Source organism: Sphingobacterium sp. InxBP1, from assembly GCF_026191775.1.
In the GTDB taxonomy this organism is placed as follows: domain Bacteria; phylum Bacteroidota; class Bacteroidia; order Sphingobacteriales; family Sphingobacteriaceae; genus Sphingobacterium; species Sphingobacterium thalpophilum.
Map to the genome: position 1 here is coordinate 230,687 of NZ_JAINDX010000044.1, position 115,343 is coordinate 346,029.

The window sequence follows — 115,343 nt, forward strand, 5'->3', positions numbered from 1 at the left end:
CCGAAAGTACATTTGACTTTCGAGTAGTAGCAGCTGTGAAAGTCCTCGGCACAAATAGTTTACAGAGACGTAGAGCAGGCTTAGAAAATCTAACCAATCGAATTGGCCTGTTTAAAGTAGATAAAAGGAAATTGCGAAAATCAAAAATAGGGCTGCCCATTAGTTGGACAGCCCTTTTCTACAATAAATCTAATCTCTGCCATCTCACGACGCGAGAGAATCATAATTATGCTATTATCAAGTGGTGAACATTGGTCGAAGGCTATTCGTTTGATTTATTTGACGATGTATCGGGCTGTGGAGTCGGAGGGATTTCTCCCCGGGATTCACTGGATGTAGTATCCCGATATTGTATGGTAGTAGTATCATTTTCAACAGAATCGCGCATTAACTCCCTTGATTTCTCGTCCTCGGACTGTGTTCCGTTGCATGCCGACGCCATCAGGGCGGCACACGTCAAAATTGTCATTAGTTTCCTGTTCATAGTTTCGTTATTTTATTATTAAGTGTGCTTAATTGCAGCTATATCTTGGGTAGAACGCCGCATAAGGCAAAACTGTTGTTATTTTTTGACTTTTTCGCTGCCGCTTAATGTTCTTGAATAAGCATAATACTTGTACTTTATTGACAGTTACCTTTTTGTAAAAAACTTTTTACCTGTGGGGGCTGTTCCTAGAGGGATAGACGATTAAGTACATAAAAACGAAGAAGATATGATTCAGTTAATGCTCGTAGACGATCATCATTTGGTCCGGAATGGTTTCCGCCTGATTTTGGAGTCGCAGCCTGATATGGCAGTACTGGCTGATGTGGAAAGTGGTGACGCAGCGCTGCATTTATTGGCACAGCATCAGCAGCCGGATGTACTACTGACAGATATTCATATGGATGAGATGAACGGAATTAAGCTTATCGAACTTGTAAGAGAAAAGTATCCGGGCATCAAAGTTATGGCTCTGTCAATGGTAGATGATATTCATACTGTATTCGAAGTGCTTCATGTCGGCGGAAGCGGTTATCTCGTGAAGGACAGTTCCTGCGACGAGGTGCTCTTCGGAATCCGGCAGGTCGCCAATGGAGAGAAGTACATCAGTGTGTCTTTGGGGATTTCTTGTATCAACAGTTATAAGCAGTATACCGACAGTATACCCGACCGAAATTATATCCTCTCAAAATATGATATTTCTGAGCGTGAACTGTCCGTACTTGAACTCATTGCCGAAGGTTATACTAACGCGGAAATTGCGGACAGGATATTTCTGAGCAAACGCACTGTTGAGGGACATAGACAGCGTTTAATAGAGAAAACTCGTACCAAAAATACCGCAGGTCTTGTCCGCTTTGGTTTTCATAACATGCTTTTACACTAATAAATAATAAGATATGGCAACAAAGAACGAAAATAGACTGGTCGGACGAGAGATGGAAAAAAAGAAGAAGACCAAATTAGGTGTCGACGGCGAAAGCCTCCGGGATGTCGACCAAAAAGACAAGGGAGATGCCGAGGCTGGGGTAGATCCTCAAGCAGAGCAATTGAATGATATGCCAAATGATCCCACTGATCGTCCAAAAGAAAAAAGAGAATAAACAAAAATGACCCGCATTTTGCGGGCCATTCTCTTCAGCCTATTTTAGATTACTGTAGCACATAACTTATTTTTTTTCCTGTTTTCCGATCGCTTTGATCAATTCATCTTTCGTCATGTCATGCCGCCCAGTAATCTGTAGTTTTTTTGCCACCTCCAGGAGCTCAGTTTTTGTCTTATCGGCATGTGCTTCCTGCATGCCCTTACGGGACGAGGTATTGTTTCCATTTCCTTTTTCTTTGTTCATGCTACCTCCGCCTGACTGGCTTTTGTTGGCGGTGCTGGATTTACTTTTTGTTGTGTTCATAGTATGTTGATTTATCATGTTATTAATTAGTGAACCTTATATATCTCTCAAAAGTTGACCGTCTAAATACGGGAATCAACTGTAGTATTACGTGCGATAACAACTTAGAGTTTCGAGAATACTTTAATAATTGCCTTGTTAAAGGCCGGCAGGTCCTCCGGTGTACGGCTGGTGATCAGCCCATCGTCCACGACGACCTCGCTATCTTCCCAATTTGCTCCCGCGTTTATTAGATCCACTTTAATGGCTTCCACGGATGTCATCTTCTTGTCGCGCACTAGATCGGCATTGATCAGTAACTGCGGCCCATGGCATATTGCAGCAATAGGTTTGTCGCGTTCCCAGAACGCATTGACCAACGCAATGGCTGTCTTGTTGGTCCGAAGTTTATCAGGATTAATAACACCGCCAGGCAGCAACAGCGCATCATATTTATCTTCCTCTGCTTCTTGCAGGTCCACATCTACTGAATAGTTTTTGGACCATTCGTCACCGTTTTTGGACCGTACCTGTCCTTTTGAGGGTGAAATAATTGCTGTTTTGGCGCCGGCGTGTTCAAGCGCTTCTTTAGGACTGCTGAGCTCTATTTCTTCAAATCCGTCTGCCACTAATATGGCGATCCGTTTGTTTTTCAATTTTTCCATATTACGATTATGTTTGTGTCGGCTATGAGTTGAACTGTTCTGTGGATATTATCGTTTGAAGGAATATGAAATTTAGGTCAAAGCGCGCAAACTCTTTGGGATTGAGCGCTGTCCCCTTCATAAAACGAATATATGTTTAAAATCGCTGTTTTCAGGGCGCTACAACTAGGGGATATACTTTGCTCGATGCCCGCAGTTGCCGCATTAAAATATAATTATCCACAGGCGCAGCTTTACTTTATCGGGCTTCCTCATATGCGCCCGTTGATCGAACGTTTTGGTTTTATCGACTTCTTTGTTGATTTTCCAGGGCATCCCGCGCTTCCCGAAATTGCCTGTGACGAGCAGGAGCTTGAAAAATTTGTTTGCCAGATGCAAATTGAGCAATTTGATCTATTGCTGCAAATGCACGGCAATGGTACAGTCGTTAATGATTTTCTGACAGGTTTGCGTGCAAAGCGTCTGGTCGGCTTTCAGCCCTCTGACCATAGCAGTCAGGACTGGTTAGCCTATCCAACGCATCTTCATGAAGTGGACCGGCATCTGGAGCTGATACGTTTTTTGGGTTTGGAGATCCAAAATTGTTCCCTATTCTATCCGCTTTTTGAAAGCGACTGGAATGCGTATCACAGCATAAGGTCACGAATATCGCCTCCATTTGTTATTGTACATGTAGGCAGCCGCGATGCCCGGCGGCGCTGGCCTATAGCCAATTTTGCTTATTTGGCGAAATTGTTACTGGAAAAGAAATATCAGGTGGTTCTCACAGGAGTCGCTATTGAGCAGCCGCTTGTGGACGAATTGCTTGATCATTTAGATGGAAGGGCCGTTTCGCTATGTGGTCAACTTGGACTTGGAACTCTTGGCTGTCTAGTGAAGGAGGCGAGGCTGTTATTATGCAATTGCACGGGCATTTCCCATATTGCTGCAGGCTTAGCCACGAAAAGCATTGTGCTGAGCATGGACGGTGAGCCCCAGCGTTGGGGCCCTAAGAATAAAGCTCTTCACAAAACCTATGATGCCCGTGGGGCTATTAATCTTGAAATGCTTTCAAGGGAAATCAATTTACTGCTAGAGCACCGTCCGCCCGCCGATTCTGCTGTTCAAGCAGGAAGCCAAGCTTCTTCATAATCACGGAGACACGCAGTGCGGCCGTCTTGGCCGGACTATGCTTTTTATCGACAAAGATGTTAATTGTGTTTTTCGATTGCATCGTCGCTGGTATCGGATATAATATAAAGTCCGAATTTTGAGACCAGGGGATATGCTGAGGATTGGTCTGCGCATACAATACCAGAATTGTTTTTTTCAGCGCACAAGCGATATGTGCCACGCCAGTATTCACACTGACCACGGCATCGCTGTCTGAGATCAGAAGCAGCAACTGTTTTATATCCGTAACGCCAATGAGATTAATAAGCTGTTCTGAGCGGATGTCGCTACGGCAGGACCGTAAGTAATCATTATCTTCTTTTCCGGCCATGACGACCTGATGCCCTTGGTTTAGTAGTTCTTGAATCAGCTCTTTTCCGACGTTAGCAGGAATGCGTCGCTTTTCTTCGGAGACATCAAGATTCAGCAAGATACGTTGGTTGAACGCAGCTGGAAGTGTCAATGTTTCGCTTTTAGAAGGCAGTATCAGTTCAGGAAGCCGGTTCAGATTATGTGATATGCCGACATGTCCCAAAAGGGCGAGGTCGCGACTGATTTGGTGCTGTACATAAAATAGCGGCTCTTTGTCCGGTATCCAATCCGTTAAGAGCGTGTAGGGGTTTTCCCTTAAGTATGCCGCGCGTTTTGGTATTCCCGCCAGGTATGCCAGCATAATAGCTGGCATGGGGTTTTGTGAGTAGACATTAAAGATTAAGCAACCATCGAATTTGCGTCTTCTGAGCTCGGCAACCAGCGATTCGGTATGGGAAACGTCAGCACGGTCAAGCAACTTCATCCATGGAGCATCGTATTGAATAGATTCGTCCACAGTACCAAGATACGGGACTATGGGTAGCGCCATGGCTGAAGTTAGCAGTGTGATTTTGCATTGAGGCATCTGTAGCTTGATTTCCTGAAGTGCAGCGTTGGTCATGATGAGGTCGCCCATATTATCAAGCCGTATGACCAATAAATTTTTACAGTCCTTCCATTTGCTCATATCAGCCAATCTTTTTTAGCACCTGATCACTATTTTGCTGTACTCTCTGTATAATTTTTGTCGTGGACTGTTGGTGAACATGGGGTACAAAGACCATTTGGGTACCTAGGATGTGGAGCAAGCCCTCTTCTGGGAGCGGTTCATGCTGATAAGCCTCACCTTTAACAAAAACGTGGGGTTTTACAATTTCCAGAATCGGGATGGGGTTATCGGAAAGATTATCCCCGAATGGTACGATATAATCTACTGCTTCCAGTGCCCTGAGTACCTCGATGCGGTCGGTGAGTTTGTTTACGGGGCGTGAAGACCCTTTGAGGCGCCTGATACTTTCGTCTGTATTGATACCGACAATAAGGATGTCGCCCTTCGATTTTGCCTCACCGAGATAGTGTGCATGGCCAGCATGGAAGATATCAAAACAGCCATTTGTGAATACAATTTTATGATCTTTCCGTAACCTATTGCATAGCATTTCCAGTGCACCCAGATCAGTCAGGATTTTGCCTTCCTGCTGGCCCAGATGTTCTGCCAGCTCCTGATTGCTGCAACATGCTGTACCGCTTTTCTGGATACCAATCTGTGCTGCTTTTATACTTAAGTCAATAGCACTATCCTCATCCACGCGATTAAAGTAAGCGAGGGTAAGTGCAGTGAGGAAGGTATCGCCGGCGCCGGAGAAGTTTCCTTCTTTTAATGCGGTTACGGGAAAGTGTTTGGACGGCTGTTCTCTTTTATGTAGAACAACACCGTCTTTATCGAGCGTAAGAGCAACCCAGCGCGCACTTGATATTACGCAGAGACTCTCGGACCACTGCATGGCCTGTGCTACACGGTCTTCTTCTTCTTCTTGCCCCAGTATTTTGCGGGCTTCTTCGTAGTTTGGTTTGATCAGATCGGGTCTTAGCTCACGGTACCGGTAGTAATCTTTACTGTCCACGACGATTACTTTGCGATCCCGCAGCTGCTCTTCCACGAGCAGCTGGATTAGCTCGCTGGGTATATTACCTTTGTCATAGTCTGAGATAAAAACGATGTCAACTGTTTCCAGGGCCGCCTTCACATCATTCAGATAACGTTTAAGCAAGGTGTCGCTCAAAGTATATTTTTTGCCGATGTCGTACCGCAACAGACATTGCTGATCTCTGCGCAATCGGGTTTTTGTCAGTGTTTGACAGTCACTGTTATAGATGACTCTACTGGTATCCACATGCTGTCTTCGCAACTCGCGTGCAATGACCTGAGCACTGGGGTCGTCACCAAGTACAGTCACCACCTTCACATCTGCTCCCATATGGACTAGATTTGTGATCACGTTGCCGGCGCCACCGAGACAATGCTTTACACTTTGAACATCCAGCACCGGTACGGCGACATCAGGCGCGAGACGCTTGCATTCGCCGTCAAGGTAGATATCCAACATGCAGTCGCCGATCACAAGCACCCTGGGCCTGTTAAATCCATTCTTGACTAATTCATTTAATGCTAAATCCTTCATAATGTCTTTTCTTTAACGCAATGATTTGGTTTATTTCATGAAAATCGTCCACAATAAAATCCGGGGTAAATTTGGGATCGGCGATCCTGTGCAGGATTCGTTCTTCTCCCGTACGGTCGACAAGAATAGTTTTACATCCCGCAGCTCTACCTGCAGCAACATCATTGAGAATGTCACCTATCATCCACGATTGAGACAGGTCGATGTGATGTTCTTCTGCTGCCCGTAAAAGCATGCCGGGTAGTGGCTTACGACAGTTACATAAGGGTTCATCGGTGATATCGCCATGGGGACAATAATATATTTCATCGATAAAAATATGTTCGGACTTGAGTTGGTCGCGAAGTTCCGACAATGCAATTTCAAGATCGTCCACTGTGAAATAACGCTTAGCAATGCCCGATTGGTTGCTGACGATAATTAGTTTATATCCTCTTTTTTGCAACAGCCGTAATGCAGCAAACACATCTGGATAAAATTTGACGCGGGCTGGGTCTACATTATAAGGGACATCCTTGATGAGCGTGCCATCTTTGTCCAAAAAAACAGCTTTTTCCATGAATTATGCAATTAATTTTTTGTGTACCAACACATGTTCCCGTGTTACCGACGACAGCGTTATCTGTTGTTCGACTAAGGCACACAACTGATGAATGATATGTAGCTGTACTTCCTGAATGCGTGCGGTATCATCGGAAGGCACGATCAGGTTATGATCTCCATATTGCGAAGCCTCCCCGCCGTCCTTTCCCAGAAGGTTTACGCATGTGATTCCCATTTTACCAGCTTGTTGTAATGCAGAAACGATGTTGGCTGAATTGCCGCTGGTACTTAGGCAGATCAACATATCACCTTTTTGACCAAGCGCCTGTACCTGCCGGGAAAATATACTATCATAACCAAAATCGTTTGCCCAGGCTGTCAACACAGACGAATCTGTATTGAGTGACAATACAGGGTAACCGGGTCGCTCGGGTATTTCAAACCGGCCGACCAGTTCCGCGGCAAAATGCTGGCTTTCGGCAGCGCTGCCGCCGTTACCGCAGATCATAATTTTCTTGCCGCTGCGCAGCGTCTCGACCATTTTACGGGACAACCTGGCAATATCTATTGCCAGGACTTCCGACGCCCGCGCAAAAGTGTCTGAAGAACTTAAAAATCGCTGTTTGATCTGCATGACGATATCCTTTTCCCTTCCTTGAGGCATGCAATGCTCATAAAGCTGCGCAATGCTTTCACTGATTGCTTTCCAAGTGAAAGATCGCACATGTCTTAGTGCGTTCACGGAAAACTTCGTCCGTTTTTTCTCATTTTTTATCAGATCAATAATAACGGACGACAGCTGTTGGGGTTTTTGGGGTGGCACTAAGGCTCCTGTCTCTCCGTTACGTACAGTAAACGAAATTCCGCCTACATCAGCGCCGATTACAGGAGTGCCACATGCCATGGATTCCAATGGAGTGATACCAAAAGGCTCGTACCAAGGGGTGGTAATAAATAGCTCACTGGCAGCGTAATAATATTTGAGCAGATCACGCTCTTTCTGCCCGGTAAAGATAACCTTATCTTGTATATGGAGCGCTTCACACAACTTCCCAAGACGTTGAAACTCACTTTTATCATCGCTGGAATCGAAGTTTCCACCCACGACGAGCAGTCGTAGCTCGGGAATGACGTGCTGTGCGTGAGAGAACGCTTCAATGACATTATCGATGCCTTTCCGCTTAACCATGCGGCCCAGCTGCAATATATAGGTATATGTAGGATCAAGATCCAGTCTTTCCTTCGCTTCCGTCCGATCTAAGGGATAGAAATCTGCCGGGTTATAGCCACATGGAATGATTTCGATTTTATCTTGCGGAGCCTGGTAATGCTGAATCAAATCTTTTAAGTCGTTTGGACATTCAGCAATCACACGCTCGGCCTGCCAAATAATTTCTTTTTCGATCTTTTCCCTAATCTTAGGAAATTTGTCGGAACAACCCTGATGCAATCTACGGACAGCGCCGAGTGCGTGAAAAGTGATTACGAATGGGATATGCAGCTGTCTTTTGATTTCCATGGCCACCATGCCTGACAGCCAGAAGTGCGCATGAACCAGCTGGTAACTAAGAGCATTTGACTGCATAAATGCAATCATATTTTTTGTGAATTCGTCCATGTAATCATAGAGTTCTTCCTTCGGAACGACAGTTTCGGGACCTGCTTTAATATGGATGACCCGGACATTGGGTTTCCAATGAACAAGCTGCTGTTGAGATGTGTTTTCTAAACGTGTATAAATATCGACCTGATAGCCCATCAGGGCAAGCTGTTGAGCTACTTCCGCTACATAGACATTCTGACCGCCGCTATCCTTGCCGCCCAAAGTCGCCAGCGGCGAGGCATGGTCACTGATAAAAGCTATTTTCTTTTGCATGATATAAGAGTGTTAGTTAATTTTTTCGTGTATTAAATATTCCCATTGTTTTACAAAGCGCCTGATATCGAACAACTCCTGTGCCTTTTGTTGGGCTTGAGCGCCGAGCTTTTGCGCGTGCATCGGACTGTCAATAAGCATTTTCATTTTCTCGACAAGCTCATCGATATCCAGTCCGAGATAACCTGTTTTCCCATTCTCGATTACTGTCGAAAGTTCGGTCGTCGCAAGCCCAACGATTGGTAAACCGACCATCATGGCCTCACAAATAGAAAGGCCAAGACTGGTATAACGGATTGGATTAAAAAAGAAACGATAGTCCTTGATAAAATCAGGCAGGCGAGGATGCAGCACTTCTTGGAGACCTATCGGCTCGTTGCCCATGCCTATCAGGTCTAGTGGAACTTGTTTGCTTACATGTTCAAAAATGTCACTTCCGAGCATGCGTCCCCGCGCTGGCAAGTTGTTAATAACAACGATCCCTTTCTCAAGCCGCCCATTGTACACTGCTCCATGGACATCTACGCCGTGGGAAATAATACGGACGTCAGGGACTAAAGACTTCCACATTAAATTATTGAAATGGGTTACATGTACCAATGTTACGGCCGGATTGGTTACCGGGTGAACCTCGTCGCACGGGTGTTTCCAAGGAGGGTCATGTTCAATATATATTCTCGGCAGTTGCTGCTGTGAAGCTGAAAGGATAGCATATTGATCTTCCAGATAGTTTTCGTCGCATTGAAAAAGAATGAGATCAAGCTCGAGGTTGCGCACCTCATTGGCTGGAACCTCGATAACGTTTTCGCCGAAAGGAAATGTATTGCCCCTGCCCACAAACCGGGGACCGCGTTCAGGCGTATAAGGAATGTAAATAACGTAATCTCCCTGAGATAAATAATACAAGTAAGAACCATGTATATGCCATGTTAATATGCGCGGTTTGTGTGTCATAGTTGTGCTTTTTTGTTCAACCTGTGGTGATACGGCTTTTGACGACCGTGTCAGACCTTTGCCTGATGAACGGTTAAAAATGTAACTTGGTTGAATGGACTAATACTCAATTGAAGGAAAGAAATACCCTTGAAGACGTATTAAAACCTATAATTGCGTCCAATAACAACCAAACCCAATTAATGGACGTTACATCAGAAAACGCTATGGATATCAGACCGAAGCATCATCTTGAGCCACAAGAAATAGAGAGAAGCCTCCGGATGGTTATCATTGATGGGCTATGTTCAGAGATCGTTGTCTGCCTGAGCAGCGGGGCAATCTTGATGGGAGCAGCCTTATTGCTCGGGGCGAGCAATTTTCAGATTGGATTGCTCGCTTCTTTTCCAACATTGTGCAATCTAGCACAGTTGCTGACCATCGTATTAATCCAACGTTATCCTAACCGTAAGGTGATTACGGTGCTTTCCGTATTTATTGCGAAGTTGCCACTTTTGTTGATCGGCTTTGTTATGTGGAGCAATGCCAATCTTTCTTTCAATATACTGCTCGGCTTTATGTTTATTCATTATTTTCTGAGTGCGGTCGGCGGTGCAGGCTGGAACTCGTGGATCAAGGATCTTGTACCCGAACAACGTCTGGGAAGCTACTTTTCAAAGCGAACTAGGGTGATGCAAGTGACGAATATCGCGGTCAGCCTGATTGTGGCAGCATTGGTCGATTATTATGGTAACCGGGCTCCGGAGACACTTTCGGATCTCTATGGTGTATATTTTTTTTCCGCAGGCTTGATAGGGGCGGCAGGTGCTTTTTTTCTCGTGCAGGCCTGTGAACCGAAACAGCACATGTCAGGCGGCAATCTTGGGCCATTACTGCTTGAACCGCTTAAAAATCCGAATTTTAAAAACCTGTTGCTGTTCAACGCCGCTTGGTTACTGGCGATCAATCTTGCGATTCCGTTTTTCACCGTGTTTATGCTGAAGACACTTGGGCTGTCCATGAAGGTGGTCATTTTGCTGACGGTGGTCAGTCAGATCGCTAGTGTGGCCGGACTGCGATTGTGGGGGAATTTGTCGGATAGATACAGTAATAAAAGTATTATTTACCTAACAGCTCCAATTTATATTAGCTGTATTTTACTCTGGATATTTGTCGGTATATATTCGCGTGCTCTGCCCAATCTGGTGCTGTTAGTGCTCCTTCACATCATGACGGGCGTATCTACCGGAGGGATTAATCTAGCACTCACCAATATCGGCCTTAAGCTTGCCCCGAAAACAGATGCGATTATTTATATCACTGTCAAAAATATGGTCGCTTCATTTTTTACAGCTCTTGGTCCGATCTTCGGCGGCTTACTAGTGGATTACTTCTCCACCCGCGAGCTCCAGATCAGTATCTCCTGGAAAAGCCCCGGTCTACAGTCGATGGCCAAACTGATTTACCTGCATGAGTGGAACTTTCTATTTCTGCTGGCTTCCGTATTAGCATTTATCTCGCTTCGACTGCTAGCTAAAGTGCAGGAAAATGGAGAGGTAAGCCACCAACTGGTGAAGAGAATTATGAAAAAGCGCTTCCGTGCAGGCCTCAAAGAAACCCTGCTTGTCGGCAATATTATCACCTTACATGCTCAGCTAAAACAGATATTAAAGCGAAAAACCACGTCGAGCGACTAGCGACGTCAGTCGCTCGACGTGGTTTTTGTGATTAAATATCAATCAACGCGTAGCAGGTATCGTTTTTATGATGGCTCTTAAGCACTGGAACCGCCACATTGTAAATAGGTATACCGGCAGGCGACAGCGCATTAAATTTCCCTGCGTGAGCATGGCCGTGGAATGCGGCCGTTACCTTGCGGCGTTGTAACGGTTCCACTAAGTGTGAAGAACCCAAAAACGGGTAGATTTCCTTAGGTTCGCCCTCGACGGTCTCAGAAATAGGGGCATAATGAAGCAGGGCGACCTTTTTGATTGACGCATGCTCCTGTTCGAGGCGTGCCAGTGCACGATCAAGCAGCAATGACTCATTGACGGCTTCCTGGACAAAGCTCTTCATGGCATCCTCTCCAAACATCGAAAGCATATAGCGTTCAAACCCTCCGCCAAAACCCTTGACCCCTGCGAAGCCTATGTCTTCGATGACAATGGCCTCGCCGTCCAAAACGGTGATCTTATGATCTACCAGAATCTGACGGATCTGCTTCTGTCGGCCCTTTTCATAGTCATGATTACCCAGTACCGCGACGATGGGTAGTTTGATCGCTTGCAGTTCACTTACCAGAAGCTGAGCCTCCTCCTCATCACCAGTATCAGTTAAATCTCCACAAAGTAGCAGTACTTTTGCTTTTTGCGAAATCTCCTCAAATATGGGTTTCCATTTCCCGGCCTGATTGACGTTGATATGAATATCGCCCATGGCGGCGATTGTTGTTTTTGTTGGCATAGTTAAACTGTTTTTATAGTGTATGATTTATAGTCCCATTCCTTGATGTCGATCTGATATTGGGTTTGATCAATCAATGGACCCATACAGACTTTCTCCAAGCAAGCTGGGAGGTCATATTGCTGTTGTGCTCTTTTGATAAGTTCGTCAAATAGCGCTCTTGGGATAATCTCTTTGTAGTCATGGGGATACGTAAACTGAAAAATGATCAGCTGAGCTAAGAGCAGATGCCAATGCTGGTCCATACGCATGAGCAGCTGATCCCAGTTAAATTTTCGTCCATACCGTAGCCAGATATGGTTGATGTCTGCACTGTCGTGGCGTTCTCTGTTTTGAACATAAAGCTTACACCAGACAAGTTCTTCAGCAGGAATATAGCGCACTTTGGTATCGAACAGCACTGCTTCAGGACCGCGGTCGTACCAATCCTGTTCGACCGTGCAGTTGTGATTAACGCTGTCAAAAATGATATCGATAAAGTAAGGCTCTTGATATATTTTCGCCAGCCACCTTACGTCGGTAAGCTCGGTTTCATAACCGTGGGCTGCAAAATGTTTTAAAATGTTGGGGTACTCGCTGCTTTTGCAGAAGATGTCCAGATCTTTGGTGGGCCTTGTGATTCCGGTGTAGTGAAACATAGCTAGAGCTCCGCCGACCATAAATTGGCTTCCGCTTGCATGAAGCAGTTGAAGAGTATCCCGAAAGAACGATAAACAATCTTCAGGTAGATTATCGAGGTGTATCATGTTTTCTTTTTCTGTAAAACAGCCTGCCGATACCTGTGGTTTGGCATACTGCCTGAAAGCGTATTTGAACGTGAGCATGCAGTATAATTACTTATTTTTTACATTTGAACAACCGCGGTGCATAGTTATTGTTCTTTTCCTGAACATGCCGCAGTATAGCCGTTTTGATTTCAGAAGCGATTAAGGTAACTCTGATGAACTTTAACGGTCTAATCATCTGACCGATAGCAGGTGGCATAGTATATTGTTTAATACGTGAATAAACGCAATAGTATCCATGGAAACATTGTTTGGCTCGGGTGAAGAACTGACAGTTGTTCAGATGGCATTGCGGGCGCTGATCATGTTTATTGTAGCCCTGTTTTTAGTACGCTTAGGAGGTATGAGAATACTGGGCCGAAAATCGGGTGTCGATTTTGTTATCATTATCATGCTGGGATCCGTATTGGCCAGGGGTATCGTAGGAGCCTCACCTTTCGTGCCGACAGTGGCAGCAGGTTTTGTGATGATTATTACGAATAAACTGCTGGCACAGCTGGCTACGCGTTTTCCCCTTTTAGGCGATTTAATCAAAGGGAAGCCTGCGGTATTATATAAAGAAGGCAGGATACAATGGGATCAGATGCAACGACTTGGCGTGAGTAGGACGGATCTGCTGACTAGTCTACGGCTGGAAACGCTTAGTACACAGCTAGATGAAGTTGAAGTAGCCCTTATGGAACCCAATGGCCGGATTAGTTTTACATTGAAAAAGAAGTGACCACACTGCAATCTTATCGTTAACACTATGAATATGAAAGAAAAAAAAGCATATTCTTACTTTTATCGCAATGGCTTGAGCCTTGTGTTTTTGGGTCTTTTTATATGTACTTTGTGCATGCAGCTACTCACTGGCTGGAAAGTGTATAATGAAGAGTTGCAGCAGGCTCATTACCCGGCTATGCCTTTATTTAGCTACCTGAAGACAGGACATTGTATATCGGCCACCTTTGAGAACTTTGAAAGTGAATTCTTGCAAATGGCCATGTACGTATTGCTGACAGTAGGTCTCCGCCAATGGGGGTCTGCTGAATCGAAAAAATTTGACGAACCCGAGGCGGTGGACCGGGACCCTCAGCCAAATGCAGATGCTCCATATCCTGTGCGCAGGGGTGGCTGGATGTTGCGTCTTTACAGTTCATCTCTATTTATCTGTTTTGCCGTACTTTTTCTTGTGAGCTGGGCGGTACATTTCTATGGCAGCTGGCGGCACCATAATGCAGAACAGCTCCTTGACGGATTACCGACGGACGGTGCTCTGGCTTACCTCATCATGCCGGAATTCTGGTTCGAAACTTTTCAGAACTGGCAAAGTGAGTTTCTATCTGTGCTAGCCATTGTCTTTTTCACCATATTCCTACGTCAAAAGGGATCACCGGAATCGAAACCGGTGGATGCTCCACATAGTCAGACCGGTAAGGATTAAAAATCAGCAAGTGATACCAATTAATATATGTATATGAAGACAGCAACAATACTTGTTACCCTGATATTAAGTTGCTCTACCTTGGTTGGTTGCGGCAGCGGGGAGCAGAAAATGGAAGCGAATTCGAACGGTCCGGCGGATACCGTTGGTAAAAAAAATGGCCTACCCCTAGACAATTTGCAGCGCAGCCGAGGTAAGGATACAACGACGGAACAGGAAAATGATCGTTCTGGCGTTCCTTTGGACAATCTAGACCGCGATAAAAAGAACGATTGATTACGAACCTTATAATTGCGCTTATGCAAGCCGCAGAAGTTTGAGTGCTTCGTCCAGTACTTCACTTACAGGGATATGATCAACAAACGAATTGAGGTGTTCGCACTGCGCTGTTTTGGGTTCAAAAGGATACGGATTATTCGGCATGATGCCACATTTTGGACAACGTAGCTCCCAATCTATCAATATACGATGCCGGTGGCCGCTGAGAGGCCCCCAGTTAATCACATTTGGCGCCCAGAGTAAACCTATCGTACTGGCGCCTACCGCTCGGGCTAGGTGCAAAGGGCCGGTGTCATTTGAAATGACTAATGAACTTTTAGACTGCAAAGCCGCCAGCACCCCTAAGGAGATTCCCCTATAGAGAGCCACTGCTGAACAGGACATCTGCTCCCGAATGTGGTCAATAATATGCTTTTCATACACGTCGCCGGCGAGCACAATTTTATAGTTGTGCTCGGAAAGCCGATCGCCTAATCGTATAAATTTTTCGGCCGGCCAGCGTCTGCGTGGATCAGTAGCGCCTGGATGAAACACGATGAATCGCCCTTTTATATCTGCCTCCTCCAGTAATATATTAGCTTGTACAGACTCTTGGTCTTTTAAACAGATCACAGGATCGAGTGGACATGGACGTTTGGTAACCAGACTCACTAGTTCACAATAGCGTAGTACCTCGTTCTGGTAATATGTATATGGAACCTGAAGGTCATATCGATAGGGCGTAGGAGGGGTATGGCCTACTGTAAGGCGAGCTCCTAAATGTTGGATAAATGCTGCTGAACGTGGGTGGCAACCCTGAAAATTGAAAACGATATCAAAGCTTTCGTTATCGAGCAACGACCAGAATTCCGTATTTGGCTCCTCAGGATCGGAGAGTGAAGATACACGGTAACATTGCGGTACCGGAATGACGCGGTCAAATGCACAGCGTCCCGGAGTAATGAACTGCTGATGCCAGGGTAGTCCGAACAGGATGATTTCTGCGGCCGGATAAATTTCTTTAAGAGCCTTAACTGCCGGAAGACAGACCAATAGGTCACCCAGTCCATTAGTGGCCCGCAGGACAGCGATCTTTTGAATACTATTTTGCATAAAGAGTTTCTGAAAAGAACTTTGTAAGTATGGATAGGGTTCTGCCAAAGGCTATAATCCAAGTTAATACGCATTATGTCGTAGTAGTACGTGTGGGCCAGTGTTTACATCATGATGCATTCGACGGCCTTATAAGGACCGATACTACTCCACGTAGTTGTACGACTTTGATCTGTTAACTACTTAAAATGCCTCTTGATACAACTTTTCGAGCTGTATTACTGTTCAACTTTCGAATAAATTTAAAAATGAACGATAGACTTATGAAAAAAGTTTTTTTCACTCTGTTAGCACTCCTCGGATTGTGGGGCTGCGGCAACAACAGCAATAAAGGAGCTGACTCCAATGCTACGTATGATTCATCCATGACACCTGACGTGGATACCACGGGTATGTCCACTAACGACTCATTAGGGAACGATAGGACTGACAGTTTGCAGCGGCAGCCATCGCCTGCACGACCTGAATAGATACGGAGAAAAGAAGTATGCGCAACATATGGATTTCAGTATTACTGTTTACGAGGCTAGGATGCATATTGTACCTTAGCCTCTTTTTTGCGTCAGTGCGTGCACAAGACAGCAGTCGGCTTTCGGCGGATACGACTACTCTCAAAGATTCGCTTCCCGAGAATCCGCTCGCCACGGCACGCGGATATCTACAGCAATGGCGACAGCAGCTAGATAAGTACTACGCGGGGCTAGATAGCGTCAAGCGCAATGTAGCGTGGCAAAGGCAGCAGCAGGATCAATCAACACCGAGGCAAGCGGGGGAGTACATCGACCGTATGCTGCCGAATCTTAATAGACTGCAACATAAGATCAAGTTATTTCGTAACCAGACCATACCCCAAGATTCGACAGCCACAGTGTGGCGGGCTGTCCAAGACAGCGCTACGGTATTGGATCAGGAAGCAGAAGCATTGCAGATGGATTTAGCTGAACTAGCTATGAGAGTGCGGCAGCAACAGCAGCTGCTTCAATCTGAGCGTAGTGATCCGTTCTGGGGGCGATGGCTCGCGCTTATGCATAAAAATCTTGAGCAGGATGGCCTCTCCATGCCTTATGTTGATCAAGCTTGGGACGGCCGCTTTTTACTACTTTTGGTTAGCTTGGCATACCTTTATTGGCTTTATCGGATGCGCCGGCAGGATGTTGGACGAAGCGAGCGGCTACCGCTTCATCGCAATCAGCCCTGGTGGATTCCGATCCTAAAATTGGGTGTCTTTTTCCTGATTGCACTGCCGTTGACCTCTTTCCGGATTCCAGTACTTGTACTGGAACTGAGCTACCTCTTGATCTTTAGTTTCTTGTATCTTTTGACGCGCTCCGAGCTGCCGACGTTTAAGATCAGGGTGATGCGCCTGGTCTTCTTGTATTATATCGCACTTCTGATAGTCAACTTGTTGCTTGGGACGGATCTGTTCACGAGAAGTTTATCCGTCATTGTTAATATTTTTGGGATCGGCCTGATATGGGCGCTGGGGCGGAAGACCGCAAATCAGAATCCGCTTGATCATCTGAATCGTTTATCCCGATGGGCATTATTGGTAATCATATCGCTATCTGTGATATTTCATATTGCGGGCTTTATGAATCTTGCACGGACATGTGCTATTGCTGGTGGAATCGGACTGCTGCAAGCGTTGTCTTTGCGTGGCTTCCGGGATATGCTGGCGCATGATGTGCTCAATTCTTACGAAAATGCCGAGGCAGACCGATTTGTACGCAGATTGGACAAATTTCGGCTTATTGCCACAGTTCGTCGGATAACGCACCTTTTTACCATTATCCTAGTCATTATTGTGTGGACAAATTCCCTGCATCTGACCAGCGAAGTACGTCGCGTAGTGGAGCATCTGCTAAACACCAGCCATCATATCGGGAGCATTACCTATACCTATGGCGATGTTTTGCTAGCCGTTGCTGTTGTGGCCATGGCAAACTGGATCCAAAAAAATCTTAAAGAGTTGCTGGATCAGCCTGGGGCGCAAAACAACCAACGTCGAATAGCTCTTTTGCCGTTGGTACGGGTACTTGTTTTTATCATAGGTTTTTTGATCGGAATCCGAATTTTGGGCCTTGGCATAGATAAGCTGACCGTCATTGTAGGGGCACTCAGTGTCGGAATCGGGCTGGGACTGCAGAATATCATTAATAATTTTGTTTCGGGCGTTATCCTGGTGTTTGAACGCCCGTTTAAAGTCGGGGACTATATCGAGTTGGCAGATAAAAAAGGACAAGTCAAACAAGTGGGCATCCGATCCAGTACCTTGCTTACTGATCAAGGCGCTCAGGTCATCATTCCAAATGGGGACCTGCTTTCAGGCAGGCTCGTGAACTGGACGTTTGAAGAGTCCGATATCCGTTTAAATTTGCAGCTAACATTCACGACCGCGCGGCACATTGAAAAATGGAAAAGTTGGCTCGAAAACTGTATTCATACATTTCAGGAAATAGATCGTACCGTACCGATTAAAATACTTACAAAAGATATCGCCGGCGATGCTTACGTACTGTTCGTGCAGGTCGGCATTCACAATGTACAGCAAATAGAAAATTTCAGGAGCAAGTTTTTGGAACAGATCAAAGCAGAAGCTGCGGTGGATGATTCCAAAGTAAGCTCTGCTTAAAGATCTTTACGGCATTGATCACTCTTCTGATCGGTAGTAAGCCCAGCCTTGTAGCTGTTCGACTTCATTTGCTTGCCTGAGGTCCACCACGGTATTGAGACCGAGCTCAAAAGACTGGAGGCTGGCAGCATTCAGTTCGTGAATTGGGTAGAAGATAGCATTTTCGTTAGGCATGTCTACATTTCCCTGTAACCATTTGTAACCTTCGGCGTGAAAGTTATCGATCAATGTATCCGTAATGGCATTCAGGTAACGCATCATCTTTTTAATCCAGATGCGCTCGTCCTCTACGCGGTCGGGATAGTGTTCGTTGGTGAAATCAAGTATTAACTGTTCGCCCTCATCGCCAAAACCATCGCGGATCATGGCGAGCCCCATACTTCTGGCTTCTTCCTGATAGTAATCGTTGTTATACGACAATTCTAGCTCACCAGCAATAGGGCTGGCTTCAATTTTTGCGCGGAGCGCCATTTGTCTGTTGAGGAGCTCATGAATATAGTCAAATGTCTGTTCCATACCAAATATATTTAATAAGTTGGAGGACAAAGCTATTGGCTTTGTCCCCGAATTGGAAAGGTGGAGTAATTATGATATTATTTCAATGTGGGCTTTGGAATCTTGGTTTTTCCTGGCGTCGGTATGCCTGGGATACTGCTGTTAGACGTACCCCCGTTGGGCATTGTGCTGGATGTCGGTTTTATAGTTTTTATCTGATCTAGATGTTTTTCGAACCTAGGCACCTTATCGCCGGCAAATTTTCGTAAGTCGGCATCGGTAGTAGCCGTGCCTGTGTTGGCATCTTTAAAAAGATTAATGGCATCCTGATGGCTTTTTACCATCATGTCAGTATATACACTGTCAAAAGTTGCGGCGTCAGCATTATTCAGCTTATCGATCATATCTTTATAATTCTGATCGTCAGCTGTATTCAACTGCCAGTTTTTGTTTTTTACCAACGTGGATAATTCATTGCCGGCGGCGGTATGATCATCAACGATCATCTGTGCATAATGCTTTATATTCTGATTCTGGGATTTGCTCAGTGCAATATTGGCTGCCTGTAATTCAAAATTGTTGCTGGCGGTAGCCTTGCTTGCAAAATCCAGATCACCTTGTTGTGCGCCGGTGGTCGCTGCAGTGTCCTGCGCCTTGGCAACCATGGCCCAGGCGAAAATGGCCATGCATAAGCCGAGAGTTTTTAAAATGGTTTTCATGATACTAATTATTAATTATTAACGATTTCTTTTAGTTCGCGTGTCATTCCCTTTGCGCCTATAATGGATTATGATATAGGTCGCCACCAGGATAAATACGATGCCAATTACAATGGATGTAAACATATGCTTCTGTTTTGTTTGTCTATTCGCAATAGGAACAAGCATCAAGAAAGTTGTGTTTGAGGAAGCGGAATTTTGCGTATTTCAAGCAGTATTCGCCATGGATACGTTTTCGATGCGTAGAAATTCTTAATCGGGCCGATGAATTGTCATTGAAACTCATGAATAACGAAGTTGCTTTTTCCAAAACTATTTTTAACCGAAGGCTGTTTTTGTTGAAAAATCCACTTATTATATAAAAGTATAGCAAACTATGACGCAATTAGTTTTGGTAGATGACCATAGGCTGGTACGGTCCGGTTTCCGATTGATTTTAGAAGCTCAAAAAGATATAACTGTGATTGCAGAAGCAGAAAATGGGCAAGCTGCTTTAGCCTATTTGGCTCAAGGTGTACATCCGGATGTGATCTTGACCGATATTCATATGGACGGTATGAGCAGCATCCAGTTTATTCAGCAAGTGAAGCAGCAATATGCTGAAGTAAAGTTAATTGTGTTGTCAATGGATGATAAGTTCTTTACCGTACAGGAAGCCCTAAGTAGCTGTGCTGACGGCTATTTGCTTAAAAGTTCGCATGCCGAAGAAATTTTATTTGGTATCCAGCAAGTACAACGCGGCATCCGTTACATCAGTTCGGCTTTAAGCATCAATCTGATCAGTAATTCCGTGCAGTTTACACCTACAGAAGCTGACAGAGCGCAAGTGATGGCCAGATACGACATTTCAGAACGCGACATGCTGGTTTTAGAGCTGATCGCCCAAGGATATACAAATGCAGAGATTGCAGATCAGATCTTTTTAAGCAAGCGCACGGTAGAAGGACACCGGCAGCAGCTCATTGAAAAAACCAAATCAAAGAACACAGCCGGTTTAGTTCGTTTTGGCTTCCAGAACAAGCTATTGGTTTAGAAAAATAACTGGACAATTGAATGCTGGCAAGCCGGAACGGGTTATGACGAGATCCGTCATAACCCATTACATGTCGTCAATCCCTTAAATAGTAGTTTCGTCTAAGTCTGACGGTGGGGACATCGGTTCAGAAGGTAGTCCCTCAGCATCATTAGCGCTCTGATCCCATTCTTCTTGGTCGATTTCAGGAAATGCATTCTCACCTTCAATTCCTACCTCCTCATCAAATCCCAAGTCATCCTCATCAGGTATTTCGGGCTGTTTGTTGGGGTCGTTTTCTGGCAGTTCCTCTTCCGGCTGGTTGGGTATTTCGCCGGGAAAGTCTTCCGGTCCAGGCTGAGATACAATAGCTGCTGCAATAACAGGCACTCCTTGGTGCTTTTGTTGTTCGATCTCTGTTTTATTCATGGTTCTTGACATTTGGTTCTACCTATTGAACGAAAGTAACCAACATATGGTTAAGCGAATAAGTACGCATTCCAATTTGATTTATACGAAAAAAAAGCTGCAGCGAAGAGGTATACTTGCCTTTAGAACGTGTTTTTACTTTGCGAAAGCGAAATATGCGTGATCTGAATCATTATAGTGAATTCAGTAAACCAAAACAGTAAACTTATTGTTCAACTCACAGAGCTTAACGCAAGAAGCGCAATGATCGGAGACCGCTGCGCTTCCAGAATTAAATAGATCATAGAATAAACAATATTTTTAAACTTTAAACATCGATATTATGGCATTAACTACAGGAAATGAAGGTGAAATTACCAAAAAAATAGAACAGCAGACTTCGAAGGTACCGTCCACGTTATTTTTGGGCGCAGCATTGGTTGCCATGGGCGTGTCAGCAGCGCTCAAATGCATGGCTAATGACAAGACTGCATTATTCGTCGGCCAATGGGCAGCGCCATTTTTATTGTTAGGAATTTACAATAAAATTGTGAAAACTGAAGGGCACGATTAAAATTTAAGTCACCACTTTGGTAAGTAAAATGGAAAATGAAGGGACCGTCCTACGTTACGGATGGTCCCTTTCTAAACTACTCATCTAATACAGGCACCTCAGCCATTTTTTCTGGTCGATGTACCGGACTTATCTGCTTTTGATACTACATCCATATCTTGACTAGCGCCTTGTCTTCTTTTCCTTTTGGAATCGTGATTTTCACGTGCTGCATCGATGGAGTGCGTGCAGGTTAGGTCGTTTTCCTTTAATGCTAATTCCGCGATATGCGAATAGAATTTTGCAAGTTGGTCCAGTTCGTTTTCGCTTAGATCTTCGAGGTTAACCATACGATTACTGGTCCCCTGGTGCGAAGCAATCAGCTCATTAAGTTTTAAATGGATTGCTTTGGAGTCCTTATTCTGCGATTTCTGTATTAGAAAAACCATTAAAAAGGTGACAATAGTTGTCCCTGTGTTGATGACGAGCTGCCAAGTTTCGGAATAATTGAATACGGGACCACTTATTGCCCAGATAATCACGGTAGAGGTCGCCAAAATAAAGGCGGCGGAACTACCAGTGGCATGGGTTGCCCAATTTGAAAATCGCTCGAACAAGTTTTTCTTATTTTTGTTCTTTTTCATTATTTACATTGTTTAGCCTGTAGACAGTGATGGGACGTCTATAACACAAGTTATAGGTTCAAAATTCCTATTAAATATCCAATAGTCTTTGACAACAGCGCGTTGATGTGCAGTAATTAAACTGGTTATATAATCTGCAACAGTGGTTTTACCTGCATGGCTACAACTCCTGTCCGTATAGGCTGCGACACGATAAAAGCTATTGCGCGCGCGATATCTTCGGCGTACAGCATTTCCATATCGTCAATCTTTTGTTGTTGCTCTTCCGGTGGATAAGGTTGCATATCAGTACCGACCGCGCCGGGTTCAATTAGCGACACCTGGATTCCCTTCGGATTGACTTCTTTACGAAGAGATTCGGTAAATGCCTGAATAGCACCTTTGGAGCAGACGTATACGGAACTTTGCGCCTCCCGAACGTCCGCACTCATCGAACCTACGTTTACGATATGCCCAGCACCGCGAGGTTCCATCCGAATTAATGCTGAACGGGCACAGGCGAGATACCCGAGAATATTTGTCCGAAGCAAATAATCCTGGTCCGTATAGCTACCGTCTTTGACAGACTGAAAAGCAATTGCCGCATTGTTAATCAATATATCCAGCTGGTCATATTGATCGTCAAATTCCTTGAAAAGCTTTTCAATCCCTTCTTGAGTGGCGAGATCTACCACAATCCCGCGCAGCGATCCCGCCATCTCAAACTTTTCATAGTCGCGCAATGTGTCTTCCAGCTGTTGCTCGTGATGTCCGCAGACGAATATATCATTGCCGAGCGCAGCGAGCAGAAGTGCTGTTGCTCGCCCAATTCCAGTTGTGCCACCTGTGACCAATATTTTTTTACCCTTCACCCACGTAGGAGTGATTGCATCGAGGTAGTCTTTCGCGTCGCTTTTCATGATTATCGTTCTAAGTCTATTCTTATTTTTTATAGGAACATGATTTGAAATAGGAAGGTTTTGACCGGCAAGCGAAGGCGTATTTCTTGTTTTTTTTACGTATTTATTCGGCAAACTATAGTATCGCAGTATGGGTTCAATTTCCGCAAACCATAATGAATTATACCACGAAAGGCTGGGGTTCCATTTTCCCGGCCTTTTAAAATTGATTAGTCTATGAAACGTGACGGCTTTAACAGTAGCTTCTGGCAGAAAGCTCCAGAATATGATTTTCGTTATCATGCAAAAGAATCGGCATACGATACTATTATCGTCGGCGCAGGCATTACAGGTGTGACGCTGGCGTTAGAACTGCAAAATAAAGGTATTCACTGTCTTCTGATCGAGAAAGAAACTCCGGGTTTTGGTACGACAGGAGGGACCACTGCCCACATTAATAACTTTTTCGATGCTTCCTATGACGAAATTATCAACAATTTTGGACAGCAGGGAGCGCAGTTACTTGCCGATAGCGCGCAGAATACGTTAACGTATATCCACGACAATGTCCGAACCTACGCTATAGACTGTGATTTTGCCGAATGCGATTTTTTTTTATTTAGTGCCGAGAAACAGCAAAACGAGCAATTGGACAAAATACTGAAAGCACATCGAAACTTGGGCGTAAAAACTGTTGAAACAAGTAATATTCCATTCAATCTACCGTTTGAAAAAGCAATTCGCATTGAGGGACAGGCACAGTTTCATCCATTAAAGTATCTTAATGGTATGTTGCATGCATATATCAAGGCTGGGGGAGCGCTGTTGGTTCAGCAGCGTGTCAAAGACTTTAAAAACAGCAACGGGCTGATCACATTAAAAGCGGAAGATGGACGTACATTTACTGCAAAAGATCTAATTTGGGCCACCCATATTCCTCCTGGGAAAAATCGCTTTAGTATTTTGCTGGCGCCCTACCGAAGCTACGCACTCGCGTTAAAACTCCGAAATCAGCCCCAGCAGCTTGGTCAGGCTGCTGACCTTTATGATCCATATCATTATTGTCGCTACCACCGATCAGGAAAGGATTACTACCTTATTGCCGGCGGATTCGACCACAAGACAGGTGATGACCAGGACACCGAAAAACACTTCGACGAACTGCAGCAATATGTGAGTACACATTTCCCCGATGGGGAATTCGTAGCAAAATGGTCGTCACAATATTACGTCTCTGCCGACGGACTGCCTTATATTGGACGGATGCCGCACGAGAGCAATATCTACATATCGACGGGCTACGGTGGCAATGGAATGACCTTTGGCTCCATGGCAGCACTGATCATTCCTGACCTTATCGCTGGCAAAGAAACCGCTTTGAGTAAAGTGCTATCGCCAGGACGGATCAAGCCCATAGCCAGTGCAAAAAGCGTAATTTCAGAAGGCATCAATGCTTCCGGCCACTTTATCAAAGATAAGCTGTCGGCAGAGGAATTAGACCATTTCAAAGATATACAGCTCAATGAAGGTAAAGTGGTGTCCTATCATAATGAGCAAATAGCCGTATACCGGGACCAAACGGGAATGTTACATCTATTGTCGCCCACTTGCCCCCATATGGGCTGTATGGTAAACTGGAACCCCGCAGAAAAATCATGGGATTGCCCTTGCCACGGTTCTCGCTTTGATATTGACGGTAAATTGCTGAATGGACCTGCCGTGAGTGATTTATCATCGGCAACGATTTATTCGCTTAAGTGAGTTCTATATTTGCTGGGCGTAATGCCTTTGATAGATTTGAAAATTTTGTTGAAGTTGGACAAACTGTTGAATCCACAGGTATATGCGATATTGGTGATCTGTAATCCGTCTTCAGCGATCAGACGACACGCTTCGCTTATACGGACTTCATTCACAAATTGCACGAAGGTCTTTTGTGTGCGTGTTCTGAAATACCGGCAAAACGAATGCTTTGACATACTGGACATCTTCGCAACTTGGTCCAAGGTGATTTCTCTGCTAAAGTTATTAAATACATATTTAAATATCCGGTCTATCTTTTCATTGTCCACAGGATTGTATCGGTGCGTATAACCGGGGCTGCAAATATATTCGAATTCCCCCGAATGGACCATTATTTCAATCATCTCTAAAAGTAAAATGGTTTTTTCGAACCCGTAATCCAACTTAGCAATCTGCTCGAGTTTTTCCTTCAGGAGTTCTTTGGTCTTGCCATGGAAGAGAATGCCTCTTTTTGATGAAGCCAAAAAGGATTCAATTTTGTGTGTCTTGAAAAACTTGCCGAAGGCTTCAATGATGGGAGCCGGTTCGATATAAAGGGTCAAGGAGTGCGAACCGGCAACAATCGCGTGCTGGTTTTGTCCGTTATGCCATACATGCGGCAGATCGGGACCTACAAAAGTCAGTTCACCGCTTGCAAAACGGTCTATACTGTCGCCAATAATTCGTGTCCCTTCACTTTGCACAATATACGTCATCTGACAGGCACTATGGAAATGGAATTCCGTGGAAAAGAAAGGCCTGCACACCTCTTTTGTAGCAAAGGTTGCTATTTCTCCGCCATCTAGTATCTTCGCGAAAATGGGTTTCATACAAGCAGTAATGTTACACTTAAGTCGTGTTTAAATATAGCTTATTTTGGCGCCAAAATAAAAGAAAGGATAAAAATCTGTTAATATAGTGTGTAAATTGAGCAATGTAGGCGTAGCAATCCAATGAACTGAACAGTAAATTAGCTGCCGTGGGAGATGGGTAACCGGTAGGTAGGTGAGTGCAGGATGCGGCCTTCCGCCGAAAAGGTTAAATTAGCCAGCTGAATAACAACATTTAAAGTTTAACTATATTAAGCGAGCAGAGAAACGACTGCCAAATTAAATAACACAATTATCATGAGCCAGAAGTTTACGTATGATACACGATTCCCTTCCGTAGAAGATTTAAGAAAACGGGCAAAGAAGAGGATTCCCAAGTTTGCATTTGACTATTTGATCGGAGGGGCCAATGAAGAACTTAACCTTGCACGCAATGAAAACGATTTTGACCAGATATTGCTAAAGCCTCAGTATTTGCGGGCTAGTGGTGATATTGATCTGTCTGTCGAGCTTTTCGGCCGTCGTTACAGTGCACCATTTGGCGTCTCGCCGATTGGACTGCAGGGACTGATGTGGCCTAATGCACCAGAGATTTTGGCGAAAGCAGCTGCCAGAAATGATATACCGTATATTTTGAGCACGGTATCGACAAGCAGTATCGAAAGGATTGCGGAGGTGTCAGAGGGAAAGGCCTGGTTTCAGCTGTACCATCCGACCGAGAACACGCTGCGCGACGATATTTTGCGTCGTTTGAAGGAGGTGGAATGTCCTGTGCTTGTGGTGCTGGTAGATGTCCCTGCTTTTGGGCTCCGTTATAAGGAAATCAAAAGCGGACTTTCGATGCCACCGAAGATGAATATTACGAATATTCTACAAGCTTTTGCGTGCCCCACCTGGGGCATCGAAACACTCCGCAATGGTATTCCTTCTTTTGCAACATTGAAGCCTTATATGGATAAAGGACTAGATCTTGCGCAATTGGGACAATTTATGAATCGGACTTTTACAGGTAAAGTGGATGTGGAAAAGATTCGAGCCATACGAGATCTTTGGAAAGGCCCCCTAGTATTGAAAGGTATCGCTACAGATGAAGATATGCAAGCTGCAATAGCCTTGGGAGTGGACGGAGTAATTGTATCCAATCACGGCGGCCGGCAGCTGGATGCCAGCGAGTCGTCCATCAACTCACTGATCCATTTAGCTGCTAATCCGGAGTACAGGAGCAAGTTAAAGATCATGCTGGATGGAGGGATCCGTTCGGGAGTGGATTTAGCCCGGGCGCATGCTGTGGGGTCTGAATTTAATTTTATGGGAAGGCCATTTATGTATGGCGTTGGTGCTTTGGGCAATGCAGGCGGAGATCATACGATCAATATGTTTAAGGCGCACCTGTTTCAGGTAATGAAGCAACTGAGCATTTCCAGAATAGATGAATTCCCGCAGCGTCTTCAGAAAGTGTTAGCGTAGATGTCTTTGGATATAAAGGCGTTTGTCTATTTCGACAAGCGCCTTTTTTGGGAGGGCCATAGTAATTATCTTGCAAACAAGCCTATAACTTAGTGACAGATTTCCGGCATGAATAAATGAAGAAAAGCGATCGAAGGACGAATTTTTAAAATATTTTTATACATTTGTCTTTACGATGAGGCTAATAGTTTTCATACTGATCACCTATATTCTGGGACTTTCTTTTGTTCCGTGTAGCGATACGAGCCCAGGTATCGAGGAGAGTCTGGAAATGCAGGTAAGCCATTCACATACCCATGAAGAGGATAATGACGCCTGTTCCATTTTTTGTTACTGCAATTGCTGTAGTGGAAATATAACGGTTTTCGAATATCAGCTTCCCCGAATTGACGGCATCCCGGTCACCATCTATTTTGACAACCGCATGCCTGTCTTCAATAGCACTGTTGTTTCCAACTACTTCGGAACGATTTGGCAGCCGCCTAAAATTAATACTTAATTTATTCTTGACTATTGCAAATGGCGAAGCCTGTCGGAAAGTTTTCTTCCGATTCGCTTTTTGTTTGTGCCGTTTCGCAGTCTACTTATTACAAGAAATGAGATTTTTACGGTCTCATAATTAAGCATTAATCAGATAAATCGTGTTAGATAGTATAATTAAATTTAGTATCCGCAATAAGATCGTCATTGGTATGATGACCTTATTACTTATTATATGGGGTGCATGGAGTGCCAGCAAATTACCTATAGATGCTGTGCCTGACATCACAAACAATCAAGTACAGATTTTTACTTCTTGCCCCACTCTTGCCGGTCAGGAAGTCGAACAGCTTGTTACGTTTCCTATTGAACAACGCATCGCCACCGTTCCGAAGATAGAAGAGATCAGGAGTATCTCCCGTTTTGGACTCTCGGTTATCACCGTGGTCTTCCAGGAAGAGGTGGATGTTTATTTTGCCAGGCAACTTATTGATGAGAGGTTAAAAGAAGCAGTGGATGAAATCCCGCCCGGAATCGGAAAGCCTGAACTAGCCCCGGTGAGCACGGGACTAGGTGAGGTCTATCAGTATATCATCCATCCCAAAAAAGGGAGCGAGCATAAGTACGATGCCAAAGATCTCCGGACGATGCAGGATTGGATCGTGGCTAGGCAGTTGTACGGCACGCCGGGTATAGCGGAGGTGAATAGTTTTGGAGGTGAACTGAAGCAATATGAAGTAGCCGTTGATCCTAACCGCCTTAAAGCTATGAATATCACAATCCCTGAGATCTTTACAGCATTAGAAAAGAACAATCAGAATACGGGCGGCGCATATATTGACAAGAAGCCAAATGCCTATTTTATCCGCGGTATCGGTCTAGCAACCTCATTGGAAGATGTTCGGAATATCGCGGTTAAAAAGTCGGGTGCAGTTCCCGTATATATTAAAGATGTCGCTGAAGTCCGATTCGGACATGCCGTACGTTATGGCGCATTGACCTATAATGGCGAGGTTGATGCGGTTGGTGGAGTCGTCATGATGCTGAAAGGTGAGAATAGCAATGAGGTGGTTAAACGAGTAAAAGAAAAATTGCCAACAATTCAAAAATCGCTGCCCGAGGATATCGTCATCGAACCATATCTCGACCGAACGGATCTCGTTAACCGTGCTATTGGTACAGTCGAGAAAAATCTAATCGAAGGTGCCTTGATTGTGATATTCGTTCTGGTGCTGTTTTTGGGAAATCTTCGCGCAGGCCTCATTGTAGCATCCGCGATTCCCCTGTCATTGCTGTTTGCACTAGGACTAATGAACGTTTTTGGTGTGAGCGCCAATTTAATGAGTTTGGGCGCCATTGATTTTGGGCTTATTGTAGACGGAGCAGTGATCGTCGTGGAGGCCACCCTTCATCACCTGGGGTTACGGAAGTCGACCGAAAAACTGACACAGGCCCAAATGGACCATGAGGTGCTTGAGTCGGCGTCCAAGATCCGTACCAGTGCCGCTTTCGGCGAGATAATTATTCTGATCGTTTATATACCCATACTGACGCTCGTGGGTGTAGAAGGAAAAATGTTCCGTCCGATGGCGCAGACGGTCAGCTTCGCGATTTTGGGGGCACTGATACTCTCGCTTACCTATATTCCAATGATGTGTGCATTATTTCTGCCGAAACGACACCATGATAAGAAAACGTTGAGCGACAAACTGGTCGGGAGCCTCCAGCGGGTCTACGAACCCTTGCTCCAGCAAGCTATTCGGTTCAAGTATATAATCGTTGGTCTGACGGTTGGTCTGTTTGCGATATGCCTATTTTTTTTCAAGAATATGGGGGGCGAATTTATCCCGCAGCTTCAGGAAGGAGATTACGCCTTCCACTGCATATTACCTCAGGGAAGTTCATTGTCGCAAAGTATCGAAACTTCCATGCAGGCTTCCCGAATTATTAAAAGCTTTGATGAAGTAAAAATGGTGGTGGGAAAAACAGGCGCAGCGGAGGTTCCCACAGACCCTATGCCACCGGAAGCAACTGATCTAATGGTAGTGCTCAAACCTCAGAAAGAATGGAAGTCAGGCCGTAGCTATGATGAGCTGGGGGGCGACATCCTTGAAAAGCTGGGAGTTATACCCGGTGTCTTTTTTGAAAAGAACCAGCCAATACAGATGCGTTTTAACGAGCTCATGACTGGAATCCGGCAGGATGTGGCGGTCAAAATTTTTGGAGAGAACATCGACTCGTTGGCTTCTTATGCTGATGAGGTCGCGGCACAGATCCAAGTCGTGCGCGGAGCAACATCGCCGCAGGTCGAGCGTGTATCTGGTCTGCCACAGATCAATATTGTCTATGACCGTACGCGTATCGCCAACTACGGTTTGACTATACAGGATGTCAACGACGTGGTCAGTACCGCGTTTGCGGGTAAAAGTGCGGGGCAGATCTATGAAAATGAACGTCGCTTTGATCTCGTGGTACGTCTTGATTCGACGCATAGGAGCAGTATCGACGATGTGCGTAGTCTGATGATTCCAACGGATACAGGTATCCAGATCCCGCTGTCACAGGTAGCGTTAATAGACTATAAGCTTGGGCCCGCACAGATCAGCAGAGAAGCAGGAAAAAGAAGGATCGTTATCGGGTTTAACGTAGCCGGGAGGGACGTGGAAAGTGTCGTCAAAGATATTCAGCAACGGCTGTCCACTCAAGTGAGGCTGCCGGCAGGATACTACATTACGTATGGCGGTCAGTTTGAGAACCTCCAGAAAGCCAGCGCCCGGTTGATGATTGCTGTCCCGGTGTCACTGTTGCTGATCTTTATGCTCTTATATTTCACTTTTCATTCTTTTAAGCAAGCGATGCTGATATTTACTGCAATTCCAATGAGTGCCATCGGAGGTGTTTTTGCACTGCTGCTTCGAGGGATGCCATTCAGTATCAGTGCCGGAATCGGTTTTATCGCCCTGTTCGGCGTAGCCGTTCTGAACGGTATTGTGTTGATCGGCACTTTCAACCAATTGAAGAAGGAGGGGATGGATGATATTCTTCAGCGGATCAAAGAAGGCACGCGGACGAGGCTGCGGCCGGTGCTGATGACAGCCACCGTGGCTTCACTGGGTTTTTTGCCCATGGCGGTGAGCACGGGAGCAGGTGCCGAAGTGCAGAAGCCATTAGCTACAGTAGTGATTGGAGGGCTTGTGTCAGCGACTTTTCTGACACTCTTTGTGCTGCCCTTGTTGTATCTAATTTTTAATTCCGCAAGACATATGAAAAAAAGAAATATAGGCAGCAGCATGGGAATCGTGTTGATTTTTATGTTGTGTGCTAACAGTTTTAATGCAATTTCCCAGGAACGGATCGACCTTCAAAACGCGATCGAGATCGCGCTCAAAAGTAACCGACAATATCAGGTCAACCAAGCAGAGATCGAAGGTGCAGGTTATACTGTCAAAACGGCAAACGAAATTCCAAAGACAGGCATTTTTGTAGAAAATGAGGATTATCGTCCCAGCGACAAAGCTGGAATTATGAAAATAGGGGTTACGCAGAGCATTGCCTGGCCCGGTCTGTATACGGCGCGGAAAGCCTATTTCAGGCAGCAGCTAGAATACGCGAAGCTCAATACTGCTGTGCTTGACGCCAATATCAAGAAAGAAGTACGTAATGCGTATTTCCAACTCTGGTATTTGCAGGACAGGCAAAAGCTGTATGTGGAACTGGATAGCATTTATTCCGCCATGTTCAAAGCGACGGAGCTCCGCTTCAGAACCGGCGATGTTGCAGCATTGGATAAAATGGCTGCCGAGGTGCGCTTGAGAGAATTGCAGGCACAAATTATTCAAAATAAGAAGGATATGGTCGTTCAGCAACAGCAATTGATGATGTTGCTCAACCGAAATGAATGGTTGCTTCCTGTAAATCGATCTCTGGAAAAAATCAACGTGGAAAAGGATGAACAGAATAGCCTAGAGGGTATGACACATCCCGTTGTAGCCCGGCAACAGCAAAATGTAGCTATCGCTTCGGCTAACATCGCGGTTCAAAAAAATACAAATAAACCCGAGTTTTCCGGACGTTTTTTTTCGCAGCGACTTTGGGGGGCAAAAGATCCATTTACGGGGTTCTCGGTTGCCGCATCCTTTCCGGTATTTGGTCAAGGAGCCAACCGCAACAAGATAAAGGCTGCCACGGCAGAAATGGAGGCGCAGCAAAGACAACTTGAATACGACAGGCAGCTGTTTGAGACAAATAAGATAAACGCTTGGGCAGAAATCGAGAAGAATGCTGCTGTGCTGAAATTTTATGAAACTTCGGGTCTCAAACAGGCCGATGCTATTATAAAGGCCGCGAGTCTAGGTTATAGAACTGGTGAAATAAGTTTTGGGGAGATGAGCCAGTTTCTGAGTCAGGCCATCGGGATTAGACAAAATTACTTAGACGTGCTCAATCAATATAATCAATCAGCAATTCAGTACAATTACATCAACAATAAATAAAAGGTACAATGAAAGGTATAATCAGTATATTTTTTGCAATTATGGTCAGCAGTCTTTTGTTTAGCTGCGGGCCATCGCGTCTGGGGGACGAGGGACATACACAGGACAACGCGACTGAAGCAGGTGGAGGTGAAGGCCATGAAGAAGGGACGGAGACGGTTACAGCTCTCAACGAACAGCAGATAGAATCTGTGGGCATCACCTTTGGAAATATTGAACAAAAACAACTTGAAACGACCATTAAAGCCAACGGCCTGTTGAGTGTGCCAAATAATAACAAGGCAAATGCGACTTCCTTATATGGCGGAGTGATAAAAACGTTAAACGTTCAACTGGGTGATATTGTTCGCAAAGGGCAGGTGGTCGCTACAATCATCAACCCACAATTTGTACAGCTTCAGGAAGAGTATGTTGCTTTAGAAAGTAAGATTACACTTGCGGCGCAGGAGATGGCCCGTCAAGAAGAATTAAACGCAGGGAATGCAGGCGCGAGAAAAAATTTACAGGCAGCGACAGCTGAATTCAATAGCCTGCGTGCGAGAAAGGCCTCGTTGCAGCAACAAATTCAGCTGATGGGTATTAACCCAAGCCATGTCAACTTGTCAAATCTGAAGACTTCTTTGGTGGTAACCAGTCCGATTAGTGGGACAGTAAGCAATGTGTTTGCTAAGATCGGTAGTTATGTTGATGTGTCGTCCCCTGTTATCGAGATTGTGGACAATAGTTTGTTGCATTTGGATCTTCAAGTCTTTGAAAAGGATCTCCCTTTAATCAAAGTCGGCCAGATCATCCACTTTCAGCTGACCAACAATCCGGACAAAACCTATTCAGCCAAGGTATTTACCATAGGTTCGTCGTTTGAGAACGAGAGTAAGACCATTGCTGTGCATAGCACGGTGATCGGCAGTAAAGTCGGTCTGATCGACGGGATGAACATCACGGGGATAATTGGTATTAACGAGGTGACAACACCGGCGGTACCCAATAGCGCTATCGTCGAGGCGGACGGCAAATATTATATTTTTATCGAAACCAGTAAGCCGGCCGGAGCCCATGAAGACCATGATGAACATGCCCATAGCCATGATGAAGGGGAATCAAAACATGCACATAAAAACGAAATGGAAGCAGCAAAGCATGCAGCTGCACAAGGAAAAAGTATAAACTTTGAAAAAATTGAAGTGCAGAAGGGTGTTTCTGCAATCGGATACACGGCGATTACTCCCATGCGGGAAATTCCGCAGCAAACAAGGATCGTAGTTAACGGGGGCTTTTTCATCAATGCCAAGATGAGCAATACCGGAGGGCATGAACATTAGCAGTCACAAAAGCTAAAAATGAATTTTCGTATATGCTGGACGCTATGATCCGCAGCGTCCAGCATATATGAAAACATAGTACGGTAATATCTGCGCTTCCAATGATTGCCAAAAGCAATACAACGCAGAGTACAGAGTGGTACTGACTATCTGACCAGTTTTTCATAGAGTGGCCATAGTGTGGCGAGGTCGTCGTCTGACTGCGCCTCAGGGTAGTGCTCATCATGCAAATTCCGGATTTCTACGCCTTGACCTTGTTCGTTTGCTACGACCGCTGCCCGAAGTTCGTCCGAACCATCATAATATATGCCGACGCCAACAAGCTGCCCATTAAGAGTAATTTCACTGACTACATATTGCCTGCTGTTTCTACCTTTAGGGTCGCTATGGCCGGTAGAAATCGTGTTTCCTTTCAAATAATGTCTTTCCATATCCTTAGAACATAGAAACGGCCAATTTGTTGTATTTATGTTTTGTTATTGCCTTGAATGAATAAAGACTTTCTTTTTTCGGGGAGATATCTCCAATAACGTTTAGGCACATGTTTTATATGTAAGCTGAGGTTTTTTCTGGCCTCGATATTAGTGCTTTCAAAATAGCTGCACCATAAATTTTCGTAATTTGCATCTTGCGGATCAACAAAAATACTTTCCGAAGATTTTTGCAGCGTTTTGGTCTCTTGCACATCCAGCGTGACTTCTGTGACGGTTTGCAGATTATAGTAGATGCCATAACGTCTTTTCTTGTCATAAATAAGCCATACCTGATCTGCATAACGCTGTCTAAAAAAATCTATGATTAGGGGAAGGACATTAAAGTCAGGTTCGATTACAGCTACGTAATGGCTGTTTGAGCTTTTCTGAAACCGAATGAATGCCTTCATCCGATGACGTTCGCGGTTTACCTTTTGTAGTGCCTGATTAAATTGGAGTACCTTCTCATCTCCAAAGTTATGAAGGATATCGCCGGCGCCCCGGAAAATAGAAATGATCAGGTCAAAGATAGTCTGGCTAACTTTCGGATTTTCGCATAGAAAGGCCCGCCAAAAATCTGCCGCTATTTTGGGAGTAAGCTGTTTAGTCAGGCCTCGATATACGCGTGCTGCTTTTTCGCTATCTGACTGTATCTCCCTTCGCGAACCAAACAATTGTTCCTGCTGGCCTCTATTGGTTATTAGTTTAACCATAAATTCTCTGTATTCGAAGGCGGTGAACGTAGCAGTAAGGAGCCCTTTGAAAGTAGCGTCGTAGATATATACCATTAGAAGAGTGTTAATTGTGAAGAAAACGTTGTTTTACCGCTGGGCCGGCCTACGATCTGTTGGCGGACCTTTTGCATGTCTGGATAGCCCAGACCGATGGCGGAGTCTGCACAGGTCATAAAGTGCCGGGCCCGATGAAAAGCAATCCCCATTTTTTTTACCTGATACTCATGTAGTCGGCCAAATTTGCGCGCCTGAATGATTTTCGATGCAGACTGCCGGCCTATTCCCGGAATACGGATAATCATTCGGTAGTCGGCAGTATTGATATCTACCGGAAATAGCTGCGGATTTCGCAGTGCCCAGCTTAGCTTAGGATCGATATCAAGTTCTAGGTCCGTATGTCCGGGATGCAAAATCTCCTGAATGTCAAAACCATAAAAACGCATCAGCCAATCCGTCTGATAAAGTCTATTTTCTCGCACTAAGGGAGGAGGTGTTCCGATTTGTGGCAGTATAGAGTGGTTGTTGGAAATCGGAACATAGCCCGAGTAGTAAACACGCTTTAGTTGGTAGTGTTTGTAAAAATTAGCAGCAACCTGCATAATTTCATAGTCGTTTTCAGGTGTAGCACCGATTACCATCTGTGTACTCTGTCCAGCGGGGACAAATGAAGGTACGCTCTTGATGAGTTTCTTTTCCTCGCGATACTGTATCAACTTGCTGTTGACAAATTCGAGCGGTTTCTTTACGGATTCATGGTCTTTTTCCGGAGCCATCAATTTCAATCCAGCCTCTGTGGGTAACTCGAGGTTGATGCTCATGCGGTCGACATATAATCCGGCCTCCTGGATAAGTTGCTCGTTGGCACCCGGAATGGTTTTGAGATGGATGTAGCCATTGTAACGTTGTTCATTACGGAGCTTTTTTACGATGCTCAGTAGCCTTTCCATTGTATAGTCGGCATTTTTGAAAATGCCTGAACTTAGAAAAAGACCTTCAATAAAGTTTCTGCGGTAAAAATTCATGGTCAACGAGACCACCTCATCCACTGTAAATGCAGCGCGCTGCACATCGTTGCTCCGCCGGCTGACACAGAAAGCGCAGTCATAGATACAATGGTTGGTCAATAGTATTTTGAGTAAGGATACACAACGTCCATCCTCTGTATAACTATGGCATATACCCGAATAAGATGCGTCACCGACACCGCCCTTGTTTTTTCGTGTCGATCCTGAAGAACTACAGCTCACATCATATTTTGCAGCATCGGCGAGGATACGCAATTTTTCTTCCAATCTATCCATACTAAATATTTTAGTTCAAATATACTAATATTATTAGTAGTATCAAGTGTTTGGCTTTAGTAATGACGATGTTCGGTACTGATTAAAAGCGAGCTTCAAAGTTTGTTTTCATAACTACTCCTTAAATTTTGTTACTTTAGGAGTATGAAATGGTTGGTAGGCAAACAGTTTAATGTCTTGTTTTTTTTAGTATGGTTCATTATTTGTGCTGTTATATGGGGCGTAAGCGATTATCATCCAAATGATTTATTTTCAAAAATTGTTTTTTTAGGCATGCCGCTGGGTGTGTTGATCGCTACTACTTTTGTACTATGTCATTACTTTCTGCCGAAGACAATTGTGCGTAATCGAGGCTATATTTTTGTCATCATTTTGGTGAGTCTATCCTTGCTGCAGGCGGTTCTGCTATATTGTTGCGATGAGCTGCTATTTCTTCTTGGAAATAGAGGAATCATCGCGCAGATTCCGGAAGGAACACCGGATAAATTTAGCATTTCGGTAGCTAGTTTTGTGCCCGTAGCCTTATTGTTGAATCTCGGATTTGGCGGATTGAGATTTTTGTATGCCCATTCGAAGTTATCGGAGCAGCATAGCCACTTACAGAGGGATCTGATTGAAAGTCAGCTGGTCGGGCTGCAGGCTCAGATCAACCCGCATTTTACCTTCAATATACTGAATCATATCCATATATTGATGCAGACGGATAAGGAAAGGGCGTCTATGTTATTGTTAAGATATGCTGATGTGTTGCGTTATCAACTTTACGAAGGCAATAAAGAGCGGATCGATCTCCATGTAGAAATCGCTTTTCTAAAAGACTATGTTGCTATAGAGTGCATTCGCTGGGATAATAGGCTTACGGTAGATTGTTTTTGGCAAATTGTGAACCCGCAGGGGGACATTGCGCCCCATCTCTTTTTTATTTTGTTGGAAAATAGCTTTAAACATGTTTTCAAGCCATCTACAGAGCTGGGAAAAGTAGAGGTAAGGTTGTGGCAGGAAGCCGAGGATATATATTTTTATACAAAAAATTCCCGATCCGAAAAAAATAGAGCCGACAGACATGAACTACAGTCCGGACTTGGCCTGATTAATCTTCGAAAACGACTGAATTTAATCTACCCAGATCGATTTTTGCTTGAAATAAAGGAGACAGAGACTGATTATAGCGCATTGCTCGTAATTTATAGATAACCAAAATACACAAATTGATGAATAAAAAACCACTATCTTGTCTGATTGTCGATGATGAGCCCCTGGCGGCTCAAGGAATGAAATATTATTTGGGCAAAATAGCTGATGTTAGCGTTGTGGATATGTGTTTTTCAGCGTTTGAAGCTAGTGAAAAATTGAAACAGCATCAGATTGATCTTGTTTTTCTGGATATCAACATGCCTGATATCAGCGGACTGGAATGGTTAGAAAGTATACTGTCGCCACCTTTGGTGATATTGACGACTGCGTATTCGGAATATGCCTTAGAAGGGTATCGTCTTAATGTGGTTGACTATCTATTGAAACCAATTGGTTTACCACGGCTCTTGGCGGCGATAGAAAAGGCGCATTCACGCAAAAAAACAAGCCCTGTTGAGAGGGAACGACGAGTAACTGACCTATACGTCCGGCATAATGATGCATTGGTGAAAGTTAATTTGGACGATATTTTGTTCATAGAAGCAATGCAGAACTACATCAAAATATATACAGATAGCACAATATATATCGCTCATCAGACCATGGTCTCGATGAGCGAAAAGCTAAATGGGCAACAATTCTATAGAATCCACAAGTCGTATTTAATCAATATTGCGTATATCAGTAGCATTAAAGGAAACAGAATTTTTATATCAGGACATGAACTGCCCCTATCCAAACATCGCCGGGAGGATTTCCTGAAGCGAATCGTATCACTCTAGTATTTCTACCACTTAAAAACTAAAAGTGGCTTTTAGCATAGGGTGATCGCCAGACAGATCCGGTTTTATTATTTTTTTTATTTTTGGTGTCATCAGATAAGCCAGTTCAGTTGAAAGGATTCCGATTCCGGCTCCGGCCAAAACATCGCTTAGCCAATGTTTGTTATTTAAGATGCGCAATAAACCTGTGGTTCCTGCTACGACATAACCCGACGAAGCGATCCAGATATTCTGATGCCTATATTCTTTGAAAAGAATATGTGCGCCCATAAAAGCCGTCGCTGTATGTCCCGACGGAAACGACTTCCGGTTGGAGCGATCAGGCCTCCATATCGCTGTACTATTTTTTAGGATGTGTGTGGTGGAAGCAGTTAGTGCAGCCGCAGTAAATAGAACTGTCAGACGATGACGTATCGTGTGCTTTGCTTTTAGGCCTGTGAGGTCAAGTGCAAACACAGCCAATGCTGGAGTATATTGGATCAAGTCATCCATATATGTCCGTCGCGGAGAGAATCTGTTTGCTATTTCTTTTGTTGTTATGTCGATCTGTCTTAGTGGATGGATAACTAGAGCGGAAAGTCCGTATCCAAGCATGCCTGTGGAGACAATGGCCGCGAGAGGTTTCTGCCTATTGTTACAGGTGCTGGTAGAGTCTTGAGGGTTAGCATGAAGTGGTATGCGGAACAGTAAGATAAGTATTGCCAGAATCAGATAGTTGTTTGTTTTTGCCATGATATTTTTTTGTGGCAAAGATGCCCCTAACGTCTATCAGTGCAAAAGTTGTTTGATCAAAGACCGGCTTTCGGTGATCAGTGGGAGTATCTGGTCCGTCAGCGGAATAATAAGATCGAAAACTGAAAACACAGACTCCATGTTATCATAAGGTAACATGGAGTCTGGATACGAATTTATTAACAACGGCTAAAGATTTCTTTTCTTGGCAGTGGGCAGGTAACGATTGTTGTTTTCGTCGGAGTCTTTGTAATATTTACGTGCTGCTTCAAGTTTTTGGTACATCTCTTTGCGTACCTTGCTATAGGCTGGATCGTTATAGACGTTTATCATCTCCTGTGGGTCGTTCTCAAGGTCATACAATTCCCATTCGTCCACATCGTAATAGAAGTGCATCAATTTATAGCGTTCTGTCCTGATTCCATAATGTCGCTTCACCATGTGGATGGAGGGATACTCATAATAAGTGTAATATACAGCATCTCGCCATTTGTGTTCTTTTCCATTTAATAAATTCCTGAATGACTTGCCTTGCATGTCCTTCGGAATTTCGACGCCTGCGTAGTCCAATAGCGTCGGAGCAAAGTCCAGATTCTGGACGAGGGCATTTGATGACTGTCCTGCTTTTATTTCTCCCGGATAGCGGATTAGGAGGGGAGTTCGCAAGGATTCTTCGTACATAAATCGCTTGTCAAACCAACCGTGTTCGCCAAGATAGAAGCCTTGGTCGGATGTATAAATCACTATGGTGTTATCGTCCAGGTTATTAGCTTTCAGGAAATCAAGTAATCGTCCTACACCTTCATCTACAGCAGCGACCGTTCCCAGATAATCTTGCATATATCGCTGATAACGCCAACGCATGAGATCTGTCGAGGACATGCCAGCGTATCGGCTTTTAAAATCTGCCATGATCGGATCATAGACCTTGTCCCAGGCGGCCCGCTCAGCACTTGTCATGCGACCTAGATTTCCATTGAAGGCAGCTTTATCCCAGCTGAGATATTCTTTAATGCCGAGCTCGTCCATCATTGCCGGTGGAACCTTGCTGTCTCCGGCCCAGTTCATGTGTTTTAGAATGTTCATTTCAGCGGTTTTTGCTGCTGTGCCTCTTCCTTCGTAATTGTCGAATAGATTTTGAGGCTCTTTATAGGTCCGGGATGTATATTCTTTTAAGTGCCGGAGTGCTGGAAGCCATTCTCGATGGGGTGCCTTTTGATGATATAGTACACAGAACGGTCTGCTCGTATCGCGTTTGGCTATCCAGTCCAATGTCATATCCGTGGTCAGGTCAGTCACATAGCCTTGGATCTGTTTTTTGACACCATTGACGATAAAATTCGGATTGTAGTATTCGCCCTGATCAATCAAAACTGCAGAATGATCGAAGCCCTGTGGCAGACCGTCCATATGGATTTTGCCAATTAATGCGGTTTGATAGCCGTTTTTTTGAAGGATTTTGGCAAAGTTATCTTGATTCCAGTCAAATTTTGCTTCATTGTCTATTTTGCCGTTGATGTAGCTATGCTTGCCTGTCAATAACACAGCACGACTAGGCGCACATAAAGAGTTGGTCACAGAGGCTCGTGTAAATATGACTCCTTCTTTGGCAAGACGATCAATATGCGGTGTATGGTTCAATCCAAATCCGTAAGCACTAACCGCTTGATACCCATGGTCGTCGCTCATAATATAGACAATATTGGGACGTTTAGTTTTGCCTGTTTTTTGGGCATTTGTAATCGCTGGCATCAATCCGACTAACGCCAGTGAGGTAATCTTCAATATTTTTATCATAACGTAGTTTCGTTCTGTTATGCGTCCTAATTGTTTGAGACCTATATAGCCGTTGTCGACTGTTAGGATATTCAATAGGACGTTTTAAATCATTTCTGCTTACCCCCCAATTTGCTGCTTCGCCTTCCGCTGAAACGCTGAATAGACGATGATTACGCTCAGTGTCATTAAGACAAAAGCAAGGAAGAACGGTGCTCCCGAAAATTTGAAAGGCGCCTTGTCATGGGTAAAATAATAAAAAAGATTCGTCATCATCGGCGGGCCGATGATGGATGTCGCGCTCATTAGACTGGTTAATGCCCCCTGAAGCTCACCCTGTTCGTTCGATGGTACATTTTTAGTGATGACAGATTGGAGCGCAGGACCACAGATGCCTCCAAGACAGTAAGGGATGAGAAATACAAACATCATCCAACCTTGGTTAGCAAAAGCAAATAAGAGGAGTCCGAGCGCATAGAAGGTCAAACCATAATAGATACTCTTCTGTTCCCCCAGCTTGGGTGTTGTCCATCGAATCAGCACCCCTTGAACCAATCCAATCAGAAGACCGATTACGCCCAAAGAGATTCCGACCATCCGCTCGCTCCAATTGAACTCATACATGGTAAAGAAGTTCCAATTACTCTGCACCGCATGACCAGCAATATAAATCAGAATCAACGCAATGATCAAACCCGATATTTCAGGATGCTTTCCGAGGAATTTGAATGATCCGACTGGGTTTGCTCGTCTCCAGTCGAATGTTCGTCTTTTGCTCTTATCCAAACTTTCGGGTAAGATGAAATAACCATAAAGAAAGTTCAGCAAACACAATCCCGCAGCGGCATAAAAAGGCACTCGTGCGCCGTAATGTCCCAATAGGCCGCCAATTACCGGTCCTATGATGAAGCCGAGTCCGAAAGCTGCTCCAATGAGCCCAAAGTTTTTGGCGCGGTCTTCGTCGGTTGAGATATCGGCTATGTAGGCACTTGCTGTAGTAAAACTCGCGCCTGTCAGTCCAGCGATAACGCGTCCCAAAAACAACCAGCCGATTGAAGGAGCCAATGCAAGAAAAATATAATCCACGGCAAAACCGAAGAGCGAAATTAGGATAATAGGCCGACGTCCATACTTATCACTCAAATTACCTACAACGGGTGAAAATATAAACTGGGTGAACGCATAAGCAAAACCGAGCCAGCCGCCATATTTAGCAGCTTCACTGACATCACTATGGATCAATTCCTCGATGAGTTTGGGGACCACGGGAATAATAATGCCCCATCCAGTAATATCAATGAGCAAGGTAATAAATATAAAGCCGATAGCCGCTTTCTTTTTTGAATTTTCCATCATGCCCTAAAAATAAGACAAATCCCGAAAAAATCCGCCGAAAATTTACAAGCTTAATTTTCGGTCGATACGCTCGTATGTCTGCACCTTCAGATGGATGTGCATGTAGGATTGTGTATAATAGGAAAATTGCAGGAGTTTGCAATAAAACAAAGTTTGCTGGCTTCGGCATGTAAAGCAAGTGCCAACTGAATTTTGTTGGGATCGGTTACACAAACATGAGGATTTAAGGTGACTTTTATAAAACGGCCACTCCCGTCCGTATGGGTTTCCAGGGTAGCTTCAGCCTCATCGGTATAGGATACCAGTTCAATATGGTGCTTCGAACAAACATAATGATACGACATCATATGGCAGGAAACGAGACTACTAAGCATAAGATCTTCCGGATTGTAAAGTGCAGGGTCACCTTTAAAGGCTTTGGCAGCAGAAACGTGTAAATCTACTTTGTCCTGAATCGATATTCTGTGGTTTTTGCTATAAATGCCTGAGGAGGAGGATAGTGGCGGGCTGTCCTTAGACCAGTCGAGACGGGCTCTGAAAACATGTTTAAATATCATTTGTTAATTAAAATCAATTGTGATGTTATTTATTGACTGTCCCATTAAGGTAGTATTGGACTTTCCCTGTTTCGTACAAAGCTGATATAATCCGTGTTGATCGGTTCTATTCCATTATTTCTCATTTCTGTTGCAATCTGCGCGCGGTGATACGTGCCGTGGTTTAAAACATGCAGCAACAGGTCTCCGTACAGATTCTGGAAATGCTCATGTTTGGTATTCTGATAGCTAACGACCTCTGAAGCACGAGTGTTATATTCTTTGATTTTAAGACCCAAACCCGTTGAAGCCAATTGATGATAATGCTCACATTCCACCAGGCTGTGTTCATCCCATACCCCCACAGGTGACAGCTCCTCATTGAGCCGGCTCAGCCAGATCAGTTGGGCGTTTACGATATGGCTCAAAAGACGTAAACAGCTAGTAGGAAGGCGTTCTGCCTCTCTCTTCATTTTTTCGATGAGCAAGCCGTTCGCCCAATCGTTATATAACCAGAGCTGCACAAGTGGATCTGACATGGATCTGACGGTTTAAGATGTTAAAAAGCATATACATGCAGTATCGATCTGCGTAGCTAAATTTAGCGAATACTTTGTTATACTGTATAAATAAATTCAATTAATTTTGTCCTTTAATACCAGTACCCAGATATCAACCGCTGAGTAACCTATAGTATTGCGTATAACTACACAGACACCTGTATTTTCTATTTGAGATAGGTAGTTTGGTGTCGTTACGTTAAGGAGCATGTATCCGAGTGTAACTATCATCCAGTGTTAGTCCGAAGTCTATCGGGTTTGCTAATAAAAATATGTCGCAAAAAATTGTGCCAATTGCTGTTGATTTTCTATCTTGCGCCCATTAATTTTTGAATCACTTTGGCTAAAAAAATCAGTTTACAATGTATTTTACGGATAACTCATTTCACTTGTTAAATGTATATGGACCGAAAAGAAGTAGTTAAGTATATATTTAACAGGAAGGGTTGTTTATTTTCTTTGATTTTATTTTCGATTTATTGAATGGATGTTTTTTTAGACTTTCTAAATAACCTCTCTAATCCGGACTGGATTGTTTCTCATGGGGGGCTTTATCTTTTATTATTTATCATTTTTGCTGAAACGGGAATATTAATAGGTTTTTTCCTTCCCGGAGATCCAATTCTCTTTATCGCTGGGATGATTGTTTCGAATATGACATTGGAGCCGGGCCAACAGCTGCCTACCTTGTTATACTGGATCTTGTTGGTTTCACTTGCCGCCATCCTAGGTAATTTTGTTGGTTATTGGTGCGGAAAGATTTTCGGAAGAAGGATTATGAGACTAGAAGATAGCTGGTTTTTTAAAAAAAGCTATATTCTGAAGGCACAGGAATTTTATGAAAAGAGAGGTGGCGGCGCTATTGTCCTTGCACGGTTTCTGCCGATTGTTCGTACTTTTGCGCCTATCGTTGCCGGTATAGTGGGTATGGAATTTAGGAAATTTATATTATATAATGTTCTTGGAGCCATTATTTGGGCAGGAAGCCTGGTCACTTTGGGTTATCTGTTAGGCGAAAATGCCTGGGTGCAGGAGAACTTAGAATTGGTCATTCTCGTCATTGTTCTAATTGCAACGGCTCCCGTCATTGTGAAAGCGCTTTCCGGAAAAAATCACACGAAAATTGCACACTAAATACCTGTAGTGGATGATTGTCTGGCCTTTATCGTATTTAAGAACCGGACTGACCTGCATAATGATCGTTAACAACTTACTTTCGGGATCGCATAGCTTTTACTTTCAGTGTATTACTGTCGTTTAAAAAGAAACGGTACTCCTCCGTTTCCACGCCGTAGAGTGCTATTTTTCCTTCATTGTTATGATGGATTCCGAAACCCCATTTTTTGCTTAGTGGAGAGGTACGTAGACAGGGCTGTCCTTTAGAAAAAAATAATGCCCGCGCTTCAGCGTAGGTTTCAGGCGGTAGCCCATTACGCTCCGCATAAAGCTGGAAAAGAACATCATCAGAACTCAGCGTGTAAGGAGATTCTGTGATGATTTCATATTGAAGCCTGGCGATTGTCTTCTTTTCCGTAATTGGTGGTATTGTTCCTTTGGACACTTTGCTGTCGCCAGCCACTTCTATAAAAGTGTTATAATAATTTGTTGAGTGTACTTTCATATTCTAGCTCCGGTTTATTTTGATTTAAAACTTGTCCACGTGCTTATATATCGATGAAGGTACTAAAATTCCATCAGAATTGATTTTGAGAGATTTGCGCCTGCCCACTTTCACGTAAGGGATTTTGTGTTTTAAATATTTTTTTTCAACGAAAACGAAAGCTTTTGCTTTATTTTTTTTAGATTTACAGCGCTATCGCAAAGCACCCTACAGTATACCTATCATAAATGGCTGCAAATCAATAGATAAGTGGCCATTTTGTTTTTTCTGCTCATCAATTCTTGTTTTTAAGCGAATAGTGTATTTTTAGTATATAGTAAAGGTCGTAACAAAAGGTTATTTTCACCTGATAGGAGAGTGTGTTTATAATAATAATCATAATATTCCTTTTGTTGAGAAAATTAATTTCTTTTTGGATTTGGTTGTATTTAGTAATTTTCTTGTTGTAAGGAAAAAAGTCTAAATTTTTGTAACGTTGCTACAATCCGCAATCCCTCCTCTATAAAAAAACATTCTTTTTTGTGATAGTGATGCAGGAAATGGGTTGAGACCTAATGTGTTAGAGAGTGCCTTTGATCAATAAGTACTTATTTTCTTCTTTTTTTTAATTTTGACCTGTGTAGGAAAATTTAATTATATATATTTGTACGTCATTAGACGTTTACCTGCCTAGGTTAGATGCGTAACCTGCACAGGTGTGGAGACTTGGCAGTGGCTCAGGTAACCAAGATGTTATTATGATAAGTATACTGGTAGATAGGTGTATAAATTCACAGGGGTGGCTGTAGGGGCCACCTACTGTTTTTTTAATGGACACCTAATCGATTGTTCAGTTTGATGCAGTTGACTTGTAAATAACGTGTCAAAAATTTTCTGTATAAGCACGATTATTCAGCTCATTTACGCGGTTTTGGCTTATATTTAGGAACAATTTCATCGCTACCAAAAAAACTGATCTATGAAAATGACATCGCATATTGATTTCGCGACAGCTAGTTTCAAAGAATTTGAAAACATTGCTGATCTTGATATGATGGATACTGCCAAATACTTTAATGAGTACATTGGGTATATGAAGGAGAACGAACATCTCAATTTCCGATTTATTACCCAAGGTTGTGGCCCGACAACTATTGTTAGTTCTCCATTCCTTTTTAAACCAACAGAATGTATAAGCATGGTTTCGAACGACTACCTCAATTTTTCACAGCATCCCAAAGTAAAGGCGGCCGCAATAGCGGGGATTGAGCAGTATGGTACTGGGGCAGGAGCATCTCCATTAATCGGAGGCCACCATGCATATCATGTAGCATTGGAACAAAAACTCTGTAAGTTTTTCAATCGTCCAGACGGTTCGAGCCTCATATTCACGACCGGCTATACCGCCAACAGTTCAAGTCTGTTGAGTTTATTAAAACAGGAAGACTGTGCGATAGTGGATATGGAGGTCCATGCCAGTGTCTATGAAGGTCTTTTGCATACGAATATCAAGCGTTTTCCGCATAATAGTACAGTTCATTTAGAGCGCGCGCTGGCGGAGACCCGCGATAAATTTAGAACACGGTTAGTGATTATTGATGGTGTATACTCTCAAAATGGCGATATTGCACGTATGGACGAAATATATGAGCTGACGCGGAAATATGGCGCTTACTTGATGGTTGATGATGCACATGGAATTGGCGTATTGGGCGAAAATGGGCGGGGAGCAATTGAGCTCTATAACTTGCTGGATAAGGTTGATATCATTGCGGGCACTTTAAGCAAAGCGTTTGGTCACATTGGCGGTTTTATCATTTCGACACCTGAGATCATAAATTATCTGCGGTATCAATCTCGGCAACAGGTATTCTCCTCTACCTCCACACCAGCTAGTTTCGGTCTCTTGAAGGCGATAGATCTAATTGACGAGGAACCTCATTGGCGGAAACAGCTCGCAGACAATGTGGCGTACTTTAAGTCTGGATTGTTGTCTCTGGGAGTAGATATCGGGACTTCAGATTCGCCGATAATCCCCATTAAAATAGGTGATCCGATCCGTACTGCACAAGTGTCGCGCATGCTTTTGCAAGGAGGTGTATACGCAAACTGTATAGTTTATCCCGGAGTAGCGAAAAAGGATGCCCGCATACGTACCAGCCTAATGGCGACACATACAAAAGAACATTTGGATAAGGCCTTGAATGTGCTTGAGGATATAGGTAAGAAGGTGAGCTTGAAGAAGTCTCGCTAAATTAATAGGATAATCTTTATTATTTATTATATTGGACTGATTTTTAATATCCAGGATCATGTCAATCTATAAGGAATAACATATGCGTAAAACTTATAAAGGAGAGAAGAACGATAAAGAACGCACCATGAACAAACTGATTTTGGCTGTGGGTGAGGTGTTGCGTGAAAAGGGATACGTGGGTCTAACCATAGCTAATATATCGAAGGCAGCTGGTGTTGACAGGAAACTCATCCCGCTTTATTTTGGTTCGGTTGACAATCTGGTCGAGACTTATATCAGAAGTAAAGATTATTGGGTGGCGGCTACTTTGGGGGCCGTGGAGTATTTTGGCACAGCACCTACAGAAGGGTCAAAAGGCTTTCTCGAATCATTGTTGTTAAACCAAATGGATAGCTTCTTAGAAAACACTGAAATGCAGAAAGCCGTGCTTTGGCAGATCAGCGAGAAGTCAGAGATTATGTCCCAGATCACGAGGGAACGCGAAAAGATGAGCGCGTTGTTTTTTGCTTTTGCCGACCGGGAGCTAGAAGGAAGAGATGTAGATCTTAGGGCTATTAGCAGTATTTTAACTGCCGGGATTTATTATCTCGTCCTGCACTCGATTAACACCGATAGTACCTTCTGCGAGATTGAACTGAACGCAGAGGGACTCGACAGGATACGTAAGGCGGTGAAAACCATCTTATCTTGGGCCTATGGCGAAAAAACAGAACCGGAATAAATCGTTGCAATAATGGCTGGAACTAAATTATCGAGAATGGACAATAGCGGTAGTGTTGTCGATCGGCAGGATGAAGCCATCGATTTTTTTCAAGAGCTCGGAATGAAACTTAAGGGACGCGGGTCTATAGATGGTGTTTGGTTATATTGTGTTAAATATATTGATCATCAACAAGATGGTATTGAGATGTCTATCTGCCGCAGACCCGCATAACCGGATCGAAGTTTCTAAATTCTTACCCCTTACGCTGGCTGCTATTCCTATTGCTGGATAGGATGACAAATTGTCAATACTCTTTGTTCGCGATCAGTCTTTAAGTGCACACTGTCATTTCAAAATCACTATATCCCGTAGGAAGCGTTCAATTAGCGGGGCTTTGTCATTTGGCATAGCATTAGCCTGTTATGAATAGAATCAGAGTAACATGGCAAAAAAAATAATTTTTATAATGTGCTTGTTCATCCTGGGAGATATTTATTTTTTTCAGGCTGTGAGTACGGTTTTTCGTTCCCCTGTAATACATTCATTTTATTGGTGGGTTGATTTATTATTGGTTGGAGGCGTTGTTATACTCATTTTTCTACGGCGTTCCGGCCATGATGTACAACATATGGCAGGTGTACTGATCAGTTCTTTTTTAGCAGTATTTATCCCCAAGTTACTAGCGCTGCCGGTCTTACTGGCAGAGGATGCCGTGCGGGTTCTAAGAGGCTTTCCAATGAGAAATACCTATATCAGCGAGATGGCATTATTGTGGGCCATGCTAATATTCATACTTATTGTATTTGGTCTAACTAAAGGACGTCATTTCTATCGGGTGCGACAGCAAATCTTACATTTTCCAGATCTGCCAGAGGCTTTTGATGGGTTTAAAATTACTCAGCTTTCCGATATCCATTCTGGCAGTTTATCCAATGTGAAGGCCGTAAAGCGAGGAATTGACCTAGTAAATGCACAGCGAAGTGATCTCGTTTTGTTTACTGGTGACCTGGTAAACAACAAAGCGTCAGAAATGGAACCTTGGATATCGGATTTTGGGGTATTGCAAGCGCCATTTGGCAAATTCTCTGTGCTGGGTAACCATGATTATGGAGATTACGTCAGATGGGAGAATGCCGATAGTAAGGCCTTGAATCTCCTTCGATTGAAAGATGTCCATCATGAGATGGGCTTTCGTTTGCTTCTGAATGAGTCCATTAACATCCAGAAAGGCTCAGATAGTATTTCACTAATCGGAGTTGAAAATTGGGGTAAGGGAGGGTTCCATCAATATGGAGATCTCGACAAGGCGACCGCCAGGCTCCCGAAAGATTCCTTTAAGATTTTGATGTCGCACGATCCTTCGCATTGGGAGCAGGTGACGTTAAATCACAACACCCATGTACATCTGACATTGGCCGGCCACACGCACGGCATGCAATTCGGAATAGAATTATTTGGATTCAAATGGAGCCCTATCCAATATTTCTATGAACAGTGGGCCGGCTTATATCATAAGGGCGGTAAATATCTCTATGTCAATCGAGGGTTTGGCTATCATGGATTAAAGGGTAGAATCGGCATATGGCCGGAAATCACTGTCATCACGCTTAAGAGGTCGGATCAACAGCTGTAGACAGCATTCTTTTTCTCACTGCATAGTGCATGTGCAAAAAGCAGGGGTTAAATATCAAAAATCTGAATTATCCTGAACAAGTTGTCATCAACACAATAGCACATACCACTAGTAGTATAATTACGGTTGTTGTATATGGTGTCCTTCTCATAATGTTGTATTTTATTTCTTAATAGTTTACATGTATTTAAATTACAAAAGTCATGCCCTGTGGCAACAAATTTAGAGAGCTGTACAAAATTGTAGCGTGAAATCTACAGCCTACTGCTTGTCTGGTAATACAGATGTAGCTATTACTTTGGTGCGCTTTTTGTGTGTAGCCTCGAGTAAATAATAATTATATCAATATGAAGTTTCCTTATTTAGGTGTAGGTCTATCAGTGGTGTTGGCCGTAGCAGTGGGCAATGATATCGCCTTTGCAGGTCAGTTTTCTAATGTTTCTTATCAGCATGGGCAAGTAGCTTCTGATTCATTAAAGGTTGAAAATTTAGCGACAGCGCTTAAGAAACTGAAACCTATCGCCCCCGAGGCTTTCAAAGCTAAGTTAAAAAAAGAAATCAATGGGTTTAAGCTAACCGAAGCTGAAGCGTTTGAAGATGCGGAGACAGGTTCATTTGCCAATGCGAATTATGTAAAGGGATCACAAAATATTTATCTGATGATAACTGATGGCGCTGGACCAGGCTCAGAACAGGTAAAGGGGAACCTATTGAATTATCTGGCGCTAAGGGAGTTTGAGGAGCCTGAAAACAAATCCAAGATCAAGAACTATAAAGGCTGGCCCGTGTTATTTGACTGGAGTATGTTTGAAAACGACGGGCTCACAACTATTCAATATGTTGAGGGTAATCGTTACGCCGTAATATCATCGGCAAACAATGTTCCCATAGAAGAACTAGAGCAATTTTTAAACGGTTTTAGCTTATAAAGATCGAAAATGGAGGGCTGTGATCACGTTGTTGGCTAGCCTTCCATTTGTTGCCGCTAGGTTATAATAGAAAAATTTCCGACCAGATCAAAAGACGCGATGTGATAATCATCTCCAAAAAATAAGCCATTGATGTAATGTTGAATCGGATAGAAGAGGTCAACAGGAACATCATTATAGAACGTCTTAAAGTCGTTCGGTACAGAATATAGGTGGCTATATTTTCCTTTTCCCAGGCTGACTCCTCCGATCCTTCGTAAGTAACCCGTAATCTTATGGCGTACGGAATCCCCATATTTATCTGCTGTTTCCAGAAAATAATCTTCCACATAAAAGTTCCGGATATCCTGTAGCTTAATAGCGGCACCGCGTTGTGGCTTAATTCGCCGGGAGTAGGATACATCAGCCAATATACAGATGACCTTTTTAACATTGGAAACATCGATAAAATAACCGGCATCGACTTTCAAATGTCTACTATCTTTATAGACACCAAGAATCATCTCGTTTATCTCCCGGTCGGAGTAATCCATGATATTCGAGGATCTCCCAAACTTTTCATATTCAAGGCCACTATCGCTGGAATTTTTTCGTATCCTATTTAGCTCATACCGTTGAAAAGTTTTGATTTTTTCCATATCTGTTATCTTCTTCTTGCCTTTGGAGGATTAAAGATAAACCTAAAACTTTGTTTTCAATTGCCCTCTTGACAGATAAATGTAATTTGAATCGAATCTAATTTAACGGAGAAGCTAATTGCTTGTGTTTGAAGCTTATTGGCAGTTACAGAGGATAGTAGTCCTAAGATATGTGAGACATATTATCGTTCTGCAAAAGCGCAGATCGCCGATTATTCCCAATAGCTATCTTATTATTTGCTCTTCAATTCCGTAGTTATCTTGACAAGGAGAAGGTTGAACACTTTTAACTCATCTTTGGTTAGGAGACCGGATACCATTTTTGTGAAGCCTTCTCTAAAATCTTCAGAGTTGTTAATAATAAATTTGCCTGTTTCACTGACGATAAGATGATAAGACCTGCGGTCGGCATCTGATCGTTGCTGATTAATTAAACCTTTTTCTACAAGAAATTTAAGGTGTTTGGAAATCGCTGCCTGACTGACATTAAAGGCAGCAGCCAGCTGCTTTCCTGTCGAAGGCTGATTTCTATAAATGAACTCAATGATATTATAGTGCGTAGCTGTAACGCCGTTGACGTTCCCTTTGTTCATATTAGCCAATATGTAACACTGAAGGTCAGTGAAGGCCCGATAGAAATCTTTTTCAATTTTATTCATAAAACTATTAAATACTTAACTTTGTTAAGTATTATATTTAACTAAGTTAATCATTTGTGAAGTTAGCTAAAATGGATTATATAACAATAGTCAACGCCCGGCAAAATAATCTGAAGAATATTTCTTTAAAAATTCCGAAGAAGAAGATTACTGTTTTCACAGGTGTATCTGGTTCTGGCAAGTCTTCTCTGGTTTTCGAAACTATTGGCGCCGAAGCACAGCGGCAGTTTAACGAGACACAGGCTAGTTTTATCCGGACGCGCTTGCAACATGTAGGGATTGCTGATGTGGAAAAGATAGACAACTTAAATGTTCCGGTTATCATTAACCAAAAAAGGTTGGGCGGCGGTGCGCGGTCTACGGTAGGTACAGCGACTGATATCTACAGCTCCCTGCGGCTTCTTTTTGCCCGGATAGGCAAACCCTTTGTTGGTTATTCGAATGTATTTTCTTTTAACAATCCATTGGGCATGTGTCCAGCATGTGAAGGGCTCGGTTTTGTCCAGACTGTTAATATCGACACCCTTCTGGATAAAGAACGGTCCTTAAACGAAGGCGCCATTACATTTCCTACGTTTCAACCCGGCGGCTGGCGTCTTACGCGTTATACCTTTTCGGGCTATTTTGACAATGATAAGAAGTTAAGAGATTATAGTGATGCCGAGTGGGAGCTGCTTTTGAATGCGCAAGAACACAAACCGAAACATCCCCACAAAGAGTGGGGTAAGACGGTCAAATACGAAGGGCTAATTCCCCGGATCGAAAAAGCCTTTCTAAAGAAAGATTCCAAAGAGAATATTGTTCGTAAGGATGCTCTTAAAAACATCGTCATCAAAAAAGCCTGCCCTGCCTGCGCTGGGAAGCGCTTGAATGAGGAAGTGCTTTCGTGCAAGATAAATGGAAAAAATATTGCAGACTGTGCTGCCCTGTCAATTGATCAACTGCTGAAGTTCGTTCAGGAAATTGATGCTATTTCATACCATACACTGCTCGAAGAATTAAAAAGGAAACTGCAGCATGTTGTCGATATTGGTCTACAGTACCTGAGCTTGGACCGACGGACAGATACGCTCTCAGGAGGTGAGTCGCAACGGATTAAGATGGTTAGAAACCTGGGAAGCAGTCTTACGGACATGCTTTATATTTTTGATGAACCAAGTATCGGTCTACATCCCCGAGATATACAGAATATCGCATCTATCATCAAGCAGATCCGAGACAAAGGTAATACGGTGCTTATTGTTGAACACGATCCCGATTTAATTAAGATCGCAGACTGGATCGTTGATATGGGGCCAGGGTCTGGAAAATACGGCGGAAGTATCATTTATCAAGGAAAATTTTCAGGGCTTAAGGGCACCGAGGGGAAAACAGCGACTTATTTTCGTAAACGTGCTGAGATCAATTCTTTACCGAGGAAAGGTGATGGCTACCTGACCATTTCGCATGCAAGCTTACATAATCTGAAAGATATCCGCGTACAGATTCCCCAAAAAGTAATGACCGCGGTCACCGGTGTCGCCGGCTCGGGAAAAAGCACTTTGATCAACAAGTTGCTGCCGGTATTCTATCCACAGACCAAGGTTATCGATCAGTCATCGATCGTTGCTGGGCCACGGTCAAATTTGTTGACTTATCTCAATTTATCGGACCTGTTGCGAAAGCTTTTTGCACGAACAAATAAGGTCTCCGAAAAATTGTTTAGCCGTAATAGCGAGGGTGCGTGCCCGCAGTGCAGAGGGGCAGGAATCGAGAGGATTGATCTGGCTTTTATGGACGATATTGAGCAACCATGTGAAGTCTGTGGTGGTTCGGGATTCTCGCCTAGCGTACTTGGTTATGTTTACAACAGCAAAAACATCGTCGACGTGATGAATATGACCGTCAGCGAAGCTCAGGATTTTTTTCCGACAGAGCCCTTCGCTTCTGCCTTTGGCCGACTATGTAGCCTTGGTCTGGAATACCTTAGCTTAGGTCAGCGACTGGACAGTTTTTCAGGTGGTGAAAGGCAGCGTCTCAAGTTGGTCCGTGAGATCGACCGACATGACGGGATCATTGTACTCGACGAGCCGAGCACTGGATTGCATCCTGCTGATGTACAAAAGCTTATGGTGTATATCGATACGTTGGTGACCAATGAAAATACGGTTATTGTAGTCGAACACAACCTGGATATTATCGCCAATGCTGATTGGATTATAGATCTGGGCCCTGGTGCCGGTCAATATGGCGGAAAGCTCTTATATGAAGGCTCCGTGATAGACCTGCTAAAATCCAGGGTTTCCATAACCGGTCAGTATTTAAGACAGCATTTGGATCAGGGCTGATGCCTTTAATCGTGAACAATGCGGCCACGTGCTAATCCTGTGTGTATTCCCATAATCTTACAAATCAATCCCTTAATTGTGTAAGGATTGGATGTTCATTTTTGGCCAACTTTGTATAGTAAAATAAAATACTACAGATATGGCTACAAATATTTATAAAGACACCGTCTATATACCATTAGAGGATGTAGAAAGCGAACATTGCGCATTAATTGTCGAAAAAGGACTCGCTCATGTGCAGGGTGTGGAAAGCCAGAAAGTTGAACTCAACAACCGGCGCGCAGCAATCACTGTCAACGACAGCGAAGCTGTGGCTAAAGCTGTAAGAGCGGTGAAGGATCTTGGTTATGGTGTTCCCACTGTGACGAAAACTTTTCCCGTACTCGGGATGACCTGCGCCTCCTGCGCAAGCAGTGCTGAAAGTATGGTTAAGTATGAACCTGGCGTCCTGAATGCTGCGGTCAATTTTGCCACAGGTAACCTAACGGTAGAATATTTGCCGAATATCACAGACAGTATCAAGATTCAGAAAGCCGTACAAGGAGGAGGCTATGACCTTCTGCTCGAAGATGAGTCAACTCAGCAAGAGACGCTGGAGTCGATCCATGCTGCTAAATTCAAAGTACTCAAAACCAAAACAATCTGGGCAGTTATTCTGGCTCTTCCAGTTGTCATTATCGGTATGTTTTTTATGGACATGCCATATGCTAATCTGATCATGTGGCTGTTTTCGACGCCAGTTATCCTGTTACTGGGCAAGGATTTCTTTATCAATGCCTGGAAGCAGGCGAGACACCGATCCGCGAATATGGACACCCTAGTTGCTTTGAGCACAGGTATTGCGTACGTGTTCAGTGTTTTTAATATGTTTTTTGCAGATTTCTGGCACCAGAGAGGTTTGCATGCCCATGTTTATTTTGAAGCTGCAGCTGTCGTTATTGCCTTTATATTGCTTGGTAAATTGCTGGAAGAAAAAGCAAAGGGCAATACGTCTTCCGCTATAAAAAAGCTGATGGGGCTTCAACCCAAAACGGTCGTTATCATAGACGCTGACGGTACTGAACGACAGGTACCCATTGAAACGGTGAATGCTGGTGACATTATACAAGTCAAGCCGGGCGAAAAAATTGCAGTTGACGGCATGGTGATAGCGGGCAGTTCTTATGTGGACGAAAGCATGCTGAGCGGCGAACCTGTTCCTGTATTAAAAGTGGAAAACGAAAAGGTGTTTGCAGGTACGATCAATCAAAAAGGTAGTTTTCGATTCAAGGCTGTGAAAGTTGGGAAAGAAACCATGTTGGCGCAGATCATCAAGATGGTGCAGGATGCACAGGGCAGTAAGGCTCCAGTGCAAAAATTGGTGGATAAAATAGCCGGTATTTTCGTTCCGGTCGTGATCGGTATCGCATTATTTACCTTTGCACTGTGGTTCATATTAGGCGGGCAGAACGGTGTTGTGCAAGGACTTCTCGCCGCTGTTACGGTATTGGTGATCGCGTGTCCTTGTGCACTTGGGCTGGCGACGCCAACGGCTATCATGGTCGGAGTAGGTAAAGGGGCGGAAAATGGTATTTTGATCAAAGATGCCGAAAGCCTGGAACTTGCCAAACGCGTCAATGCTGTTGTACTGGATAAGACAGGCACAATCACTGAAGGTAGGCCACAAGTTACAGGCATTCAATGGCTAGACAATAGCGATGCCGCCAAAAATATTTTACTCAGCATAGAAAAGCAATCTGAGCATCCATTAGCAGAGGCCGTAGTCAACTATTTTAGTACCGCCGATACTGTTGCTGTCGATCAGTTTGAGAGTATTACAGGGCAAGGAGCCAAGGCCTCTTTTGACGGAGAGTATTATTATGTCGGTAACGGAAAGCTCCTTGCTGAATACAAAATTCATATTGCAAAGCAATTGGCTCAACAGGCAGAGTTGTGGGGTGCAGAATCAAAAACAGTCATCTGGTTTGCTAACAGTCGGGAGGCGCTGGCAGTCATTGCCATCTCTGACACGATAAAGAAGAGTTCAGTTCGGGCGATTCAGGAAATGCAGTCCATGGGTATAGAACTATACATGCTGACGGGGGACAATGAAACAACAGCCCGAGCAATTGCAGAACAAACGGGTATGAAACATTATAAAGCGGAGGTGATGCCACAGCATAAAGCTGCGTTTGTCCGCGAACTTCAACAGCAAGGAAAGGTAGTCGCTATGGTAGGAGATGGTATTAATGACAGTACGGCCTTGGCTACTGCCGACGTAAGCATCGCGATGGGAAAAGGAAGTGATATTGCTATGGATGTGGCCAAGATGACCATTATTTCTTCGGATCTAACCAAAATTCCGCAAGCCATCCGTTTGTCGAAACAAACAGTGGCTACGATCAAACAAAATTTGTTCTGGGCCTTTATCTACAACGTGATCGGTATTCCTGTAGCAGCCGGTATTCTTTATCCAATCAACGGATTTTTATTGAATCCCATGATTGCCGGAGCAGCAATGGCTTTAAGCAGTGTAAGTGTCGTAAGCAACAGTTTACGTTTGAAATGGAAAAAGTAATAATTTATAAACGATAATACATTAATAACATTAAAATTTAAAACATGGAAGACAAAAATATTCAATTTAGAACAAACCTCAATTGCAGTGGATGTGTATCGAAAGTAAGTGCTGATCTTGATCATGCAGACGGCATCTGCGAATGGAACGTAGATACAGCAAGCAATGACAAAATACTTACGGTGAAATCGAATGGTATAACGGAAAATGAGGTCATTGAGATTATCAAAAATAAAGGCTTTAATGCGGAACTAATCTAAGTAATACCGCAAATAGCAGAAAGTGTCTGGCAGATACGGGCTTATGTAATAGCTCGATATCTGCCTGTATTTTTGTACAGATATTCGTACGCGTTTTTTTATCAATGGCAACTTGCAGGCAAAGGTAAATAATCTTATTTTAGCAGAATAGGTGTGTCACATTCAAAGCATATTTGGTCATGTATTTATCCCGTGCTGATGAGTGGCCTGCATGTAACTAAATATTGTATTTCTTTTTTATCGAAGCAAGAGTGACAAGTATCAACACGATAAATCGTAATCGTCACACCCTGTAAACGTTAACATGTTCATTATGCAAATAAAATTCAATCGGATAGCGACACAGCTAGGTGTGTTGATCATTGCAGCTAGTACCTTGGCTGCTTGTGAAAATCGGCAAAAAGCCGGTGAATCTACTGTTCAGGAACAGCACGAGGCTGTCAAGGATACAACAATGAAGGGGACTGGCAACGTTGCGTTTACAGATCAGAAGGGACAGGTAGTCACATTGGACGCGTTGAAAGGTAAAGTTGTCTTTATCAATTTTTGGGCCACTTGGTGCCCGCCCTGCATTCACGAAATGCCTTCTATTAACAGCTTACGAAATACTTTTAAAGGAAATCAACATATAGAATTTTTGATGGTAGACGTGGACAACGATATAGAAAAATCTGCTGCATTCTTGAAGGAAAATAATTACGATCTACCATTATACACACCATCCGGCGATATTCCACCTGAGTTTTTAGGCGCATCGATTCCTACGACAGTGATATTGGATAAAAAAGGGCAGATCGTTGAGCGTCTCGAAGGGAGTAGAGATTATGCGGCACCGGAGATCGCGAAAGCTTTAGAAGAGCTCATCAATGCAAATTGACTCTTAGCGTTCATACTGCACTTCTCCACTCGGAAGTGCGGTATGAACGCTATCGAAGACATTGTTTCGACTTCCAGCAGATCCTGCTGCTTTTTCTTCGTTTTGAGTAGCATCACCGGTTGAAGTGAATGGATTTTGTAGATTTCGAATGCAGTATCCATCATGATTTAACTTTGGCAGGCCATGTCACCAATGAGAGCTAACTCGCCGCACTTCATCACTAAATAATCGATATCCTTAATTTCTGTCATAATTAAAGCCAATCCATCAATTCCATGGTGGTTCGCGATTAACAGTGGTGCTTCTGGGACGTAATTCTAGCAATAAAGCAGTGGGATTCGTCTATGAAATGTCAATGTTCGTATAAAAGTATTAAGTCATTGGTTTAATTGCTGTATCTTTAGTCAGATCGTTACTTAATAATAGATGCTATGTGATCAGTCTTTCCTGTTTGTGCTACAGAGACTGATAAGAGAAAATACAGTACTTTTTATGCCAGTCAATACAAAAATAAAAACAATCTTAGCTTGTGGCGTTGTGTCAGCAACGTTATTTCCAAACAATACAATGGCTCAATTGGGCTTAGGTGTGAGGGCAGGGGGGAATCTGTCCAGTACCAATGGAACAGGATTTCATTCCAGTAAACGAATTGGCTATCAGCTAGGCGGTCATGTAAATTATCATTTTAGCAAGAATCTGGCATTACAGGCCGAGCCTGCCTATAATTTGGTTCGGATCCGCAACAATGAGACGACCGCCCAACGCGAGCATGGTATTGGTGCTGGTACACGAAAGCTTGAGTATATAAACGTGCCACTGTTTCTAAAAATAAGTTTTACGAGTACGGTTGCGATCATGGGAGGACTCGATTTTAACTTTCTACTCAATGACGATCGTTACAAATTGAATAATGGAGCGAATGCGTTTCGTAGCAAACCCAGAACAGGGTATAGCCTGGGCGCAGAAATAGGGGGCGTGTACTTTCGGTATCGAAAGTTTAACCGGACAAATAACATTGTTGATAATTGGACCGCAGATATTGAGCAATACCAGCTTGGGTACAAGTTTGATCTATTTTAGTTCAGACTGCGTTAAGCCGCATGTATACTGCTGCCATCCATGATTTTGAACTAAAAATGATGTAACAGTTATGACAAGAGAGTGCCATCCCTTGGAGTTGGGATGGCTTTAATCTATAAGGTGTCTTCGGCTTGGAGCATTTCTATCTGCCACCGGATATGCTCTGCCTTAATTGGAAAAGGCACGTCAGCACAAAGATTATCATAAATCGCTTCAAACAAGAGATTATAATCTCCTTTGGGCGATTGGGGATAAGAGATCTTTCTCTCGTTGTTACTGTCTACCACAACAAGCTTTCCTTCACTACCTTTCGGTTCTCTACCATATAACGCTGTGTCAGGAAGCATACCGTCCATCAGCTGTTGTTCTTGTACGTCAGCCATCGTTTTAATGAAACTTCCTTTGGTGCCATGGAGTACAAACGCTGGTAAGGGTTCGGCAACAGCGAGGCTTCCCGTGAGAAAAACATTGAGATTATTTGGATAACGTAGATGGTAATGAAAATAATCGGCCACCTGCGAGCCAGGTCTATTGACAGTAGTGGTTTTACTGAACTTCAGCGGGCGGCCGAATAGAGAAATTGCTTGGTCTATAAGATGTGGACCTAGGTCATAGGTAAGACCACTTGAAAGATACTGATTATTTTCCTTGAAATATTTTTGTCCCAGTTCGATTTTATAACGGTCAAACCGAAAATGTACTTCAGTCAATTTACCGAGGTCACCGCGCTCCACGACATTTTTGACTTCCAGAAAATGACTGTCAAAGCGTCTGTTCTGATAAAAGAAAACCCGCTTCCCGGTATCTTTACTAACTGCCATAAGTTTTTCGAACTGTAACAGGTCTTCTACTGCGGGCTTTTCAAGCAGGACATGCTTGCCTGCGTGAAGGGCTGCGGTGGCATACTCAAAATGTGTATGGTTTGGCGTGTTTACAATTACGAGTTCAATAGAGTCATCAGCCAGTAGCTCCATAACAGTATCATAGCTTTTTATTGCCGGATAAAGCTGATGAGCTGCTTTTGTAGATCGCTCAACTACAGCAACAAGATTAAAATGCGGATTAATGTGGATAAAGGGCGCGTGGAAGACTCTCCCCGACATGCCAAAGCTTAAGATTCCTGTGTTGATTGTTTTATTGCTCATTGTCATGATAAGTTTAAAATAGCATCAAACATCATAGTACGCTATGCTGAACCATGCTTCTGTCAGCTAAATCATAATGTTGATTCCTGTAAATATAAGATATCTGATTAAAATACCAAGACCATATATAACTGTTTGGTCAATATGTCAATATAGATATTGGGGGATTTCTTTTTCACATCATGTCGTGTACCGCAGCTATTGTTGTAAGTGCTAAAAATTGAGTCAGTGGACGCTGATGGAAGGAAGGCACTCATTGGCTGAACATGAGGCACATCCAGCTCTGAAAAAACAAAAGGCAAACCAATTTTGGTCTGCCTTTTGGGTAAGTAATCGGGCTCGAACCGACGACCCCTAGAACCACAATCTAGTGCTCTAACCAACTGAGCTATACCTACCGTGATTTTGATGATACAAAAGTACGATTAAACCTGTTTCTATCCAAATATTTGAATCAAAAAAAGAGTCTTTACCCGCCAACTAAGTGAAGATTAGTTTATTAAAATTTAATAAAAAACCGCAGTTGAAACACTTGGTTCCAACTAAAAGTGGGGGCAAAACCACGAGGTAACTCGGGGTATGGTGCAAACGAAAAAGGTGAATATCCACACAGATATCCACCTTTTCGTTTGCACCATACTGGGTGTTAAATCATTTCGACACTTCGTTTAACGAAGGAAGTTAAATCCGCTCCGGAAAGAAGTCCTCTAGATAATAGAGCCAGATCGAATGCTTGTTTTGCCAGTTTAGATCCCTCTTCCTCAGAAGCAGAAAGAATCCGCTTAATCAACGGGTGGTTTCCATTGACAGTAACTTTGTAATTGTCAGGTAGCGTACCGTAAAAGTTCATGCCACCACCAGTTTTTGCCATATCTTTCATACGGCGCATAAATTCATCGATCGTGACGGATACAGGTAAGTCCGTTTCATGGAGTGCGCCGACTTCCACCTTCATATCCTGACGCGAAATGGCTTTCTCGAAAACTTCAAGTGCCTTTTTTGATTCATCTTCGGACAGTGACAGCTCTACCTTGTCATCCTTTTGGATAAGTTTATCGATGACGTCGGCGTCAACACGTTTCAATTGCACTTTTTCACCACCCTTCTGCTCCAAATAGGAAGCAAAGTGGGTGTCAAGCGGTCCGTCAAGTACCAGTACATCGTAGCCCTTGTTCAGAGCAGTCTGGATAAAACCATCTTGCTGTGCAGGATCGTGGGTGTACAGGTAAACGATATTACCATCTTTATCTGATTGAATATCTTTTACTTTTTCGTAGTATTCTTTGATGGTATAACTTTGGCCGGCCGTGCTTTTGAGTAAGCAGAAGTCATTTGCTTTTTCAGCAAATTTCTCGTCGCTCAACATGCCATATTTAATAAATAAGCCTATATCTGTCCATTTTTCCTCAAAGCCTGGACGATCAGATTTGAAAATTTCATTTAATTTGTCCGCGACTTTCTTTGTGATATAGCTGTTGATTTTCTTCACGTTGCTGTCCGCTTGCAGAAACGAGCGGGATACGTTCAACGGAATATCCGGGGAGTCGATGACGCCGTGAAGTAACATCAGGAATTCAGGCACGATATCTTTTACCTCATCCGTAATGAATACCTGCCTTGAATACAATTTGATCTTGTTCCGCTGAATTTCAAGCTCGTTTTTTACTTTAGGGAAGTAAAGGATCCCTGTCAGATTAAAAGGATAATCAACATTCAGGTGAATCCAGAATAATGGCTCATCCATCGAATAAGGATACAATTCACGGTAGAAGGCTAAGTAATCCTCATCTTTCAGTTCAGAAGGTGATTTTGTCCAAGCTGGATTGGTGTTGTTGATGATGTTGTCAACTTCAACAGATTTGTATTTGGGTTTACCTTCTTCATCTTCTCCATCGGGCTCAGAAGTTGTTTTTGTACCGAATCTGATGGGGATAGGGAGGAATTTGGCGTACTTGTCCAAAATATCCTGCAGACGGGACTGATTTAAGAATTCGGTTGACTCGTCGTTGATATGCAAAATGACATCTGTACCGCGGGTGGTGCGTGTTCCTGTTGATATCTCATATGAGGTACTTCCATCACAGGTCCAATGCGCAGGTTCGGCGCCATCCTGATAAGAAAGTGATTGGATTTCTACGGTATCCGCTACCATAAATGCTGAATAGAATCCTAAACCAAAGCGGCCGATAATTTCATTGGCATCGTTGGCTTCTTTGAATTTTTCCATAAATTCAGTAGCTCCGGAAAATGCGATCTGATTGATATACTTTTTGATCTCTTCAGCCGTCATACCTATACCGTTATCCGATATGGTAATCGTTTTGGCTGCTTCATCAAATTTGACATCAACGATCAGCTCTCCAGTTTCACCACTGTATTGGCCAAGAGACGCTAGACGTTTTATTTTCTGTGATGCATCGACAGCGTTGGATACCAGCTCACGCAAGAAAATTTCATTATCAGAGTACAAGAATTTTTTGATGACGGGAAATATGTTCTCCGTATGGATTGAAATACTACCTTTTTCTGGATTCATAATTTGTATATCGAATTTTTAATTTTTAATATTTTGGTAGTACCTGCACAATCGTTGTTCCAAACGGCTTGGATAGGACAGGATGGCAGAACAGGTGTTCATTTTGTCATAGTTATGTAAGCGAGCTGACTTCGCTGCAATTATTAACTGTCATTAGCTCGTCCATTGATTCTGCCCTTAGTTTAACTCAGGGCTTTTCGGAAAATTAGCAACATGGGCATATTTGGGGCCCAACCCAATAACGGCGTCTTTCCAAAGGAGTTCACCATCTCCCTCAAAGATAATCTCCTGACGATATTTGTTTTGCACAGCCCAGCTATTTTCCTGAAGTTCACGAGCCAGCTGGCCAGAAGCCCAGCCCGAGTAGCCTATAAAAAATTTGAGTTCACTATGCTGAATGCTATGAGACCGCAGGGCATCGATCAGTTTATCCTCATCGCCACCAAAATAAATTCCGGGCGCGACTTCTTCGCCGCTGAGTAAAAGGTCAAAACGACTGTGTACAAAAAATAAGCTCTCTTGGGCTACAGGGCCCCCGAGATAGATCGGGAAATCGCAGTCGGGTACCGTTGTCAGCAGTTGACCGATACGTACATTGGTTTTAGTATTTAAGACAAAGCCCAGACATCCTTCGTCGTTGTAGTCGCAGAGTAAAATGACTGACCGTAGGAAACGCGGATCAAGCATAAATGGTTCGGAGATCAGTAAGCTGCCTTTTTGTGGATCTAATTCGTTAAACATATGGTCAAGATTTAGTTTTTTATATAAATTACTTCTACTACTTATGATATGCGAGATCTATGCCAAAAAAAAGCTTTTCGTCAATTTCTACTAGGTTTATAGAGAAAAAGCAATGATTTTAGTAAGTTTGTAGGAAAAAAAGAGATTTCTATGTCCATTCAACATAAAGATATTGCTGCGATCCGACAGGATTATGTATTGGGTAATCTTTCGGAGTCTGATGTGGACCACGACCCAGTCCGACAGTTTAAAAGATGGTTTGATGAGGCGGTTCACAGTGAAGTAATCGAACCAAACGCCATGGTATTATCCACAGTGTCTGCTCATCATATGCCCTCATCGCGTGTTGTTCTAATGAAAGACATTGTCGATGAAGGTCTGGTTTTTTTTACCAATTACGAGAGCCGAAAAGGCGAAGAGATGCGGGCCAACCCACATGCGTCCCTACTATTCTTTTGGCCTGAACTGCAACGACAGGTACGAATAGAAGGTGTGATTGACTTTGTTAACGAGTCTGACTCAGAGGAGTACTTTCAGTCTCGCCCCAAGGGTAGTCGTCTTGGTGCAATTGCGTCGCCGCAAAGCCAGGAAATTCCCAACCGGCATTATTTGGAAGTGAAGCTCGAGGAGCTTGCGCGACAGTATGAGGATAGCGATTTTGTTCCCAGGCCTATACACTGGGGTGGCTACCTACTGAAGCCGATCTATTTTGAGTTTTGGCAAGGGCGCGCAAGCCGCTTGCACGATCGCATTGTTTATAAAAAAATAGCAGATTCTTGGAAAATCACACGCTTAGCACCCTAACATGACTTTTGACGAAATAAAATCCAAGCTTGTTGCAGCGTTCGGGCCTGCAGTAGTGCTTCGGGAAGAGACCTCAGGCTTGCAACCCGCTTTGTTCATTAGTTGTGAACATCTGGTTGATATCTGTCACTTCTTGCGGGACACGGAAGGCCTATATTTTGATTTTTTGAGTAACCTTTCCGCTGTAGATTATATAGACCATTTCACTGTTGTATATCATCTCAACTCGCTACCCTATCGGCATACGCTCGTGCTGAAAGTCGAATTGCTTGCTGCAAATCGTTCGTTAGACGAGCTACCGGAAATCCCCTCGGTAACGTCAGTATGGCGTACAGCAGACTGGCATGAACGGGAAGCCTTTGATCTCATGGGCATCTATTTCGATGGACATCCTGATCTGAGGAGAATACTTATGCCAGATGATTGGGAAGGGCATCCCTTACGTAAAGATTATAAGGATGCTGAAAAATATCATGGAATTAACATTAATTAAAGCGAATGGCTAATCCAAAATATAGAACGGCATTGGACCGTTACGAAAAGCATCTGACCGATATTTCAAGCCAGGAAATGGTCTTAAACATGGGGCCTCAACATCCATCTACGCATGGCGTATTGCGGTTGCAGTTGATTACTGATGGCGAGGTGGTGAAGGAGGTCGTGCCCCATCTCGGATACCTGCATCGCTGTTTTGATAAACATGCAGAGTCTTTAAACTACGGAAAGACGATTCCTTTTACCGATCGGCTGGACTATCTGGCTTCGATGAATAATAGCCATGCTTTTGTGATGGGTGTAGAACGCATGCTGGGACTGGACAGCAAAATTCCGAAGCGAATTGAGTATATACGGGTACTGGTCTGCGAACTTAATCGAATCGCATCACACCTTATTGCAATAGGGACTTACGGCATCGATATAGGAGCCACGACACCTTTTCTCTGGTGTTTTAGGGATAGGGAACATATTATGAATATGCTGGAGTGGGCGTCAGGCTCGCGGATGCTATACAATTATATCTGGGTAGGTGGCCTGTTTTATGACCTGCCTGTGGGCTTTGAAAACAGGTGTATGGAGTTTGTCCGTTACTTTAAGCCTAAATTGGTGGAGCTGGACGAAATACTCACTTCAAATCAGATTTTTATATCCCGAACGGCAAATATTGGCGTTCTCCCACCAGAGGTAGCCATTAATTACGGGGTGTCAGGTCCTATGCTACGCGCGTCAGGTATCAAATGGGATTTGAGACGTATCGATGCTTACTCTGTCTATCCGGAGATAGAATTTGACATTCCGATCGGTAAGGGGGAGATGGGGACTATAGGAGACTGTTGGGATCGGTATAAAGTCCGTGTGGATGAAGTCAAAGAATCGGTCCGAATTGTGGAGCAATGCTTAGAACGTCTGCAAAAAGAATATGCGCGCACTCCCGATTTTGATCCTCGGGCGCTGGTTCCTAAAAAAGTCAATCTGAAGGCACAGGACTATTACATACGTGCGGAAAACCCCAAGGGTGAACTTGGCTTCTATTTCGTGACAAAAGAGAAATCGGATATCCCTTTGCGGGTAAAATCCCGGGGACCGAGTTTCAATAACCTGTCTGTCATTTCTGAACTCGGCAAAGGGGTTTTAATTGCGGATTTGATTGCTATCTTAGGATCGATTGATATCGTGTTGGGGGAGGTGGACCGTTAATTTTTGCGGATGTGTGCATGGTTTACAAACGTTTTAGCAAAATTAGATATTAATTGTATTGAAAATGTTGCATTAAAACGCAGAAAAACTTGCATATGTAAGCAATATTCACCATATTTGCAGTCTCATAATTTAAGTTTATAATTGGTTAATGAAAGCTCGTTACTCCCATAGTAGCGGGCTTTTCTTTTCTGCAGCAGTCATTTCGCATTCATTCATTGTATTGGCTACTTTTGGTACTGGGCGATGACGGGGGATCAGCCGTGAAGTCATAATTTTCGTGTTAAGTACTGCGCTGAATTAGGTGTAAATTGTTACCTTTACTGGTCTTAAATAAAATAAAGTGACTGACAGTTTAGTTATCATTCCAACATATAATGAAAAGGAGAACATTGAGAAAATCATCCGTAAAGTTTTTTCCTTGTCACAAGCATTTGATATATTGATCGTTGACGACGGTTCGCCTGACGGGACAGCAGATATCGTTAAACGGTTACAGCGCGACGAATTTTCTGCCCGTTTGTTTATGGAGGAGCGGCGCGGTAAACTGGGGCTGGGCACGGCTTACATCCATGGTTTTAAATGGGGGCTTGCACGTGAGCACTATGCGTATATTTTTGAAATGGATGCTGACTTTAGCCATAATCCCGAGGATCTTCTGCGTTTGCGGCAGGCATGTGTCGATGGTGCCGATATGAGCATAGGTTCCCGATATATCAAAGGGGTAAATGTTGTTAATTGGCCGATGAGCCGGGTATTGATGTCTTACTTTGCCTCCGTGTATGTACGGCTTATTACTGGCATCAACATTCAGGATGCGACAGCAGGCTTCGTATGTTTTAGGAGAGAGGTGCTTGAGACGATACCCTTAGATAAAATTAAATTCGTCGGATATGCTTTTCAGATTGAAATGAAATTTACAGCCATTCAATATGGTTTCCATGTCGTGGAGGTGCCGATCATATTTACCGATCGGACGGAAGGTACCTCCAAAATGAGTACAAGTATTTTTAAGGAAGCTTTTTTCGGTGTGATCCAGCTAAAGTTGGGTAGCATAGGAAAGCGATACAAGAGAAATTAACAGGTTTAGGGCAATGAACGAAAATTTAGATCCAAATCCGGAGCGTTTGAGCAATACTGACCGGGACATTGAGCGGGCACTCAGGCCGCAGGCTTTCGAAGACTTTACTGGGCAGGCGAAAATATTGGAAAATCTGAGCATTTTTGTGAAAGCCGCCAGACTCAGGGGCGAAGCATTGGACCATGTCCTTCTGCATGGGCCGCCGGGGCTTGGTAAAACAACGTTGTCTCATATCATCGCCAATGAAATGGGGGTAGGCATCAAGATCACATCCGGACCGGTCCTCGACAAGCCCGGTGATCTCGCGGGACTATTGACAAATTTGGAAGAAGGTGATGTCTTATTTATTGATGAGATCCATCGTCTAAGTCCCTTGGTGGAAGAGTATCTATATTCCGCAATGGAAGACTTTAAAATCGATATTATGCTCGAAACGGGCCCCAATGCCCGTTCCGTTCAGATTTCTCTGAATCCCTTCACTTTGATCGGTGCTACGACCAGATCGGGCTTGCTGACAGCACCCTTGCGTGCGCGCTTTGGAATCAACTCACGTCTTCAATATTATGACGCGAAGTTGCTGACTACCATTGTACTTCGTTCTGCACATATTCTCAATACGCCCATTTCAGAAGAGGGTGCTTACGAGATAGCGCGTCGGAGCAGGGGCACACCTAGGATCGCGAATGCGCTGTTGCGCCGCACACGGGACTTTGCACAGATAAAAGGTAATGGGAGTATAGACCGGGAAATTGCCAGATATGCTTTGAACGCGCTGAATGTTGACGAAAATGGATTAGATGAAATGGATAACAAAATCCTGTCTACCATTATTGATAAATTTAAGGGTGGCCCTGTTGGCTTAAAAACAGTAGCAACAGCGGTAGGGGAAGATGAGGGCACCATAGAAGAAGTCTATGAACCATTTCTTATTCAGGAAGGTTACATTATGCGGACATCACGGGGACGTGAATGTACTGAGGCGGCTTATAGGCATCTAGGCCGGGTGCATCATTCTAAAGGAAACACATTGTTTTAGCTCTTTCAAAGCAGGCTTAGCCCGTTGCTTTTTTTAAGATCCTATTGGTTCTGCTTAGTAGAGCCGGACTTGGCTTCATCTGTTGAAAATAATGTATTTGAGCAAGAAGCTCTTCTTTGATCCAAGAATGCTTCTTGCTCAAATTGTTCAAAATATCTAGACAGTTTACGAGCACTGCGACCGGACACTTTGGGTCGATCACCCATTGAAATGCATATTCGATCAACTCTTCTTCAATATCTTGGGATAGCGGGTAAACGTTGTTTTTGTCGGCTGTCAGATACATCAGGATTTTACTGTAGCTGCGTAAGCAACTCCAGTTCTTTTGCATTCTGATGTTGCCAAAAAATTGCGGCAATAGTCCCTCTAACAACCTGCTGTCTTTTAAGACTATCGTTTCAAATACCCATGCGGCCCGGAAAGAAACGACTTTGTCCTTCTCCAATGAGATATCAAGCAGATCTCCAAGGCTTATGCCTTGAAGAATATCCAGGGAAAAGTCCGCTACCTCAAACGATCTTAAGGTAACGGACAAAAAGTTTATTTTTTCACTGTAGGTCATTCACCTGTTATTTTTGCGGTTTTTCCCGATTGATTTCAGTAATATCTACTTCATTCATTTTGGAGTCGCCGAGTAAATATTGGCTAAAATAATCCCCCATTTTCCAGAAGAAGTATTCCGTCATGTCACCAAAGCCATGTCTTTGTCCCGGCAATAAGAGAAAATCGAACCGCTTGTTTGCTTTGATCAACGCGTCGACCATCCGTATGGAATTGGCGGGGTGAACATTATTGTCGATATCGCCAGTAGCAATCAATAGCCGGCCTTTTAGGTTTTTGGCGAGCTCGGTATTTTTATTGATATGATAGACAAAAGTTGTGTCACCCTTTGCGGAAACTTTTTCGTTGACTCCGTGATGCCGTTCACTCCACCAGCGGTTATAGATCTGATTTTCATGGTTTCCTGCACCCGATACAGCAACTTTGAAAAAATCAGGATAAACCAGCATGGCAGCTGTTGACATAAAACCGCCACCAGAATGTCCCGTGATTCCGACCCGGTTAATGTCTATAAATTTATGGCGGTCAGCAAGCTGTTCGGCCGTCACCTTTTTATCTTCGAGTCCATAATCGCGGAGGTTGCCATAACCGTAGGTGTGATACCATTGTGAACGGGAGGGATGGCCGCCGCGGTTGCCCACAGTGACAACGACAAAGCCAAACTGTGCCAGGCGGTCTATTCTATCCATGCTACGGCCAAAGGACTTGTTTACAGCCTCAGTCTGCGGGCCTGGGTAGACATATTCAACGAGCGGGTAGGTTCGGGTACTGTCAAAATCAAAAGGCTTGTACATCACGCCATACAGGTCAGTGGTGCCATCGCCCGCTTTCACCTTGAAGGGTTCAGGAAATTTGTATCCCGCTGCGAATAGCAAGGATAGATCTGCCTTTTCCAGCGTCATAATTTTCTTGCCACTGCTCGAATAAAGTGCAGATTCGGGTACGGTGTTGACCCTGGAAAAGTTATCTACAAAATATTTTGACGACTCACTCATTTCGACTTGGTGATCAAAATTGCCCGGAGTCAGCAGCTTGATTCCGCTACCATTAAGATGGATGCTATATTGATGGAAATAATAGGGGTCTTCATTTTTTTCTTTCCCTGAAGCGGTAAAGAAGAGGGTCTGGCCTGCGGGATCGAATCCAAGGACCTCTTCACAATGAAAGCTGCCTTGGGTGATCTGGTTGAGAAGTTTGCCGTTATTATCATAACGATAATAATGCCCCCATCCGTCTCTTTCCGACCAATGCACTAATTGCTTTCCATTTTCGATAAGTACGGGTTTTTGGACATCCAGGTAGACATTGGAACGTTCCTCAATAACGGGGGTTACCGTACCATTGATATGAACTTTTAGAAGATCTATTCTTTTGAGGTCGCGGCTTGAACGCGAAATATAAAACTCTTGATTATCGCCTAGCCAGTAATTGACGAAGTAGTCTTCTTTGTAAGAGTTCTTATCTGGAGTTTTGCTCCAGTTTGAGATCGTCTGGTTTTTGAACGCAGCTATATTTAGCCTGCGGGGAACTTTTGTGGCTGCATCAAAAATATAAAATTCGGTTTCAGTGGAGTCTACTTCACCGGGCATCTGGTATTTGTAGGTTTCCAATGTGGGGCGAGAGGAACCTACATTGTTAATGACCCATAGCGATTTTAAGGCCCTATTGTCTTTTCTGGTCAATGTAAAATAACGTCCGTCTGGTGACCAGTTTATCCATACACGCTTGCGCTTGGATGCCTCATCTCCATCTTTATCCTTTTCATCGCCGGTTGTGGTACTGTATTCATCACCACCCCAGGCGTAGTATTGCACCCCGTCTTTGGTAATTTGATGCTCGATGATTGTGCTATCTTTCTCATTCTTTACAGCCTTTTGATAATTCATCTTATCCATCCAGTACAGATTGTAATTTTTTGCGAAAAACACGGTATTAGTGTCCGGCGAAAAAGTTGCCCAAGCGAGTGGTGGCTTTACTTTTGTGGAGTCACTAATTTCAGTAACTGTCTTTGAAGCGAGGTCGTACTCCAGATAAAAGAGTTTTTTCTTTAAGGTATCGGATTTGTTTTTAAGTTTTTCAATTTCCTCTTTAGACTTTACCGTGTCCTTTGTGCTTTGTACCTGAAAACGTATTTTTCTCTCGTCTTTTGTAAATTTTAGTCCCTGTAGTTCGAGATGTTGTGCATCAACAGGGTTTTTCACAATCTTCGTGATCTGTGCTGCCAGCTGCACGTTGTCAAATAGGGACTCTTTTTTCTGGAGAGCAGGAGTGACGATGTACCAATTTTTTCCCTGCGGACCTGCATACTCGTACCAGAAACGGTCTGAAAAATTTATCCAGTTAGGTTTAACAGTTGTTGAAAAGATCATTTTTTTCAGCTTCTCCGGAGAGAATTTGGCAGCTAATTGGTAGTTGGGTTTTGCTGCCCGTTCCTGTACCTGCTGTGCATGACCAATGTAAGGCAATAAACTGGCTGCAACAATAAAATAAAACTTATGCATTAAATTAATATAAATAGATAATTTGGGTTTTGGTCATAAAAATATCCATTCTGAAGTCGCTCAACGAATAATTCGTGTAATAATACTATGATGGATAGAAATTTTCACTAAAATTGACCAAAAAAAGTTCCTGTGTAGCCCGTGTGACAGCTGTATACAGCCATCGCAGGAATTCGAGGTCCAACATTTCATCGTTCACATAGCCCTGGTCTACAAAAACAATGGGCCATTGTCCGCCCTGTGCTTTATGACAAGTGACAGCAAAGGCAAATTTGATTTGCAGCGCATTGTAGTATGGGTCTTTTTTTATGGCTTCCAGCCGGTCTTTTTTGTCAGGGATATCTGCATAATCCAAGGCGATCTCCTCATAAAGGTTCTTTTGATCATCGTAGGAAAGGCTGGGGCCGTCGGCATAAAGGCTGTCGAGGATCACTCTACAGGTAATGGGTTCTATTTCATCCAAGTCTATGAATTCTAGGGTTACATCGGCGAAGCGATAACCATGTTGGTCGTGTATATTACTGACTTTTCGCACTTTGGCCATATCACCGTTGGCAATAAAACCTTCACCCATATTATTCTCCTGCAGCCAGTAATAATTGTTTTTGACGACCATAATATAATCCCCACCTGTCAGTTCTTCATCGCGAAACAAGATCCTATTCCGGATATTCTGATTATAAAGGTTGGCGGACCGGTTTGACCGGCAGATGATCATTGTGTTTTCAATGCCGTACTTGTCATAAGCATAATTGATACCTTCAATCAGTCGTTCACCCGTCATACGATAAAGGTCTTTAAATCCTTTTGTTATGAATTTGGGGAAAGGAAATTCATATTGTTCCTGTGTGCTCGAAGTGATCTGCTCACGTATTTTTGTAGCGTTGTATAAAATGCCTGAGTCTTTGGATTGCCTGACCACTGTGGTCAATTCAAGGGGATACACACAGAGTTGAAACTCATTCTCCAGGTAGCTGGGGCTCAGTGCGGGACTATCCGACAGACCTACAGGCGGTAACTGTGCTGTATCGCCGACAAAGAGTAGTGTGCAGTTTTTGCCCGACTGTACATAACGGATCAGATCGTGAAGTAAGCTCTTGGAAAAGACGTTCGCCGGTTCGTTGGATATCATGGAAGCCTCGTCAATGATGAACAATGTGTCCTCATGCAGATTCTCACCGAGCATAAAATCCATTTGAAAGGAAACTGCGGATTTCTTGCGGTAAATTTTTTTATGAATCGTCAGCGCTTTTCTTCCGGAATAATAGCTCATGACCTTGGCAGCCCTGCCTGTAGGGGCCAACAGAACAGCTCTTTTTTTTAAGGCAGGTAACACCTTCACCAATGCGGCAATCAGCGTAGTTTTTCCGGTGCCGGCATATCCACGGAGCACAAAACAGGACTGTCTGTCAAAGGATAATAAGAACTCTTCCAATAATTCGAACGCATCCAGCTGTTGTGCGGTCGGCTGCCAGGGGAATTGCTGTATGAATAGATTTTTGATGAACACATCCAAAGTTATTCAAAAGGTTTGTCTTATCCTCAGAAAAAGCTACTTTTGCTTTAACAAGTTTTTATTTTTTACAACTCAGCGGATGAATTATATCTCAAAACAGTTCAACATTCATTATCTCCCAGAGTACAATCTTTTAGTCAAGGCAGGTTTTAAAAAAGATGTACTGACCGTGGTCGACAAGAATTCTGTAGTACCGATATTAATTGAGTATCCTTCCGAAGAACCTATTTTGGACGCAACACGGATAATGAGCTTACCTTTCCGTTTTGTTCGGGTTGTCATCCCTCATCAGAGTTTTACGTTTATACCTAGAGAGTTTTTTGAGAAAGATCATCTCGAACAGTATCTGGAGTTTTTAGATACTCCGGTCAAAGATGATACGTTTATTTATTATTTAGATAATCTTAATTTAGTCGCTCTATATCAGTTTGATAAACTTCTGTTAAATCGTTGGGTTAGATTGTTTCCAGACGCTGTGCTGCTCCCCGAATTCGCCGTAGTTCTGGACCGTGCGCAGGAGCGGGTCTCGTTGCGGGGAAGTGTGCTGGGCCTGCATTTTGTCGGTAGTAATGCAGTCGACTTTTATCTGTTCAAAAATGGTATTTTCCAACTTTACAACAGTTTTGAGATTTTTAGTGCTGATGATATCAGCTATTATATCGTTAATATTATAACCCAGTTTAGTCTGGGGGCTACGATCAATAAGATCCTTCTTTCAGGTGACTTTACCGAGAACTATTACAACCGCATAGCATCCTATACAGGTACGGTTGAGGTGCTGGAGATTAAAACTAAAGTTAGGCTGGCTGACGAAAATATCCCGGCTGATCTGACTGCTTATAATGTGTTATTTGATTCTATATTATGCGAATAATAGGAGGTCGTCTGGGGGGGCTACGCTTAAATCCACCCGCCAATCTGCCTGTAAGGCCAACTACCGATATCGCCAAGGAAGCGTTATTCAATATATTGCACAACCGATTGGAATTTGAAGGTCTAGGCTGTCTTGACCTGTTTGCAGGTACAGGTAATATCAGTTTTGAACTTGCTTCACGGGGCGCTAAAGCGATAGATGCCGTTGATCTCCATATTAGATGCGTGCAGTATATTGCTGAGACGGCCAAGAAGATGGAGGTTCAGCAAATCAATGCAAAAAAAGCAGATGTATTTAAGTTTATTTCAAGCTGCAAAAGCAGCTATGACCTAATTTTTGCGGACCCGCCATATGATATTCCAAAACTTCCGAAACTGCCAGCCCTAATTTTTGAACGACAATTGCTAAACGCGGGCGGCCTGCTGATTGTTGAGCATCCGTCAACGCGGCAGATGGAAGCACATCCCAATTTTCTGGAAACTCGTAAATACGGGTACTCGTCTTTTTCCTTTTACGTTAATCCATTGTAATATGAAAATAGCAGTTTTCCCCGGATCATTTGATCCTTTCACTTTAGCTCATCAAGATCTCGTGGAGCGGGCCTTACCGTTATTCGACAAAATTATCATTGCCGTAGGTTACAATGCCAATAAAAAAGGAATGCTCGACCATGATGAGCGGGTTCAAGCCATTAGAGGAGTTTTTGCCGATATCAAGGCTGTTGAAGTTCAGAAATATGACGGCCTTACTGTTGATTTTTGTGACCAGGTCGGTGCCAGGTTTATTTTACGCGGACTTCGCAATACCAATGATTTTGAATTTGAAAATGCGATCGCGCAAAACAATCTTTTGCTCAACCATAAGGTAGAGAGCTACTTTTTAATGAGCCGGTCGGGCACTGCTCACATTTCGTCAACGATTGTGCGAGATGTGTGGTATAATGGTGGTGATATTCGTGCAATGGTGCCCTTTAATATCATCGATCTTTTAAATAAGAAACGCGCAGTTCGTAAATAAGCTGAGGTAGTACTTTTTTTTCGACAGAATAATATTTTGCAATCATTTATTTGTATCTATATATCAGTACATTAGCTTTGTTCATATAAACTTTTTTGTGAAATGATTTTCTGGTCGGAAGTGCTGTTATTCTATTTGACGCAAAATAAAATTCTGAATATAAATGTCTAATATTATATAGGATTGTATATCAGTGTCTTATTATTGCTGTGTTAACGGTGAGAGCTAGCCGCGTCAAGAATCCGCATTTCCTCTTCAGACAGCTCAATCTGTATTGCTCGGGCCAGTTCTTCCAACTGCTGGATGGAAGTTGCGCTTACGATGGGCGCTGTAACGCATGGTTTATGGAGTAACCAAGCGAGGGCTATGGCAGACATGGGGGCCTGCTGATTATGGCTTACCTCAGCCAAGGCATCCAGAATGTGTAGTCCACGTGGATTGAATCGATCTTTTAATGCCACGATGCGCTTGGCTTCTTTGATATCATCCAGATTACGGTATTTACCCGATAGAAACCCGCTCGCGAGCGAGTAGTAGGTGATCACCCCCAAATGATTATCGGCTGCGAGCTGCGCATATTGTTGCTCAAATTTATCACGGTCATACAGATTATATTCCGGTTGGATTGCCACATAGGCCGGTAGGTTATGTCTATGCGCTATCTCCAGAGAATCCTTGATGCGTTCGACACTTAGGTTGGACGCACCAATCCACTTCACCTTGCCAGACTGTATGAGCTGTTGATAAGCTTCTAGTGTCTCATCTATGGGTGTTGAGAGGTCATCGTGATGCGACTGGTAAAGATCTATAGTTTCAACCTGCAGCCGTCGGAGCGACTCTTCTGCACACTTGATGATGTAATCTTTTTTCAGGTTGGGCTTGTCATTGTCTACACGGCGCCCGCCTACCTTTGTAGCGATCTGCACGCTGTTGCGGATATCTCTTTTGCTTATCCATCGACCAATGATCGTTTCCGATTCTGACCCACTATGGCCGGGCACCCAATGCGAATAGTTGTTCGAAGTATCAATAAAGCTAAATCCCATATCAACAAATGCATCAAGCAAAGCGAATGACCGCTGTTCATCTACGGTCCAGCCAAACACATTAGCACCAAATACCATCGGCTTAAATTCGATCTCACTATTTCCTAGTTTTGCTTTCTTCATGCTGTGATACGGATTGTTTCTTCTAAATTAACAAAAAAACGTATCTGATAGTCAGAAATCAGGGTTTAAAATAGAATAATAAAAATTTCTTATTCATTTTCAGTCAGTTTAAAAAAACGCCTGTAGTATAATTTGGAATAATAAAAACTTTGCGTACTTTTGCATCATCCCAAACGGATATGCCCGGATGGCGGAATTGGTAGACGCGCTGGTCTCAAACACCAGTGGGAAACCGTGCCGGTTCGACTCCGGCTCCGGGTACGCAAAAAAAGGCTTCTCATGATGAGAGGCCTTTTTTGTTCCCCGACACAAAAGGTGAAAAAAAACACCACAAGGATAACCTTATGGTGTTACATGAATATAGTGTTTGATTAGTTTTTAGCGAGCACCATTTCGGGAGTTTCCTTGCCTCCATGGCAGGTTTTGCATGAAATCGCTTTGGCCGGTGCATTGTCCCAACTTCGGTTAAAGTATTTCTTATTAATCTTTTGCGTCATTTTGATCATCGCCCTGCCAATTTCTTTTTTAGGATTTTCGTCACTTGCAAAATCCAGCTTTTTGGGGTCTTCTTTGGATGGGGCATGACAGAAACCGCATTTGACTCCTAGTGCCACATTAAACTCCTTCATTGTGGCTATGAGTTCGTCATGTGATATATTTTTAGGGAGCACTTTGAGGTTGGTCGGCTTAGGATCTTGCTGAGACTTCTCCTGCTGAGAATTAAATGCGCTTAACGCGAGGGCAATAGCAAATACCGACGCTATCGCGCCTATCTTTTTTAGGTGTTTCATTTCTCTTTTCTTATGCTTTAGCTAAATATAAGCATAAGAAAAGCAATATACAAACGAAAATGAAATTATTATGACATTTCTTTTCAGGAGTGTTGTGTTATCGTCGTACCGCGTCCACTTTCCAGCTCTGACCGTTGAGTTGGTAGTCGATTTCCAGGGAAGATCCCTCAACCTTAACTAATTGGGTCTCTGTGTTGTCGTTGGATGTCCAGGTACTATCGTTCGTTTGTTCAAATACAATACCCGTGATATTTGGGATTCCTGTATAGAATTCTATCCTAAAGGTTGAATTATTCTCCCGCAGTATGCGTATCAATCGGTTTTCCCTGTCAACATCCAGGGCATTCCCCTGAAACCGGACACGGCCTATAAAACTACCCGTGACCGCCGGGGCATCACCTGTCGTGCTCTCGTTCTTTTTACATGAAATATTGGTAATAAAAAACAAAAAGAATAGAACGAATATCTGTGATAATTTCATGCCGCTAAATTTTGGACTAAAATAAGCTTTTTTCATTAGAAACTCAATTGATCAAGCCCGAAATGATATTAATCGTCAATGCAACTACAAACGTATTCAAGGCAAAAGATAACAGACCATGGAACAGTGTTACCCTTCGTATTTTTTTAGAGGAGACGCTTACATCGGAGACCTGAAAGGTGCAGCCCATGACAAATGCGAAATAAGCGAAGTCGAGATAATCGGGTTTTCCGTCGCCCGGAAATTCCAATCCGCTTCCTGCGCCATCGTATTCATAGTACAACCGCGCGTAATGGAAAGTGTAGATGGTGTGGACCAAAGACCACGATGCCAACATAGCTGACATGCAGGTGATGATAATCACCATTTCATCGAACTGGCTATCTTTGCTCGAGATGATGATACTCAACACCGATACAAAACAGCACAGCGTTACTAAAATAATAGAGAAAGAGACGAATAGCCGGCTTCCATCTTCTTGCTGAGCTTTTTTTGCAATAGTCGCAATAGGCATCGTATAGAAGACGTACCAAGACAAGAAGATATAACATAGACAAAAGCCCAGCCAGCTCAGAATAAGGTTTAATAACATCAAAGACTTAATGGGCGATAAGAAAAAAATCAGTATAAAAACAATAGCTGCTGCCGAAGCGCGATGGATCGACTGCATATGGTGCAAATACTCCTTAACCTTATTCATGACTATTCAATTAACAATCGAATTGTTCGTCAGCCTCGTAGATCTTCGGGTTGCCGTGATTGGAAAGCAGCAGTAGAATAGACTCTTCCTCGTAGTTACCTGGATTAGAAAAGACAAAATCTAGCTGTCCATCAGCATCGATATCGCCCGCAAACAATGTTGTCATAAATACACCGTCAAACTGTTCCTTTCGGAAAATTACCATTTCCTTTTGCTGTCCTTGCAGCTGATAGCCCAGTTGATAGTTTGCGACTTCGTGAAATAGTTTTTCGTGTTCATTTTCATCGCTCTGCACCTGTGTGGATTTGATATCTCCTGAAGCTTTAAGTGTGATTAGCTGGTTGCGGAAACGGTACTCCACGGATTCCTTTGGCCATATTTCTGCATGGCGTATTGCGACGTGTTCCACAATACCGGGTTTCAACCCATTAATTTTGAGGAACAAAAGCGAATTTCGTTTCGATTCTACATTCTTAGTAGCCACCTGTGCACATTCATCGAAGCCATCCCGAAGCACATAGTCGACCTTATCTAGAAAGTACTTCCCATCTTGTTCATAAAGATCGAACCAGTCTTTATTCAGTACTGCTGTCGGGTCTCCTTCCCAAATGCGGTAACTACGGAGGAGAAAGATCTGTCCGGCGGAAGTGTCCGCTTTAACAGGCGCACGGACTGATCTGTTGACATTTGGAGGGAGACTGTCTAGGGAGTCTGACTTGGATGTAGCGACTGCCTTCCGCTCCGTAGTGGATGTATTACAGGCTTGCAGCACCAAAAACGCCCATATCATGGAAGCAAAATATCTAATCATATACCGCTAATTTTATTTAAACTTAGATAAATTGCTTATGATATGCAAGAACAGCGGGCAGTCGTCGAACAATTTATTCATAGACTAGTCAACGGATAGACATAAAACTCGCGGTAGGAATGCTATCTTAAGAAAGTGCTTCCCTGAGCAGTGAAAAGGATTTCAGGCACTTGTCATCATCGAAAATGTAGGAAGTGGCCATAATTTCGTTCACTTTATGGTCGGCAGCAAATTTCTCTATTTCTGGACCAATTTTATTTTTGTCACCTACAAATGCGCAGGACGCCATTCCTTGAACTGCCTGTTCGATCGCTGGGATACCTTTGTAAATCACTTGCTCAGTGGGTGGGGATAATGGTTTTCTACTATTGGTAACAATACCCGCAAATAAATTGTAAAAACTGGTCGATAAGTGTTCAGCTTCCTCAGTCGTATCCGCAGCAACAACGTTGACACATGAAATGAAGTACGGTTTTTCCAGCGCTTCAGACGGTACGAAGTTTTGGTGATAAATCATGCTCGCCGAGGCAAATTGCGCTGGAGCAAAATGGGTTGCAAATGCATAAGGTAGACCTAGGCTTGCTGCCAAGTATGCGCTATCTGTACTCGACCCCAGTATATAGAGCGGTATGTCCAATCCCTCACCGGGAAAAGCACGTACTTTGGCGTCATAATTTGCTTCATTAAAGTATCGCTGCAGGTCCTTCACGTCCTGTGGGAACTGGAATGCTGTATTCAAGTTGTTCCTGCGTAATGCCATGGCAGTCAATTGGTCCGTGCCCGGAGCCCGGCCCAGGCCGAGGTCTATACGTCCCGGAAATAACGTCTCTAAGGTACCAAATTGTTCCGCGATGACGAGAGGTGCGTGGTTTGGCAACATGATGCCACCTGAGCCGACCCGGATCCGGTTAGTTTTTGATGCAATATGTTGTATCAATAGGGAGGTGGCCGAACTGGCAATATACTCCATATTGTGGTGCTCTGCGTACCAGACTCTTTGAAAATCCAATGATTCTATATGCTGTGCGATTTTTACACTACGCGCGATGGCGCCTGCCGCATTTTCACCTTTTTTGACCGGAGCTAAATCCAATGTTGATAGTACTATTTTATCCATGACCTAAAATTACGGAGAAGTACTTCGACAATTGTAATGAAAATGTCTATTCTGAGATCCGATTCGTATGTATGACAGTAAGCTGATCATTTACAGTTGTGGTAAAAAATACAAAGGAGTGACCGCCATCCCGAACCTTAAATTTCTTTTTGATTTCCTCAGTTTTCAATGGAAAATTTCGCGCGCTGATGTCCGCGATCAGTCCGTTTTTGTTCTTTTTGAAATCTGTAAACGATTCTACTTGCTCAACCGAAAATATTTTTCCGGGAAAATCAGAGATTTTTTGAGAAGAGGTATACAGGTGACTGTGTTTATGTAGCTTTTTGATATCATATCGTCGGGCAAGTGTTTTGAAAGCGCCGGCCTTGGTCAGTGCAACATCAGGTTCATAAAGATAGGATAACGGCTCGCTGTATTCAGCGATTGCCAAACGTTCTTCTTCGTATGTAAACGAGAAGGTCTGTGGCAATTGTTTTAAAAGGCGTACTGCATGGATCGTCGGCATATCTTCATAACCTTTTTCCTGTACCATGAGCAGTTCTTTACATTCGTTGTGCACGGATACAATATAAACATCCTTCACGCTCATTAACCTATTCAACGCTGATGATATGTCGAGTAGCGGGGCTAGTTTACTTATCACTACAGCCGAACGTGCCAACAATCCCTTTTGAAGGGTTACCAGATCAGGTTCACACTCTTCCAGCAGGAAGACCTTTCTAGTTTGCACCCTTCTGGATGGATCCAGATAAATATAATCAACGTGATCCGTCGTTTGTTTTAGTATGTAATCTACGCCATCCGTGTGTTCAACCAGGATGTTGTCAGCTCCCAATACCGAGGCGTTGTGGGCAGATATGGCCGCAAGCTCTGCGTCCCGCTCGCAAGATACGACCCGTCCAGCTCTCGTTGCAAAATAAAAGCTATCCACCCCGAATCCACTTGTCAGATCAATTAAATGAGCTCCTTCTTTTATCAGCGAACTTTTGAAACGGGCTGTCAGTTCGGACGAACACTGTTCCATATTTAATTTGGGCGGATAGTAAACGCCGGCGGTACGGGACCAGTGTGGCATTTTAGTACGTGCACGCTGCTTGCCATCTAGTTGAGTAGCTAGTTCTGACGAGGATATACCCTCAAAAGGTGTTTTTTTTAATGCTATTTTTGCCGGAGATGCATCCAGATTGCTTTCCAAAAATTGCTGGACCTCCTTTTGAAGGATCAATGTATTCATCTATATTTTTTTAACAAGGAGCTGACAGGTATAGGTATCTTTTAATTCGCTGATCACTTCTTTATCCACCAATACACGATTGATGGTTTCTTGGTTGTAATAACGTATTGTGATCAATTCAAGTCCCGATTCATAGGTAACTTTAAAGCGTTGTTCGAGTTCGGCAATGAGGTCCGTCAGGTTCTGCCCAGTATCATCCACAGACACCGCAAAGTTGATTGCAGTATTGCGCATCATGTTGATCTTGATCCGGTGCTGGTGAAACAGATTGAAAATATCCCGGAGATTGTCCTCCACGATAAATGAAAAGTCCCGTGGTGATATCGATATAAAGATCTGATTTACCTTAAAAATAAAAGACGGTACCGGCAAGGTTTGATTGGTACTTTTGATGACTGTTCCCGGAGATTCTGGGTCAACAAAAGATCGTACGTTCAACGCAATTTTTTTGTTTTGCAAAGGCTTGATCGTTTTGGGGTGGATGACGGTTGCTCCATAATACGTGAGTTCTATAGCATCGGTGTACGAAAGTTCAGGAATCAGTTCAGTCTTTTCAAACCATTTCGGATCGGCGTTGAGGACACCTGGTACATCCTTCCAGATGGTCACATTTTCGGCGTTTAGACAGGCTGCAAAAATGGCTGCAGAATAATCGGATCCTTCCCGTCCCAATGTAGTTGTAAAGTTTTCTGATGTACCGCCAAGGAAGCCCTGCGTAATGACAATATAGCTATCTAAAATTGAGGGTAGCTCAGCACGTATCTTTTCCTCTGTTTTGCTCCAGTCTACAATAGCCTCGCGGTACGTATTGTCCGTTAAGATATAATCCCTTGCGTCCAGCCATTTGACTTTTTCACCGGTAGATGCTAAATATGCCGCCACGATCTTCGTAGAGATCAGTTCTCCCATAGATACAATCTGATCGAATAAGTAATCGTATGAATCTTGTGGATCTTCTTCCAGAATCCATTCTATCTCGACAAAGCAATTGGCGATTTCGTCAAATATAGTTCCTCCTGTGGGGAATAATTCCTGTAGTATATGGAAATGAAAAGCCTTGGCTTCCTCAAGGGTCTGAAACTGTAAACCTGTATTATTGTAGTATTCTTTGGTCAGCTTCTCCAGAAGGTTTGTCGTTTTTCCCATGGCGGAGATAACAACCAGTAAGGCTTCACCTTTATACTTCGAGATTATCCGGGCTGAATTTCTGACACTTTCGGCATCTTTTACTGATGCACCTCCAAATTTAAAAACCTGCATTTATTGTATTGTTAAGTTGACTGCTAATGGATACTATGGATATATTCTAACCCTTTTTCGGAAATCAGATGCTTAAATTTAGAATAGGGAATACGTAATTCGGTATTACCCTCGGCATAGGATTTGATTTCGTAAATGTTATAATAGAAGAGAATATGATCTTTTTCGAAAGTGAAATTATCTGCCAAAGCAAACTTGCCTTCGTCAAAAAAATATTTTCCGCTTAAGGAATCGTTTTTGCTGAGACCTTCCTGTTTACGGAAATGCTGTTCAGCTATCTTCAAAAATTCACTTTTGTTTTCCTCCTGAATGATATCGTTTATGGTGATGGGACGCACTGTGCGCCTGTCAAAGTTGGAATATAAGGTAAAGTGGTCTCCGTGAGCGCCGCCGGTATATTCCTCTTGTTTAGTGCGCAGGCTCAATAAAGAGGCTGTGTTGGCTACAACATCTATCCGCAGGTCTCGGTTCCAGGTAGCGGTCGAGATGCCGTTGTTGTCATCGACATATTCGTTATAAGAGCTAATAAAGCGGCGAGCAGCGTCTTCCATGCTGGTGTCACCTTCCAAATGAACCACAGCAGACACAAGCTTATTGATGCTGCTGTCTTTAAAAACAGGGTAACTTGCTCTGAAATATGTTGTATCCAGATGATCTTCTTCCTTTAAAAAATACTTGCTATGCTCATCGATGACTTTGTTGCTATACACTAGTGTGTCCGCCTGTTCCGTACGAGGTAATGTCGCACTCTGGTTGTTGCAAGAATACAGCAAGCCACTGATGAATATTATTTTAAAAAGAAGGTAAAATCGCATTCAGTTGATTGTTTTTGCTTTCTAATATGTAATTGAGACATTAATCCACTCCGCATCAAAATCGGCCTTATACTTCTCATAGAATTTGATAGCAGGCTCATTCCACTCGAGCACCTGCCACACCATACCGTGGTAGCCACACGCTTTACCATAAGCCAGTGTCTGATCAAAAAGTAGCTTTCCAAGTCCTAGACCACGCATTTTTTCAGTGACGATCAAATCTTCCAGATAGAGCCGGCGGCCTTTCCAGGTAGAGTATCTGACATAATATAACGAAATTCCAACAATTGCGCCATCCACTTCTGCGACGAAAGCTCCCCAGACCGGGTGTTTGCCGAATCCTGCATCTTCAAACGCCTCTAGTGAGACGGTCACTTCATCAGGCGCCTTCTCATAAATAGCCAATTCTCTGATCAGCTCCAGCATCTGCGGGCAATCTGACTTTATTGCTTCACGAATTATCGGTTTAATCATTGTTTTTATAATGTTTGATGACCCTTTTGCCAAAGATCGTGCTACCAATACGAACCATGTTTGATCCTTCCTGAATGGCTATCTTATAGTCGGATGACATCCCCATGGAAAGAATTTTAAAATAATCCTCTTTACGGAAGAAGCTCGCTTTGATACCATCAAATAGCATCTTTAACTCGTAAAATTCGGCTTTGATCACTTTTTCATTATCCGTATTCGAGGCAATGCCCATCAGCCCGCAAATGCGTACATTCTTCAATGCGATAAACTCCTCATCTCGGAGCAGTTCAATTAGTTCAGCATGATCGAAGCCGAATTTAGTATCCTCTTCCGCTATATATACCTGTAGCAGGCAGTCTATCACCCTGCCAGACTTTAAAGCATGCTTGTTGATCTCCTTCAAGAGCTTTAATGAATCTACCGAAGCAATCAAATTAATGAAGGGAGCAATATATTTCACTTTGTTGGTCTGCAGATGTCCGATCATATGCCATTGGATATCTTTGGGTAAAGCCTCAGCTTTCTCCACTAATTCTTGAACATGATTTTCGCCAAAAACACGTTGTCCCGCCGCATAGGCTTCCATGATCTCAGAATTGGATTTGGTCTTTGACACTGCTACAAGCTGAACGCCCACAGCTTCGGTCTCCAATTTTAATGCTTCTAAATTACTGGCAATACTCATTTACGCTATAGTTTGATGATCTAAAAAGCACCAAATATCGGTGCTTTTTGTAAATTTGTACAAAACTACGAAATGCTACGATTAATACTGAATCTACTTGCAGTGATTTTTTTATTTGGTTCTTGTGTCAGGCCGGAGGATAAAGATATTATCTCCCAAAGCAAATTTGTGAAAGCGCTGACAGAAATCCAACTGATAGATTCCTATCTGAATATTCTGCCTATCGACAGTGCCCGCAAAGTGATGGTGCCTTTGTATCAGGTTACTTTCGATAAGTATGGCTTGGACTCTGTTACCTTCAGGAAAAATCTGAACTATTACGGCAGGGATGCAGAGGTCATGGCAGCAATTTATAAGAAAGTGGAGGATAATCTAACCAAAGAAAACAAGTTTTATACAGACATCGAACGTAAAAAGCAGGATTCGATCCGGACCAGAGATTCCATTCTGAATGCGCGGATTCAGGATAGCACAAATCGTGTGATGCGCCTGCAGCAGCAGTATCAGGAACGCATAGCGGCCCTTATCCACTATCAGCCAAGTAAAGAGAAATTCAGTTTTAAAGAAGCCTCATCATTGTTTAACCGGACCTTCCAGGTCAAAACCGGACTTCGTCTGGAAAGTTTTCTGATGAATCAGCTGTTCGTTAGTGGCTCAGCTGGCGCAGCGGCAGGTCCTGCTTCGACTGGCAATGCCGTTTCTCCGGCAGCAACAACCGGCGCAGCAGGTAGGGATTCATCCGCCAAGCCTGTAGAAACACCGCTACGACCCGAAAGGAGACCGTTGAAAGTAGAGCGGTCACCTGTACTTTCAACGCCGCAGGAAATCAAGCCTCCGGCAAAACTTTAACCATCAAAGAAGATTATTAAATCTATGGTATATCCATTAAATGCAATTGATAAACTCGGGTTTTCCGAGATCAAAGATAAAATAAAGCAAAAATGCCTGAGTGAATCGGGCCGGGAGCTGGTAGAAAAGATCCAGCCACAGACACGTTTTGATCAGATTGACCGCTTTTTAAGACAGACCAGTGAGTTTAAGGAGCTACTCGTAAATGATGGCGCTTTTCCTGTGGAGAATTTTTTTCCACTAAAAGCCATTGTTGAGAAAGCTAGAGTTGAGGGTACGTTTTTACTTGAAGAGGAGTTTTTTCGTGTCCTATTGTCGTTAAAGACTGTGTATGCGATAATACGTTATTTTAACGAAAGGGAAGGACTTTACCCCAACCTTGAGCTGCTGTTTGAGCACCTGCCTATTGAAAAAGGAATTATCCGCGATATTGAATCGGTCGTCGACGAGCGTGGTAAACTCAAAAATAATGCCTCTAGGTTATTACTTGAAATCAACCAGCAGATACAGCGGGCGGAGCAAGAAGCGCTTAAACGAATGAATAGCATCTTCAAAAGCGCGCAAGATAGCGGGTGGACCGCCGACGGTAATCTGACGGTGCGTGATGGACGTTTGTGTATTCCTATTCTAGCCGAAAATAAACGTAAGCTGAAAGGTTTAATTCATGATGAGTCTGCGACAGGTCAAACTGCTTATATAGAGCCAGAAGAAGTGTTTCACCTCAATAATAAGATAAGGGATCTTGAATTTGAGCGTAGGCGGGAAGTGATCCGTATTCTTGTCGAGCTGACTGATAAAGTACGTCCACATATTCCTCTGCTTCTGTCTTATCATGGCTTACTGACCAAAGTCGACTTTGTGAGGGCCAAAGCGCTCTTCGCATTGGACATTGAAGCCGAGATGCCTGAACTGTCAAAGGAAGCCGAGATTCATTTGGTCAATGGTCGCCATCCGTTGTTGTTGCTTAATGCACAACATCAGCATCAGACAGTAGTACCATTAAATATACAGATCGGCCAGACACAGCGTATTATTGTTGTCTCCGGGCCGAATGCCGGTGGTAAGTCTGTCTGTATGAAAACCGTGGGATTGCTACAGATTATGGTGCAGTCGGGGCTGTTGATTCCGGCTGAGCCGACGACCAAGGTGGGTATTTTCAAGCAGCTATTTGCTGATATCGGCGACGATCAGTCTATCGAAAGCGATTTAAGTACCTATAGCGCGCATCTCTCAAAAATGAAATATTTTACGGAGTTTGCGAATGGTCGCACATTGGTGTTGATTGATGAATTTGGAACTGGCACTGACCCTTTGTTTGGTGGTCCGATAGCCGAAGCCGTATTGGAATCTCTCAACAAAAAGCAGATTAGGGGCGTGATTACCACTCACTATTCCAATTTAAAAGTATTTGCGAGCAACACCGACGGTCTGGAAAATGCATCCATGTTATTTGACAATCGTGAAATGAAGCCCATGTACATCCTTCAGATTGGTAAGCCCGGAAGTTCCTATGCATTTGAAATCGCTCAAAAGATAGGATTGGGTAAAGACATTCTGGAATCTGCCAAAAACAAGATCGGGGTACAGCAGAAGAAAGTGGATACCTTATTGATAGATCTGGAACGCGAAAAGAAAGAGGTTTTTGATACGAAAGTGGCCATCAACAAACGCGAGAAAGAGCTCGAGACCATCAAATCGGAATATCTGGAATTACAGCAATACCTGGAGGAAAACAAGCGGGCTATTCTGAAGAAGGCAAAAGAAGAGGCACAGGATATTATCCGGAACTCAAACAAGCTGATCGAGAATACCGTGGCCCAGATCAAATCGGCGAAAGCAGACAAGGAAAAAACACGTGAACTACGGAATAACTTGGATCAGGCATTGAAAGCTGTTCTGCCAAAAGAACAGAAAACAAAACCTTTGGTTAAGGAGAAGGTGGGGGAGTCTACCGAACTCAATATAGGGGACTGGGTGCAAATTTTGGACAACGGTGCCGAGGCACAGGTCGTTGAAATTGCGAAAAATAACTTGATTCTCGCCATGGGCGAACTAAGGACTGTTCAAAAACGGAAAAACGTTATTAAATTGGAGGGTCGCGAAAATAAAAAGTCAGCGAAGAGCCTATCCAAGACGCTTTCAGCTAGTACGGTTGCTGATTTTAGTCCAGAGTTGGACCTAAGGGGCATGCGTACCGAAGATGCGCTGCAAAAACTGGAAAGAGTGCTTGATAGGGCGGTCATGATCGGTTACCCTTCACTGAAGATTGTCCATGGCAAAGGCGACGGGATCTTAAGGAAGTTTATACGCGATTATTTACGTAAGTATAGCCATGTCACGCGTTTTGAAGACGAACATCCAGATCGCGGCGGGGATGGCATCACCTACGCCTATCTATAACGAGAGCATTCGATAGAACCCACATCGATAACCGGGTTCTATCGAATTAATATACCCATAAAAGTTTAACCGTGTGGATTATGGAGAGTATCACCAATTTTTTGATCAGCGAGCCCTTATTGAATGCCCTTACCTCCATTTTGTGCGGCAGTTTAATAGGTTTCGAGCGGGAGTATAGGAACAAATCGGCTGGTTTTCGTACCGTGGTACTGATTTGTTTTGGCTCGGCGATGTTTACCATCGTGTCCTGCCTATTTACTGGAAGCAGCAGTGATAGGGTAGCAGCCAACATTGTTACAGGCATAGGCTTTATAGGCGCCGGCGTGATTTTCAAAGGAAAACTGTCCGTGAGTGGACTCACCACAGCCGCCGTAATATGGGCTACAGCAGGGATCGGCATGTTTGCTGGGCTCGGTAAGCTGCAATATGCGATATCTTTTTCCATATTCATGGTCCTTATCCTTGCCCTTTTCCAGCGTATAGAAATGCTGCTGGCACGTTATTATCTGGTGCGCTCACTCCATATCAAATTCGGTTCAAACGAATTTTACCATTTGCACGAGTTTGAACAGATGGCGCTGGATTTTAAAATTAGAGCTACCCGACGTGTTATTGAGAAAGTTGAGGGTAAGCTTGAGGTTATGTATGATATCTCCGGCAAAATGGTCGACCTCGACCGCTTTAACCAGCAACTGGCGGCTTCGGCAGTGATTGATGAATTTTATTATAATAAATAAACTACTGGTTTGATTATACAGCCTGATCTTTACCACCAAATGTAATCATAACCATGCCTGCGATGATGACAAACATACCAACCACCTGTTGCCAGCTTAGCGGACTCTTGAAGTAGAGTGCCATCGCAAGCTGCACGGTCAGAAATGTTCCGCCCGAGCACACCGCTATGACGATAGGCTGAGATACATTTTTGAATAGCTGAACGAGAAACCAGCTGGCGGAGAGCAGAATAATATTTCCAACGACCAATGTCAGCCACTTGTATTTAGGGTGAATCCCACCAAGCTTAAATAGGATGGAGGAGATAATCTGGCAAGCCCAGAAAGCCGCGAAGTATAGGTAATTTAACATACACGTAACATTATTCGTATCTACTGTAAGCACTGTTAAAAGATTGACGCATCATTGCAAACTGCGCTATGACAGCATTCAGAAATTCTTCATCCAGCAGTTCGAATACACCGTTTACACCACCGATGATATCGACCTCAGCAATTTTATAGGATTGTTCGAGGTTTCCCTGTTCAAATTTGATGATAAACTTTTGATTCATCCCAAAAATAGAAATTTTGCAATCGGGATGGGGGAGTTCGGCTATTAATCTCATGAATGTCTTGTTGTTTAAATTACTGTAAAAGTATAAAAAAACGCCCAAATGCAATACATTTGAGCGTCCAGGATTATGATATGATTAGAAAAAGGCAGGATTATACAATTCCCTGTGCTTTCATCGCATTGGCGACTTTAATAAAGCCACCGATGTTAGCACCTTTTAAGTAATTGACAAAGTCACTTTCTTTACCATATTTCAGGCAGGTTTCATGAATACTTTCCATGATCGTCTTCAGGCGGTTGTCCACTTCTTCCGTGCACCATTGCGTACGGATTGAGTTTTGAGACATTTCTAGACCGCTGACGGCAACTCCACCGGCATTCGCCGCTTTTCCGGGCGCGAAGCTGATTTTAGCATCCAAGAAGACTTTGATGGCTTCTGCAGTCGATGGCATGTTTGCGCCTTCAGCGACACACACACAACCATTTGAGACAAGTGTCTTGGCATCCGATTCATCCAGTTCATTTTGCGTTGCACATGGAAGAGCAATATCGCATTTAAACTGCCAGGGCTTTTGTCCCGGCAAGAATTGAGCATTTGGATAACGAGACGGATATTGATCCAAATTACGACCCAAGGTCGCGCCAAACGCCATTTTTTCAGCATCAAAACCATCCGGATCATACAATGTTCCAGAGCTGTTTGATACCGTTATTACTTTTGCGCCGAGCTGTGTTGCTTTTTCAACCGCGTAAAATGCGACGTTTCCGGCCCCCGAGACAGTGGCTACTTTACCCTGTAAAGATTGGCCTTTGTGCTTAAATATGCAGTCTACGAAGTAGAGTAGGCCGTAACCCGTTGCTTCCGGACGGATATAAGAGCCACCCCACAATTCGCCCTTACCGGTCAATACCCCTGTAAAATTGTTCTGAAGACGTTTGAACTGACCAAATAAAAATCCAATCTCCCGTCCGCCGACACCAATATCTCCCGCAGGCACATCTGTGTCTGCACCGATATGACGATAAAGTTCAGTCATGAAGCTTTGACAAAAACGCATAATCTCGTTGTCCGATTTGCCCTTCGGATCAAAATCAGATCCACCTTTACCACCGCCGATAGGCAAACCAGTTAAGCTATTTTTAAAAACCTGTTCGAAGGCAAGAAATTTTAGAATGCTTTGATTTACAGAAGGAGCGAAGCGAAGTCCACCTTTATACGGGCCGATGGAACTATTCATCTGCACACGATAACCCCGGTTTACCTGAACTTCATGATTGTCATCTAACCATGTTACTCGAAATGATATGATACGTTCAGGCTCTGTCAGGCGTTCAAGAATTTTTTGATCGAAAAATTCAGGATGATTCTCTGTGATATAAGGAAATAAATCCTCGGTAACCTCTTTTACAGCTTGTAAGAATTCTGGTTCATTGGGATTACGTTTCTCAACGTTAGCAATGAACTCGTTAAAATTTTTTGACATGTTTTAATTAGTAAAATTTCCCTTTGGCTGGCACTAATTTATATATTTTCTAATAAAAAACCAATTTTTGTTGATTTTTTATAAATTTTATTCTGTTCTGATGAAATTTCATATTTTTTCATAATGCTGCCATTTGTGTCCGTTTATATGGTCAAACCGCTCAATTAGCGGATTTTGTTCGATTTAAACTGTCGTAAAGAGAATCATTGTCGATTTAATGATTTTTAGTTGTAGCTGTAATGATAGCTCGGTTATTCTGTTATGAAGTATTACAGGCTATGGAAAGCCTAGTTATCTTTAACTTGGCAGGAACGTGTAGGCACTTGGGAAGGAGCAATTATTTGACCGCCAAGAAGTGACAGATATTCGTGTATTGAGGAGAAGTGGAAAGAATGTTAAATCTACTATTTAACATAATATAAATTATACAACTCATATTATTGGATCAGATGAAACAGGTTCACACAAGCTGCCTTATGGTAAATCCATTTGCGCTAGTAGCTAACAAATACGATTACCATGTCTATGATAAAGCGTCTTCAATTTGCCGCATATTAAAGCGAAAGATTCCAATAACCGCATAAAAAAGAACTCAGCTTAATAGCTGAGTTCCGAAATAAATATTTAGGTTGAATATTTAAAATTTAATTTTAGTCAACAGCTTGAATCATCAATGCGCCAACAGTGAGATTGGTACGCGGATCGATGACAATCGCTTGAGAATTTGCAGCATTTTCATCTTGAAGATCAAATACGAGATTCTCTGCCGACTTGATCGCAATGCGGCCAATGTCGTTCAGCTTTATCGCTTCATCATAAACTTTTTCCTGTGTATTGATATCAAACTTGTAAAGCACGTCGACAACTTTAATTTTTGTCAGTTTGCTGTGGCTTTGGATCAGGTAAATTTGATCTGTATCCAACGGTTTGTTGTCAAACCAACAGATATTTCCCTGGATGTTCCGTTCAAATTTTGGCGGAGCTTCGACATTCGCTATTGTGTCGCCGCGGCTGATATCGACATCATCAGACAGGTGAACGATCACCGATTGTCCATTTTCGGCGCGTTCAAGATTCTGGCCATTAAATTCAATGGCTTTAATTGTGCTGTAGGTTTCTGCGGGATAGATGATGACGGGCGAGCCTACCGTCAACCCCTCTCCTAACACACGACCTGCATATCCCCTATAGTCGTGTAAATCATCCGTTTGTGGCCTGACGACCCATTGCACCGGAAATCTCCAGTTTGCGGACTCACTTTCATGAATTTCCACATGCTCAAGGTAATCCAGCAAGGATTCGCCTGAATACCAAGGCATACGGCTGGATTTATGAACAATGTTGTCGCCTTTTAAGGCGGATACCGGAATGAAGTCTACTTCCTTGAGTCCTAATCTCGCTGCTAGCTGTAGGTAATCGGCCTTGATCTGCTCGAATACTGAGGCACTATAGTCGACCATGTCCATCTTATTGACGCATACCAGTACCTGTTTCATAGCCAATAGTTTGGCAATAAACGAATGACGTTTTGTCTGTTCAATCACACCCTTACGGGCGTCAATCAAAATGATGATCAGATCGGAGTTGGACGCTCCGGTTACCATGTTTCGGGTATATTGAGTATGCCCGGGAGCATCCGCTATGATGTACTTTCTTTGGTCTGTCTGAAAATACTTGTAGGCGACGTCGATAGTGATGCCCTGCTCCCGTTCCGCCTTTAGTCCGTCTGTCAATATGGCCAGATCGACGGTGCCGTCGTCGTTTTTTCGGTTTGCACGCTGTATCGCTTCCAGCTGGTCATCCAAGATAGAATTCGTATCGTAAAGCAAGCGGCCTATCAAGGTACTTTTTCCATCGTCGACAGAACCGGCTGTTATAAATTTCAATATATTCATTGTTGTCAATATCTATTAAAAATACCCCTGTTTCTTACGTTCTTCCATTGCCGCCTCCGATACTTTGTCATCCATGCGCGCTCCGCGTTCGCTGACGGTAGAGGCTTTTATTTCAGCAATAATATCATCCAGCGCTGTTGCCGTGGAGTCCACTGCAGCTGTACAGGTCATGTCGCCAACTGTTCTAAAGCGGACAGATTTGCGTTCTATGACGTCCTCTTCATCGATATTCAGAAACGGCGCCGCAGCCATCAATTGGCCGTTTCGTGTGATCACATCACGTTCATGACTAAAATAAATCGACGGCAAGGCGATCTCCTCACGTTTGATGTAATTCCAGACATCAAGCTCCGTCCAGTTGGAGATCGGAAATACACGTACGTTTTCGCCCTTATTGATTTTGCCGTTGAAAATACTCCATAATTCAGGACGCTGGCGCTTGGGGTCCCATTGTCCAAATTCGTCACGTACCGAGAATATGCGTTCCTTGGCACGTGCTTTCTCTTCATCCCGTCGTGCACCTCCGATACAGGCATCAAAACCGTATTTTGAAATTGTATCCAAGAGGGTAACTGTCTGTAGTGCATTACGACTGGCATTTTTGCCTTTCTGTTCAACTACTTTGCCCTGATCAATACTGTCCTGTACGTATCCAACGATTAGTTTTTCACCTATCTCCGCAATAAGCTGATCGCGAAAAGCAATTGTTTCCGGAAAATTGTGCCCCGTATCGATATGAACTAACGGAAAAGGAAACTTACCTGGTCTGAAGGCTTTTTTTGCCAGATGGACCAGCGTGATTGAATCTTTGCCGCCCGAGAACAGGAGCGCTGGTTTTTCAAATTGTCCCGCGACCTCTCTCAAAATATATATAGCTTCCGCTTCTAAATGATCTAAATAGTCCATTTTTTGAAATGATAATAGTTGATGTAATGAATTTTGGCTTTATTTATTCATGGGACTTTACCGCATGTAGCCCACATTCCTTTTTACTCTGGTCTTCCCACCACCACCTGCCGGCGCGGAAGTCCTCTCCTTCCTGTACGGCTCTCGTGCAGGGCTGGCAGCCAATACTTGGGAATCCCTTGTCGTGCAGTACATTGTATGGGATATGTTGCTCTCTACAGTATTGTTTTACCTCTTCAAACGTCCAGTCAAACAAAGGATGGATTTTAATGATCTCGTTGATTTCATCATATTCGACAAAATCCATGTCGTGTCTGTTTGCAGACTGTTCGGCACGTATACCTGTGACCCAGATTTTCTTACCTTTAATCGCACGTTGCAGTGGCTCTATTTTTCGGATTCTGCAGCATTCTTTTCGGTTCTCCACCGATTCATAAAATGAATTGGGGCCTTTTCTGCTGATAAACTCTTCCAACAACGCGGTGTCCGGAGTATAGGTGCGAATCGGCAATTGATAGCGTTCCAATGTGCGGCTCCAGAGGGAGTATGTTTCTTTAAACAGCCTGCCGGTGTCCAAGGTAAATATTTCGATATCTATATTGTTCTTGCCAATCCACTCGGTTATAATCTGGTCCTCAATACCAAATGATGTCGAAAATACCACTTCCGAAGGATATAGTGCAGCGATAGTCTGTAGCAGAGCCACATCTTTTTTATCGCCTAATATTTCTTTAATTTCCTCAACGTTCATGACGTAAAATATTTTTGGTATGTTCATTCAGCTGTTTCACCTTCGATTCGAAATCCCCTTTGAGCTGATCTCGGTAGGCGCTCATCAAGGATAGCGTCTCATCGATTTCTTCGGGCAGCAGATCATTTAACAGTTCCTTCACCCGCTTTGCGATCGTCGGCGATTTGCCGTTGGTTGAAATGGCAATTTTGAGGTCGCCCTTTTTGACGATGGACCCCAGGTAAAAATCACATAGCGCCGGTTTGTCTGCCGCGTTAAACAGGATATTGTGCTGTTCGGTCAGTTTGCGCAACTGTTCATTCAGTTCCATATTATTGGTCGCAGCAATGACCAGCCGTTTATGTGCTATGTCAGTAGGCTCAAAAGGCCTTAAGTGCAGTCTGATATGTGGGTATTCTTTGAGCAACGTTTCAAATTCAGGAATGATCTCCCTGGCGACGATGGTCAGATTGAGGGACTCATCATTCGTTATCAGGGCCTGAAATTTTTCCAGTGCTACCTTTCCGCCCCCTACCAATAAGGTTTGGATCTGATCAAGTTTGACGAATATAGGAAATAGCTGATTCATGCTTATAAAGCTAATGCTTTTTCTTTAATCTGCTGGAACGCCCGGTGTTTGGCGACGACCTCTCCGATAATAATGATCGCCGGTACCCCGATTCTCTTCTCCGTGGATTCATCCAATATATTTTCTATCGTGCCCAGCACCACTTTTTCATTTGGTAAAGAACCATTCTGGATCAATGCGATCGGCAAGTTGTGCAAGTTTCGTTCACGGTAAATGGATACGATTTCAGCCAGTTTTCCGTATCCCATCAACACCACAACGGTCGCATTGGAAGTAGCAGCCAGGTGCAGATCTTTAGAAAGTGACCCGTCCGATTTTGAGCCCGTTATGACCCAGAAGCTCTCACTGATCCCACGGTATGTCAAGGGGATCTGCTGTAGTCCCGTAAGGCCTATTGCCGACGAAATACCCGGAACAACCGCGGTCTCAATGCCATATTGGGCAACATAATCGATCTCTTCACCACCCCGGCCAAACACAAAGGGGTCTCCACCTTTTAAGCGGACTACATGGCCATAGTTCAACGCGTAATCGACCAATAAGCGATTGATCTCGTCCTGCGAAGTAGATAGCTGTTCGGCACGCTTTCCAACATAGATCTTCACGCAATCAGCTTTCGCATAGCCGAGTAATTCATCATTGACAAGTGCGTCATACAAAATGACATCCGCCTGCTCGATTGCTCTGATCCCTTTAAGACTGATCAGTTCTGGATCACCGGGTCCGGCTCCAACCAGAGTTACTTTAGCTTTTATCGACATTCTCTTTCCTCCTCTATACCAGTGCTGGTGTTAAATTTTTACGTTGGTACACCTCATTTATAAAATTTGTCGCTTCCTGTAGGTAGCTCGTTGCAAAGTCAGCTGACGGTTCATTTTTGCTTATCTGCAGTACAAGTTCCGTAAACGGACGGTCAAAGCTGTATTCACCGGACTCAACAAAGTGTGTCTGAAACTCGTTGATCACTGTATTTTGTGTGCTGGCGCTGATTCCTTTATCCAGTAATAAGGCTTTGGCTGCCTGTACAAATGCATTGTACGCATGATAGATGGCATCCGCAAATTTTGATTCCCGGTAAGTTTCGTTTGCCCATTGCAGTTTTTCCTCAGCTTCATAGATCAGGGTAGCGACCAGGTCAATCACGACGCCAGCACACTCTCCTACGCCGATAGCTGTCTGGAAAGTGCCCTCATGTCCCCAGTCGACAAACTCGTCCTCAGACAGGTTGGTCAGGTCGGACAGCGGTTTCAATAGGGTGTAAAAATAATTCTTGCCCTGTCTATCATAGTAAGCATGGAAGTTTTCTGTAGCTTCCGCATTCTTTTTATAATCGCTGAGGATCAGGTCCACGACATGGAGTACACGTTTGGTTGGCACTTTGATGACCCGCTCCGCCACACGGCCTTCACCGTTGCCGATCGTTCCGCCGCCCAACATCACCTGAGCAGCAGGCACGATTTTGCCTTCCGCTTTGACCGAGCTGCCATGGAAACCGATATGAGCGAGCCCATGCTGTCCACATGAATTCATACAGCCCGAGATCTTAATTTTCAAATCCCGGTTAAATACAAAGTCCTGATAAAATTCAGCAATATACGACTCGATCACCCGTGCCATTTCCGTACTATTGGAGATCCCCAGATTACAGGTGTCTGTCCCTGGACAGGTAGTTACATCTGCTGTACTGTTATACCCTACCTGAGCAAGATCTAATGAACGAAGTACTTCATAGATATGTGGTAGTGATTTTTCCGTGGCATATTTCAGCAGCAGACTTTGGTTTTGTGTAATTCGGATATCATCCGCAACAAGCCCCTGTAGTCCAGCGACCAAGGCTCTCGCTTTGTCTGTGCCGATATCACCTGTTGAGACCCGGACATAAACACCGTAGTAACCTTGCTGCTTCTGTGCAAATGTATTGGTACTCTTCCATACCTGGTAGGCCAGGTCAGTTTCAAGGTCTAAAGCTTCAAGCTTGTTGTCGTCCGGTGGTAGCGGCTGCTCGATGCGTGTGCGGTCAATCGGAAAAGTCTTAACTTTCGTCGCGATCTTTTCGGCCTCAATCAAACGCAAGACTTCATCCAGGCCGAGTTTTTGGATTAGGTACTTGAAACGGGCCTTATTGCGGTTGCTGCGCTCACCGTAACGGTCAAATACCCGTAATGTGGCTTCTATATAAGGAATCAGATCATCCTCCGGAAGGAATTCATTTGTTGCTGCGGCCAAAAACGGCTGGGAGCCGAGTCCACCACCCAACATCACTTTAAATCCACGCGTCTCTATCCCATTGACAATTTTTACTTTGGGTATAAAACCGAGGTCATGAATATATGAAAAGGCGGTGTCTTCATCGCTCGCCGAAAAAGACATTTTGAATTTACGGCCCATATCCGCACAGACCGGATTGCGCAGGCAATATTCGAAGGTAGCCTGTGCATAAGGAGATACATCAAAAGGTTCGTTGGGATCAATGCCGGCTGTCGGCGAAGCCGTCACATTGCGGACTGTATTACCACAGGCTTCCCTCAATGTTATGTCATCTTCGGCCAATTTTGACCAAAGTTCAGGAGTGCGATCCAGGCTGACATAATGGATCTGAATATCCTGACGTGTCGTCAGATGGAGATTATGACTGGCATATTCATCCGATATTGCCGCTATTTTGAGCAGTTGTTTAAAGGTAACCTTGCCAAACGGAAGTTTGATACGCACCATCTGAACTCCGGGCTGCCTTTGTCCATATACTCCCCTCGCCAAGCGCAATGATCTAAATTTCTCATCTGCGATCTTTCCTTCGTGGAATAACCGAATCTTTTTTTCAAGTTCAATAATTTCCCTTTCCACGACCGGATTTTCTAATTCTGTACGGAAGCTTTGCATAAAACAAATAAAATCTATTGATTTAGTATTCTTTTCTCGAGGTCAAATGTAAAAATATTTTTTTAATATTCTATAATATCTACCAAATTAATATATATTTGCCGTATAAATTTTAATAGACTTAACCTGTAGACTAATGGGTGTAACGATAAAAAGGTGTCTTATAGTGTTGATTTTTAGTGCCGCAATCATTTCAAAGATGAGCTCCTGTGCACCTAAAGTCAAGAATGGCTATAGTAAAGAGCGGGGATTTGAAGGTAATATTTCTCTTTCAGGTGCTTTTGCCTTGTATCCTTTGGTCGTGATCTGGAGTGAAGACTTTAAGAAGGATCATCCAAATGTTCGTTTTAATATCTCTGCGGGTGGTGCGGGCAAAGGCATAGCCGATGTGCTTACCGGTATGGTCGATATTGGGCTGGTATCGCGGGACCTCCATCCGCAGGAGATTAAGAAGGGCGCTGTCCCCATTATCGTTGCTAAGGACGCTGTTATATGTACACTAAATCCGGACAATCCGAATTACGATGCACTGCTCAAAAGAGGCTTGACCAAGGACGAACTGGCTGGCATTTTTATCGATCGCCGTTATAAAACATGGAAACAGATCGATCCCCGGTTTACAGCCGACCCGATCAATGTGTATGTCCGTTCGGATGCTGCTGGTGCGGCAGAGACTTGGGCCAAATTTTTCGACCATAAACAGGAAGACCTGCAGGGCGTAGGGATCTTTGGCGATCCCGGTATTGCGCAAGCCATCAAAGACGACAAATACGGCATTGGATTCAACAATATCAATTACGTGTACAATTTAAAATCAGACAAAGTATTTGACCGAATTGATGTATTGCCACTTGACCTGAATAAAAATGGGCAGGTTGACCCTGATGAGCAATTTTATGGCACTTTGTCCGCACTGACAGAAGCCGTGGCAACGGGAAAGTATCCTGCTCCCCCGGCAAGGGACCTGACTTTTGTCACCCACAATAAGACAGAATCATTGCTGCTCAAAGAGTTTATAACCTATGTGCTGCAGCCCCAGGCTCAGTCCAAGCTCCTGGAGAATGGGTATGTGCCTTTGAGCCAAACCTTGATAAAAGAAGAATTAAATAAATTATAGCATGTTAAATATACGTCTGGTTAAAGATTCTCTAGTCAAACGATCCACATTAGTGCTGCTGTTGGTTTCTTTGTCGGTCGTGCTTGTCATCGCCGTTGGGCTGACCGTCAAGTCGATCCCTTTATTCGAGTACAGCAACATTTTCCAGCTGCTGACAGAAAAAGTCTGGTCGCCGATGAAGGGATCATTCGGCTTTTTGCCTTTTATTGCCGGTACGCTTGCTGTGACCTTAATCTCTCTTGTTATTGCTATTCCGTTATGTATATTGACAGCTGTGTACTTGACCGAATACGCATCGGACGCCCTAAAGAATATGATGCTCCCGCTTGTCAACGTGTTGGCAGCTATTCCACCGGTACTTTACGGTGTCTGGGGAGTGCTGTTTATCGTACCATTGATACAGCTTTATATCGCACCTCTTTTTGGCGTCGTTACGTCTGGTTATTCTGTGCTCGCGGGTGGCATCGTGCTTGCCGTCATGATATTTCCGATTATGATATCCATCATGGTAGAGGTATTGCAGACCATCCCCTATGATTTAAAGGCCGCTTCCCTTTCCTTGGGAGCCACCAAATGGGATACAATCCGGCACGTTATACTCAAAAAGGCTCGGCCGGGCATCGTTGCCGCTGTCGTCCTTTCTACGTCGCGGGCCTTTGGCGAAACTATTGCAGTGCTCATGGTTTGTGGCAATGTGCCCAAAGTGCCCACCTCGGTATTTGATGCGGGGTACCCGATTCCGGCACTGATTGCCAACAACTTTGGCGAAATGATGTCTATTCCCTTGTACGAATCGGCGTTGATGTTTTCAGCGCTTCTGCTATTTGTTATCATATTTATTTTCAATTTAATATCGCGTCTGATCCTGCGGCGTTTGGAGGGAGGTCAACATGGATAATACCAAAAGAAGATTGTTGAACGAGAAGATTGCAAAGGGATTTATGCATCTATCGGGCATTACCGTAACGGCTTCGTTGTTTTTTATCGTAGGTACAATATTGTACAAAGGCCTGCCATACCTCAACTGGGATATGGTCAGCCAGCTGCCTAAGGGCGGATTTTATATCGGGAAAGAAGGCGGGATTCTAAATGCCATTTTAGGTTCCCTTTATCTGGCGGGCGTCGCTACCGGACTCTCTGCACTGATTGGCATTCCCATATCCCTATACCTTAATGTATACCTTGGCGGTAAATCGAGAATAACACAGTTTTCCAAACTGTTGTTTGACGTTTTATATGGTGTACCTTCCATTGTTTACGGTGCGGTGGGTTTTGGTATCATGGTCTATTTTGGTATCCGCGCATCGCTTTTGGGAGGTATTATTACGGTTACGTTATTGACTGTTCCGATTGTCGTCCGGACTGTCGATGAGTTGATCAAAACCATTCCACAAGATTTAAAAAATGTCACCCTTTCCCTTGGTACTACGCGCTGGGAACTGGCCAAGGTTATGCTCCGCAGCATCCGTGCCGGTCTATTGACTGCCGTATTACTGGCTTTTGGGCGTGCTATCGGTGATGTGGCCGGTGTGTTGCTGACCACAGGTTTCAGTGACAACCTGCCCAAATATATCGATGAGCCTGCAGCAACACTACCGCTGGCGATATTCTTCCAGTTAAGCAGCCCCATTCCTGAAGTACAGGGCCGTGCCTATGCCTCGGCTCTGGTTTTAACAATCATTATTTTAATTATTGTCGTATGCACTCATATCCTTCAATCGAAACAAAAGAATCGTTGATACAGCATCCGTTGTCCGAACCGCACATTGAAATCAAGGATCTCAATGTCCATATTGACGGCCGGCATATCCTGAAGAATATCAACCTTGCACTGCCCAATAATAGCGTAACATCTATCATCGGGCCTTCGGGCTGCGGCAAAACGACGCTTTTGAAAACGCTCAATAGGCTTGTCGATGATACCAAAGGTGTTGAAATTACAGGTTCAGTACTAGTGAATGGCGAAGATATCTATGGTAGAAATGCCGAAGTAACGCATATCCGGAAGAAAATGGGGCTCCTGTCCCAAAAGCCTTATCCCCTGCCCATGTCCATTTACGACAATGTGGCGTATGGTCCCCGGATACATGGAACAAAAAGTAAAAAAGAACTGGATAAGATTGTTGAGACGCAGCTGCGCAACGTGGCCCTATGGGACGAGGTTAAAGACCGTCTAGGTCATTCTGCCAGTGGGCTGTCCATTGGACAGCAGCAAAGGCTCTGTCTGGCCAGGGGACTCGCTGTCGAGCCTGAAATCATTCTTGGGGATGAATCGACATCAGCATTGGATCCCTTGTCCACGGCGAAAATTGAAGAACTGCTCATTGAACTCAAAAAGGATTATACTATCGTCCTGGTCACCCACATTTTAAGGCAAGCCAGACGGGTTTCTGATTATATTTTATTCGTATATGGGGGTGAAATCCTCGAATTTGGCCCTACAGAACAAGTTTTATTAAATCCGCAGCACGAGATCACCAAGCAATACGTAAAGGGATTTATTTCCTAAGCTGTAGCGGGCGCGTTAGCTAACTCGTTATGGTTAGGATTGAAATAACTTAATTATGAGAGCTAGCTATTTTATTGCCTTATTAACGGCATTCTTCAGTCTTTTTATTTCTTGTAAAGACTTTGAGTATTCTTCTGCATTCGACGAGAGCTATGAAGCTTTTCAGAAGTATAAAAAGGATAACAATAATTCGTATGAATACATTGTTACCAGCTCGTCTTGGACAGGGAGTAGTAGTATCACAGCGATTACCGTACTCAACGGCCAAGTTGCATATAGGTCTTACGAAGCTAAAGCGGTACTGGACGATGGTCAGGAGAAAATTTTTGCGAAATGGCATGAGAATACGAGTGAATTAAGCACACATGCTGAAGGTTATGAGGCGGTTACATTGGATCGCGTCTATGAGCGGGCAAAGAGTGAGTGGTTAAAAAAGAGGGATGGTGTAAAAGTGTATTTTGAAGCCGAAAACAATGGGTTAATTTCTTCTGCTGGCTATGTTCCTGATAATTGCCAGGACGACTGTTTTGTTGGTGTACATATAACTGATATTAGAATTCCTAAATCCCTGAATAAATAATGAAGCAATTGCAGGATTATCTGCCCATATCAGGGGTAAATAATCCTGCATCTGTTTTTACGCAAAAATAGGGATTGATGTTACCTAAGGTCAAATAGGTTTTCCACACCAAGGATTTTCTGGGAAGTGAAACCTTCCGCATATTTTGCCTGGATATAACGCCCGAATTCTCTCGCCCGGGCAGCAGTAGATGCCATAAAGTCGGGATTCGAAATATAGGTCTGTGGTTCGTCCGGATTGACATTTTCCCCGGTATAGAATTGCGTTTTATAAGCTAATATTGATTTTTCCTTTGTCGCATAGTAGTCCGTAATGTCGATGACGATATCCGGTCTGATGTAATGATCCTGTACAAACTGCAGTACCAGTCTCGGACGGAATGCCTCCTGAGGCTTATTGTCAGTATCGCTGGTTTCCACTTTTCTTAGGCCCGCCAGAAAACAGGCCTCATTAACCAGCTGTCCTGCCCTGCCATGGTCCGGATGACGGTCGGTAATTGCGTTGGTGATGACGATTTCGGGCTGGTATTTCCGTATCGCTGTAATGATTGCTAGTTTTTCTTTTTCGGCATTCTCAAAAAAGCCATCTCTTAAACCGAGATTCTCCCGGGCTGCAAGGCCCAGTATGGCGGCAGCATCTTTTGCTTCCTGCGCTCTGGTTGCGGCGGTACCCCTTGTCCCCAGTTCACCCTGTGTGAGGTCCACGACTCCGACCTTTTTTCCTTCAGCAACATATTTTGCCATCACGCCCCCTGCTCCTAATTCGGCATCGTCAGGATGTACGGCAATGACAAGTAAATCTAATTTTACCATATTTTTCTATTCCTCTCTTATATTTGGTAGCTATATTCTCTGTCAGGTTATCAAATGACAGGTAATGCGCATGCTCCTTCTTGCTCCGGTGCCTTGGATGACATTCCACGACGAGCTGCTGTTGCGCTTAAGCTGGGCCAAAGGTAGGAAGTTTGTCGATCACTCCTGCAATAGCCGTTCAATATTACGGCAAATTTTACCTGACAATGGCGAAGTGATGGGATAGAAAAAGTCAACGACTTCCCCTTGTCTATTAATCAGGTATTTGTGGAAGTTCCAGGAAGGCTTGCTGTTTATCCGTCCGTTTTCAGACTTGTTGGACAAGAAATTATACAAGGGCGTCGTATATTCACCGATCACGTGACTCCGTTTAAATATCGAGAAACTGACCTGCTGGTTGATTCTGCAAAAAGTCTCCAGCGTACTTCCTGTCAGTGGCTCTTGGTTCCGAAAGTTATTGGAGGGAAATGCTAAGATCTCAAATCCCCTTTCCTTATACTTTTGGTACAACTTTTCTAGAGATTTAAACTGTCTCGTAAAGAGACACTGGCTTGCGGTATTGACGATGAGCAATACCTTTCCTTCAAAATCAGCAAGCGACTTCTTTTTGCCGTTAAACTGCAGAGCATCGAAGTTGTAGATCGTTTTCATATGGGCTTATAAAGTAAATTAATTTAGGTGGCGCATAGACGTCTATAGCCTGCTAGCGCCAGTTACATGACCGGCTTAGGTCTTGAGCGTTCAAATTCCCGGATGATATTCTCAATCTCAAAATCCTCTTTAGGATCATAAGTCGACTTCAGATTATGTCCAAAAATTTTGGCCACCCCCTGATAAAAGAATGCCGAGATACCGCCTTTCATCTCCTTGACCATTTCATAGCCGGTATGTCCGGTATAGCGATCGATCAGCTTGATCAGAATTTTGCCCTGAGAAATCGTCATGTTCTTGATCTCGCGGTCAAACATCTGTTTGACGTCGGTCTCACATTTATCCACCAGCGCCTTTTGTTGTTTTTTATCAGAGGTCATTGCCAGTTCCCGGTCGAGTTGATCGTATCTTTTCTGTGCATATATCGCATAAGGAAGCACCTTGAGCACATTTCTACGGAAGCGTAAATACGCTCGCCGTGCCTCCTCGCTGGACCACACCCGTTTTCGGACGATCACCACTTCGGGGATCGGAAACCAGGGCAGTACTTCGCCGGATGGCAAGGTCGTTGTCATATAATCACTTACGGTCTCCTGCGCCCCCTCGCCATAAAGCGGCATGACCAAGGGTTGGGACTGCGCCACAGCCGACAAAGACCCCAGGAGAAAAAGCAAGCCAAAAACAATTGTCTTCATCCGAATGACTATATAACACTTTTTAATTTGTCAATGCTATTAAATTTTGGTAAATTTATTACAAAATAAGTTAGCTTGAACACAGTATTCAAAATACATTAACTAAATTAAGCAAATTTACTCAAAAAAACATCATTTACCTGCAACGTTTATGAAAGATTATGTGATTGATATAGAAGCAGAAAACAAAGAGATAAGAAAACGTTATCGCGCTTTATTGCGTGCCTGTAAGCCTACGTTGCAGCGCGGAGATAAGCAGGAGATCCGTAAAGCTTTTGACCTTGCTCTGGATAGTCATAAAGAAATGCGGCGCAAGTCAGGAGAACCTTATATTTATCATCCGATTGCGGTAGCGCAGATTGCAGCCGAGGAAATTGGCCTGGGTACGACATCCATCGTCTGTGCTTTGCTGCATGATGTTGTTGAAGATACCAACGTGACACTCGATGAGATCGAGGAGATGTTTGGGAAGAAAGTCCGCCGCATTATCGACGGTCTAACCAAAATTTCGGGGATATTCGATCCGAATAGCTCCATGCAAGCGGAAAATTTCCGTAAAATGCTGCTGACACTGGCGGATGATGTGCGCGTGATCCTCATTAAGCTCGCGGATAGGCTGCACAATATGCGGACCATGGAGTTTATGGCTAGAGATAAGCAACTGAAGATCGCTTCAGAGACCAGTTATCTCTATGCGCCTCTGGCCCATCGTCTAGGGCTTTACGCCATTAAGTCGGAGCTTGAGGATCTATCGATGAAATATACCGACCCTGATACCTATAAATTTATTGCACGCAAGCTGAATGAGAAAAAGGCCGAGCGCGAGAAATTCATCGGCGATTTTATCGGTCCTATACAGGAGATTCTTCAGGAGCAGGGTATTAAAGCAGAAGTCTTCGGACGCCCCAAATCCATACATTCTATCTGGAACAAAATGCGCAAAAAGTCCATTCCATTTGAAGAAGTGTATGACCTATTTGCGATTCGTATTGTCATCGATGCGGTGGACGAAAAAGAAAAGACCGAATGCTGGAAAGTCTATTCCATCGTCACTGACCTTTATCGGCCCAATCCTGACCGTCTGCGCGACTGGATCTCCTCACCCAAAGGAAATGGCTATGAGTCATTGCATACCACCGTTATGGGCCCCAAAGGCCAATGGGTTGAGGTGCAGATTCGTACCAAACGGATGAATGAGATTGCGGAGAAAGGATTTGCGGCACACTGGAAGTATAAAGAATCGAACTCAGACTCAGGTTTGGACCAGTGGATCAAAAAAGTACGTGATGTATTAAGCAGTCCTGACCAGAATGCAATGGACTTTGTGGATGACTTTAAAATGAATCTATTTTCAGATGAGATCTTCATTTTCACTCCCAAAGGTACCTTGATCCAGCTGCCCAATAATGCAACAGCGCTGGATTTTGCGTTCGAAATCCATTCAGATATCGGTGCAAGTTGTATTGGAGCTAAAGTGAACCACAAGCTGGTGCCGCTCAGCCATGTTTTGCAGAATGGTGATCAGGTTGAGATCATCACCTCCAGCAAGCAGTCGCCAAAAGAGGACTGGCTCAACTTTGTGGTAACAGCAAAAGCAAAATCCAAGATACGTTCGTCCCTCAAAGAAGAGAAGAGACGTGTTGCTGAAGATGGCAAGGAAATTCTTGAGCGTAAGCTAAAGTCTCTCAAAGTGACTTACAATACGGACAATATTAATAAGATTGCAAACTATCTAAAATATCCAAGTTCACAGGATCTTTTTTACAACGTTGCAAAAGGTGTGGTTGATATCAAACAATTACGCGAGTATGTGGCCCATGAAAAAGCTGTGGAGATCAATGCCGGCCCTGCCAACGGCAACCAGTTTAATGCCCATATCGGTGGTCTGGTGGAGAAAATTAATAAAAAGGAGTTTGATACCATATTGATCGGTGACGATATGCAAAAGGTGGATTATACCCTCGCCCCCTGTTGTAATCCCATACCCGGCGATGACATATTTGGTTTTCTGACGGTCAATGACGGTATAAAAATACACCGTACCAGTTGCCCCAACGCTTCCAAACTAATGGCAAACTATGGTTACCGGATCCTCAAAGCACGGTGGGCCTCGACCAAGGACTCCGCATTCTTAACGGGCCTGCATATTGTGGGGATTGACGATGTCGGCTTGGTCAATAAGATCACGACAGTCATTTCCCAGGAATTTGCGGTCAATATCCGCTCCCTGTCTATTTCGAGCAATGAAGGTATTTTTGACGGTAATATTATGGTCTACGTCAATGATACCCAACAGCTGGAAAGCCTCATGAAGAACCTGAAGCAAGTCAGGGGTATTACGGGAGTAAACCGTTACGAATCCGAAAGTTAATCAAATGAATATCACAATTTAGAAACGTTATCAAATGTCAATCTAAATTGGTAAATTTGTAAAAGAATATTTTTACTATGAATCAAGCTGAAAATTTTGCAACTGTAAAAAAGATCTTTGAAGCCTACTTAGAAAATAAAAATCTAAGGAAAACCCCTGAGCGTTATGCGATCCTGGAGGAGATCTATTCGCGTACTGACCACTTTGACGTTGAATCTTTGTATATCCATATGAAGAACAAAAAGTACCGTGTCAGCCGTGCTACAGTATATAATACCCTCGAGTTATTGGTGTCCTGTGATCTGGTGACCAAACATCAGTTTGGACGTAATATGGCTCAATTTGAAAAATCTTATGGCTTCAAACAGCATGACCATGTCATCTGTATTGAGTGCAACAAGGTGGTCGAATTCTGTGATCCGCGTATCAACCAGATCCAGAGTCTGATGGGTGACTTGCTGAAATTTGACATTAAGCACCACTCGCTAAACCTGTATGGTGTATGTCAGGATTGCCAGGAAAAGAATAAAAAAGAAGAAACTGTGGCTCACGAAGCTATTTCAAATTAATCTTATATTTTTGTTAAATATAATAGTACATTTGTTCGGGAATGTTCAGGGGAAAAATTCCTGAACATTTTTATTTTTTAAATGAGTCTATTTTTATTAATAACATTTTAATTACTATACTTTAAAAGCTATGCAAGTTGATGTGCTTTTGGGCTTACAATGGGGTGACGAGGGTAAAGGTAAAATCGTAGACGTCTTCTGTCCGAAATACGATTTGATCGCTCGTTTCCAAGGCGGCCCTAACGCCGGACACACGTTGGAATTCGATAACAAAAAATTCGTACTCAACACAATTCCATCTGGTATCTTCAATGAAGGTACACTAAATCTTATTGGTAATGGCGTCGTTATCGACCCTATTATCTTAAAAAGAGAGTTAGATAACCTTAAGACAGCTGGTTTTGATCCGGTGGGTAAAGGCAATCTGGTGCTGGCCCGCAAAGCGCACCTGATCTTGCCTACACACCAATTATTGGACGCCGCTTCAGAATCGAAGATGGGTGCAGGCAAAATAGGATCTACCCTCAAAGGAATCGGTCCTACATACATGGACAAAACCGGACGTAACGGTTTACGTGTAGGTGACACCACCCTCCCCGATTTTCAGGAGCGCTATCAGAAGCTGAAAGAAAAGCACTTGAATATTCTTTCGCACTACGGTGAGATTCCTGATTTCAGCGAAAAGGAAAAAGCATTCTTAGATGCGATCGAATTTATTAAAACTATTCCTCACGTCGATTCAGAGCACTTGGTCAACAAGTACCTTAAAGAAGGTAAGCGTGTATTGGCCGAAGGTGCTCAGGGTACACTACTGGATGTGGACTTTGGGTCTTATCCGTTCGTTACTTCTTCGAATACCACGACTGCCGGAGCCTGTACAGGACTTGGTGTGGCACCGAATAAGATCGGTAAAGTGTATGGTATCTTCAAAGCCTACGCTACGCGCGTAGGTGGCGGCCCTTTCCCTACCGAGCTACATGATGAGACCGGTGAGAGGTTGCGTCAGTTGGGCCATGAGTTTGGTGCGACTACAGGCCGCGCACGCCGTACAGGATGGATTGATATCCCTGCCTTAAAGTATGCCATTATGCTCAACGGTGTGACCGACCTGATCATGATGAAAGCCGACGTGCTGGATACTTTTGACAAAATCTATGCATGTACGCATTACAAGTACAACGGTGAGGTCATTGACTATATGCCCTACGAGATCATCACGCACCAGGCTGAGCCAATTTTGGAGGAAATCGACGGCTGGAAGCAGGATCTTACAGGTATTACCTCGGCAGATGAAATCCCAGAGGCATTGCAAAATTATATTTCTTATTTAGAGAAAGCACTTGAAGTTCCGATTACGATCCTGTCGGTAGGTCCGGATCGTAAACAAACCTTAGCTTTATCCAAGTAAACTATGCGGATCGAAAGTTTTGATCTTCTCGATTCTAAAGATAAATTTCATCAAAAAGCCCTGCACTGGTCGGGGCAATTTGATGAAATTTCTTTCTTTAATAGCAATGGGTCACCTGATCAGTGGGGAAGATATGAATGTGTCCTGGCTGTAAAGGCCCTGCACGCTTTTCGTGGACAAGACCATGTATTGGACGAGTTGCAGCAGTTTTTGTCCCGGCATCAACAATCATTTATTCCGGGCTACTTGTCCTATGATCTGAAAAATGAGATTGAGGAGCTGCGCACCACGACACCCGATCATCTGAGGTTTCCAGAAGCCTACTTTTTTGTGCCAGCCGTGGTTGTGCGCTGGACAGGTAATCTGGTCCATATCCAGGCAGATGATCCCAAACAGGTCTATGAGGCGATCTCTGCGACCACCATCCCTCCTGTTTCTACACCGCTTAAGGTGAAAGTCAGGTCCCGCTGGAGCAAAGACCAGTATTTTCGGGCATTCGACCGAGTGCAAGCACACATCCAGCGCGGAGACATATACGAAGTGAATCTCTGTCAGGAATTTTACGCGACTGACGCGAAGATCTCGCCTGTAGAGGTCTACCTTCACCTGAATGCGATATCCCCGACCCCATTCAGCAGTTTCTTTCGAGTAGGATCACATTATATCCTATGTGCATCACCTGAACGTTTTCTCGCCAAGCGACAAGGTCGGCTGATTTCACAACCGATCAAAGGTACTGCCAAAAGAGGCCGTACCGTGGAGGAAGACCAGGAAATCATTGACCGAATGCTGCGGTCCCAAAAGGAGATTGCTGAAAATGTGATGATTGTTGATCTGGTACGTAATGACTTGACGCGAAGTGCTCTCCCGGGTACGGTGCAAGCCACCGAACTATTTGAAATCCAGTCGTTCAGACAGGTGCATCAGATGGTTTCCACAATCACCTGTATACAAGATCCGGCAGTGTCCAATATGGACGTTCTGCGGCATACCTTCCCAGCAGGCTCCATGACGGGAGCCCCCAAAATCGCGGCCATGCGCATCTGCGACCAAGTTGAAGCCTCCAAACGGGGTGTCTACGCCGGTTCGATCGGTTACATTGACACAGTTCACGATGAATTCGATTTCAATGTTGTCATACGTTCATTGCTTTACAATGAAGCAACAGGATACCTCTCCTTCCATACCGGCGGTGCCGTGACAAATCAGGCATTGGCAGAACAAGAATATCAGGAATGCTTGCTGAAAGCCTCGGCAATCCTGCATGCCCTCGATACGACACTGGAACCATAAATCTATACTAATTTTGTAGAATATATTTTTTTTTGCTTCAACTATTTTTTCGACCTTTGTGCAGTTTGACGATGCAACGGCCTTATATTGATATCCATACACACCAGCATTATCCGATGGGTGACAATGCGGTGATTTCTATTCAAAATATCGCCTTGAATCACCATGAGATCTTATCCGGGAAGCCCTGTTCCGTAGGCCTTCATCCTTGGTATGTCCATGATGATTCGCTCTCCCTGCTCCAGCATATGCAGACCATTTTACACCAGAACAATGTGATGGCTGTCGGAGAATGTGGTCTAGACAAACATGTAGAAGTACCTTTCGCGCTACAGCAATATGTCTTTGAGCAACAGATTGCATTGGCTGCCAGATTCCAGAAGCCATTGCTTATTCATTGTGTCCGTGCTTTTCAGGAAGTGGTGCAAACGCTGGATCGAACCGCATTTAAGCAGGGGGTGATTTTTCACGGCTATCGTAAAAACTGGACTCTGGCGCAGCAGTTGCTGGATTTAGGATATTATCTGTCGATCGGTTCGCATTGTCTAAACGGCAGCCAGGACCAGGTGCTGAAAAATATACCGCTGACGCAATTGTTTCTGGAAACCGATACATCAGCCGCAGCGACGGTAGAAGCTATTTATCAATATGTTGCTACCGTCAGATCTATTCCATTGGATGCATTAAAAGAAGCAATATACCGAAACTATAAGACACTATTTAATAAATGAAAGATTTAAGTTGGCTGTCCCGCACTGAGGCTTTGATCGGGCGGGCGGCGCTGGAAAAACTGGCAAATTCACATGTGATGGTTCTGGGACTGGGGGGCGTAGGTTCCTTTGCAGCCGAATTTATCTGTCGTGCCGGAGTTGGGAAAATGACTATCATCGATGGTGATACCGTAGATCCGTCGAACAGAAACAGGCAGCTACCTGCGCTGGCGACCAACCATGGAGAAGCGAAAGCCGAGATTATGCGGCAGCGGCTCCTGTCAATTAATCCTGAGCTCGACCTGACGGTGATACAGGATTTTATTATTCCCGAGAAAATTCCTGATTTGCTGGAACTGGCACCCGACTACTGTGTGGAGGCGATCGATAGCATCACGCCAAAACTATTTTTTATACGCCGGGCATTGGAGGCCAAAATTCCATTTGTAAGCTCTATGGGTGCGGGCGGTAAAGTCGATCCCACAAAGATCAGAATCGCCGATATCAGCAAGTCGTACAATTGTAAACTTGCCCAGCATATTCGCAAGAAGTTGCGCAAGCATGGTATCCGTGATGGCGTCAAGGTCGCTTTTTCGACGGAGCTTCCCGACAAAAATTCATTGCTCTATACCGATGGAAGCAATTTTAAGAAATCTGCCTATGGAACGATGTCCTATTTACCGGCAGCTTTTGGCGGCGCCATTGCATCCGTTGCTATTCGCGATCTCATAGAAAATACGTAAATTAGCCGCATAAATAAACATATGCATAAATAGTAAAAGCTACCTGTCCACCGGACAGCGTAGCTTTTATTTTGAGTTGTTGTCAGCGGATGTCCTATCGGCTGGTTACCCCTTTCATATCAATGCTCTTAGGTTTGATGTGTTCAAGCTTTTTGCGGAGTGTATCTAATTTCGCTTTTTCAATGTTGCCCGTTGCGATGATAACACCGTCCTTTACCTGCGCGGTTATCGTGGGGAACTCTTCCAGCACACGGTTGACATCTCTGGTCAACGTCGAGTCGACTGCTCCTTCCACGATCTCATGATACTTTTCGCGGGCGTCTTCCGGTTCAGGCAGGTTGACCATAATATTATTATGGATCGACTTAATATCTGTACCACCAGCCTGTTTCACCTTATCTTCGATCAACTGTTTTAAAGAATCTGATCCAATCTGTCCGTCCAGCGTGACATTTCCTTCCTCGACATCCACTTCTATACCTTGGTTGTCCGCCAAAGCTGCTTCGATGGTAGACTGTAGTTTATCGTCCGATTCCGGAGACCGACACGCCTGCGTAGCCAGCAGGACACCTAAACCTGCACAAAGTAAACTGTTTAATCTCATTTCTTCATTTTATATGCGTTCAATATAAGAACAGTTGTATAGCGATATTGTTTCCTTTCGACGGTTTTAGGCTGCTAATAGATGCTGATGATGTGCTGTTCGTTTTTATTGAATACAAAGGTATCCCCTCTTTTCTTTCCTAGGAGCATCTGTCCGATGGGCGATACTGGGGAGATCACGAAAACACCGGTATCCCCTATTTTTAGCGCACCTACGCTGACCGCGATAAAATAGAACCCGGCGTTGGTTTGAACGAGGCTGCCTAGGCGGGCATGTTCATTGTTTTCGTCCAGCATTGAACTGATCGCCGCTAATTGCTGCAGGTCCTTGTTTGCTTCCAGTAGCTGTTTTTGATAGCGGTTGATATCCTGCTGAATCATTTCGCGCGAGGTCTCATATTTGTCTCCGGCACTACTTTTTGTGTCGTCATTGCTGGAGTCGCGCGCCGTCTCCAACGCAGCGTCGATCATAGCGATTCGCTCTTCTGTACGTGCCACAAGAACTTTGAGGAGCTCCTTTTTGATTGTAGAATAATCGTTTCCCATCCCGAAAAATAAGGAATAAGTTTAATTCAAAAAAAAATAAAAACAATCAGCTTAATCTCAATACAATATAAAAAAACTGAAGGCAAAATACCTAGTCAGCCTTGCAATGAATTAAAAAATTGCTACATTTGTGCACGGAAACACGGAAAGGTGTCAGAGTGGTCGAATGAGCAGTCCTGGAAAGACTGTATACGGGATGACTGTATCGAGGGTTCGAATCCCTCCCTTTCCGCCAGATGGTACAAATGCCACGAATAATCGCTATTCGTGGCATTTCTGTTTTTACGACTATAGAATACGTTCTGGAAGCCGCTTTAACCTGCAAGGTTCGAATCCCTTCCTTTACGCAGAGAAATAAAAACACAGTTTCGGGCATTTTTGGAAAGTTGTCGCAGAATCGTGGCAAAATGATCTGGCTTCAATCTATTCATTATCATTTTCCGAACAGTGCTTTTTTGAGCGCGAGAGCGCCTTGCTCTGATGAAAACTTCACGGCTTCAATATGATCTAGCGGATTCAACAAGCCATAATCATGGATAAACCCATTATAAGTCTGGATAGTAGTCGGAACGCCTGCTTCATCTAACTTCCTTGCATACGCCAATCCTTCATCAAAAAGAATATCGTTTTCAGCCAGCTGCACCAGTGCTGGTGGAAGCCCTTTAAGCTTTTCCAAAGGCGCATTGAATGGAGTCGCATAATATTCCTTGCGTTTCTCGGTGTCGGGAAGGTAATTATCCCACATCCATTTCATTAATGGAGCGGTAAGGAATCGTTCTTCTGCATATTTCTGCCAGGATTCACGGGTAAAATCCGCATCAGTTACGGGCCACAGTAATAACTGAAATTTTATTTCAGGCCCGCCTTTATCTTTAGCCATCAGGCAAAGGACCGCAGTCATATTTCCGCCGACACTATTTCCTGCAGCAGCCATATTTTTGCCGTCAACACCGATTTCGGCCCCGTTTTCTGAAACCCATTTTGCAGCTGCATAAATTTGATTGATCGCTACAGGATACTGCGCTTCTGGTGAGGGTGTGTAATCGGTAAAAACTGCTGCCGCTCCGCTATGAACAACTAAATCCCTTACCAGTCTTCTATGGGTTGGATAATCGCCCAATACCCATCCACCACCATGCGTAAACATAAATACCGGAAGGTTTTCAGTAGTGGCATTAGCAGGTTTTACAATATGAATATTGACGGTGATGCCATCCTGGGTAATTTCCCTTTCTTCTTCCATAATTCCTGAATAATCTACTTCCACAGAACTTTGTGCATCAACCAAGACCTGTCTGGCTTCCCGTGGAGTTAGTGTTTCCAAGGGTTTGCCGCCGCTATTATTCAACCCCTTCAAAAATTCTCTGATTCCTGAAAGGATCTGTGGATCGTTTTCAGCTTTAATATTGTTTGCCATAATTGAAATTTTAATGATTAACGTATGAGTAATAACCTTATTTAGGTCATCAAAGTTTATATTTTTTCCAGTTGCTCGACAACTACCTTTGCCATCTCTTTCGAGCTGAAGGGCTTTTGCCCCGTTATCCAATGACCATCAACAACAACATTGGAGGAAAATTCGCAATATTGGATGATTTGGAAGTAGCCTAATTACAGGAATTAGTGACCGATCTCTGTATTTCAACTTTATTTTAAAGCGACCTGATTAATTTAATGATGACCTGAATTCCAGTGGAGAAAGTGATGTTCGGCTTTTGAAAAGACGGTGAAAGGATTGCGGATGTTCGAACCCAAGCTGATAGGCAATTTCAGAGACCGACATGGAGGTGGTCGACAGTAATTCTTTTGCTTTTTCGATCAACCTGTTCTGGATATGCTGCTGCGTTGTTTGCCCGGTTTGCACCCTTAACATATCGCTCAGATAATTGGCACTAAGGTGTAATTGGCCGGCAATGGAATGAACTGAAGGTATACCGTTAATGGTTAATTTATCATTGTTGAAATAGTCATCCAATAAAAGCTCCAACCTGGAAAGAAGGTCACTGTTGATTTTTTTTCTGGTCAGAAACTGGCGGTTGTAATAACGGTCACAATATTTCAACAAAAGATCCAGATTAGAGACAAGCAGATCCTGTGTAAAGGAATCCATGTTGAAATCAATTTCCTGTTCAATATTGGCTATGATATCAAAAATGGTTTTCTCTTCCTTCTCAGAAAGATGCAAAGCTTCATTGGCTGTGTAAGAAAAATAACCGCATTCTTTTATGTGAGATGCCAGTCCATAACCATGCAGGAAATCCGGGTGTACCACCAGGACAAACCCTCTTACTTTGTCAAGCAGTATATCATCAAACTGAAGGACCTGATGCGGGGCAATAAAATACATGGTACCTTCATCGAAATCGTAATATTGCTGTCCATATCTGCATTTTCCACCGGCACAGTCTTTTTTCAAAGCAATGACATAAAAATCAGTGGTTATCGCACCAAGTATGGTCTCCGGTTCCAGCTTAACATCATCGAAATTAAATACACTGATCAGCGGGTTGGCGGGTTTCTTTAAACCCAAGAATTGATGAAGTGTACTTATAGAGGATACTTTTTCCGGAGTTTTCATATGCTGATTTTCGGATTTATACATGACCAATTTACTTAATTATCTTGTTAGGTGAAAGCTGTTCATCTTTGATGATACTGATTCCCTGCTTATAGGATGTGACCTGAAAATCCGGAAATTTCGTTCTGAATTTTGAATCGTCAAATAGATTGTCATGTTCATATCGGGGAAGAAGCTCCAGCAGTTCCTTTACGCTTTTATTGAAAAGTGAGCCTATTTTGAACATCAGTTTTCGGACAACAGAGTATTTCAGGTCTCTGCCGTAGATTCCTGCTGCCATTCGGATAAACTCTTTATAGGTAGGATGGCTTTTATCGACCGGCAGGTGCCATGTCTGACCAAATGCGTCAGGGGTATTTCCAATCAAAGCAGTAGCCTGGCTCGCGTCAGGAGTCCAGATCAGGCTTCTTTTCTTATTTGCGCTCAATGGAACCTTCAGCTTGCTACCTTCTTTGATATTGTTAAAAATCAAGGTATTGGTAATACTCTGCGTTTTGCCCGGACCGTAAAATTCAGGAGCACGACAGATCACCGCTTCAAGTCCGCCGGATTCAATTTCTTTCAACACCATTTCGGCCATTTTCCTTCTGACCCTTCCCTTTCTTCCCACAGGGTCAAAAGCGGTTTCTTCTGTCAATACGTGATCATCCTGGGGATACATATACGTATTGTCAAAGAATACGAGTTTGGTATGGTTGATCTTGCAGGCATCAATGACATGACGTAGGATCAGTGAAAACTGTTTCTCCCAGAGATCCGAACTGATGGGAAGCCCCAATGTGAAATAGGCAATTTCACTGCCTTTTACCGCTTCAACCGCTTTTTCACGAATGGACAGATCCGCAGAAAAAATCTCGTCCGTGTCATTTACTTTTTTCGCATTCCTGCTAACAATTCGTATAGAAGAAGTAAAATTTCTTCTAAGTTCTCTGGCGAGCTCTTCGCCAATCTGACCGTTAGCTCCTAATATCGTTTGCATATCTTGCTGCTTTAAATTATTATACAAAGTTCAGTAACCAGCCTAAAAGCAGCGTATCTGAATCAACGGAAGTTGTAACACAATCTCTGTTACATTACCTTTTATTCATTCTATTTCTTGTCATAGGAAAACTCCAATAATCCAAAGTCTTTTTAATTTTATGCATTAAAATAAGAGAACAGATTAATGTCTTTGAGACCGTGTGTGCCTACAGCGAATGACGATTTAAAATTAAATTATGAAAAAGCTTATTCTACAACAATTTATATCGCTAGATGGTTTTTGTGCAGATAGGGACAAAACCACTGGTTTTTTTGATGGAACTTATAATAGTATAGGTAATGAAATAACACCACATCAGGAAAAACTTATGGAAAGTATCGATCTGATTCTTCTTGGAAAAGAAACCTATAGCATGTTTAGCGCCTATTGGCCGGAGGCCGGAGGGGATGATGGCAAGATCGCAGAGGCAATGAACGATATTCCAAAAATCGTTTTTTCCAGCTCATTACAAGAGGTACATTGGGGCCGTCATGAAAACATTAGACTCGTTCCGGATGACGCTATTACTTTTGTCAGATCTATAAAACATAAAAACGAGGGAAAAAACATGATTATGTGGGGTAGTATTTCCTTGGCACAATCGTTATTGAGAGCTGAACTCATTGATGAGGTGCAATTAGTGATAGTACCTGTAGCTATTGGTAAAGGGTATTCTCTATTCCCCGAGGATTTTGAACTTTTTCATTTCGCACTTACAGATCACAAGGTATTCTCAGATGGTGTGGTTTTGCTTACCTATACACCACAGAAAAATTCTTAGCTTGGCGACATAATTGCTTTCCCTTTTATTTTGTCTATTCGGCCGAATGGTAAGAACCATCACCAAAGTCCGAGTAGCATCTGATATCA

At 43.6% G+C, this 115,343-nt stretch carries 115 protein-coding genes and 3 tRNA genes (1 of these 118 cut by a window edge); 55 read left to right on the top strand and 63 right to left on the bottom strand.

Annotated elements, in window-relative coordinates; all coding sequences use genetic code 11:
- Positions 1-27, top strand: the 3' end of a protein-coding gene (locus tag K7A41_RS11610) for a DUF4230 domain-containing protein (protein WP_028070257.1). The gene continues 534 nt to the left of window position 1, outside the view; only the last 27 of its 561 coding nucleotides appear in the window; the start codon falls outside the window, past its left edge; its stop codon occupies positions 25-27.
- Between the two features lie 235 nt (positions 28-262).
- Here K7A41_RS11610 and K7A41_RS11615 read toward each other — a convergent pair whose 3' ends face one another.
- Complete coding sequence (locus K7A41_RS11615; RefSeq protein WP_138097026.1) at positions 263-484, bottom strand: hypothetical protein; 222 nt, start codon at positions 482-484, stop codon at positions 263-265.
- Positions 485-713: 229 nt separating this feature from the next.
- On the opposite strand from K7A41_RS11615, the gene K7A41_RS11620 reads away from it, so the two are divergent.
- Both K7A41_RS11620 and K7A41_RS11625 read left to right on the top strand, forming a co-directional pair.
- Positions 714-1,370 carry a response regulator transcription factor gene (locus K7A41_RS11620; protein ID WP_265713819.1) on the top strand — a complete coding sequence of 219 codons (657 nt, stop codon included), beginning with the start codon at positions 714-716 and terminating at the stop codon, positions 1,368-1,370.
- A gap of 13 nt (positions 1,371-1,383) precedes the next feature.
- Positions 1,384-1,587, top strand: a complete 204-nt coding sequence (locus tag K7A41_RS11625) for a hypothetical protein (protein WP_028070259.1) — start codon at positions 1,384-1,386, stop codon at positions 1,585-1,587.
- A gap of 66 nt (positions 1,588-1,653) precedes the next feature.
- Here the strand turns inward: K7A41_RS11625 and K7A41_RS11630 are convergent, their stop codons facing one another.
- Both K7A41_RS11630 and K7A41_RS11635 read right to left on the bottom strand, forming a co-directional pair.
- Entirely contained in the window at positions 1,654-1,893 is a 240-nt protein-coding gene (locus K7A41_RS11630; protein ID WP_197734501.1) for a Rho termination factor N-terminal domain-containing protein, read from the bottom strand.
- Positions 1,894-1,997: 104 nt separating this feature from the next.
- Entirely contained in the window at positions 1,998-2,537 is a 540-nt protein-coding gene (locus tag K7A41_RS11635) for a type 1 glutamine amidotransferase domain-containing protein (RefSeq protein ID WP_028070260.1), read from the bottom strand.
- A gap of 132 nt (positions 2,538-2,669) precedes the next feature.
- On the opposite strand from K7A41_RS11635, the gene K7A41_RS11640 reads away from it, so the two are divergent.
- Complete coding sequence (locus K7A41_RS11640; protein ID WP_265713820.1) at positions 2,670-3,668, top strand: glycosyltransferase family 9 protein; 999 nt, start codon at positions 2,670-2,672, stop codon at positions 3,666-3,668.
- Here K7A41_RS11640 and K7A41_RS11645 read toward each other — a convergent pair.
- From K7A41_RS11645 to K7A41_RS11665, 5 genes are read right to left on the bottom strand one after another with little or no spacing between them, the layout of a single operon-like run.
- Complete coding sequence (locus K7A41_RS11645; RefSeq protein ID WP_051606965.1) at positions 3,598-4,689, bottom strand: glycosyltransferase family 9 protein; 1,092 nt, start codon at positions 4,687-4,689, stop codon at positions 3,598-3,600. The two genes, K7A41_RS11640 and K7A41_RS11645, sit on opposite strands and share 71 nt — an antisense overlap.
- 1 nt (position 4,690) lies before the next feature.
- A complete protein-coding gene (locus K7A41_RS11650; RefSeq protein WP_265713821.1) occupies positions 4,691-6,184 on the bottom strand; it encodes a PfkB family carbohydrate kinase in 1,494 nt (497 codons plus the stop codon).
- Positions 6,162-6,743, bottom strand: a complete 582-nt coding sequence (locus K7A41_RS11655; protein ID WP_028070262.1) for a D-glycero-alpha-D-manno-heptose-1,7-bisphosphate 7-phosphatase — start codon at positions 6,741-6,743, stop codon at positions 6,162-6,164. The genes K7A41_RS11650 and K7A41_RS11655 overlap by 23 nt, the downstream gene beginning before the upstream one ends.
- Positions 6,744-6,746: 3 nt before the next feature.
- The gene (locus K7A41_RS11660; protein WP_265713822.1) at positions 6,747-8,603 is read right to left on the bottom strand and encodes a glycosyltransferase; all 1,857 of its coding nucleotides are present in this window, start codon (positions 8,601-8,603) and stop codon (positions 6,747-6,749) included.
- Positions 8,604-8,615: 12 nt separating this feature from the next.
- Positions 8,616-9,557 (bottom strand): glycosyltransferase, encoded by a 942-nt coding sequence (locus K7A41_RS11665; protein WP_028070263.1) that lies wholly within the window; start codon positions 9,555-9,557, stop codon positions 8,616-8,618.
- A gap of 182 nt (positions 9,558-9,739) precedes the next feature.
- Between K7A41_RS11665 and K7A41_RS11670 the strand changes: the two genes are divergently transcribed.
- Entirely contained in the window at positions 9,740-11,233 is a 1,494-nt protein-coding gene (locus K7A41_RS11670; protein WP_028070264.1) for an MFS transporter, read from the top strand.
- A gap of 31 nt (positions 11,234-11,264) precedes the next feature.
- Here the strand turns inward: K7A41_RS11670 and K7A41_RS11675 are convergent, their stop codons facing one another.
- Together K7A41_RS11675 and K7A41_RS11680 are read right to left on the bottom strand one after the other, a co-directional pair.
- Positions 11,265-11,999, bottom strand: coding sequence for a metallophosphoesterase family protein (locus K7A41_RS11675; RefSeq protein WP_028070265.1), 735 nt, complete (start codon positions 11,997-11,999; stop codon positions 11,265-11,267).
- Between the two features lie 2 nt (positions 12,000-12,001).
- A complete protein-coding gene (locus K7A41_RS11680) occupies positions 12,002-12,823 on the bottom strand; it encodes a nucleotidyltransferase (RefSeq protein WP_232048759.1) in 822 nt (273 codons plus the stop codon).
- A gap of 199 nt (positions 12,824-13,022) precedes the next feature.
- On the opposite strand from K7A41_RS11680, the gene K7A41_RS11685 reads away from it, so the two are divergent.
- From K7A41_RS11685 to K7A41_RS11695, 3 genes are read left to right on the top strand one after another with little or no spacing between them, the layout of a single operon-like run.
- Positions 13,023-13,505: a DUF421 domain-containing protein gene (locus K7A41_RS11685; RefSeq protein ID WP_028070267.1), complete on the top strand. Its 483-nt coding sequence runs from the start codon at positions 13,023-13,025 to the stop codon at positions 13,503-13,505.
- 33 nt (positions 13,506-13,538) lie between these two features.
- The gene (locus tag K7A41_RS11690; RefSeq protein ID WP_265713823.1) at positions 13,539-14,210 is read left to right on the top strand and encodes a DUF6766 family protein; all 672 of its coding nucleotides are present in this window, start codon (positions 13,539-13,541) and stop codon (positions 14,208-14,210) included.
- Between the two features lie 33 nt (positions 14,211-14,243).
- Positions 14,244-14,486 carry a hypothetical protein gene (locus K7A41_RS11695; protein ID WP_265713824.1) on the top strand — a complete coding sequence of 81 codons (243 nt, stop codon included), beginning with the start codon at positions 14,244-14,246 and terminating at the stop codon, positions 14,484-14,486.
- A 21-nt stretch (positions 14,487-14,507) separates the two neighbouring features.
- Here K7A41_RS11695 and K7A41_RS11700 read toward each other — a convergent pair whose 3' ends face one another.
- Positions 14,508-15,581 carry a glycosyltransferase family 9 protein gene (locus K7A41_RS11700; protein ID WP_265713825.1) on the bottom strand — a complete coding sequence of 358 codons (1,074 nt, stop codon included), beginning with the start codon at positions 15,579-15,581 and terminating at the stop codon, positions 14,508-14,510.
- 248 nt (positions 15,582-15,829) lie between these two features.
- Between K7A41_RS11700 and K7A41_RS11705 the strand changes: the two genes are divergently transcribed.
- Both K7A41_RS11705 and K7A41_RS11710 read left to right on the top strand, forming a co-directional pair.
- Positions 15,830-16,051 (top strand): hypothetical protein, encoded by a 222-nt coding sequence (locus K7A41_RS11705; RefSeq protein ID WP_138097022.1) that lies wholly within the window; start codon positions 15,830-15,832, stop codon positions 16,049-16,051.
- Positions 16,052-16,146: 95 nt separating this feature from the next.
- Positions 16,147-18,213 (top strand): mechanosensitive ion channel family protein, encoded by a 2,067-nt coding sequence (locus tag K7A41_RS11710; RefSeq protein ID WP_265713826.1) that lies wholly within the window; start codon positions 16,147-16,149, stop codon positions 18,211-18,213.
- A gap of 18 nt (positions 18,214-18,231) precedes the next feature.
- Here K7A41_RS11710 and K7A41_RS11715 read toward each other — a convergent pair whose 3' ends face one another.
- Positions 18,232-18,729: a hypothetical protein gene (locus K7A41_RS11715; protein ID WP_028070273.1), complete on the bottom strand. Its 498-nt coding sequence runs from the start codon at positions 18,727-18,729 to the stop codon at positions 18,232-18,234.
- 77 nt (positions 18,730-18,806) lie between these two features.
- Positions 18,807-19,427, bottom strand: a complete 621-nt coding sequence (locus K7A41_RS11720) for a DUF4142 domain-containing protein (RefSeq protein WP_265713827.1) — start codon at positions 19,425-19,427, stop codon at positions 18,807-18,809.
- A gap of 376 nt (positions 19,428-19,803) precedes the next feature.
- Here K7A41_RS11720 and K7A41_RS11725 point away from each other — a divergent pair, with 376 nt between their 5' ends.
- A complete protein-coding gene (locus tag K7A41_RS11725) occupies positions 19,804-20,460 on the top strand; it encodes a response regulator transcription factor (RefSeq protein WP_265713828.1) in 657 nt (218 codons plus the stop codon).
- Positions 20,461-20,544: 84 nt separating this feature from the next.
- Here the strand turns inward: K7A41_RS11725 and K7A41_RS11730 are convergent, their stop codons facing one another.
- Positions 20,545-20,880, bottom strand: coding sequence for a hypothetical protein (locus K7A41_RS11730; protein WP_265713829.1), 336 nt, complete (start codon positions 20,878-20,880; stop codon positions 20,545-20,547).
- Positions 20,881-21,190: 310 nt separating this feature from the next.
- Between K7A41_RS11730 and K7A41_RS11735 the strand changes: the two genes are divergently transcribed.
- Positions 21,191-21,421: a hypothetical protein gene (locus K7A41_RS11735; protein WP_028070277.1), complete on the top strand. Its 231-nt coding sequence runs from the start codon at positions 21,191-21,193 to the stop codon at positions 21,419-21,421.
- A gap of 98 nt (positions 21,422-21,519) precedes the next feature.
- Here the strand turns inward: K7A41_RS11735 and K7A41_RS11740 are convergent, their stop codons facing one another.
- Positions 21,520-22,044: a low affinity iron permease family protein gene (locus K7A41_RS11740; protein ID WP_265713830.1), complete on the bottom strand. Its 525-nt coding sequence runs from the start codon at positions 22,042-22,044 to the stop codon at positions 21,520-21,522.
- A 125-nt stretch (positions 22,045-22,169) separates the two neighbouring features.
- Positions 22,170-22,943: an SDR family oxidoreductase gene (locus K7A41_RS11745; RefSeq protein ID WP_265713832.1), complete on the bottom strand. Its 774-nt coding sequence runs from the start codon at positions 22,941-22,943 to the stop codon at positions 22,170-22,172.
- A gap of 216 nt (positions 22,944-23,159) precedes the next feature.
- Here K7A41_RS11745 and K7A41_RS11750 point away from each other — a divergent pair, with 216 nt between their 5' ends.
- Positions 23,160-24,683, top strand: coding sequence for an FAD-dependent oxidoreductase (locus K7A41_RS11750; RefSeq protein WP_265713833.1), 1,524 nt, complete (start codon positions 23,160-23,162; stop codon positions 24,681-24,683).
- Here K7A41_RS11750 and K7A41_RS11755 read toward each other — a convergent pair.
- A complete protein-coding gene (locus K7A41_RS11755; protein WP_028070281.1) occupies positions 24,668-25,534 on the bottom strand; it encodes an AraC family transcriptional regulator in 867 nt (288 codons plus the stop codon). The two genes, K7A41_RS11750 and K7A41_RS11755, sit on opposite strands and share 16 nt — an antisense overlap.
- A gap of 297 nt (positions 25,535-25,831) precedes the next feature.
- Here K7A41_RS11755 and K7A41_RS11760 point away from each other — a divergent pair, with 297 nt between their 5' ends.
- The 4 genes from K7A41_RS11760 (at position 25,832) to K7A41_RS11775 (ending at position 33,293) form a co-directional block, all read left to right on the top strand.
- The gene (locus K7A41_RS11760) at positions 25,832-27,001 is read left to right on the top strand and encodes an alpha-hydroxy acid oxidase (RefSeq protein WP_028070282.1); all 1,170 of its coding nucleotides are present in this window, start codon (positions 25,832-25,834) and stop codon (positions 26,999-27,001) included.
- A gap of 175 nt (positions 27,002-27,176) precedes the next feature.
- A complete protein-coding gene (locus tag K7A41_RS11765; protein ID WP_028070283.1) occupies positions 27,177-27,500 on the top strand; it encodes a DUF6660 family protein in 324 nt (107 codons plus the stop codon).
- Positions 27,501-27,642: 142 nt separating this feature from the next.
- A complete protein-coding gene (locus K7A41_RS11770) occupies positions 27,643-31,974 on the top strand; it encodes a CusA/CzcA family heavy metal efflux RND transporter (RefSeq protein WP_265713834.1) in 4,332 nt (1,443 codons plus the stop codon).
- An 8-nt stretch (positions 31,975-31,982) separates the two neighbouring features.
- Complete coding sequence (locus tag K7A41_RS11775; RefSeq protein ID WP_265713835.1) at positions 31,983-33,293, top strand: efflux RND transporter periplasmic adaptor subunit; 1,311 nt, start codon at positions 31,983-31,985, stop codon at positions 33,291-33,293.
- A gap of 146 nt (positions 33,294-33,439) precedes the next feature.
- Here the strand turns inward: K7A41_RS11775 and K7A41_RS11780 are convergent, their stop codons facing one another.
- From K7A41_RS11780 to K7A41_RS11790, 3 genes are read right to left on the bottom strand one after another with little or no spacing between them, the layout of a single operon-like run.
- Positions 33,440-33,724 carry a hypothetical protein gene (locus tag K7A41_RS11780; RefSeq protein ID WP_028070286.1) on the bottom strand — a complete coding sequence of 95 codons (285 nt, stop codon included), beginning with the start codon at positions 33,722-33,724 and terminating at the stop codon, positions 33,440-33,442.
- Positions 33,725-33,759: 35 nt separating this feature from the next.
- Positions 33,760-34,554 carry a TIGR03915 family putative DNA repair protein gene (locus K7A41_RS11785; protein WP_265713836.1) on the bottom strand — a complete coding sequence of 265 codons (795 nt, stop codon included), beginning with the start codon at positions 34,552-34,554 and terminating at the stop codon, positions 33,760-33,762.
- A complete protein-coding gene (locus K7A41_RS11790; protein WP_028070288.1) occupies positions 34,554-35,801 on the bottom strand; it encodes a putative DNA modification/repair radical SAM protein in 1,248 nt (415 codons plus the stop codon). The genes K7A41_RS11785 and K7A41_RS11790 overlap by 1 nt, the downstream gene beginning before the upstream one ends.
- A 144-nt stretch (positions 35,802-35,945) precedes the next feature.
- Between K7A41_RS11790 and K7A41_RS11795 the strand changes: the two genes are divergently transcribed.
- Together K7A41_RS11795 and K7A41_RS11800 are read left to right on the top strand one after the other, a co-directional pair.
- Positions 35,946-36,995, top strand: coding sequence for a sensor histidine kinase (locus tag K7A41_RS11795; protein WP_051606968.1), 1,050 nt, complete (start codon positions 35,946-35,948; stop codon positions 36,993-36,995).
- Positions 36,996-37,012: 17 nt separating this feature from the next.
- On the top strand, positions 37,013-37,717 hold the full coding sequence (locus K7A41_RS11800; protein ID WP_028070289.1) for a LytR/AlgR family response regulator transcription factor: 705 nt from the start codon (positions 37,013-37,015) through the stop codon (positions 37,715-37,717).
- A gap of 12 nt (positions 37,718-37,729) precedes the next feature.
- Here the strand turns inward: K7A41_RS11800 and K7A41_RS11805 are convergent, their stop codons facing one another.
- The 5 genes from K7A41_RS11805 to K7A41_RS11825 form a co-directional block, all read right to left on the bottom strand.
- Entirely contained in the window at positions 37,730-38,449 is a 720-nt protein-coding gene (locus K7A41_RS11805; RefSeq protein ID WP_265713837.1) for a phosphatase PAP2 family protein, read from the bottom strand.
- 189 nt (positions 38,450-38,638) lie between these two features.
- On the bottom strand, positions 38,639-40,246 hold the full coding sequence (locus K7A41_RS11810; RefSeq protein ID WP_265713838.1) for a sulfatase: 1,608 nt from the start codon (positions 40,244-40,246) through the stop codon (positions 38,639-38,641).
- Between the two features lie 99 nt (positions 40,247-40,345).
- The gene (locus K7A41_RS11815; protein WP_322784020.1) at positions 40,346-41,581 is read right to left on the bottom strand and encodes a TCR/Tet family MFS transporter; all 1,236 of its coding nucleotides are present in this window, start codon (positions 41,579-41,581) and stop codon (positions 40,346-40,348) included.
- 86 nt (positions 41,582-41,667) lie between these two features.
- Positions 41,668-42,138: an OsmC family protein gene (locus tag K7A41_RS11820; protein ID WP_265713839.1), complete on the bottom strand. Its 471-nt coding sequence runs from the start codon at positions 42,136-42,138 to the stop codon at positions 41,668-41,670.
- 44 nt (positions 42,139-42,182) lie between these two features.
- Positions 42,183-42,656, bottom strand: a complete 474-nt coding sequence (locus K7A41_RS11825) for a DinB family protein (protein WP_265713840.1) — start codon at positions 42,654-42,656, stop codon at positions 42,183-42,185.
- A gap of 504 nt (positions 42,657-43,160) precedes the next feature.
- Between K7A41_RS11825 and K7A41_RS11830 the strand changes: the two genes are divergently transcribed.
- The gene (locus tag K7A41_RS11830) at positions 43,161-43,811 is read left to right on the top strand and encodes a DedA family protein (RefSeq protein ID WP_265713842.1); all 651 of its coding nucleotides are present in this window, start codon (positions 43,161-43,163) and stop codon (positions 43,809-43,811) included.
- Between the two features lie 76 nt (positions 43,812-43,887).
- Here the strand turns inward: K7A41_RS11830 and K7A41_RS11835 are convergent, their stop codons facing one another.
- Positions 43,888-44,298 (bottom strand): DUF6157 family protein, encoded by a 411-nt coding sequence (locus K7A41_RS11835; protein ID WP_265713843.1) that lies wholly within the window; start codon positions 44,296-44,298, stop codon positions 43,888-43,890.
- Positions 44,299-45,256: 958 nt separating this feature from the next.
- Between K7A41_RS11835 and K7A41_RS11840 the strand changes: the two genes are divergently transcribed.
- The 5 genes from K7A41_RS11840 (at position 45,257) to K7A41_RS11860 (ending at position 49,799) form a co-directional block, all read left to right on the top strand.
- Positions 45,257-46,531, top strand: coding sequence for an aminotransferase class I/II-fold pyridoxal phosphate-dependent enzyme (locus K7A41_RS11840; protein ID WP_265713845.1), 1,275 nt, complete (start codon positions 45,257-45,259; stop codon positions 46,529-46,531).
- Between the two features lie 82 nt (positions 46,532-46,613).
- The gene (locus K7A41_RS11845) at positions 46,614-47,255 is read left to right on the top strand and encodes a TetR/AcrR family transcriptional regulator (protein ID WP_265713846.1); all 642 of its coding nucleotides are present in this window, start codon (positions 46,614-46,616) and stop codon (positions 47,253-47,255) included.
- A gap of 12 nt (positions 47,256-47,267) precedes the next feature.
- Positions 47,268-47,468, top strand: a complete 201-nt coding sequence (locus K7A41_RS11850) for a hypothetical protein (protein WP_265713847.1) — start codon at positions 47,268-47,270, stop codon at positions 47,466-47,468.
- A 397-nt stretch (positions 47,469-47,865) separates the two neighbouring features.
- Positions 47,866-48,870, top strand: coding sequence for a metallophosphoesterase (locus K7A41_RS11855; protein ID WP_265713849.1), 1,005 nt, complete (start codon positions 47,866-47,868; stop codon positions 48,868-48,870).
- A gap of 347 nt (positions 48,871-49,217) precedes the next feature.
- Positions 49,218-49,799 carry a hypothetical protein gene (locus K7A41_RS11860; protein ID WP_265713850.1) on the top strand — a complete coding sequence of 194 codons (582 nt, stop codon included), beginning with the start codon at positions 49,218-49,220 and terminating at the stop codon, positions 49,797-49,799.
- 56 nt (positions 49,800-49,855) lie between these two features.
- Here the strand turns inward: K7A41_RS11860 and K7A41_RS11865 are convergent, their stop codons facing one another.
- Both K7A41_RS11865 and K7A41_RS11870 read right to left on the bottom strand, forming a co-directional pair.
- Positions 49,856-50,437 carry a hypothetical protein gene (locus tag K7A41_RS11865; RefSeq protein ID WP_265713851.1) on the bottom strand — a complete coding sequence of 194 codons (582 nt, stop codon included), beginning with the start codon at positions 50,435-50,437 and terminating at the stop codon, positions 49,856-49,858.
- A 233-nt stretch (positions 50,438-50,670) separates the two neighbouring features.
- Entirely contained in the window at positions 50,671-51,096 is a 426-nt protein-coding gene (locus K7A41_RS11870; protein ID WP_265713852.1) for a MarR family winged helix-turn-helix transcriptional regulator, read from the bottom strand.
- A gap of 56 nt (positions 51,097-51,152) precedes the next feature.
- On the opposite strand from K7A41_RS11870, the gene K7A41_RS11875 reads away from it, so the two are divergent.
- The 5 genes from K7A41_RS11875 to K7A41_RS11895 all read left to right on the top strand — a co-directional run bounded on the left by K7A41_RS11875 (position 51,153) and on the right by K7A41_RS11895 (position 58,197).
- Positions 51,153-53,423 carry an excinuclease ABC subunit UvrA gene (locus tag K7A41_RS11875; protein WP_265713853.1) on the top strand — a complete coding sequence of 757 codons (2,271 nt, stop codon included), beginning with the start codon at positions 51,153-51,155 and terminating at the stop codon, positions 53,421-53,423.
- 139 nt (positions 53,424-53,562) lie between these two features.
- Entirely contained in the window at positions 53,563-55,980 is a 2,418-nt protein-coding gene (locus tag K7A41_RS11880) for a heavy metal translocating P-type ATPase (protein WP_265713854.1), read from the top strand.
- 44 nt (positions 55,981-56,024) lie between these two features.
- Positions 56,025-56,240 (top strand): heavy-metal-associated domain-containing protein, encoded by a 216-nt coding sequence (locus K7A41_RS11885; protein WP_265713855.1) that lies wholly within the window; start codon positions 56,025-56,027, stop codon positions 56,238-56,240.
- A gap of 313 nt (positions 56,241-56,553) precedes the next feature.
- Positions 56,554-57,117: a TlpA family protein disulfide reductase gene (locus K7A41_RS11890; RefSeq protein WP_265713856.1), complete on the top strand. Its 564-nt coding sequence runs from the start codon at positions 56,554-56,556 to the stop codon at positions 57,115-57,117.
- 492 nt (positions 57,118-57,609) lie between these two features.
- Positions 57,610-58,197: an outer membrane beta-barrel protein gene (locus tag K7A41_RS11895; RefSeq protein ID WP_265713857.1), complete on the top strand. Its 588-nt coding sequence runs from the start codon at positions 57,610-57,612 to the stop codon at positions 58,195-58,197.
- 113 nt (positions 58,198-58,310) lie between these two features.
- On the opposite strand, the gene K7A41_RS11900 is transcribed toward K7A41_RS11895, so the two are convergent.
- The 4 genes from K7A41_RS11900 to K7A41_RS11915 all read right to left on the bottom strand — a co-directional run bounded on the left by K7A41_RS11900 (position 58,311) and on the right by K7A41_RS11915 (position 62,619).
- Positions 58,311-59,342 carry a Gfo/Idh/MocA family oxidoreductase gene (locus K7A41_RS11900; protein WP_265713858.1) on the bottom strand — a complete coding sequence of 344 codons (1,032 nt, stop codon included), beginning with the start codon at positions 59,340-59,342 and terminating at the stop codon, positions 58,311-58,313.
- 324 nt (positions 59,343-59,666) lie between these two features.
- A tRNA-His gene (locus K7A41_RS11905) sits at positions 59,667-59,740 on the bottom strand.
- Between the two features lie 248 nt (positions 59,741-59,988).
- On the bottom strand, positions 59,989-61,878 hold the full coding sequence (gene htpG, locus K7A41_RS11910; RefSeq protein WP_028070309.1) for a molecular chaperone HtpG: 1,890 nt from the start codon (positions 61,876-61,878) through the stop codon (positions 59,989-59,991).
- 177 nt (positions 61,879-62,055) lie between these two features.
- Positions 62,056-62,619: a YqgE/AlgH family protein gene (locus tag K7A41_RS11915; RefSeq protein WP_028070310.1), complete on the bottom strand. Its 564-nt coding sequence runs from the start codon at positions 62,617-62,619 to the stop codon at positions 62,056-62,058.
- Positions 62,620-62,769: 150 nt separating this feature from the next.
- Here K7A41_RS11915 and pdxH point away from each other — a divergent pair, with 150 nt between their 5' ends.
- From pdxH to ruvB, 5 genes are all read left to right on the top strand, one after another.
- Positions 62,770-63,423, top strand: coding sequence for a pyridoxamine 5'-phosphate oxidase (gene pdxH, locus K7A41_RS11920; RefSeq protein WP_265713859.1), 654 nt, complete (start codon positions 62,770-62,772; stop codon positions 63,421-63,423).
- 1 nt (position 63,424) lies between these two features.
- Positions 63,425-63,916: an NADH-quinone oxidoreductase subunit C gene (locus tag K7A41_RS11925; protein WP_028070312.1), complete on the top strand. Its 492-nt coding sequence runs from the start codon at positions 63,425-63,427 to the stop codon at positions 63,914-63,916.
- A 5-nt stretch (positions 63,917-63,921) separates the two neighbouring features.
- Positions 63,922-65,118 (top strand): NADH-quinone oxidoreductase subunit D, encoded by a 1,197-nt coding sequence (locus K7A41_RS11930; protein ID WP_028070313.1) that lies wholly within the window; start codon positions 63,922-63,924, stop codon positions 65,116-65,118.
- 343 nt (positions 65,119-65,461) lie between these two features.
- Complete coding sequence (locus K7A41_RS11935) at positions 65,462-66,199, top strand: polyprenol monophosphomannose synthase (protein WP_028070314.1); 738 nt, start codon at positions 65,462-65,464, stop codon at positions 66,197-66,199.
- Positions 66,200-66,212: 13 nt separating this feature from the next.
- Positions 66,213-67,235, top strand: coding sequence for a Holliday junction branch migration DNA helicase RuvB (ruvB, locus tag K7A41_RS11940; RefSeq protein ID WP_028070315.1), 1,023 nt, complete (start codon positions 66,213-66,215; stop codon positions 67,233-67,235).
- A 16-nt stretch (positions 67,236-67,251) separates the two neighbouring features.
- Here the strand turns inward: ruvB and K7A41_RS11945 are convergent, their stop codons facing one another.
- The 3 genes from K7A41_RS11945 to K7A41_RS11955 form a co-directional block, all read right to left on the bottom strand.
- Positions 67,252-67,797, bottom strand: a complete 546-nt coding sequence (locus tag K7A41_RS11945; protein ID WP_265713860.1) for a hypothetical protein — start codon at positions 67,795-67,797, stop codon at positions 67,252-67,254.
- A 7-nt stretch (positions 67,798-67,804) separates the two neighbouring features.
- Positions 67,805-70,297, bottom strand: coding sequence for a S9 family peptidase (locus K7A41_RS11950; RefSeq protein WP_265713862.1), 2,493 nt, complete (start codon positions 70,295-70,297; stop codon positions 67,805-67,807).
- Between the two features lie 85 nt (positions 70,298-70,382).
- Positions 70,383-71,807 (bottom strand): ATP-dependent DNA helicase, encoded by a 1,425-nt coding sequence (locus K7A41_RS11955; RefSeq protein WP_028070317.1) that lies wholly within the window; start codon positions 71,805-71,807, stop codon positions 70,383-70,385.
- Between the two features lie 85 nt (positions 71,808-71,892).
- Here K7A41_RS11955 and K7A41_RS11960 point away from each other — a divergent pair, with 85 nt between their 5' ends.
- The 3 genes from K7A41_RS11960 to coaD are packed head-to-tail and all read left to right on the top strand — an operon-like array spanning position 71,893 to position 73,704.
- A complete protein-coding gene (locus K7A41_RS11960; RefSeq protein WP_265713864.1) occupies positions 71,893-72,687 on the top strand; it encodes a DUF3822 family protein in 795 nt (264 codons plus the stop codon).
- On the top strand, positions 72,678-73,217 hold the full coding sequence (gene rsmD, locus K7A41_RS11965; protein ID WP_028070319.1) for a 16S rRNA (guanine(966)-N(2))-methyltransferase RsmD: 540 nt from the start codon (positions 72,678-72,680) through the stop codon (positions 73,215-73,217). Before K7A41_RS11960 ends, rsmD begins: the two co-directional genes overlap by 10 nt.
- Before the next feature lies 1 nt (position 73,218).
- Positions 73,219-73,704, top strand: a complete 486-nt coding sequence (gene coaD / locus K7A41_RS11970; RefSeq protein WP_265713865.1) for a pantetheine-phosphate adenylyltransferase — start codon at positions 73,219-73,221, stop codon at positions 73,702-73,704.
- 212 nt (positions 73,705-73,916) lie between these two features.
- On the opposite strand, the gene K7A41_RS11975 is transcribed toward coaD, so the two are convergent.
- Complete coding sequence (locus K7A41_RS11975) at positions 73,917-74,873, bottom strand: aldo/keto reductase (RefSeq protein WP_265713866.1); 957 nt, start codon at positions 74,871-74,873, stop codon at positions 73,917-73,919.
- A 181-nt stretch (positions 74,874-75,054) separates the two neighbouring features.
- Here K7A41_RS11975 and K7A41_RS11980 point away from each other — a divergent pair.
- A tRNA-Leu gene (locus tag K7A41_RS11980) sits at positions 75,055-75,134 on the top strand.
- Positions 75,135-75,244: 110 nt separating this feature from the next.
- Here K7A41_RS11980 and K7A41_RS11985 read toward each other — a convergent pair.
- The 10 genes from K7A41_RS11985 to K7A41_RS12030 all read right to left on the bottom strand — a co-directional run bounded on the left by K7A41_RS11985 (position 75,245) and on the right by K7A41_RS12030 (position 83,241).
- Positions 75,245-75,664: a c-type cytochrome gene (locus tag K7A41_RS11985; protein ID WP_028070322.1), complete on the bottom strand. Its 420-nt coding sequence runs from the start codon at positions 75,662-75,664 to the stop codon at positions 75,245-75,247.
- Between the two features lie 97 nt (positions 75,665-75,761).
- Positions 75,762-76,145 (bottom strand): hypothetical protein, encoded by a 384-nt coding sequence (locus K7A41_RS11990; RefSeq protein WP_138097020.1) that lies wholly within the window; start codon positions 76,143-76,145, stop codon positions 75,762-75,764.
- A gap of 43 nt (positions 76,146-76,188) precedes the next feature.
- Entirely contained in the window at positions 76,189-76,845 is a 657-nt protein-coding gene (locus tag K7A41_RS11995; protein ID WP_265713868.1) for a DUF1345 domain-containing protein, read from the bottom strand.
- Between the two features lie 10 nt (positions 76,846-76,855).
- Positions 76,856-77,656, bottom strand: a complete 801-nt coding sequence (locus K7A41_RS12000) for a hypothetical protein (protein WP_265713869.1) — start codon at positions 77,654-77,656, stop codon at positions 76,856-76,858.
- Positions 77,657-77,783: 127 nt separating this feature from the next.
- The gene (locus K7A41_RS12005; protein WP_028070326.1) at positions 77,784-78,773 is read right to left on the bottom strand and encodes an LLM class flavin-dependent oxidoreductase; all 990 of its coding nucleotides are present in this window, start codon (positions 78,771-78,773) and stop codon (positions 77,784-77,786) included.
- Between the two features lie 46 nt (positions 78,774-78,819).
- Complete coding sequence (locus tag K7A41_RS12010; RefSeq protein WP_265713870.1) at positions 78,820-80,007, bottom strand: class I SAM-dependent methyltransferase; 1,188 nt, start codon at positions 80,005-80,007, stop codon at positions 78,820-78,822.
- Positions 80,008-81,267, bottom strand: coding sequence for an aspartate kinase (locus tag K7A41_RS12015; RefSeq protein ID WP_265713871.1), 1,260 nt, complete (start codon positions 81,265-81,267; stop codon positions 80,008-80,010).
- 23 nt (positions 81,268-81,290) lie between these two features.
- The gene (locus K7A41_RS12020) at positions 81,291-82,082 is read right to left on the bottom strand and encodes a DUF3298 and DUF4163 domain-containing protein (protein ID WP_265713873.1); all 792 of its coding nucleotides are present in this window, start codon (positions 82,080-82,082) and stop codon (positions 81,291-81,293) included.
- 21 nt (positions 82,083-82,103) lie between these two features.
- Positions 82,104-82,556, bottom strand: coding sequence for a GNAT family N-acetyltransferase (locus K7A41_RS12025; protein ID WP_028070330.1), 453 nt, complete (start codon positions 82,554-82,556; stop codon positions 82,104-82,106).
- A complete protein-coding gene (locus K7A41_RS12030) occupies positions 82,549-83,241 on the bottom strand; it encodes a YggS family pyridoxal phosphate-dependent enzyme (protein WP_265713874.1) in 693 nt (230 codons plus the stop codon). The genes K7A41_RS12025 and K7A41_RS12030 overlap by 8 nt, the downstream gene beginning before the upstream one ends.
- A 72-nt stretch (positions 83,242-83,313) precedes the next feature.
- On the opposite strand from K7A41_RS12030, the gene K7A41_RS12035 reads away from it, so the two are divergent.
- From K7A41_RS12035 to K7A41_RS12045, 3 genes are all read left to right on the top strand, one after another.
- Complete coding sequence (locus tag K7A41_RS12035) at positions 83,314-84,090, top strand: DUF4296 domain-containing protein (RefSeq protein WP_265713876.1); 777 nt, start codon at positions 83,314-83,316, stop codon at positions 84,088-84,090.
- Between the two features lie 24 nt (positions 84,091-84,114).
- Positions 84,115-86,490, top strand: coding sequence for an endonuclease MutS2 (locus tag K7A41_RS12040; RefSeq protein WP_265713877.1), 2,376 nt, complete (start codon positions 84,115-84,117; stop codon positions 86,488-86,490).
- A gap of 80 nt (positions 86,491-86,570) precedes the next feature.
- Positions 86,571-87,227: an MgtC/SapB family protein gene (locus K7A41_RS12045; protein WP_051606977.1), complete on the top strand. Its 657-nt coding sequence runs from the start codon at positions 86,571-86,573 to the stop codon at positions 87,225-87,227.
- A gap of 13 nt (positions 87,228-87,240) precedes the next feature.
- Here K7A41_RS12045 and K7A41_RS12050 read toward each other — a convergent pair whose 3' ends face one another.
- The 9 genes from K7A41_RS12050 to K7A41_RS12090 all read right to left on the bottom strand — a co-directional run bounded on the left by K7A41_RS12050 (position 87,241) and on the right by K7A41_RS12090 (position 96,267).
- Positions 87,241-87,579: a hypothetical protein gene (locus K7A41_RS12050; protein WP_028070333.1), complete on the bottom strand. Its 339-nt coding sequence runs from the start codon at positions 87,577-87,579 to the stop codon at positions 87,241-87,243.
- 10 nt (positions 87,580-87,589) lie between these two features.
- Positions 87,590-87,835 carry a hypothetical protein gene (locus K7A41_RS12055; protein ID WP_028070334.1) on the bottom strand — a complete coding sequence of 82 codons (246 nt, stop codon included), beginning with the start codon at positions 87,833-87,835 and terminating at the stop codon, positions 87,590-87,592.
- A gap of 100 nt (positions 87,836-87,935) precedes the next feature.
- Positions 87,936-89,267: an NADP-specific glutamate dehydrogenase gene (gdhA, locus tag K7A41_RS12060; protein WP_028070335.1), complete on the bottom strand. Its 1,332-nt coding sequence runs from the start codon at positions 89,265-89,267 to the stop codon at positions 87,936-87,938.
- Between the two features lie 650 nt (positions 89,268-89,917).
- The gene (locus K7A41_RS12065) at positions 89,918-91,162 is read right to left on the bottom strand and encodes a sulfate adenylyltransferase subunit 1 (RefSeq protein ID WP_265713879.1); all 1,245 of its coding nucleotides are present in this window, start codon (positions 91,160-91,162) and stop codon (positions 89,918-89,920) included.
- 15 nt (positions 91,163-91,177) lie between these two features.
- Positions 91,178-92,068 carry a sulfate adenylyltransferase subunit CysD gene (cysD, locus tag K7A41_RS12070; RefSeq protein WP_028070337.1) on the bottom strand — a complete coding sequence of 297 codons (891 nt, stop codon included), beginning with the start codon at positions 92,066-92,068 and terminating at the stop codon, positions 91,178-91,180.
- A gap of 43 nt (positions 92,069-92,111) precedes the next feature.
- The gene (locus K7A41_RS12075) at positions 92,112-92,819 is read right to left on the bottom strand and encodes a phosphoadenylyl-sulfate reductase (RefSeq protein WP_028070338.1); all 708 of its coding nucleotides are present in this window, start codon (positions 92,817-92,819) and stop codon (positions 92,112-92,114) included.
- Entirely contained in the window at positions 92,809-93,387 is a 579-nt protein-coding gene (locus K7A41_RS12080) for a precorrin-2 dehydrogenase/sirohydrochlorin ferrochelatase family protein (RefSeq protein WP_028070339.1), read from the bottom strand. The genes K7A41_RS12075 and K7A41_RS12080 overlap by 11 nt, the downstream gene beginning before the upstream one ends.
- 2 nt (positions 93,388-93,389) lie before the next feature.
- A complete protein-coding gene (gene cobA / locus K7A41_RS12085) occupies positions 93,390-94,148 on the bottom strand; it encodes a uroporphyrinogen-III C-methyltransferase (RefSeq protein ID WP_028070340.1) in 759 nt (252 codons plus the stop codon).
- 13 nt (positions 94,149-94,161) lie between these two features.
- Positions 94,162-96,267, bottom strand: coding sequence for a HEPN domain-containing protein (locus tag K7A41_RS12090; protein WP_265713880.1), 2,106 nt, complete (start codon positions 96,265-96,267; stop codon positions 94,162-94,164).
- Between the two features lie 199 nt (positions 96,268-96,466).
- Here K7A41_RS12090 and K7A41_RS12095 point away from each other — a divergent pair, with 199 nt between their 5' ends.
- Genes K7A41_RS12095 through K7A41_RS12115 form a run of 5 tightly spaced genes read left to right on the top strand, consistent with a single transcriptional unit; the run spans position 96,467 to position 100,473 of the window.
- Complete coding sequence (locus tag K7A41_RS12095) at positions 96,467-97,384, top strand: PstS family phosphate ABC transporter substrate-binding protein (protein WP_138097018.1); 918 nt, start codon at positions 96,467-96,469, stop codon at positions 97,382-97,384.
- A 1-nt stretch (position 97,385) separates the two neighbouring features.
- Positions 97,386-98,282, top strand: a complete 897-nt coding sequence (gene pstC / locus K7A41_RS12100) for a phosphate ABC transporter permease subunit PstC (RefSeq protein WP_028070343.1) — start codon at positions 97,386-97,388, stop codon at positions 98,280-98,282.
- Positions 98,275-99,123 (top strand): PstA family ABC transporter permease, encoded by an 849-nt coding sequence (locus K7A41_RS12105; RefSeq protein WP_028070344.1) that lies wholly within the window; start codon positions 98,275-98,277, stop codon positions 99,121-99,123. The genes pstC and K7A41_RS12105 overlap by 8 nt, the downstream gene beginning before the upstream one ends.
- Positions 99,084-99,893, top strand: coding sequence for a phosphate ABC transporter ATP-binding protein (locus K7A41_RS12110; RefSeq protein ID WP_265713881.1), 810 nt, complete (start codon positions 99,084-99,086; stop codon positions 99,891-99,893). The genes K7A41_RS12105 and K7A41_RS12110 overlap by 40 nt, the downstream gene beginning before the upstream one ends.
- A 55-nt stretch (positions 99,894-99,948) precedes the next feature.
- Positions 99,949-100,473, top strand: coding sequence for a hypothetical protein (locus K7A41_RS12115; protein WP_265713883.1), 525 nt, complete (start codon positions 99,949-99,951; stop codon positions 100,471-100,473).
- A gap of 80 nt (positions 100,474-100,553) precedes the next feature.
- Here K7A41_RS12115 and bshB1 read toward each other — a convergent pair whose 3' ends face one another.
- From bshB1 to K7A41_RS12130, 3 genes are all read right to left on the bottom strand, one after another.
- The gene (gene bshB1 / locus K7A41_RS12120) at positions 100,554-101,285 is read right to left on the bottom strand and encodes a bacillithiol biosynthesis deacetylase BshB1 (RefSeq protein WP_265713884.1); all 732 of its coding nucleotides are present in this window, start codon (positions 101,283-101,285) and stop codon (positions 100,554-100,556) included.
- A 159-nt stretch (positions 101,286-101,444) separates the two neighbouring features.
- Positions 101,445-101,936: a glutathione peroxidase gene (locus tag K7A41_RS12125; RefSeq protein ID WP_028070348.1), complete on the bottom strand. Its 492-nt coding sequence runs from the start codon at positions 101,934-101,936 to the stop codon at positions 101,445-101,447.
- 62 nt (positions 101,937-101,998) lie between these two features.
- Complete coding sequence (locus tag K7A41_RS12130) at positions 101,999-102,631, bottom strand: DUF4294 domain-containing protein (RefSeq protein WP_028070349.1); 633 nt, start codon at positions 102,629-102,631, stop codon at positions 101,999-102,001.
- A gap of 151 nt (positions 102,632-102,782) precedes the next feature.
- On the opposite strand from K7A41_RS12130, the gene K7A41_RS12135 reads away from it, so the two are divergent.
- From K7A41_RS12135 to K7A41_RS12160, 6 genes are all read left to right on the top strand, one after another.
- A complete protein-coding gene (locus K7A41_RS12135) occupies positions 102,783-105,002 on the top strand; it encodes a RelA/SpoT family protein (protein WP_028070350.1) in 2,220 nt (739 codons plus the stop codon).
- A gap of 77 nt (positions 105,003-105,079) precedes the next feature.
- On the top strand, positions 105,080-105,571 hold the full coding sequence (locus K7A41_RS12140) for a Fur family transcriptional regulator (RefSeq protein ID WP_028070351.1): 492 nt from the start codon (positions 105,080-105,082) through the stop codon (positions 105,569-105,571).
- A 130-nt stretch (positions 105,572-105,701) separates the two neighbouring features.
- Positions 105,702-106,979: an adenylosuccinate synthase gene (locus K7A41_RS12145; protein ID WP_028070352.1), complete on the top strand. Its 1,278-nt coding sequence runs from the start codon at positions 105,702-105,704 to the stop codon at positions 106,977-106,979.
- A gap of 3 nt (positions 106,980-106,982) precedes the next feature.
- A complete protein-coding gene (locus K7A41_RS12150; RefSeq protein ID WP_028070353.1) occupies positions 106,983-108,272 on the top strand; it encodes an anthranilate synthase component I family protein in 1,290 nt (429 codons plus the stop codon).
- Positions 108,273-108,343: 71 nt separating this feature from the next.
- Complete coding sequence (locus K7A41_RS12155) at positions 108,344-109,003, top strand: TatD family hydrolase (RefSeq protein WP_265713885.1); 660 nt, start codon at positions 108,344-108,346, stop codon at positions 109,001-109,003.
- Positions 109,000-109,725 (top strand): ThiF family adenylyltransferase, encoded by a 726-nt coding sequence (locus tag K7A41_RS12160; RefSeq protein ID WP_028070355.1) that lies wholly within the window; start codon positions 109,000-109,002, stop codon positions 109,723-109,725. Before K7A41_RS12155 ends, K7A41_RS12160 begins: the two co-directional genes overlap by 4 nt.
- A gap of 94 nt (positions 109,726-109,819) precedes the next feature.
- On the opposite strand, the gene K7A41_RS12165 is transcribed toward K7A41_RS12160, so the two are convergent.
- Positions 109,820-110,329, bottom strand: a complete 510-nt coding sequence (locus K7A41_RS12165; RefSeq protein WP_028070356.1) for a BON domain-containing protein — start codon at positions 110,327-110,329, stop codon at positions 109,820-109,822.
- A 74-nt stretch (positions 110,330-110,403) separates the two neighbouring features.
- A complete protein-coding gene (locus tag K7A41_RS12170; RefSeq protein WP_265713887.1) occupies positions 110,404-110,874 on the bottom strand; it encodes a GreA/GreB family elongation factor in 471 nt (156 codons plus the stop codon).
- 144 nt (positions 110,875-111,018) lie between these two features.
- Between K7A41_RS12170 and K7A41_RS12175 the strand changes: the two genes are divergently transcribed.
- Positions 111,019-111,109 (top strand) — tRNA-Ser (locus K7A41_RS12175).
- Between the two features lie 198 nt (positions 111,110-111,307).
- On the opposite strand, the gene K7A41_RS12180 is transcribed toward K7A41_RS12175, so the two are convergent.
- From K7A41_RS12180 to K7A41_RS12190, 3 genes are all read right to left on the bottom strand, one after another.
- Positions 111,308-112,291: an alpha/beta hydrolase gene (locus tag K7A41_RS12180; RefSeq protein WP_265713888.1), complete on the bottom strand. Its 984-nt coding sequence runs from the start codon at positions 112,289-112,291 to the stop codon at positions 111,308-111,310.
- Between the two features lie 249 nt (positions 112,292-112,540).
- Positions 112,541-113,452: a helix-turn-helix domain-containing protein gene (locus K7A41_RS12185; RefSeq protein ID WP_265713889.1), complete on the bottom strand. Its 912-nt coding sequence runs from the start codon at positions 113,450-113,452 to the stop codon at positions 112,541-112,543.
- Between the two features lie 31 nt (positions 113,453-113,483).
- Positions 113,484-114,431 carry an NAD-dependent epimerase/dehydratase family protein gene (locus K7A41_RS12190; RefSeq protein ID WP_265713890.1) on the bottom strand — a complete coding sequence of 316 codons (948 nt, stop codon included), beginning with the start codon at positions 114,429-114,431 and terminating at the stop codon, positions 113,484-113,486.
- Positions 114,432-114,669: 238 nt separating this feature from the next.
- Between K7A41_RS12190 and K7A41_RS12195 the strand changes: the two genes are divergently transcribed.
- Positions 114,670-115,254: a dihydrofolate reductase family protein gene (locus K7A41_RS12195; RefSeq protein WP_037533539.1), complete on the top strand. Its 585-nt coding sequence runs from the start codon at positions 114,670-114,672 to the stop codon at positions 115,252-115,254.
- Positions 115,255-115,343 lie beyond the last annotated feature (89 nt).

Bases quoted from the DNA above. Each gene is read 5' to 3' on its own strand.
- K7A41_RS11615 (WP_138097026.1), bottom strand. From the start codon at position 484: ATGAACAGGAAACTAATGACAATTTTGACGTGTGCCGCCCTGATGGCG.
- K7A41_RS11620 (WP_265713819.1), top strand. From the start codon at position 714: ATGATTCAGTTAATGCTCGTAGACGATCATCATTTGGTCCGGAATGGT.
- K7A41_RS11625 (WP_028070259.1), top strand. From the start codon at position 1,384: ATGGCAACAAAGAACGAAAATAGACTGGTCGGACGAGAGATGGAAAAA.
- K7A41_RS11630 (WP_197734501.1), bottom strand. From the start codon at position 1,893: ATGAACACAACAAAAAGTAAATCCAGCACCGCCAACAAAAGCCAGTCA.
- K7A41_RS11635 (WP_028070260.1), bottom strand. From the start codon at position 2,537: ATGGAAAAATTGAAAAACAAACGGATCGCCATATTAGTGGCAGACGGA.
- K7A41_RS11640 (WP_265713820.1), top strand. From the start codon at position 2,670: ATGTTTAAAATCGCTGTTTTCAGGGCGCTACAACTAGGGGATATACTT.
- K7A41_RS11645 (WP_051606965.1), bottom strand. From the start codon at position 4,689: ATGAGCAAATGGAAGGACTGTAAAAATTTATTGGTCATACGGCTTGAT.
- K7A41_RS11650 (WP_265713821.1), bottom strand. From the start codon at position 6,184: ATGAAGGATTTAGCATTAAATGAATTAGTCAAGAATGGATTTAACAGG.
- K7A41_RS11655 (WP_028070262.1), bottom strand. From the start codon at position 6,743: ATGGAAAAAGCTGTTTTTTTGGACAAAGATGGCACGCTCATCAAGGAT.
- K7A41_RS11660 (WP_265713822.1), bottom strand. From the start codon at position 8,603: ATGCAAAAGAAAATAGCTTTTATCAGTGACCATGCCTCGCCGCTGGCG.
- K7A41_RS11665 (WP_028070263.1), bottom strand. From the start codon at position 9,557: ATGACACACAAACCGCGCATATTAACATGGCATATACATGGTTCTTAC.
- K7A41_RS11670 (WP_028070264.1), top strand. From the start codon at position 9,740: ATGGACGTTACATCAGAAAACGCTATGGATATCAGACCGAAGCATCAT.
- K7A41_RS11675 (WP_028070265.1), bottom strand. From the start codon at position 11,999: ATGCCAACAAAAACAACAATCGCCGCCATGGGCGATATTCATATCAAC.
- K7A41_RS11680 (WP_232048759.1), bottom strand. From the start codon at position 12,823: ATGCTCACGTTCAAATACGCTTTCAGGCAGTATGCCAAACCACAGGTA.
- K7A41_RS11685 (WP_028070267.1), top strand. From the start codon at position 13,023: ATGGAAACATTGTTTGGCTCGGGTGAAGAACTGACAGTTGTTCAGATG.
- K7A41_RS11690 (WP_265713823.1), top strand. From the start codon at position 13,539: ATGAAAGAAAAAAAAGCATATTCTTACTTTTATCGCAATGGCTTGAGC.
- K7A41_RS11695 (WP_265713824.1), top strand. From the start codon at position 14,244: ATGAAGACAGCAACAATACTTGTTACCCTGATATTAAGTTGCTCTACC.
- K7A41_RS11700 (WP_265713825.1), bottom strand. From the start codon at position 15,581: ATGCAAAATAGTATTCAAAAGATCGCTGTCCTGCGGGCCACTAATGGA.
- K7A41_RS11705 (WP_138097022.1), top strand. From the start codon at position 15,830: ATGAACGATAGACTTATGAAAAAAGTTTTTTTCACTCTGTTAGCACTC.
- K7A41_RS11715 (WP_028070273.1), bottom strand. From the start codon at position 18,729: ATGGAACAGACATTTGACTATATTCATGAGCTCCTCAACAGACAAATG.
- K7A41_RS11720 (WP_265713827.1), bottom strand. From the start codon at position 19,427: ATGAAAACCATTTTAAAAACTCTCGGCTTATGCATGGCCATTTTCGCC.
- K7A41_RS11725 (WP_265713828.1), top strand. From the start codon at position 19,804: ATGACGCAATTAGTTTTGGTAGATGACCATAGGCTGGTACGGTCCGGT.
- K7A41_RS11730 (WP_265713829.1), bottom strand. From the start codon at position 20,880: ATGTCAAGAACCATGAATAAAACAGAGATCGAACAACAAAAGCACCAA.
- K7A41_RS11735 (WP_028070277.1), top strand. From the start codon at position 21,191: ATGGCATTAACTACAGGAAATGAAGGTGAAATTACCAAAAAAATAGAA.
- K7A41_RS11740 (WP_265713830.1), bottom strand. From the start codon at position 22,044: ATGAAAAAGAACAAAAATAAGAAAAACTTGTTCGAGCGATTTTCAAAT.
- K7A41_RS11745 (WP_265713832.1), bottom strand. From the start codon at position 22,943: ATGAAAAGCGACGCGAAAGACTACCTCGATGCAATCACTCCTACGTGG.
- K7A41_RS11750 (WP_265713833.1), top strand. From the start codon at position 23,160: ATGAAACGTGACGGCTTTAACAGTAGCTTCTGGCAGAAAGCTCCAGAA.
- K7A41_RS11755 (WP_028070281.1), bottom strand. From the start codon at position 25,534: ATGAAACCCATTTTCGCGAAGATACTAGATGGCGGAGAAATAGCAACC.
- K7A41_RS11760 (WP_028070282.1), top strand. From the start codon at position 25,832: ATGAGCCAGAAGTTTACGTATGATACACGATTCCCTTCCGTAGAAGAT.
- K7A41_RS11765 (WP_028070283.1), top strand. From the start codon at position 27,177: ATGAGGCTAATAGTTTTCATACTGATCACCTATATTCTGGGACTTTCT.
- K7A41_RS11775 (WP_265713835.1), top strand. From the start codon at position 31,983: ATGAAAGGTATAATCAGTATATTTTTTGCAATTATGGTCAGCAGTCTT.
- K7A41_RS11780 (WP_028070286.1), bottom strand. From the start codon at position 33,724: ATGGAAAGACATTATTTGAAAGGAAACACGATTTCTACCGGCCATAGC.
- K7A41_RS11785 (WP_265713836.1), bottom strand. From the start codon at position 34,554: ATGGTATATATCTACGACGCTACTTTCAAAGGGCTCCTTACTGCTACG.
- K7A41_RS11790 (WP_028070288.1), bottom strand. From the start codon at position 35,801: ATGGATAGATTGGAAGAAAAATTGCGTATCCTCGCCGATGCTGCAAAA.
- K7A41_RS11795 (WP_051606968.1), top strand. From the start codon at position 35,946: ATGAAATGGTTGGTAGGCAAACAGTTTAATGTCTTGTTTTTTTTAGTA.
- K7A41_RS11800 (WP_028070289.1), top strand. From the start codon at position 37,013: ATGAATAAAAAACCACTATCTTGTCTGATTGTCGATGATGAGCCCCTG.
- K7A41_RS11805 (WP_265713837.1), bottom strand. From the start codon at position 38,449: ATGGCAAAAACAAACAACTATCTGATTCTGGCAATACTTATCTTACTG.
- K7A41_RS11810 (WP_265713838.1), bottom strand. From the start codon at position 40,246: ATGATAAAAATATTGAAGATTACCTCACTGGCGTTAGTCGGATTGATG.
- K7A41_RS11815 (WP_322784020.1), bottom strand. From the start codon at position 41,581: ATGATGGAAAATTCAAAAAAGAAAGCGGCTATCGGCTTTATATTTATT.
- K7A41_RS11820 (WP_265713839.1), bottom strand. From the start codon at position 42,138: ATGATATTTAAACATGTTTTCAGAGCCCGTCTCGACTGGTCTAAGGAC.
- K7A41_RS11825 (WP_265713840.1), bottom strand. From the start codon at position 42,656: ATGTCAGATCCACTTGTGCAGCTCTGGTTATATAACGATTGGGCGAAC.
- K7A41_RS11830 (WP_265713842.1), top strand. From the start codon at position 43,161: ATGGATGTTTTTTTAGACTTTCTAAATAACCTCTCTAATCCGGACTGG.
- K7A41_RS11835 (WP_265713843.1), bottom strand. From the start codon at position 44,298: ATGAAAGTACACTCAACAAATTATTATAACACTTTTATAGAAGTGGCT.
- K7A41_RS11840 (WP_265713845.1), top strand. From the start codon at position 45,257: ATGAAAATGACATCGCATATTGATTTCGCGACAGCTAGTTTCAAAGAA.
- K7A41_RS11845 (WP_265713846.1), top strand. From the start codon at position 46,614: ATGCGTAAAACTTATAAAGGAGAGAAGAACGATAAAGAACGCACCATG.
- K7A41_RS11850 (WP_265713847.1), top strand. From the start codon at position 47,268: ATGGCTGGAACTAAATTATCGAGAATGGACAATAGCGGTAGTGTTGTC.
- K7A41_RS11855 (WP_265713849.1), top strand. From the start codon at position 47,866: ATGGCAGGTGTACTGATCAGTTCTTTTTTAGCAGTATTTATCCCCAAG.
- K7A41_RS11860 (WP_265713850.1), top strand. From the start codon at position 49,218: ATGAAGTTTCCTTATTTAGGTGTAGGTCTATCAGTGGTGTTGGCCGTA.
- K7A41_RS11865 (WP_265713851.1), bottom strand. From the start codon at position 50,437: ATGGAAAAAATCAAAACTTTTCAACGGTATGAGCTAAATAGGATACGA.
- K7A41_RS11870 (WP_265713852.1), bottom strand. From the start codon at position 51,096: ATGAATAAAATTGAAAAAGATTTCTATCGGGCCTTCACTGACCTTCAG.
- K7A41_RS11880 (WP_265713854.1), top strand. From the start codon at position 53,563: ATGGCTACAAATATTTATAAAGACACCGTCTATATACCATTAGAGGAT.
- K7A41_RS11885 (WP_265713855.1), top strand. From the start codon at position 56,025: ATGGAAGACAAAAATATTCAATTTAGAACAAACCTCAATTGCAGTGGA.
- K7A41_RS11890 (WP_265713856.1), top strand. From the start codon at position 56,554: ATGCAAATAAAATTCAATCGGATAGCGACACAGCTAGGTGTGTTGATC.
- K7A41_RS11895 (WP_265713857.1), top strand. From the start codon at position 57,610: ATGCCAGTCAATACAAAAATAAAAACAATCTTAGCTTGTGGCGTTGTG.
- K7A41_RS11900 (WP_265713858.1), bottom strand. From the start codon at position 59,342: ATGAGCAATAAAACAATCAACACAGGAATCTTAAGCTTTGGCATGTCG.
- htpG (WP_028070309.1), bottom strand. From the start codon at position 61,878: ATGAATCCAGAAAAAGGTAGTATTTCAATCCATACGGAGAACATATTT.
- K7A41_RS11915 (WP_028070310.1), bottom strand. From the start codon at position 62,619: ATGTTTAACGAATTAGATCCACAAAAAGGCAGCTTACTGATCTCCGAA.
- pdxH (WP_265713859.1), top strand. From the start codon at position 62,770: ATGTCCATTCAACATAAAGATATTGCTGCGATCCGACAGGATTATGTA.
- K7A41_RS11925 (WP_028070312.1), top strand. From the start codon at position 63,425: ATGACTTTTGACGAAATAAAATCCAAGCTTGTTGCAGCGTTCGGGCCT.
- K7A41_RS11930 (WP_028070313.1), top strand. From the start codon at position 63,922: ATGGCTAATCCAAAATATAGAACGGCATTGGACCGTTACGAAAAGCAT.
- ruvB (WP_028070315.1), top strand. From the start codon at position 66,213: ATGAACGAAAATTTAGATCCAAATCCGGAGCGTTTGAGCAATACTGAC.
- K7A41_RS11945 (WP_265713860.1), bottom strand. From the start codon at position 67,797: ATGACCTACAGTGAAAAAATAAACTTTTTGTCCGTTACCTTAAGATCG.
- K7A41_RS11950 (WP_265713862.1), bottom strand. From the start codon at position 70,297: ATGCATAAGTTTTATTTTATTGTTGCAGCCAGTTTATTGCCTTACATT.
- K7A41_RS11960 (WP_265713864.1), top strand. From the start codon at position 71,893: ATGAATTATATCTCAAAACAGTTCAACATTCATTATCTCCCAGAGTAC.
- rsmD (WP_028070319.1), top strand. From the start codon at position 72,678: ATGCGAATAATAGGAGGTCGTCTGGGGGGGCTACGCTTAAATCCACCC.
- coaD (WP_265713865.1), top strand. From the start codon at position 73,219: ATGAAAATAGCAGTTTTCCCCGGATCATTTGATCCTTTCACTTTAGCT.
- K7A41_RS11975 (WP_265713866.1), bottom strand. From the start codon at position 74,873: ATGAAGAAAGCAAAACTAGGAAATAGTGAGATCGAATTTAAGCCGATG.
- K7A41_RS11985 (WP_028070322.1), bottom strand. From the start codon at position 75,664: ATGAAACACCTAAAAAAGATAGGCGCGATAGCGTCGGTATTTGCTATT.
- K7A41_RS11990 (WP_138097020.1), bottom strand. From the start codon at position 76,145: ATGAAATTATCACAGATATTCGTTCTATTCTTTTTGTTTTTTATTACC.
- K7A41_RS11995 (WP_265713868.1), bottom strand. From the start codon at position 76,845: ATGAATAAGGTTAAGGAGTATTTGCACCATATGCAGTCGATCCATCGC.
- K7A41_RS12000 (WP_265713869.1), bottom strand. From the start codon at position 77,656: ATGATTAGATATTTTGCTTCCATGATATGGGCGTTTTTGGTGCTGCAA.
- K7A41_RS12005 (WP_028070326.1), bottom strand. From the start codon at position 78,773: ATGGATAAAATAGTACTATCAACATTGGATTTAGCTCCGGTCAAAAAA.
- K7A41_RS12010 (WP_265713870.1), bottom strand. From the start codon at position 80,007: ATGAATACATTGATCCTTCAAAAGGAGGTCCAGCAATTTTTGGAAAGC.
- K7A41_RS12015 (WP_265713871.1), bottom strand. From the start codon at position 81,267: ATGCAGGTTTTTAAATTTGGAGGTGCATCAGTAAAAGATGCCGAAAGT.
- K7A41_RS12020 (WP_265713873.1), bottom strand. From the start codon at position 82,082: ATGCGATTTTACCTTCTTTTTAAAATAATATTCATCAGTGGCTTGCTG.
- K7A41_RS12025 (WP_028070330.1), bottom strand. From the start codon at position 82,556: ATGATTAAACCGATAATTCGTGAAGCAATAAAGTCAGATTGCCCGCAG.
- K7A41_RS12030 (WP_265713874.1), bottom strand. From the start codon at position 83,241: ATGAGTATTGCCAGTAATTTAGAAGCATTAAAATTGGAGACCGAAGCT.
- K7A41_RS12035 (WP_265713876.1), top strand. From the start codon at position 83,314: ATGCTACGATTAATACTGAATCTACTTGCAGTGATTTTTTTATTTGGT.
- K7A41_RS12040 (WP_265713877.1), top strand. From the start codon at position 84,115: ATGGTATATCCATTAAATGCAATTGATAAACTCGGGTTTTCCGAGATC.
- K7A41_RS12045 (WP_051606977.1), top strand. From the start codon at position 86,571: ATGGAGAGTATCACCAATTTTTTGATCAGCGAGCCCTTATTGAATGCC.
- K7A41_RS12050 (WP_028070333.1), bottom strand. From the start codon at position 87,579: ATGTTAAATTACCTATACTTCGCGGCTTTCTGGGCTTGCCAGATTATC.
- K7A41_RS12055 (WP_028070334.1), bottom strand. From the start codon at position 87,835: ATGAGATTAATAGCCGAACTCCCCCATCCCGATTGCAAAATTTCTATT.
- gdhA (WP_028070335.1), bottom strand. From the start codon at position 89,267: ATGTCAAAAAATTTTAACGAGTTCATTGCTAACGTTGAGAAACGTAAT.
- K7A41_RS12065 (WP_265713879.1), bottom strand. From the start codon at position 91,162: ATGAATATATTGAAATTTATAACAGCCGGTTCTGTCGACGATGGAAAA.
- cysD (WP_028070337.1), bottom strand. From the start codon at position 92,068: ATGGACTATTTAGATCATTTAGAAGCGGAAGCTATATATATTTTGAGA.
- K7A41_RS12075 (WP_028070338.1), bottom strand. From the start codon at position 92,819: ATGAACGTTGAGGAAATTAAAGAAATATTAGGCGATAAAAAAGATGTG.
- K7A41_RS12080 (WP_028070339.1), bottom strand. From the start codon at position 93,387: ATGAATCAGCTATTTCCTATATTCGTCAAACTTGATCAGATCCAAACC.
- cobA (WP_028070340.1), bottom strand. From the start codon at position 94,148: ATGTCGATAAAAGCTAAAGTAACTCTGGTTGGAGCCGGACCCGGTGAT.
- K7A41_RS12090 (WP_265713880.1), bottom strand. From the start codon at position 96,267: ATGCAAAGCTTCCGTACAGAATTAGAAAATCCGGTCGTGGAAAGGGAA.
- K7A41_RS12095 (WP_138097018.1), top strand. From the start codon at position 96,467: ATGAGCTCCTGTGCACCTAAAGTCAAGAATGGCTATAGTAAAGAGCGG.
- pstC (WP_028070343.1), top strand. From the start codon at position 97,386: ATGTTAAATATACGTCTGGTTAAAGATTCTCTAGTCAAACGATCCACA.
- K7A41_RS12105 (WP_028070344.1), top strand. From the start codon at position 98,275: ATGGATAATACCAAAAGAAGATTGTTGAACGAGAAGATTGCAAAGGGA.
- K7A41_RS12110 (WP_265713881.1), top strand. From the start codon at position 99,084: ATGCACTCATATCCTTCAATCGAAACAAAAGAATCGTTGATACAGCAT.
- K7A41_RS12115 (WP_265713883.1), top strand. From the start codon at position 99,949: ATGAGAGCTAGCTATTTTATTGCCTTATTAACGGCATTCTTCAGTCTT.
- bshB1 (WP_265713884.1), bottom strand. From the start codon at position 101,285: ATGGTAAAATTAGATTTACTTGTCATTGCCGTACATCCTGACGATGCC.
- K7A41_RS12125 (WP_028070348.1), bottom strand. From the start codon at position 101,936: ATGAAAACGATCTACAACTTCGATGCTCTGCAGTTTAACGGCAAAAAG.
- K7A41_RS12130 (WP_028070349.1), bottom strand. From the start codon at position 102,631: ATGAAGACAATTGTTTTTGGCTTGCTTTTTCTCCTGGGGTCTTTGTCG.
- K7A41_RS12135 (WP_028070350.1), top strand. From the start codon at position 102,783: ATGAAAGATTATGTGATTGATATAGAAGCAGAAAACAAAGAGATAAGA.
- K7A41_RS12140 (WP_028070351.1), top strand. From the start codon at position 105,080: ATGAATCAAGCTGAAAATTTTGCAACTGTAAAAAAGATCTTTGAAGCC.
- K7A41_RS12145 (WP_028070352.1), top strand. From the start codon at position 105,702: ATGCAAGTTGATGTGCTTTTGGGCTTACAATGGGGTGACGAGGGTAAA.
- K7A41_RS12150 (WP_028070353.1), top strand. From the start codon at position 106,983: ATGCGGATCGAAAGTTTTGATCTTCTCGATTCTAAAGATAAATTTCAT.
- K7A41_RS12155 (WP_265713885.1), top strand. From the start codon at position 108,344: ATGCAACGGCCTTATATTGATATCCATACACACCAGCATTATCCGATG.
- K7A41_RS12160 (WP_028070355.1), top strand. From the start codon at position 109,000: ATGAAAGATTTAAGTTGGCTGTCCCGCACTGAGGCTTTGATCGGGCGG.
- K7A41_RS12165 (WP_028070356.1), bottom strand. From the start codon at position 110,329: ATGAGATTAAACAGTTTACTTTGTGCAGGTTTAGGTGTCCTGCTGGCT.
- K7A41_RS12170 (WP_265713887.1), bottom strand. From the start codon at position 110,874: ATGGGAAACGATTATTCTACAATCAAAAAGGAGCTCCTCAAAGTTCTT.
- K7A41_RS12180 (WP_265713888.1), bottom strand. From the start codon at position 112,291: ATGGCAAACAATATTAAAGCTGAAAACGATCCACAGATCCTTTCAGGA.
- K7A41_RS12185 (WP_265713889.1), bottom strand. From the start codon at position 113,452: ATGAAAACTCCGGAAAAAGTATCCTCTATAAGTACACTTCATCAATTC.
- K7A41_RS12190 (WP_265713890.1), bottom strand. From the start codon at position 114,431: ATGCAAACGATATTAGGAGCTAACGGTCAGATTGGCGAAGAGCTCGCC.
- K7A41_RS12195 (WP_037533539.1), top strand. From the start codon at position 114,670: ATGAAAAAGCTTATTCTACAACAATTTATATCGCTAGATGGTTTTTGT.